Here is a 115,343-nt window from a genome sequence, read left to right as displayed (position 1 = left end):
ATACTCCATATACCACCGCTGATCGCCTGCTTCAGCACTCGGGGATGGACATTCCGTTCTGCCGCTTTATCCACCAGATTTAAGGCGCTTTCAACCCACAGATCCATTGCGCTGGCATTCGGTTTACGCAAGCTATTCCTAAGCTTGATTTCTGCGCTCTGAAACTCTTCATCCCCATCGCTCGTCTTTTCACGATTGGACAAGCATCCCAGCTTGGGCTGCGAATAGAATAGCAGACCTTCCGCCTGTCGGTTGCGCCTCATTTCTGACGCAAGTGATTGTTCATCTACCGCCTCAGAAGCATAGACCACACTAATTTTCACATTGTAATACATAGAAGCAAGATTGATTATTCTGCGCGCAAGCTCCTCGGGGATGACAGAGGATACATTGGAAGAATATGCAGTGACTAGCAGAAAGCGCCATTGGTCAGAACGAATGGCATATGTCCAACGACTCCCTGTGAACAATCCGTCAGCGAGCTTGTCTAACGTTTCTTGGAACTCTCCCACCTGCCTTAACCCCTGTTCATCATTGTTAAGTAAAATGACAAATGAGTATACTCGTAGTCCTCCCTCTAAGAAGCCTTCCGCTTTCCATGCTGAACTACCTGATGTAGCAGCATCCATCTCCCGAAGGATTGCAGGAGTCCGATTCTTCGTTTCAGTAATGCTAGAGGAAACCCCCTCAGGAGCTGTATGGTTGTGAGAACTTACATTCGATCGCTTACTATCTAGCTTAACAGCCATCTCCTCTAGCGCTTGCATGAAGCTTTCCGTTTTTAACGTCAACTTGAGCATGTAGTCATGAGCTCCGCATTTCAGCGCTTCCCTAACCAAATCAAAATCATTGTAGTTACTCAAGACAAGTATTTCCCCGTTAAATCCGTTTGCCATTAGCTGTTTAATGAGCTCCAAGCCGTCCATTTCAGGCATTTTAATATCTGTAATGATGATATCAACACCAGATTTACTCACCATATCAAGAGCGGACATCCCATTAGCCGCTGAACCTGCGTATTCAAATCTACTTTCTTCCCATTTGACTAGTGTTTTGACAGCATGGCGGACGATCATTTCATCATCAACAATTAATACTTTATACATCATCCAGGCCTTCTTTCGTCAGAATTGGTAGTGTAATGACCGTTTCCGTCCCTTCATTCACAACACTACGGGTTACTAAGCCACAAGCTGATCCGAAGTGCATACGTATCCGTTCATCCACATTAGCAATTCCAATCCCGGAAAGCTTCGCATGAGAGGCTGACTTGCGGGCATGAACATCATTCATATCGAAGCCCTTGCCATCGTCTGAGATTTTGATTTTTAGAAACGCACCCACCTTGATGCCCTCTACTCGGATACCTACCCTACGCCCATCCTCACTTCCCGCATGCAGAATGGAATTTTCCACGATTGGCTGTAAAATGAATTTTGGCACTAAGAAACTAAATAAATCGTCATCACTCATCGCACATGAAAGCTTGAACGAGTCCCCATAACGAATCCGTTGTATCGTCGCGTAATGAAGCAGGTTCTCAATTTCCATTTCGAGAGAAATGAACTCCTCCTTGACGAGAATCGTATTGCGAAGGAGCTCAGACAACGACTCAATCCCTTGCTTAACGGCATCGTTGCCGCTCATCATCGCGCTCCATTTCAACGAGTTTAGAGTGTTGAACAGAAAATGTGGGTTTATTTGCGCTTGCAGCATTTTCAACTCCGCATCTCGCTTCGCCTGCTGCTCGGATTTCACCTGATAAATAAGAGCCTTGAGTTGCTCCACCATCTTATCGATTGTGTCTGTCAGCTTACCCATCTCATCTTGATGCGATATTCTACCGATTTTCGTTTCCAACTGTCCCACCCGGATCTGGTTCGCATATTGCAGCAACGATCTCATTGGACCATGAATGCTAAAGTAGATCCACATGGCCAACATGCCCGCTAGGAGCAGGATAAGCAAGCAAATGAACACAAGGCTACCCCGCATTTCAGACAGCTCAGACACAAGGAAGGAATGAGGAACAAGACCAATGAGATACCAATCTGCAGAACGGATGTAAGAACTGACCACGAGCGTCTTTCGCCCGTCGACCTGGGTATAGAAGGCTTTGCTATTATGCAGCCTCATCACCTTGTCGAATAAAGCTGTTTTCTCAAACTGTGTTCCATGCTGGATTTTCGGAGATATAGAAGACACGACCATCCCTTCGGAATTCGCAATATAAATACTGCTCCCGGTCCCTAAGTCAACCTGTGCGTACGTATTTCTTGAGAACACTTTCTCATCAATAAGAATAATGACGTATCCAAGCTGCTTATTCGTATCGTCTTCGTCATAGATCGTGCGACTTAGCGCAATTCTATTTGCCCCTCGATTGGAACGAAGATAAGTCCAAGCGGCGTTGCTCGGTGAAGCCTTAACCGCGGCTGTTATGTTGTTCAAATGGATATCTGGATACCATTCGAAGCCCAAATCGAATATGGATTGTCCATCATTCGTTAGAATAACCACATTCGATATATTGCTCAGTCGAAAAATCTGCTGGCCCAGCTCATTGTTGATCTGAGTACGCAGCTCATTCTTCTCGTAATCTGTCATCGTACCGAATTTAGGCAAATTACTTTGAATCGATTTGTTGATTATTATCGTCTCACTCAGTGTCTCGTATTGCCCCAGCTCCCGCGTCGCATTCTGGGTTAGCTCAGTCAGAATTTGCATGGAGGATGCGCTTATCTTATTCGTGATAGACGCCTCATATTTGACGTTGGAGTAGATGGCGACGAATACGACCGGCAATAGTGAGGTAATTAGAAAAGCAGCCAACAGCCGGTGTTTGATCGTCATCCGTCTAAGAATCGACGATCCGTTCCTTAAGCCATTGAACGAGAACCCTTTGGACAATGCGAGCACCTTCTCAAATGAAATATGGATTAACAATTCATTATTAAGGTTATCAGTTGGTGTGTGGATTGACAAACGCTACAAGAAGCAGGGACAGAAGGGAAAAAGCCATGAATCCCAGCTTGCGCGGAGATTCATGGCTTTTTGGCTAGCTCTGTATCAAATTAAATTAGGGCTACGCTCAATTTGCATCATGAACGGTCGGCGTCCACCAGTTTCCCGATACAACGATCATACTGAGCAAGCGAAGATTATTACCGAAGTACAAATCATCTTTCGTAGAAATCGCCGCATTATAATCCCATAATTTGTTGAGCCATTGTTGATTGGATGAATCGATCATTGCACTAACCATCAGTGGAGCTGAGAAAGTAAGATCCTCGTAATCCTCGAGTGCTTTCGATCCGTCCAGCTTGTATCCCGCTCTAATCTTACTTGGATTACCCTTCGTTAGATTGCGAATCCAACGGTTTAATGTACTCAACTGATCCTTAGCCCTAATATCCCCAGTCAGGAGATAATCCGTACCGATACGCCAAGGTGTGCGGGAAGAGTTATAACTGTAGTCCCCATCGAAATCGGATTCCAGGAACCCCTTTCCTGCTGGGATAAACTTGCCATTGCTCTTGATTACGAAATCCGGAAGCAAGCCTGATTTCGGGCTATTATTGCGATAGATCCCGTTCACGATGCCATAGGTCTGATCAATGACCTTATCCCAATTCGCATCCCCCGTCACGTTGCGGAAGTCCTTCATATGCTGCAGCATAAAATCAGACGGTCGTGTTGCGATACCGTACTTCGGATCGTTATCGTCAGCCCAATCTGCCAACTTCAACGTCCATAGGGTATGGTTGACATCGCTTTGCATAATGGCGTTAATAACTTTTTTGGCTTCTGCCAAATAATTAATTTCTCCACCACTGCCCCATTGACTGTCAGCGAGCAACAAGGAGTAGGCGATATCCAAATCTCCGTCAGTCGCCGAATCAACGCCTTCGACGTCAATGATTGCCTTGCCCGTGTCACCTTGCTTCCAAGCCATAAGCTGCGCATTTATTTCACTCGGATGTGCTTTGAAATAACGATACATGCCATCAAATATCTTCTTCGCATCGCGATCGTGTCCGGCCATTAGAGCCGTAATCAGCATTCCGTAGCCATGCGCTTCAGAAACTGTGGTTGCCATGTAATCGACCTTCAGCTTCTCGTCATGCTCTTTCTCGAACCAATCTCCATCCGCATACCAGATATAGTATTGGGCAGGATCCGAGGCTTTCAGATACGGATGCTTCTTCACGTATTTCTTCTTCCACTCATCGTACAGCCTTGCTACCGTCGCATCTAGCTTCGCTTGGGTAATATGATTCGGCTTGATCGTGCCTTCTGTATAGGCAATATGCTGCGGGAACGCTTTAAGAGCTACCTTCCCTGCAACAGACCGGTTGGTCTTCACACTAACCTCATTACTCGCTAGCGATTCGATTCCTCCCGCATTCATCGCCTTCACCGTATAGCGATACTCTGTGCTCGGTTCCAATCCGGTATCCTGGTAAGTGGCTTCCACACTTGTTCCAACCTTATTTCCGTTGCGATATATGTTGTAACCTGACGGAGCTGCTTTACCGGACGAAGCCGTCCATGACAAGCCTGCTTGCACGCGTGATAACTGCGCACCTTGCAGATGAGTCGGCGCTGATAGAGGCTCATTCACCTTCGCTTCGGCTCTCGTGCTCACTTCAACCGGAGCAGAATTATCTCTCCTGCCAACGGCTTTGACGATCAAATCATATTTAATATCCGGATTGATATTCTCGATTGTAATGCTGTATTCCGTCGTTCCTGTCTTCACAGGAACATATTGGCTCCAATGCTTGCCTACTTTATCGTTCTTCTCGTAAATCCGGAAGCCCCGAACCGGTTCTTTACTATTGAGAGGAGCCCTCCACGTAAGTGTCGCCTTGTTGCCATCCAGCTCGACCTTAACCTGTTCAACTTTCTCCGGATTAGTATCTGTCCTCTTAATCCCATAATGGTCGTATACCTTTAGCCCATCTTCACCGAAGCCCGCTTTGCCCTCGTCTTCAACAGCTGCCGTATACGCATCGAATTTCAATACTTGATCGGAGACAGACACATCGGTAAACATCTTCTTCTCCGGTTGCTCGTTAATAGCAGCAAAGTAGTCATCATAAGGAATCGGTTTACCGTCCTTGTCGAGCACTTCCTGTGGTTCAAAGTTCTCATCCAGTACAAATTGGTTGTTCTTATAGTAAAATTTATTCCCAAATGCGTTGGACATAAGATAGATCGTGCCCTTAGGGTCAATCACGTTATCTTGGTCGTCCTTCTTCAAGTCTTTAGGATCGATGACTTGATCTCCATGCATCTGGAAAGACCGCATGTACATATGGTCATGTGCCTCGAATACCATATCGATGCCTAACTCATCAAACACAGGAATCAAATTATTTTTGTAGAAATCAATCCGATCGCCTTCCCATTGCGCCGAGTTGTCGCCCGCTGCATAGGGGGACTTGTGGAAGGCGACAAATTTCCATTTCTTATCCGACTTGGCTACTGTGTTCTTCATCCATGCCACTTGGTTCCAGAATTGCTCATGCTGATCGTCATCCCAGTTGATTGTTCCATCCTTATTGAGCTTACCGTCGAACTGCGAGTTATATACCATATAGAGCGCGTCACCATACTCGAAGGAATAGACCGAGCCGTCATACGTAGCGTCCACAACTTTCCTCGGTAGATTGAAATGGTTGTAGAAGTTATTGTTCGACGTCGTTTCGTCTCCATCCCAGTCGAGAATTTCGTGGCCTCCTAACACAGGAACGAAGGGTACATTCAGCAGCTGCTCCTGCGCCAATCCCAGCATCCATTGCCATTGCTCCTCTAGGTCCCCGTGATCGACCAAGTCACCCGCATTAATCAGAAATTTGGGCTCTCCGATTTGCTCGACCGCTTTCCTGAATGTATCCTCCCAAGGCTTGAATTCCTCCTTGCTCGAAGCTTGTGAGTCCGAACCTGCAATGAAATGATAAGGTTGATTATCCACAGTATCGGTCGTAAATGAGCCTACCTGTCCCCATTCCTTACCATTACCTACGCGGAAGTTATACTTCGTGCCAGGTGACAATCGTTCGGCAATGACTTTGTGGCTAATAAATTTCGATTTATTCCCTGTCTCTCTGTCGTTAGGCGTCATGAAGGTTGAGATTTCTTCCCCAGTGCCCGTAAACTTAACAGCCTCCTGCTCAGGGAATACGCCACCTTGCACCTTCGATGCTTCGACGACTTGTAGCTGGGTAGCCGTTGCAACATCTGTGTACCATGCGAAAGCTAAGCTCGTCTTCGGATCACCGTTGAAGGTCATATTCATCATCTTCGGCTCGGTCGGAGAATCTTGTACCGTAAAGCTCCAGGAAATATTCCGCGTGAGCTTCACCTTGTCCTCTCCGCTGATTAGCCCCTTCGGGATTGAAACCTTGTAGGATTTCCCGTAAGTGAATACGGGATGATTAATTCGAAGCGTATCTTTCACGATCTCGGATGACACACCGGTTAACGCTTTGTTCTTGTCATCCATGATCGTAACTGCAAATTTAGAATCCAGCTTCACCTTTTTATTAAACTTAACCGTAAGGGGTGCGGAAGCCGCAGCCTTCTCCGCGCCATTCTTAGGAAGATGAACGAGATCAATCGTAGGAACAACAAGAGCCGTACCTGCGATTCGATCTCCTGACACGCGAACGTCCCTTATTCTACTAGAGCCACCATCGCCAATGCCGGAAGGATTGTCCTCCATATTCGTTGCTTTATCGGAGCTAACTATCCAGCGAATATAGAGCAAATCCTTATTGTCCGCTTTCGGAAGTGGCAACTGATTAAGCTTACATTTGTTCTCTGGGCAATCATAACTGGATGATGTGTTCATTCGAACACTACCGTTCGGAACATCAGACCAAGTCACCTGATTGTCTGCGCTAATCTGTACCTTGAAGTCATTAGGCCCTGAACCGGATGAATTATGTTGAGATGACAGGACGATATTCTTGAAACCTTTCGTTGAAACCGCCGCAAGCCAATACTTGAGGCCTTTACCGCCGTCCCAGCCCTGGTAGCTGATTTCCTTATTGCCGCTATCATAATTCTCGAAGGTCCCGCCTACATTTTCTAATAGGGACGCTGTTTGATAACTCCCACCCGTAGCCGTGAATACTCCATTTTCACCTTTGTTCTTAAAGTTCCATTCTGCTATAATTTCTTTATTAGACGCCTTTGGGGCTTTGCCAGCGAATGCGTAGTCTACAAGATTGAACGGCAACAATAAAATAAGAGCCAATAAGAGAGCTACTGTCTTGCGGGATTTCCTTAACCATTGCTTTGTCATATGTACTCCCACACCTCTTCCTGTTCATAAAGTTAAAGCGCTTTAACTTTTAGGATGTAAAATGACTTTCATTTCCCTTTCGCTTCCGCCTCCAGTCTTTCTTAATCGTTTCATTGATGTAAATATAGCACGGTCGATCCCGTCCATTCTCTACTTATTTCTCCATTCGAGCAGACTTTTCTACGTATTTTGTTGTGATTACCTGCCAGTGCTAGCTCATATCGATCATAGGGGGTGCTGTCTTTGGATATCAGTTATTACAATTCCATTCCTTTTGACATCAGCCGCGAGAAAAAGACGCACTCCAGCATCCCCTCACTCCATTATCACGATGCCTTTGAGATTCTCTATATCGTTTCGGGCGACCTTTATTATTCTATCGAGGATAAGAACTATCAGGTCGTCGGTGGGGTACTGTTGCTCATTAATATGCGGGATAAGCACCGATTGATGAACACAAACGGTGCAATGTATGAACGAGTTACCCTACTGTTTCAGGAGCAATTTCTACAAAGCTTCCAGTCTACAAATGTGGAATTTGATCCGTTGTCATGCTTTCGCTCGGGCTCTAATGCGATTAAGCTTGCCGGACGTGAGCAGGAGTTCATCGAGGGGCTATTTCACAAAATGATCAGCGAGGATTCTAAAAGGCTGTCGGGGTATGACTACTACCGAAAGGCTCTACTCATCGAACTGTTAATCTTTATTCAACGTAAATTGGATGACGGCCAGCGTTATGATTTGATTGAGTCCAATCGCGCCCATAAGCCCATCTCTCAAGTCGTCAATTTCATTAATCAAAATTATAACCAGCGGCTGACTTTAGATGACCTATCCAAGAAGTTTTTCTTAAGCTCCTCTTATCTTAGCAGAACATTCAAATCCGCAACCGGATATACGTTTATCGAGTATATAAACAACATAAGGGTAAAAGAAGCCCGTACCTTACTGGAAAGCTCTCAATTGTCTATTTCGGACATTGCAGAGAGCGTTGGGTACGGGAACCTCACCCATTTTGGACGAACATTTAAGAGCGTGACAGGCTTCTCCCCATTGAAGTATCGTCAGAAAAAAGTGGGCCGGAGTTCATCCTAGTAACTTAGGAGCAGCTACTGAATCTGAATCACTCCGTCCCACCATTCTTGGACACTTTGTCTATCCCTTACCGATTGCCTTTACGATCCGTATCGATCTCCTTCAACATTCCGACATCCTGCGAAGTGATTTCGTGGGGGCTATACTTAGCTTTCTCATATAAGTGAAGTAATGATAGATGAACTTGTAAGAGCCAGCTCCAATAAGTTGCTTTCTTCTCATTGTTATGAGCTTTCCCACCGGTTTGCCATTGCTCCAATGCGTCCAATGTTTCGGACGGTGTATCACTCGCTTTGAACGTATAGCCCTGTTCTATTCCCGTCAGTACCGCCTCTTCGTATAGTCGCCGCACCTTCTCTGGGTTACTTAGCCGCTCCCATTCCAGCTCGCGATTGTGCTTGCGAAACAAAGATTCGAAGCGTCCCTTCTTCTTCTCCTTACGTAAGCTTCGGCTTTCTTCCAAGTAGGGTAGCTTCTCCGGTCTGTTCTCCCGTAGAAACCATTTTCTAATCGAATTCAACAATCCTTGCCAAGTCCACACCCGATTAATCCAGAGAAATCTTATAAACCAGAGGGTTCCGCAGATGACCACTACCAACAGAACCCAGAATAAGATATCCCAGAAGAGCCAGCGCTTCCCTGGCTGCTCGATCCCCTCCATCCATTCCGGTTTGTCCATCGATTGAGGAGGCTGAATGAATCGGTCTGGATCTATCCAGCTATTGTTCGGATTAACAACTTGCTTCGGGGTAAGCAATTGCTGTCCATAACTAGCGGTCATAGCAATAATGAGCATCCCTGCGGCTAGGAAAACAAGGATATATTTACGGTTCGCCTGCCTCACCGGTCTCGTAACGATTCCGTTGTGAAGACCTGCATCATCGACTAGGCCTCTATTCAAAGCCATGAACCAGATGATTATCCATAATAACGCTAAGAGAATAAACATTAGCCGATAATCGGCCCAAGCCTCACTTTGTGAAGTCACGATGAGCACTGCACAACAGATGCCAAACCCGAGGCAATAATGGAGGTGAGTAAGCTTCTGATATCGACCTCTCCATAGCAGAATGCCCATCCAGGTGACGGCAAGCAGATCGTTCGAGAACCAAATAACTCCAGCTCCGATGAGCATGCCACCTATCGCAATCATCGTTAATCTTCGCCATAACACGGTCATTCGGTGTAACCCTAATCCAAGAGCAAAGAAAAATGCGACAGCGACAGCCATTCCAAACTTACCGTACACGCCCATGTTAGCCGTCAGCAGGAGCCATATCGGGAGCCAAAGGAGCCACTCTATTCCTACACGCCTTACGGCTCTTATCATGGTGGAGGACCTAGCTATTGCATCATCCATCAGGCGCCTCCCCCCTTAGCAAGCAGCATCAGCTGCACGGTATTTCCCTGGCTGCGAAGCTGACGAATGAGCTGTTCCTGCTTCTGATCAACGAATGCAGAGATCAACAGATAGTTCAGTCCACGGGTCCGTTCCGTGATCAGCTGTTCCAGCAAATAGGAAAGGCCAAGGGTCGTAACAGGCTGGAAGCCGGCCATCGCTTCTAGTAGCCTATCCATATGCGCTGCACCCGAGCTTACGGGGACGCGGAAGATCATTCCCGCGTTGCCTTCGGTAGCTCCATTGTAGATAAAGCCGATCTTACCTCCACCAGAAATAATATATTGCGCAGCGGAGGCCGCATAGCTCAGCGCCTCTTCGAAATCTTCAGCCATCATGCGCATATTATGGGTCGCATTTTGTAATTCTGCGTTTAGGATGATCGTTAGATCGTTATCCTGCATGCTCTCCCTTTTATGTACGAGTAGCTCCCCTGATTTGGCTGTTGCATTCCAATTGACCATTCGGAAGGAATCTCCTTGCCTGTATGGCCTTATGCCCGCCACATGATAATGGTCCTCCATCAACGGGCTGTTCATACTTCTCACGCTCTGCAAATACTTCCTTGCATCCAAGGGAAACTCGCTCATTCCCTTCACCCTCGGGTACACGATAATCTCACAATTTGCCGGATGCGTAACCGACTTTCCTGTTATCCCTACTAGGTTCCCTAGAGTTAACGTATGACTCGTAATTCGATACTTCCCCCTATGTGGACATACGATTTCATGCTTCCTCACGATTTCCGTATACGCTGGGATGCTGAATAAGCTCGCGTGGTTCTGTAACTGATCTCCCCGGTTGATGGATAAACCCACCTCCCGATGTGTAAAGACCAATTGCGCAGGAAGTAGGGACTCTACCCTTAGCCACGGTAACGGAAGCCTTTTGCGATTCGCGATCTTCTCATGCATCCATACCGTCTGACCGGCGAAGAGCCGAGGAGTGCTGAACGTTCGGCTATAGGTAACGGATTTAAGTCCGAACCTCGAATACACAAACCCTTGCATGAGATAAAGTACTGTCATAATGAGAACGACCCAGACGATGACCGCCATTGTTATCTCGACTCCAATATAGCTTCAGTTGGTACGGATATCCCGGCAACCAAGCGATCCAGAAGCTCATCCGAGCGATTCGTTTCACCCCGGAAGGAATCCTTGAGAATAATTCGATGCGCGAGTACCGGTTTGATTAAGGCCTTCACATCATCAGGAACTACATAATCTCTCCCACGCAGCAATGCGCGAGCTTGCGCTGCTTTCAGAAGCTGTAGGCTTCCCCGCGGACTCACCCCAAAGGATATTTCCGGATGACTACGTGTAGCCGTTACAATGGCGATTAAATAACTGTACACCTCGTTACTGACGAACACTGTCGGCACAAGAGCTTGAAGCTCCTTAATTTCTTGCTGGGTTATGACAAACGCTAACGATTCCAATGGATTACGAACGGTGAAACGTCGCAATATCGCCAGTTCTTCCTCTTCTGTTGGATAGCCCATGGAAATACACATCATAAATCGATCTAGCTGCGCCTCCGGCAAAGGAAATGTCCCATGGTTATCAATTGGATTCTGAGTTGCGATGACCATGAACGGAGTTTCCAACGGATAGGTTACACCGTCAATCGTGACCTGACGCTCCTCCATGCATTCTAGCAAACTGGATTGCGTGCGAGGCGTGGCGCGATTAAGCTCATCTGCAAGTAAAATATTCGTAAAAACAGGGCCCTGCCGTAGCTCAAACTGCCCTGCTTGTTGGTTATAGAAATTAATGCCTGTAACGTCTGAAGGAAGTAAATCAGCGGTAAATTGAATACGCCGCATCTGGCAAGCTAATGATTTGGCCAAAGACTTGGCAAGCAATGTCTTACCCGTGCCTGGTACATCCTCAAGAATGAGATGTCCAGAGGACAGAAGCCCTACAAGTAAGTATTCAAGCACTTGTTCTTTCCCTACAACTACAGCGTTTACATTATTAATGACGGCTGAGAGCTTCTGCTCCAGTATTTGTTTATCCACAAAAAAACACCCTCCTCCATTTTCTACATTTTAACAATGATAGAGGGGGGTGTGAACTGTTTTATCACAATTGTTATAGCAATACTACTCTAACTAGATCCGGGACCTGCTTGCTCTGTACATTAAGAAAGCTAGATAAGGAGCTCCGATCAACGCAGTCACGATGCCTGAAGGGAGATCTCTTGGCATAATAACGATTCTACCGATCCAATCCGCAGCCGCAAGTAGTATACCTCCGATTAGGGCGGAGATGATCATAGAGCGCCGATGATTTGCTCCAACTAGCATTCTTGCTGCATGCGGAGCGAGAAGACCGATAAACCCAACTGCCCCTACGCTCGCAGCAGACATCGAAGCTAAAAGGACAGCTACGATTGCGACGTATAATCTCACCCGCCTCACTCTTAATCCAAGTCCTGCTGAGCTATCATCGCTGAAGGAAAGTAAATCGACCTTGCGTCCAAGCCACCAGCCGATCGGCAACAGGATACAGACGGTTGGTACCATCTGCCACACCTCGGTCCAACTACGGCCATAAGTACTTCCTGCCATCCACGCCAGAGCCGGAGCCACCTTCATCTCTGCTTGGACGACAAAAATATTAATAAGAGCAGCACCCGCCGCAGATACTGCGATTCCCACCAATGTGAGTATGGTTGGATTTAGTCCCCTCGTCCATGAAACGGAATAAACGATTGTCGCTGCAGCAACTCCACCAATGACCGCTGCAACGGGTAACCACCCCATCGAAACCTGTGGGACGACGATCATTAGCATTAATACACCTACGCCGGCTCCGCCCGTTACCCCGATCACTTGAGGATCGCCAAGCGGATTGCGAACTGCACTTTGGAGCAAGCTTCCACTCGCTGCAAGAGCCATCCCAGCTAAGCCAGCCACGAGTAGTCTCGGCAGACGGAAATCCATAAGGATTTGTCGATACAATTCATCGCCTTGCCCGGTTAACACAGACAAAACTTCTGAAAGGGGAATGTGTAACGTACCACTCGTTAAGCTAACTATCCAGACTGCAATTAATAAAATGCTAAACACAATAACGAGTGTAGAGTATGGAATTCTCCGCTGTAAACTCCCGACATTCATGGAGGAGCCACCGGAGCTTGTGCTAGCTTGAGCCTTGCGCGAAATCCTAAGGGCTAGCCAGATCAACCATGGTCCACCAATCATTGCGGTAATTGCTCCGGCAGGCAGTTCTCCATAGATATCTACGAATACGCGAGCAAGGGTATCGGAACCAACGAGAATAGTGGCTCCCCATAATGCGCTTACAGGAACTAACCATGCATGCTTAGTCATCCCTGACATACGTACAACATGCGGGGCAATCAATCCGATAAAGCCGATAGGTCCGACAACACTAACGCTCACACAAGCAATGAGAATAGCGATTGCCATTGCGAATATTCTAGTGCTAGCTACCTTCTGCCCTAACGACCGAGCCGTCTCTTCGCTTAAAGTAAGCACATCGAGATGACGGACAGCCAAGCATACCGCTACTATCCCACCTATGACCCATGGCCAAGTAAAGCTGACGCCATCCCAATTGTTCTGGATAAGCGACCCCGAGCCCCATAAGAAAATACCTCTGACCGCTTCTTGGTTCAGCAAAATTAATGCACTCGTGAATGAGGAAAGCACTAGCGTGATGATCATCCCAGACAAAGCGATGCGGATAGGTGTTCCTCTCCGTCCACCACCTAGAGCATATACAGCTACAGCGGCTAACACACCACCAGCTACCGCCATCGGTAGCGAATACTGATGAAGCAGCTTAGGCATGAAGATCGAGCCCGTGACAACGGCTAGATACGCACCCGCATTAACACCCAACGTCGTTTCCGAAGCGAGTGGATTACGTGTGACCGTCTGCATAAGTGCACCCGCAACCGCTAATGCAGCTCCCGCTAATAGCCCCATGACTGTTCTTGGAAGCCTTACACCTCGTATCATATTGTGATCGATAATATCTTGAGGATTAATAATCGCTTGAATGACTGTACGTACTGAGATATCTGCCAAGCCTTGCGTTAAGCTAAGAAAAGTAAGTACGAGTAAAGCACCTAGCCCTACGAGAAACACCCATAACGGCTTCCAACCCACCCCTGAATTAGCGGATTGAGCTGGATGGATATTAGACAAGGATGTTGAAGCTTCACCTGGTGCGGCGATATGCCTCTTGGATAGACTCACTGACTAAGAAGTTCAGCCGTTTTCTCAGCCATAATCTGAGCAGACAACGGACCGCCGTATGGCCACATGTCTCCTCCAAGAGCATATATACGGTTTTCTTTAACAAAATTGAGGGATTTCCATACTGAATTGTTTTTCAGTTGATTCTCGATAACGTTGTCGCTGTCTTGAATGATATGAAATAGGTTTGCGTCCTGCAATGCTGGAAGGGCTTCAACATCTGCTGTCGTGAATCCATAGCTTTCGAACTTTTCGCTTTTGTGTGCATTGGATAGTCCAATATGCTCTAGAATTTTGACAGCCATAGAGTTGTCCGTTGATAACCGGAAAGTAACCGCATTCTGATTGCTATACGCCATCGTCAGGACGAATGGAACTTTATCTTTGCCAGATGCGGCAACTTTAGCCTTAGCAGCTTCATAGGATTTGTCTAGGTTCTGAAGCACGGCTTCAGCTTCTGGCTTCTTGCCCAAGACATCAGCAATTTGGTTAAAGGTATTAACCATCTCTTCGTATTGATCTCCCTGGCCTTCGAGAGGGTATGCGTCATATACAAGCGTTGGAGCGATTTTACTCATCTCATCATAAACATTTTCCAGGTTAAAACGAGTGCCAACAATCAAATCCGGCTTTAACGAAGCAAGTAACTCCATGTTGGGTGCACCACGATCTCCGAGATCTGTGACCGATTCATCGATTTTGACAGGTAATCTTACGTATATGTTCATATTCTTAATATCCGCGATCCCTACGGGCTGAACACCAAGCGCCAATACATCTTCCGCATGCGTCCATTCCAACGCCACTACGCGTTTAGGCGTTCCTTTAATCGTCGTTTCTCCTAATACATGTTTGAAAGTACGCGTTTCATCAGATGGGCTTGCAGCAGATTCCGTAGCGGAAGCGGAAGCCGATTCGGTAGCCGCTGGAGATTTACTTGCGTTACTGTTGTTACCCTTAGAAGATTCCTTGCTGCCACACGCTGTAAGTAAAAGAGTCAAAGAAAGGATGATCATTACGGTTGAATGCTTAAAAATACGCACAACAAATAGCCCCCTAGTTTAAGTGGTTTTTCAAAAAATAAAGTGGATTAATTCTTTAACCTATGCCAATGCCTTCACTCTATCGTCGCGGTATTCCTGGTCCTTATCGGATTCCGCTATCGATGAATCCACCGCCAGTCCGTAAGGTAAACATAGTGGCGTACCCGTACGTGGATCCGGAATGATATCAGCGTCAATATTAAACACGTCTCGTAGCATCTGAGAAGTCATAACCTCATCAGGTTGTCCCTCATATAGAACGGTTCCGTCCTTCAGTGCCACAAGGTGCTGAGCATATCTGGCAGCATGATTCAAATCATGCACAACCATAATGATCGTACGCTTCTGTTCCTTGTTAAGCTTCTCTAACAAAGTCATAACTTCCATCTGATGCGCCATATCCAAGAACGTCGTAGGCTCATCGAGCAGCAATACTTCCGTTCCTTGCGCTAAAGCCATAGCTATCCAAGCCCGCTGGCGCTGTCCTCCAGACAAATGATCGACCGGCCTACTACTAAACAACGACATTCCAGTCGCATCCAAAGCCCATTCAATCATACGATTGTCTTCTGAGGATATGTTCCCGAACCCCTTCTGATGGGGAAATCGTCCGAAGGAAACGAGCTCACGAACGGTCAACCCCTCTGGAGAGGATGGATTCTGAGGTAGAATGGCTAGCTGCTTAGCTACATCCTTCGTCGGTTGACGGTGGATAAGCTTACCGTCCAAATATACACCACCCTGCGCGGGTGTGAGAATACGAGCCATCGCCTTCAGGATAGTTGATTTTCCTGATCCATTAGCGCCCACGAGCGCTGTAATTAAGCCATCTGGCACATGCAAGTTCAGCTCCTGTACAATTTGCCGACTTCCATATGCAAGGGACAACTGACTTGTATTTAATCGTGTATTCATCGCAATAGCCTCCAAATGAAAATGATTCTCATTAAACCTCTCGAATTGAATGATAATAGTTATCATTATCATTGTCAACGATTATAAATAAAACTGCCCCACAATTTGCGAGGCAGTTCGATTAATCTTTATTATTAGTCAAACAAGTCGCCAAAGACGTCCATGACGCTTTTCTTCTTTTTCTTATAGGGTGGATATTGTGAATGACCATGCTGAGGGTGTGAATGCTGATGCTGAGAAGATTGATAATTGGGTTGTGGAGGTTGTGTAGGTCTTGGAGCTTGCTGACGTCTTGATGAATCTCCGTCGTCGTCATCCCCATAATACCATTCATTATAATCCTGGCGAACTTCTCTGACGTCTAGCATCAGCTTGTCCAGCTCTCCTCGATCCAGCCATACCCCTTTGCAGGATGGGCATACGTCGATAAGGATTCCGTTCTTCTCTACTTCTCTCATACGAGAGCCTTCACAAATCGGACAGTTCATGAATCGTACCTCCCTCATTCATATGTTTGCCCTATTTAGTACGGACAAAACTTCATGAGGTTTCTAAGTGTTTATTAAATTCGACCCTTTCTTGCTTTATTGCATGTTAAATTGTAGCTACGTCCGTACCCTCGACCATATTTGACGATCGTACGCAGCATGGAGGAGTCTGCTAATTTGGTAAAAGGACATGGATCAGGCCTCGTATTCACCTCAAGAATCCAACATTGATGCTTACGATCCACCGCTATGTCTAGTCCTAGCTCATTTATTCTTGGATAGGATTGCCCGAAGCAATGAGCCGTTGAATAGGCAAGACGGTTGAACTTCTTTAATATTCTCGTAGCCCGTTTCTGACCCGCAATTCGTTGCAATAAGGCTTTCGAAGCGTATATACTTCCCCCTTGGCTCCCGTTCGTTACAGCCTTAAGAGGATGTGCGACCCGTGCAACTGTTCCTGTTACCTTCCATCCGACTTTGCGCCCCTTCTGAATCATTACTCGAAAATCGACTGGCTTCCCTGCATGCCTAAGAACATGTATCCCTTTCTGTACCAAGTACGATTTCCCATTTATCCGCGAACGCAGCCATTTGAACATGACCCCGAAGGTCGTAAAGGTGTGTTGCTTCATCCCATCCCTTACGCTCCACTTCCCCTTCGCCCCATCCAATCGCATGACGCCGACCCCACGGGAGCCTGACTCTGGCTTCACATACACCATCCCGTGCTGATGTAATAATTTTATCAACGAATGGGGTGTAAGTCGTAACGTTGTCGGAATGTGGCTGGATAAAAATGCGGAACGAGCTATGATCCTGGTTTTGACCCACTTGCTCGAAACTCCTGTTTGTTTATTCATCCTTGGTGCCAGCTCCCTTTCATCCCAATGGGCAATCTCCCTCAGAATAATGTATGGGAATCCCTTCAAGAAGGAAGGGCTCTTGTCTATCTGTAAATGAAGAACCTGCTATGATCCCGAACATATAATTGAATATCAACTATGGTGGCGAAGGTTGGAGGGAATAGCTTGAATGAGTTTCAGCTACGCGCAAAAATAGAGCAGGTTCGCGAAAACTTCCCTTGGTTCGGGCAAATTCTTGTGGACAACAGCTTGAATATTGATGAAATTCATTCCCTAAACCAGCTCCCCCTCCTCACATCGGAGTTATTGGAGCAGCATTATTATGGTAAGGAGCAGCCCTTCGCAACGCGAACTCCTTCTGACACAATCACCTGCTATAGAACTTCTGGAACGAGCTCACTTCGCCGTAAAGCGATCTACTACTCCGCGGATGATGAACAGCAATATATCCGGATTAAAGCCGACCTTTTTCAACAAATTCTCATACGCTCCGTTGACCTTACAGCCTTGTCAGATATGGGTACAGGTCATGCAGCCAGTACAGCTATAAGCATTTTCGAACGAATCGGGGTCACCGCGGACTCCATCGCATTTCAGCAACCTATCGAACAGCATTTAGAACGATTGAAGACTCTCCGCCCCCATGTTCTCTACACGATGCCTTCCCTATTAGATCGCTTATTGTCCGCGTCCATCGCTGATCCTGCCTCCTATGGGATTCGCCAAGTCATCCTTGTCGGTGAGATTGCATCCCCCGCATGGCTTCGCAGTATTGCCGATCAGCTGCAGCTTGCTCCCGAAAATATTACCGACACATATGGGTCCATTGAAATCGGTACGATCGCTTATTATTCGCATGAGCTTGGTAGATATCTATTTACAGAAGGAATTGAAGCTGAAGGGGTTCCCGCACAAGCATTGTTTAGCCGAGATATTGATGAACCCTTACATGAGAACGAATCCGTATTGGTGCTCACCTCATTGCATCGCGATCTATTCCCAGCTCTTAGATATGTGACGTACGATATTGTTCGAGATTTACGACCTATTCTTGTGGATGGGCAATGGAAGATGAGCTTTCAAGCTGTCGTAAGGCGCATTGGTCCCGAGCTTAAGCATGGAGAAAAAATTAGCATCTACGACATCGAGGGCGTCGTCTATCGTCATCTGAAGGAAGCCAAAGTACGGGTTCACGTCCAAGCCAACAGGCTTACCGTGCATATCGATAGCAAGGAGAAGAGTCCAGTCGTTTATAAACGGATCGAGCAGGAGCTGCGAGATCATATTCCTGAAATCGGCATTATGATTCGAGGTGGATTGCTAGATGAGCTTCGGGTCATCCCTTCGGACATCACATTCGATCATACGGTGCTTAAGCACAAAAGAATTTTCCATGACTGAGAGGGGGCATCCCGCATATGGCCTTGAACAGCTTAAACATCATGGATGGGCTGTGCCAGACGATCGGCCGCACACCACTCATTCCTCTCAAGCAACTATTCTCTGATGCACCCTATCAGGTGTATGCCAAGCTAGAGATGATGAACCCCGGAGGCAGCGCTAAGGATCGTCCTGCTCTGAATATTGTACGTGAAGCCATTCGAACAGGTGAAATTGACCATGATACGACTGTGATCGAATCGAGCTCCGGCAATATGGCTGTAAGTCTCGCACAGATTTGTCGATACCTTGGGTTACGTTTCGTGTGTGTCGTAGATCCTCGTACGACGGATACACACTTGAAGCTCATTCGCTCCCTTCACGGGGAAATTGAGATGGTGACTGAGCCTGATCCCGGTAGTGGCGATTATCTACCAGCAAGAATCGCGCGGGTCAAGAAGCTTCAGCAAGAAATCAAAAGCTGCTATTGGACGAACCAATACAGCAACCCTAACAACTATTTGGCACATTATCATTCGACAATGCCAGAGATTCTAGAGGTACTGCCCCATATCGATTATTTGTTCTGTGGAGTCAGCTCCTGTGGGACGGTACGAGGCTGCGCGGAAAGGTTAAAGCTCAATAATCTACCTACGCAGATCATAGCCGTAGATGCTGTAGGGAGCGTGATTTTCGGTGGTGTAAAAGGGGTGCGACAATTCCCTGGATTAGGTGCAGCTCTGCCGCCTCCGATTAATCGCACAGAGTTGGTTGATCGGGTCATAGAAGTGTCCGAACGCCAATGTATCGAAGGATGCCTTGAGCTTGTCCAGTCCGAAGCTATCATGGCTGGCGCCTCTTCGGGTGGCGTAATTGCTGCGATTCGGGCCATGCAGGATGAAATCCCCGCAGGAGCGATATGTGTAGCCATTCTTCCCGATCGGGGGGAGCGGTATTTGGACACCGTTTACAACGAAGAGTGGGTTCGGCAGCATGTCGGTAGTGAGTGAGCGGTGAGTAGGCTCGCTATAATAGGGGCATGTCAATGATGTGTGATGAAGGAGTGGGTTCGGCAGCATGATTTACTTAAACGATGGTCATATTCGCGAAATAGGTATCGATTGGTCCCTACTCACTTCTATCATCGAGTCTACATTGCAGCTTACAGGTACACCGGAAATCGTCCAGCCTATTAAGCCGTATTTGCGATTCAAGCATCCGAGTAACCGCATTATTGCCATGCCCTCCTTCGTCGGTGGGGAGACGAACATCAGCGGTATTAAGTGGATTGCCAGCTTTCCGGGCAACGTAACGCACGGAATTCCTCGAGCTCACAGCACGGTCATTCTGAATGACCCGGATAATGGCGTTCCCGTTGCAGTCATCAATAGCGGACAGCTTAGTGAAATACGCACTGCTGCGGTTAGCGCGGCTATGCTACGACATTATATGGCTCTGGAACGCCATCCGATATACCATGTCGGGATGATCGGATGGGGTCCGATTGGGCAAAGGCATATGGAGATGGTCATGGCATTGTATGGCGATAGGCTGGACAGCGTGCGGCTGTTCGATCTCAAGGGCATTGACCCTGCCTTGCTCGAACCTCAATTACGCACCAAAGCGATTATCGCTGCCCATTGGCAGGAGGTTTATCGACAAAGTGACATTGTCTTCACCTGTACCTCCTCCACTGCTCGTTATATCGATGAGCCTCCACCTTTGGGCTCTTTGCTCATGAACGTTTCGTTACGGGAGTACATGCCAAATAGCGTTCAGGCCATCAAAGCCATAGTCGTCGATCATTGGCGCGAGGTGTGTCGTGAAAATACGGACATCGAACTGCTTCATGTACAAAAGGGACTTATGGAGAGCGATACCGTGACTCTGAGAGATGTTGTATTTGCACAGGCATTGCAGTTTTTTGCCCCAACCGAGCCCATTTTCTTTAATCCGATGGGTATGGCCGCTTTCGATATAGCGATTGCGGCTTACTACTGGCGGGAAGCCGAGAGGCGTGGTATCGGGGTCAGATTGGTAGATTGAGTGATTCTACGGTAATCCCTACCCTTCATTTCTGATTGCGCCTGAGGTTTGTTACAATAGAAGGTGCGAGCTCAATTGAAGGGGGAAATCACAATGATAGTTGCGATCAATACAATAAAAATCAAATCAGGCCACGTCGGTGAAGTCGTCGAACGGTTCAAAAATCCTAAAGGCGTGCAGCATGCACCCGGTTTTATCCGCATGGAGCTACTGACCGAAGCAGGCGAGGAGCACGATGAGCTTAAAGTGTGTACAACTTGGGAGAGCAAGGACGCATTCGACGGATGGGTGAACAGCGATGCGTTCAAGCAAGCACATTCCCATTCCCGTCCGAAACCCGAAGCCGCTGCTGCTGAAGGTCAGCCAAGCCATGGCGAACAGCCGAAGTCAGGCTCCGGCATTATGCTCGGTGCGAAGCTAAGCATTCATGAAGTTGCATTCACCTTTCCAGGGGAATAAGGAGGATCGAATAAAACAGGCGAGAATCCACCAACTCGGATGGGTTCTCGCCTGTTTTGCTTACGCTTAAGTTTTATTTCCCGTTCTTATTCGCCGCAATTTGCTCTGCTAGCTCATTAAGCTCCGTCCAACGCTCAAGCAGCCCTTCCAACTTCGTCTCAAGACGCTGTTGTTCCGCCCCTAGCTCTTGAAGCCGAGCTGAGTCGCTACTTGCTGCTTCCATCTTAGCTGCAACCGAATGGATTTCTTGCTCCGTCTCGGAAATCCAATCATCAATTGACTCAAAATCCTTCTGATCCTTATACGACATCTTGACGACCAGACGTTCCTTGCTTTCAGGCTTAGGAGGCTCTGCTACGGCTTTGGCAGGCTCATCATTTGCTTGCTTCAAGGTTTCTTTCCGCTCAGTATACTCCTGATAGTCGGTATAGTTACCTGTATGATGCGTCACTACCCCGTCCCCTTCAAAGGCCAGAATACGACTGACGGTACGATCGAGAAAATACCGATCATGAGAAACGACAATGACGACGCCCGGAAAATCATCTAAATAATCTTCCAGCACTGTCAGCGTGGAAATATCCAAGTCATTCGTGGGCTCATCTAGGAGTAGCACATTCGGTGCATTCAGCAGCACTCGCATCAATTGTAGACGACGCTTCTCCCCACCCGACAGCTTGGAGATGACCGTCCACTGCATGGAAGGTGAGAATAGAAAGCGCTCAAGCATTTGCCCCGCGGATATCGTAGAGCCATCTGAAGTCTTAACTTGATCCGCACCTTCACGGATATATTCCATAACCCGAAGCGACTCATCCATCTCTTCATGCTCTTGACTGAACCAACCTAGCTTAACGGTCGTTCCAAGCTCCACGCTACCTGTATCGGGCATAAGCTTCCCTGCAATTAGCTTAAGCAACGTAGACTTCCCGCTGCCATTCTTTCCGACGATCCCGACACGGTCCTCCGGAACGGCGATATAACTCAAGTCCTTAATAAGTGTACGATCGCCTAGCTGCTTCGTAAGCTTCTCTATTTCAATGATCTTCTTGCCCAGCCTTGAAGAAGCGATCGACACATCCATCTTGCCAGCGGAAGCCTTCGGCCCTTGCTCCTTCAGAATCTCGAACCGATCAATCCGCGCCTTCTGCTTCGTCGAACGCGCTTGTGCGCCTCGACGTATCCACGCCAGCTCATTTCGAAGCAAGTTTTTGCGTTTCGCTTCCGAAGACGCCTCCCGCTCTTCCCTCTCCAGCTTAAGCTCAAGGAAGTGACTGTAATTCGCTTCATAGAAAAATGCCCGACCCTGATCCAGCTCAATGACGCGGTTACTGACCCGATCGAGGAAATACCGATCATGCGTAATCATTAGCAAAGCGCCTCTACGCTTCTGCAGCATACCCTCGAGCCATGCGACCGAATCATTATCGATGTGGTTCGTGGGCTCATCTAAGATCAATATGTCTGACGGTTGAAGAAGCGCAGCAGCCATTGCAACCCGCTTCCGTTGCCCACCTGAGAACGTCGATACTTTATCCTCATAGTTATGAATGCCAAGCTTCGTTAGCGCAGTCTTGGCTTCGCTCTCTAGCTGCCAAGCCTCTAGCTCATCCATCTGTTGGTTGGCGGCAATCAATCGTTCATGCAGCTTAGCATCGTCTGGATTGAGCGCCAAAGCTTCCATAATCTCGGCATATTCACGAACTGCCTTTAGCTGTGGAGAATGTCCACCGAGCACATGCTCAAGAGCCGTCTCGTCCTGCGCGAACACCGGATCCTGTGCCAGCATTCGCAGCACAACGGATCGACCGATCGATATTTTTCCTGAATCTGCGGTCTCCAGTCCGGCAATGACCTTCAGCAGCGTCGACTTTCCCGTACCGTTAACCCCTATGATTCCGAACTTATCTCCGGTTTCGATGCCGAAAGTAACGTCTTCGAACAGAATTTTGTCGCTATAGCTTTTCGATATATTTTCAACGGATAGTAAATGCATGAAATCATCAACCTACTTTATCACTAGTATACGGAACAACTCTCCGTATCATATCACAAAATCCTCGTCCCGCTTATTTCCTTCTAATCGCACGATTCAAATAAATCGCTATCGATCCAAATAGGACGACGAGAGTAGTAGGTAAAAACCAGGCGCCCATCCCATCGCTACCCTGGTCTTGGGCTGACTGAACACTACTCCAAACGATATAGCTAAACAAGCTCACAAGCTCAAGATTGATCCAGTAGATCAGCTTTCTAGCCATCACATATTGAATCGCAGCATTCTGCTCCGTAATTGGAACAGGGTAATTATAAACATAGGGATGCCGCGAAAGGGTTGTTAACCCGATATACAAGGCTAAGGAGATTGCCGGTAGAAGAAACAACATTCCCTTACTCCCCCATCCATCGGCTTCCCCTTTGCCGTTGAAATGTGTGGCTACTGTAGATGGAAGATCAGACCATTGAAAACAAAGATAAAGGATTGTTCCAATAAGGACGAATAGAGTGAGATAGTTAAGGAACCGTTCGAATCCTGTGATAGGAAGGTTTAGCTTAGGTTGTACGCGATCTAATGCAGACATAGGAGGACCTCCAGACAAGAGAATTAATAGTTTCGATGTAATTACGAGTAAAGCCCCGTTTAAAGTGGCAAACTGCACGTTATAGGTTTATATTCTATGTAAGCACTAAGATTCTTACTAACTACATTGGGAGGGTTCACTATGATCTTCAATCACATTCTAGTCCCCTATGACGGCTCCAAACCAGCTGCCAAAGCGTTAGAAAAAGCCATTCAATTAGCGAAAACAGACTCTACAACCCAACTTACAGTTGCGCACGTCATCAACCTGCAGCCCGTTATCATTGCGGATATGACTTTTGCTCAGCCTAGTTCCTATCAGGAGCAAGTAAAGGAGCAAGGCGATGCCATTATAGAGAAGGTTAAGGAAATGACAACTGAGATTCCACATACGAATGTTGTTGTGCTTGCCGGCTCCCCCGCAGAAGCGATTGTCGATTATGCGGAAAATAATGCATGTGACGTAATTATCATGGGTAGCAGAGGCTTAAGCTCCCTTAAAGAATTTATGGTCGGAAGCGTGAGCCACAATGTCATTCTTCATGCCCACATTCCTGTTATGATTATGAAGTAATTTACCATCGCATACAACTGAATGTTTCAAAACAAACAAGACAAGCCTGGCCGATTGATGGTCAGGCTTTCGTTCTATCACAGGAAGCTGCAGCTTCTCTAATCCTAACAATAAACAGGTGCTCCTATGAGAAATGATAAAGAGGTTATCGCTCAGATATTAGAATTTGCTTTGTGTGACCCTTTGGTTAAGGTTGTTCTTCTGAATGGCTCACGCGTAAACCCGAACGTCACACAGGATTTGCTATGCGATTACGATGTTATTTTCGGTGTGACGGATATCGCCCCTTTTGTGAGCAATCAAGAGTGGATTGCCCGCTTCGGCGAGCTCATCATCATGCAGCATAATCAAATTGAAGAGAATAATGAGCAGTGGGAAATTTTCCTCATGCAGTTTACCGATGGCGTTCGAATCGACCTCTCTATACGCAAGGTTGAGCACATTGTTGAGCCCACGGATAGCTTAACTATGGTGCTTCTAGACAAGGATAACCTTATGGGCACAGTTGAATCCCCTAGCGATCGATCCTATGTTACGACCAAGCCTTCACGGCAACAGTTTGACGAAACCCTTAACGAAATCTGGTGGTGCTCAACGAATGTCGCCAAGGGACTCTGGAGAAAAGAGTTACCCTATGCCAAATACATGCTCGACGTTGTTGTGAGGGATGCCTTGGTCACACTGTTAACGTGGTACGTCGGGATGAACAGCGATTGGACAATCAACTCTGGGAAAGCTGGGAGATGGCTTCAGCGTGATTTGCCTGAGGACATTTGGACTAGCTTTGCCCATACCTATGTCGGAAATGATTCCGAGCACAATTGGGATGCACTGTTTGAAACCGGAACACTTACTAGAACAATTGGAATCGCGGTAGCAGATAAGCTTGGCTATGAATACCCTTATGAGGACGACCAGAGAGTGACCCTATACCTCAAGCAGCTAAGGTCAGTTCGATAGGTTACTTGCTCATATTATTTCGATACTCACTAGGCGTAATACCCTCTTTGCCCTTGAAAGCTCGAATAAATGTGTTGCGGTTGTTGAAGCCGACAGCCTCCAAGATATCGCTGATTTTCTGGTCCGACTGGGCAAGCAGCTCCTTCGCTTTGCGGATTCTAAGATCAAGCAAATAATCCTGAAAGCCCACTCCTAACTCTCGCTTCAGCATACGCGACATATATTGCGCAGAAGTATTATACTTCTGCGCCAGCAGCTCCAGATGAATATCCTCCTGATAATGCTCATCAATGAACGTTCTGAAAGAACTAACATCGAACTTAACATTCGTTTCATTACATATAATGATGATATTTTCGAAGTAGGAAAAAATAGATTCCGTTATTTCGTCGACGGATATCGATTGGTCCGAGAGGATAAAGCCCGTGTACAAATTACCGACTCCCTCATCCAGCTCTTTATCCCTTTGCTTCAGAACCTGCAGACCGATCATATAGAACCGCATGTATAGCTCTCGCAGCAGTGAGGCGGTTATGCCTGCTTGGAGATTGTAATTGATGATCTGCTTCAGCAGATTATGCAGCTCCTCTTTTTTACCGGTCAATAAAAGGTTGAATAATCGGTTCTCGTCCTCTTTGCCTAGCAAATATCTTGTGACATCACCTTCATGATCCGATTCATTAAATGTATAAACTCGTTTACCATCGAAAGGGGATATACGCCAAAGCGCCTTCATCGCTTCAATGTAAGATTGACGCATGCCTTTGTAGCTCTCATGAATGCTTCCGATGCCCGCATGAACCCTCAAAAAGTCCTCATCCTTACGGAACAATTCCACGATTTCCTCGCTGTACCGTTCATATAAATACTGATCCGTCCCCTCTGGAACGTTGGCGAGCAGGCAGAACAAATGCGAATCCATTTCCAGCACATAACAGGGGTAATCCAAAGGCAGCAAAGACTTCAGTAATTTCATCAACATTCGTGATGAATCGTTTTGAAATTTCTCGTTGAAGGAATCGTAGAACGGCTTCCGGAAGTTGAACTGGAACATGGCGATGATGAAATGGTCGTTCTCGAACGAGAAGCTACTATTCTTCTGGTAGGCTTCAACACTAAGGTCATCATATAAGTAGTTGTATTTCAGCATTTTCACCAAGAATTGCTCGTTCGCAAGCGGAAGCGCATAAGAAAGCTGTTGATTCAGAGATTGTACGTTATTCATGATTCGCCCGATTTCATCATTCAGATACTCGAACTCGTTCACGGCTCGTTTGCCCTTAAGCTGAGGTCCGCTCATCCGATCGACTAACGACTTGATGGGCGCGTACAAGTTTTTACTGAAGGCGACGGACAGGATTAAGGAGAGCAGCAGCGTGAAGATTGCCGAAATCCATCTTAATTTCTCCATATTGCTCAAGCTGCTGCGAATATCGTTTTCCGGCACGCCGGCTATCATGACTACATCGTTATAGAAAAAATTCGTATTGAGGGTCACGATCCTCATTTTTTGGTTTTTATAGACAGCTTCCGACATGACATTAGGTGCTTCATGAAGCTGGTTCATGAAGGCCTGCAGCTCGAGATTGCGTACATAATCCGCCTCTGAGGAAGCAAGCATCGTCCCATTCTTGTCGGCGATGAACAGTACGCTACCCGGCGTAAGCTTGTAGTCCTGTAATAGGCGCACGATGGATTGAGCGTTCAGATTAATGACATACAGATTGTTGGACCAATACTCGGCGATCTTCGACTGAACAATCGGGATAATGACCTTTCCTTCATTCAGTTCCGACCCGCTAATCTGCGAAGGCGGCAGAATGGAGAACAGTTTGTAGCTAGAATTGTGAGCTTTCCAGAAATCAGCTGGATATTCTTTGAATCTGTACACCTTGTCATAGAAAAAGGATGCTGAATACGTCCCCTCATTGCTGATGATCAGATCGTCTTTGCGTTTGAATATGTATGCGCTGTCGATCGATGAGTCGATGTATTTGATTCGGGCCAAGGAGCGAACGGTTTGGCTGATATCTGCATACTGAGAAATCCCACCCTTGGTATCACTTTCACCGGTGAACACACTTAGAACACTCTGATCAAGCGAAAGCAGGAAGTTAGATTGATAGATGCCCTCGAACATATGGTTGAGCGAATCGGCAACGTTAGAAAGCGAACTATCGTAATTTCTTTCGATCCGATCCTGCACGTATTGTAAATATATATTATAGGTTACGAAATTGATAATCTGGATCAACACGGAGATGGAGATAAACAAAATAATAAATCGGAAGAAAATGCTCCTGAAGCTAACCCTCCATATATTCGCCAATCGCCCCATGTACATCTCCCCCTCTTATTACGCCTAGAGACGTAAACCTAAGGGTATTATGTACCACGCATGCCGTCAATAACTGTATCCTCTACTCTCACAATTAGGTAGAAAAGTGTTACATGGTCCTTTTTCGTGACTTCGTATTCGTATAACCGTGTGACAGAGGTCCGAAGTTGGCTGTAGGAACCTCATGCCGGATGTGTTTGGATAGGGGGAGAACAAACGAAGGAGGTTAGGCTGCAGGTGAGCCCTTACTTGAAACGCAACTATCATTACTATTTAATGCTCGTGTTACCGATCGCGTATTTCCTAATTTTCAAATATGGACCGATCGTTGGCAACGTCCTCGCCTTTCGTAAATACGTGCCTGGTGGCTCTATGTACGGAGAGGAATGGGTTGGACTCCGGTATTTCAAAATGTTTTGGAATGATCCGTCCTTCTGGTCGGCTTTCCAGAACTCGCTCGTGCTCAGCATTTTGAATTTGGTCATTTCGTTCACTTTCCCTATTATTTTTGCACTTCTATTGAACGAGATACTGGGCAAAAAAATAAAGACGCTCATTCAAACGATCTCTTATTTTCCTAATTTCGTCGCGGTCATCGTCGTCGTAGGAATACTGAAAGAGCTTCTCTCTCCTACGAACGGAATCGCGAACGACTTTCTCGGATATTTCGGCGTTGATCCGATTTTCTTCATGAATGAGGCAGATTGGTTCCGCACGATCTACATTACATCTGATATATGGCAGTTCATGGGATGGAATGCGATCATCTATACGGCGGCGCTCTCCTCGGTTGATACACAGCTATACGAAGCGGCGGAAATGGATGGCGCAGGCCGATGGCGCCAAACGATTAGCGTAACGATTCCGCAAATATTGCCAACCATTTCTGTCGTGCTAATCATCTCGTTAGGCTCCATGCTGGCGCTCGGCTTTGAGAAAGTATTGTTGCTCTATACGCCTAGCAATTCCACGACAAGTGACATCATCGACACGTTCGTATTCCGCATGGGCTTGCAAAATAACAATTACAGCTATGCTACAGCCGTTGGTCTGTTCGGCGGTCTGATCGGGCTCATGCTCGTGTCAGCAGGCAATTACCTCTCGAAGAAAATATCTGGCTTCTCTTTGTACTAGCCAAGAAGGAGAAATGATATGCTCTACCGCCGCTCGACCGGTTTCAAATGGTTCATGGCTTTTAATTCGTTTGTGATGCTGTGCATTACAGCTTCGATCTTATTTCCTTTCCTACACCTTCTCTCTGTGTCGCTAAGCGATTCCGGCGCAGTCGTAGGGGGCAGGGTTGGTTTATTGCCCAAAGGCTTCAACCTGGAAGCTTATGCTCGTGTTTTCCAACATCCTAGCATCATCGCAGGCTTTAAGAATTCAATTATTCAGACGATGATCGGAACGGCGATAGGCCTGTTCTTGCTCACCATCTGCGCCTATCCGTTATCCAAGAGGGCATTGAAGGGACGCAAGCCTCTTGTACTATTCATCATGTTCACGATGTTCTTCAGTGGGGGTCTTATTCCCACATACATGTTAGTCAAAAGTCTAGGCCTCATTGACAGCATCTGGGCGATCGTCCTACCCTTCAGTATTACGCCTTACTACTTATTACTCATGATGACTTACTTTCAAGGCATCCCGGAGGAAATCGAAGAATCCGCGATGCTGGACGGCTTGAATCCGTTCCGCATTCTCATGCAAATCGTTCTTCCGTTATCTAAGCCGATTCTGGCGGCCATCACTTTGTTCCTAACGGTTTATTACTGGAATAACTGGTTCAACTCCATGATTTACTTAAACAGCACGGAGAGACATCCGGTTATGATGATCATTCGCAACATTATCGTCGGATCAGATCTAGCCGGCAACGTCGGACAAGTCGGCGACACCGGAGACAGAGTCTCGACGGCATCGTTGAAAGCCGCAGCCATCATGTCTACCACGCTGCCCATTATGGTTCTGTTTCCGTTTACCCAGAAGTACTTCGCTAAAGGTGTCATGATCGGCTCTGTTAAGGGTTGATTACCGTTACTTTTGCAGGCCCAGCCTGAACAGCTTTTATGATAGATTAATTAAATCAAGGGAGGTAGTTTTAAAATGAAAGAATCACAAGACAGAAAGAAGAGCAAATGGCTAACCGGAGGTCTCGCATTTACGTTGGCGATGTCCACTATCTTATCCGCTTGCTCAAGCTCAAACACGGGTTCGAATACGGGCTCATCCGGGCAAGAAACCGGCGGAGAAGCATCCAAAGGGAGCGCCGGGGAAGGACCAGTCACCATCTCCATGATGTATAACGACAACCCCTCGTATCCTTTTAATGCTTCATGGCCCGTTCTGGAGCAATTCCAGAAGCTGGCTAACGTTAAGTTGAACATACAACCGACTCCGGACGCCGACTATGAAAACAAACTCAAAATCGTGCTCAGTTCGGGCTCCGCTCCCGACCTGGTAAGTTTCGTCCCACTGAAAGTCTATACGGAATTCGCCCAGACCGGAGTGTTGCTACCGATCAGCGACTACATGGATAAGCTACCGAACCTGAAGCAAAAGCTTGACCAATACGCCATTTCCGACGAACTAGACAACTGGACGCTTAAGGACGGTAAAGTATACGGAGTTCCGTTCATGTTCGAATCGAATATGTATACCACCGCTCCAGTCATCCGTGTCGATCTACTAAAAAAGCACAATCTGAAAACTCCGACAACGATGGACGAGCTATACGAAGTGCTGAAAAAATTTAAGGAAGCTGATCCGAAAAGCTTTCCAATGGCCAACTTGAACGGCGCCGTCGGCTTAATTAATCTGTCGGGTTCGGCATGGGGAATCGGACCTACACATAACGGATTTATGTTCAACTCCGACAAAAATGAATTCGAATACTCCTATACAAGCGACAACTATAAGCAATACGTCTCCTATTTTAGTCGCCTGATGAAAGAAGGCTTGGCCGATCCGGAGATTTTCACCTCCAGCACGGACCAATGGAAGCAGAAGATGGCGACAGGTCAGAGCGTATTCACTTATACATGGATTAGTGAGCTCGGTCAGATCAATGCCGATGGCAAGAAAAACGTATCACCCGACTTCGAACTGGCTCCGCTCCCTCCAATCGCGGGTCCAGGAGGCGTGAAAGGTCCTTCAGCCCAGCGCATTATCTCTGCTTATGTCATTCCAGCGAGCGCGGCTAAAAAACCGAACTTCGATAAATTACTGGAATATGTGAACTGGATGTATAGCGACGAAGCGATTAATCTCGGCACATGGGGCATTCAAGATGAAACGTTCGTGGAAATTGACGGTAAACGTGATTTCACGGACGCTGTTAAGAACGGTGGAAGCGTGCAGAAAGCGTTATGGAACATCGGCGCTTCCAACAACAATTTGACAACTGTGTTCACCTACGACTGGTTCTCCAAAGTTCTGAACAGTCCTCTCGTGGATAAGTTAACTGTGGAGGCTAATGAAAAAGGCTGGTTCCCTGCCGTCCAGAAGGTGCCTAAGCTGACACCTGCAGACAAAGAAGAAGAAACGATGAGAACGACAACCGTAAACGACCTCTTCATGCGGACCCAAGAACAATTCATCTATGGCAAAAATTCCGTCGATGCCGGCTGGGACAGCTACGTGAAGGAAATCAACGAAAAAGGCGTGTCCAAGCTGCTCGAAATCTATAACGGCACATTAAAGTAATCGACCGTTTCGGTTAAACAAACGCTGGGAAAGCCCCTTCTTCTCTGCAAGGGACTCCCCAGCGTTTGCTCTACTAAGAAGGCAGAAATGATAACAGGAGGTAACAAAAATGAAAGTGGGCATCGAACTGCATCATGGATATTTGAAGGACGAGCATCTATCCATCAGTCAGGTACTAGAAAAAGCGAAAGCTGACGGATATGAAGGCGTTTATTATAAATCTCCTATCTTCGTATCAAAAACTCTGGATATTGGTGAGTTAAGAGAAGCCTCAGCACACGCCAAGCAACTCGGCATGTACGTTGATTTTGGAATCGGGCTGGTCAACCCGTACAACACGATGGACTCGCCGGAAATATGGCAGATCGGCGGTGGAGATTACAAACTAGCTGTGGAGAAACAGATTTACGCCGCCGTCGAGATGGGCTCGAAAGAGTTGATCGGAGTAACCGCAGGCTGGCGTGGCGGGCATACCGGATACTTCGTAAACGACCGCTTCCGTACAGACGTAACTTGGGAGGAACAGCTTCAAGCCACGACCCGATTCTTAAAGCTGCTAGCGCCTGCACTAAGAGATTCCGGCGCACGCATTAATCTAGAAACACATGAGGAAATTACCTCTTACGAAATTCTGAGAATGATCAAGGAAGTCGGAGATGACGTTATCGGTGTCGCGTTCGATACAGCTAATGTGTTGTCCCGCGCTGAAGATCCGGTTGCGGTAGCCAAGCGCGCTGCTCCTTATATTCACCAAATGCATGCCAAAGATGGCATTCTCTATTTTTCCGAAACTGGACTTGTGCGCCAATTGAAAGCCTCCGGGCAAGGAATCGTCGACTACCCGGCAATACTCGCAGAGATCGGCAAGGTAAACCCGGATTTGCACTTGCAAGTTGAGGATCACAAAGGACTTATGCATATGGACATCTACGTAGACCAGTGGCGAGACGTTCACCCCGACCTCAGCATGGCGGAAGTGGCCGAGCTCGTTCGATTGGCCGCCCTATGCGAGAAGCGTATTGCTTCCGGAGAATGGATAAGTCCTGAAATCTATGAGGCGATCAGCTATTGGGATGAAATAGATGAACGCTTGGACTCCTCTCGAAAGTATCTTCAACAAGTGTTGAAGGAACTAGACCTGAACGATTAATTTATACGAATGAATGGAGGATATTGATATGAATAAGGAATTAAGGGTTATCGTCATTGGTGCTCATCCCGATGAACCGGACATCTACGCCGGAGGAACTGCTGCGTTGTTCGCAGAGATGGGACATCGAGTTAAATTTCTGTCTTTAACGAATGGCTGCTGTGGTCATTATGCCATTAGTGGCATGGAATTGGTCGAGCGGAGAAGAAACGAAGCAGTGAAGGCAGCCCAACAGCTCGGAATTGACGAATATGAGGTGCTTGATACGCCAGACGGAGAGCTACTTCCAACAATACCCGTACGTAATGAAGTTATTCGGCAAATCCGTGCTTGGAAAGCGGATGTGGTCATTACTTTCCATCCTGAAGGGGGCAAACATGCGGATAATCGGTATGCGGGTAAAGTCGTAAGCGATGCAGCCTCTTTCATCGTTAAGACACCAAATGCGATTCCGGAAGTCCCCATGTTGAACCAATCACCTGTTGTGCTTCTGATGCCTGATTATTCGATGAAAGACCGTTACAAGGCTGATATCGTCATAGATATTACAGCAGTCATGGAGAAGAAGCTCCTTGCGTGCGATGCCCATGCTTCACAATTCTATGAATTCGCTCCTTGGCAGTCTGGGTTACTGAATCAGGTTCCCGAGAGCTGGGAAGACAAGAAATTGTACCTTCTAAAATATTGGGCCGAATTCATGGTCGTTTCCGATGAGATGAAGCCTGCTCTGAGCAGATGGTACGGCAAAGAACGCGCCGACAGCATTCAGTACGCGGAACCATTCGAAATCGCCCATTACGGACGTCGCCCTAACGACGATGAGATGAGATCTCTCTTCCCGATGTTCCCATCGATAGAGTCATGATTCAGGAGGAAATGTGCTACTAGCCGCTATCGCTGCCCTGATGTTCGTCATTCAAACGCTATGCCTTAAAAAGCTACCTGAACTACGGTCGAATCAGGCGTTGTTCGGACTTATAACCACCTACAGCGCATTGATTGCCGTCGGCTTGCTTCTATGGCAAATATTCGTCGGATCAATCACGATCAGTACGGGTACTTGGACGATAGGCTCCCTTTACGGCGTCACCTTTACCCTGACGATGTTTTTCTACACTCGAGCGATGAATACCGGTCCATTATCTTATTCTTCGTTTTATTTCTCTGTAAGTTTGATGGTACCCGTCGTTGCTAGTATGACACTATGGCGTGAAGCTGCGGGGCCACTTAAGATCATAGGTCTGGTCTTATTTCTACTATCTTTCTATTTCATTCAAATCTTCGGGGGGAGACAGGAGCAGCATGTACAGCAGCAGAAACGCTGGATGACTTACTGTCTTCTCGCATTCTTGTTTAATGGACTCATTCCGGTACTCGCCAAAACTCATCAATCTATGCTGGACGGAAGTGAAGCAACTGAATTGATGATCGTTGGCTTCTCTGCAGCATTTATCTGTTCGTTCCTCTGCTGGATCGGAACCGGTGGGATTCGTAATCGTATCCGACTTACTCCGAGCACTAGGGTTGCTTGGAGCACCTTCATTCTTATCGGCGGTATAGGCTTATCGACAGGAGTCGGAAATGCTCTGATGGTCTACCTTGCCAACCGATTGCCGGGAGCCTACCTATATCCATTCGTTAACGGCAGCATGATCGTGCTATTGACACTCGTCTCCACTTTCGTCTTTAAAGAGAAGCTGACTAAAGGCGGCGCACTAGGCATTCTAGTCGGAATTCTGGCGATCATCGCGGTGAATCTATAGCTTACGAAAGTCTGTGAATCGGAGGAATTATTATGCCTAATATAGCCATGCTCAGCTGTTGGAACCATTATCATGCCAAGAGCTTTGTCAGGGATTTAGCTCTTCATCCTGAAGCGAAGATCATTGCCATCTGGGACGATGACTTAGAGAGGGGTAAAACTTTTGCTAAAGAGTTTGGTGTCCGCTTCGAGCCCGACTTGACTGCGCTTCTAGCAATGTCTAGCTTAGATGGCGTTATTATCAATAGCTCTCCCGAACAAGCCTCTTCGCTGATTGAGATGGCAGCCAAAGCTTACAAGCACGTGCTAGTAGATCAAGTATTAGCCCTCACCCTTCACGAAGCGAACCGGGTAGCGGGTTGGATTCGACATTCAAACATCCATTTCACGATAGACATGTCGTTAAGACATTGGCCTGTCAATCTAGCTGCCAAGAAAGTGGCGATCACAGGCGCAATTGGAGACATCACGAGCATTAGAATTCGGAACGCTCACGACGGCGCAACCGGGGAGGTTCCTCTAGCGTCTAGATATCTTGACACACCCTATGGTGTATTCACCGACCTCGGCGCGCATTGTCTATACCTCATGCGATGGATTCTAGGAAAACCGGTTGCTGTTACCGCCATTACTACCAGGTATACAGGTCATAACGCAGAAGACAACGCAGCGTGCCTATTCGAGTTCGCTAATTGTGCAATTGCGATATGCGATACGAGTTATTCCGCCAGCCAATCTCCCTATTCAATAGAGCTCTACGGAACGTCGGGAAGTTTCTTAGGTGGAGGCGCAACGGGAGTTCATCGCAAGCTGCTTCAACCATCGGACAGCTTTGTCCGATATTTCACTCCAGATAAAGAAGATTCGAATGACGTTCAGAAGGCGCCTACATTGTCTGAAGCTGGAGAGTCCACCCTTTCATTGTGGCTAAAGGCAATTCAAGGACAGTCTGAGTTACCGACAGGCGTTGATGATGGAATAGCGCTTGCCGAAACCCTTGAAGCGCTGTATCTCTCCGCACATACAGGTAGAAAAGTTTACTTACAGGACTTAAATCATTAATAAATTAGGTATAAACGAACAACCCTGACAGTCTAATGTCAGGGTTGTTCGTTTATAATCAAGCTAAGAGCTAGTGAGCCATAAGTTTAGGAGGCAACTACATAGCATGAGTGTTAAAGAAACGGCCAACCTTAATAAACCTATTCTTGGAAACCGCGCTCTTAACCGTGCCTTGCTTGAACGGCAGATGCTGATTAAACGTAGCAGCATTTCCGTCGAGGAAGCTTTGGAGCACCTAGTAGGCATGCAAGCTCAAGCCCCTAATCCACCCTATTTCGGGTTATGGACGCGGCTTCTTGGATTCACCCACACTGATCTAGCTAAACTCATCCAATCTCGACAAGCTGTACGCATCGCGCTCATGCGCTCGACGATTCATCTCGTTACAGCTCGCGATTGCTTGATCCTTCGCCCTCTCGTTCAGCCCGTTCTCGAACGTGGCTTAAAGGGAAATCACGGCAAAAACCTCACGGGAATTGATGAGAATTCTCTAGCAGCCGCTGGACGGGTGCTTGTGGAGGAACAGCCCCGTACTTTCAGCGAAATTAGCACTCTGCTGATGGCGGAGAAGGAGTGGCAGGGGCACCGCTCAGAGTCCATTGCCGGTGCCGTCCGAACGTATGTCCCGCTTGTTCAGGTGCCGCCGCGAGGACTCTGGGGAGAGAGTGGACAGGCTACCCATACTTCAGCAGAAGCCTGGCTTGGGAGCGAGCTTTCCACAGAAGGGTCATTGGAAATGATGATTGAGCGATACTTAGCGGCTTTCGGACCAGCAACAGTGAAGGATATGCAGGTATGGTCCGGTCTAACGCGACTAAATGAGGTCGTGGGACGGATGCGTCCCCATCTGCAGATTTTCCACGACGAGCAAGGGAATGAATTGTTCGACGTGCCCGGAGCCCCATTACCTGATCCCGATACCCCAGTCCCCGTGCGTTTCATGCCCGAATTCGACAACGCTCTCTTATCCCATGCGGATCGAACCCGCATCATCTCTGAAGAGGACCGTTTGCGCGTGTTCACGATAAATGGCATCATCCGGGCGACTTTCCTGGTCGATGGATATGTTAAAGGAATCTGGAAGATTGCGCGCCAGCGTAACGCCGCGACTCTTATCCTTGAACCTTTCAGGCCCATAGATAAGAAGGACAAGGCAGCCTTAGTCGAGGAAGGCCACGAGCTACTTAAGTTCGCCGCGGTTGACTGTGCCATCCATGATATTCAATTTGCAGATACATTCCTTTAATCCTGTCGACGCGTTATCCTCATCCTTTTCTTGCCTTCTCGATTGTACTCATATATTCATCAGGCGTCTTGCCCAGCACCGCCTTGAAATCTTTAATAAAGTGGGCTTGATCGAAATAGCCCATATCCAAGCTCAGCTTTAACCAGTCGATGATGTCACCCTTCTCGATCTGTTCGGCTACCTCATGAAGTCGGTAACGTTGGATGACCCCTTTCGGGCTTATTCCGACGTACCGATCGAAAAGCCTCTGCAACGTCCTTACACTTACATCGAAGCGAACAGCCAGCTGTTCCACCTTGAGAATGTCCGGTTCAGCGACGAGAACAGCTACCATCCGATTGACTAACACGACGTTCTTATCTGGATGTTCCTGCAAGCGAGTGACAAAAAAACGATTGCTCCGTTCGACCTGAGCAGCCACATTCTCCGCAGCTACAATGTCATTTTCCAACAAAATGCTCTCGTCGCCGAATATATCTACCAAATCAATAGATTGACGAGTTAACGTCGAGAGCGGCCTTTGTAAGAAGGGATAAAATCCCCCAGGCATGAATTTGATAGCAAATACGCTTCCTTGCCCCTCCAATAGCTGTGTTGAGGTTTTGTCCCAAATCCCATGAATCCGAGTATGCTCAGCTTCAAACACGATATTAACATTGGGATGGGAAAGAACGGCTTGTCGGTAAGGCTCCTGTCCTCTTAAATCCCACTCTACGACCCAATAATGCTCAATATATGCTCGCAATTGCTCAGCAGGCTCATAACGAGTCAGCTTAAACTTCATCTTACCGATATCAGGCAACAAAATACCCTTCGTTGTATTATCCGCTTTAGGATGCATGAAAAGGATCACACCTCGGCTTTTCAATCTGTCGTATTTTTACAATACTTTCCTACGTGAATATTCTAACATAAGAGCCAGTTACCTGGATGCATATATCCGCTAACGACAACCATTAACCGGTATCCAAATGAAAGGGGTTTACGAATATGGAATTAAAATTTGTATCGTATGTCGGAGTACCAGCGGAGAAACTATGGCAGGTGTTCGTCTCGCCGGAAGGGACTAGAGCTACATTCTTCGGCTGCGTCATCCAATCGACTTTCGAGGAAGGCAGCTCGTACGAATATGTTGGACCTGGCTCTGAAGGGGAGGAGACGGTTCATGTATATGGCACCATACTCGTTTTCGAACCGAATAAAGTGTTTAGCTGCATCGAGCATCCTGGGCCGTCCTACAACCCTAATCACGCACAACTGGAAAGCCGCATCACGATTACGCTTGAGCCTTATGGCGAAACCACGAAGCTGACACTGGTCAACGATCAGTGGTCGGACAACCACCCTTCGTTCGACAAAACAGCCGAAAGCTGGCCAATGATCTTAAGCAACGTTAAAACTTATGCGGAGACAGGCAAGACACTTAACTTTGGCTGGTAGGATTAGCGCTATGGCATCACCTTATCGACTTTAGATTGGGTTGTCTGCATCTAAGTAACGCTACGCCATAGCGCTAATCGTTCCGGATTCTTGTTTGGGCGGCAAATCAAAAGGGGTGTCTCAGAAAGTCTATATAGACCTTTCTGAGACACCCCTTTTCGCTTATATCCTCATTATCCGGATAGCTTCCGTAAATCCCTCGCCTTTCTAAAGGGCTGCACCTTCAGCTTCAATTGTTGAGATAGATCAGCTAGAAGCACCGCGGATGCCGCCACTTGCTGCATGGAGGCGTTCTGCTGCTCGGCCGCAGCTGCTATATTACTTGAATCGTTCGCATTCTTGGATGCAAGCAGTAGCATATCCTTCACGGAGGACGTCATATTTCCCGTACTCTCTTCGATCTGCCGAATAGAATCTTTGACACCGGACGCTTGCTGCGTGACCTTCTCGATGCTGCTCCCGATTTCACTGAATGATTTCTCCGCATCCCGTGCCCGCTCAATTCCTACTTCAACAGCACCCGAGCCCTCTTCCATACTGCTTACTGCCTGTGTAATTGAGCCTTGAATTTCTGCCAGCAGATTACTAATTTCTTCGGCAGACTTGGCAGATTGATCCGCCAGTTTGCGTATTTCAGCTGATACGGCAGAAAAGCCTTTACCCGATTCTCCCGCTCTAGCCGCTTCAATCGCCGCATTCAATGAGAGAAGGCTCGTCTGCGTTGCGATAGAGGTAATGAAGGTAACAATCTCATCGATGGCGTTCGAATGCTGCTTCAGCTTCAGGACATCCTTCGACGAGGCTTGCACGGATTGATGAATGGAAACCATTTGCTTCATGACGAGCGATAACGATTGATTGCCACCTGCCGAAGCCTTCCGAGCTTTTGACGCTAAATCAGTCATTCGTGCCGTACTCACATGGATTTCTTTGACCTGAACGAGTACCTCCTGAGCCACTTCCTTGAAACCCAATATGATTCGGGCTTCTTGCTCAGCGCCTGTTGACACGCTCTGTATCGAGCTCGCAATTTCCTCCGCTGCCCGAGTCGTCTCCTCTGTACCCGTCTTCATCTGGTTCGCGTGAGAGGACATCTCGATCGAAGATTGTGAGATGCTATCCATCGTTTCGCATAGCCCATCCAGAGTCTGGTTAAAGCTATCCCCGAGACTCTGGAGCTCATTGCCCGATCGTATGAGCGTGCGTTTCGTGAAATCACCCTCCGACATCGCGAGAGCTAGACGGTTAATGTCTCTTACGTTCTTAAGAATGTATCTGCTATACAAATGCGCAAACCATCCAACTATCAAGCAGGCGCCGATAATAATGAAGCTCATAGGTTCGAATATTTTAAACAAAGATCCATATAACTCGCTCTCGGGAACAGAAAGTGCAAGCATCCACCCCGTGCTTGGAATCGTAGCATAATAGACGCGCATCGTTCGTCCGGACTTCTTGTAAGCATCCAATCCTTCAACCTCCACGATCTCCGGAATCGCATTTTCTTGAGGGGCGGCGATGTTACTGACAATATCCGTCGAAGGGCTGCTTTCTATGGTTTCTAGGGCATCCGCATCCTCAGCTTCAGCTTCGGAACCAGAAATATCATCGGAGCCTAGATCGATTTCTAAACCTAGATCACCTAAATCGCTTTCCACATCATCTGCCGCATCAGCAGGAGCTTCTTCATTCGAATCTGATATCTCTTCGCTTGCTATACTTTCACTCGGTTCGCTTTCATTAGTCGCAGTAGCACCCGAATTCACCTCGGTAACCGCAGTCACAGCACCTAGCATTCTCCCCGCTAATTCCGCCAACGATTCGTTAGAATCCTCCGGCAGCCTCACCTTCATGACTTTAACATAGTCCTTACTTGCCAAGACCATGCCTTGCTTATCCATGATAAAAGCTGATCTGTTCGTACCGACCGTAATGCTTGTGGCCAATTGTTGTATGCTATCTAAGCTAATATCCTGCTTCGCATAACCAATGAACGATGCACCTTCATCGTAATAAGGGATAGAAGCCTGAACCATCGCTGTCCCAGTCGCTTGATCCATATAGGGCTCGCCATAAGAGATCGTTCCGCCTAGCCAACCCTCTGCTTCAACAACAGGTGCCAAGGATTGAGGAGTAAGGACCGCCGATATGAGCTTACTCTCGATCTCATTCACGTATTGATGCGTCTGGCTCTTCATTTTCTCCTCAATCCCTTTAGCGATCAAATCTCTAGAGAAAGAATAGCTCACCCCTGTCATCGTTATCGTGATCACTAGAATCACAGACATAAACACAAGCAAGAATCGATTTTGAATCGAACGAAACCCCGAAATCCACATTTTCCAATTCTGCATCCACCTATGGTTACCGATCACAAGTATTCCTCCTAGAGAGTCAGCACTTACTCTAACTCTAATAGGAAATATTTAACTAAAGATCATCCATAAGCACATGGTTTGTAAAATTTGTCGAATTCTATTCGTTTGCATCGGGCAACGGGCACGATGTTATTCTCTTTCGTTATAAGCGTTGTAGCTTCTTCGATAATTTGGATAGAACCTTTACCTTTCCGTTGGGCTCAACGTAGATATCATCCTCGATTCTGACACCGCCCAGACCAGGAACGTAGATGCCTGGTTCTATGGTGAACAAGTGTCCCGGGCTGATAAGCGTCGTGCAATCACCATGGATGGAAGGTTCCTCGTGCAACTCGAGCCCGAGACCATGACCCGTACGGTGGTTAAAATAACTGCCGTAATTGTGCCCGTCGATCAGTTCCCTAGCCGCGCGATCTACGACACCATAAGGTTGCCCCACGCATACGGAACGGATCGCCCGGGTATTCGCCTCCAGCACCATTTCATATATCCAAGCTTGCTCCTCCGTACCTTCGCCTAACACGAAGGTGCGAGTCAAATCGGATCCGTATCCGTTGGAATAAGCCCCGAAGTCGATCATGACGAAGTCGTTTGGCTGCAAGCGGTAATGTCCCGTGTGGCCGTGGGGGAGAGCGCTGTTCGATCCGAAAAGCACCATGGGAGAAGACACTTTCTCGGAGCCGGCCTCCCGTAACCGATAAGAAATCTCTGCTGCCAGCTCCAACTCCGAGACACCCGCCCGCACATAAGGTAATGAAGCGACAAGCGCCGATTCCGCCATGTCTACCGCACGTTCGAGCTCATCAGCCTCCTCGGGAGATTTGACCATCCTCAACCCCGTTAACAACGGACCGATATCCCCAAAAATCGCACCTGAATGAACGCCGGCGAGACTCTCGTATTTGGACACGCTGACATGTCCTTTTTCCAAGCCGACAATATCACCACGCGGTATCACACCAATAGCTGAAGTGATTACCTCATAAGGGTTTTCCTGATCCGAGATTGGAATGATACGGCATATCCTAGACACAGATTTGGCAGTCTCGTAATCTAACGCAGGCACGAATAAGATGGCTTCCTCGCTCTCCGCGGTCAAATACAATCCCAAGAAACGCTCATGCGGATGACATAGAAAACCAGTGATATAAAATAAATTAGCCGGCGAAGTTATCCATGCGGAACTCCAGCTTCTAATTTTCATTTCCTGATAAATCACTTGGAGTCGCTTAACGAAGTGGGAACCAGATACGCCGCCGCTTATCAACCCGCTCATGCCCCCACAATCCGCTCGATACGCTCCAACTCATCGACCGAGAATGCCGATTGTTGGGCGGCATTGATATTTTCTTCGATCTGCTTAACTTTGCTGGCTCCGATAATAGCGGACGTAACCCGCGAATCCCGCAGCACCCAGCTCAAAGCAAGCTGAGCCAGTGACTGCCCCCGATCGTTCGCCACTTCGTTCAGGGCGTGTATCTGCTTAAGCTTCTCTTCGGTAATATCCCCACTTCTCAAGAAGGGGCTATTCGTGCTAGCTGCACGCGAATCAGCAGGAACCCCCTGCAAATAACGGCCGGTCAACATTCCTTGGGCTAAGGGACTATATGCGATGAAGCCGGCCCCGCCCTCCTCTAACACATCCAGCAATCCGTTCTCGGCATCGCGATTGAACAACGAATACGGCGTCTGATGAATACGCATCGGCGTTCCAAGAGATCGTAAGATCGCTATCGCTTGACGGGTTTCCTCCACGCCATAGTTCGAGATGCCGACATACAGAGCCTTACCTTGGCGTACAGCATGATCGAGCGCCATCATTGTTTCTTCCAATGGAGTGTCCGGATCGAAACGGTGGGAATAGAAAATGTCGACGTACTCCAGTCCCATCCTTTGCAAGCTCTGATCCAAGCTCGACAGCAAGCTCTTGCGAGATCCCCATTCCCCGTATGGACCTGGCCACATATAGTATCCGGCCTTGGTAGAGATGATCATCTCGTCCCGATAAGCCCCGATATCCTTCTTCAGCAGTTGACCGAAAGTCTCTTCCGCGGAGCCCGCCGACGGACCATAGTTGTTCGCCAGATCGAAGTGAGTAATGCCTAGATCGAACGCCTTGCGCACCATATCCCTTGCGTTCTCCAAGCTGTCTACGTCCCCGAAATTATGCCACAGTCCGAGTGAAAGAGTCGGCAGCTTTAATCCCGTTGCCCCGCTTCTTCGATATTCCATCGTTTCATACCGTTGCTCGTTCGCTATATATTTACTCATATCAATCTCTCCTTTTTAGTTTCCTAGCCCTTCATGCCCGTGGTGCTTATGCCCTCGACGATATACTTCTGCAGCGCAATGAAGATAAGAAACACTGGCGCCAGCGACACAATTGACATCGCAAATACCATTCCCCAGCTCGTGCCGAACGTATTATCCGACATGTTCTTCAGCGCGAGCGCCACCGTCGCCATCTCTGGCTTCGTCAAGTAAAGTAGCGGGCTGAAGAAATCGTCCCATGTCCAATAGAACTTGAAGATCGACACCGTGATAAGCACCGGCACGAGCAACGGCAGAAGGATACGGAATAGGATGCCACCATGACCGCAACCGTCCACCCTCGCCGATTCGTCCAGCTCCGCGGGCAAGCCCCGAAGGAACTGCACGACCAAGAAAATGAAAAACGCCGTTCCAAAGAACGAAGGTATAATGAGCGGAGCGAACGTGTTCACCCAGCCTATCTTATGGAAGAAAATATATTGCGGGATCGTGAGCACTTCCGCAGGCAGCATCATCGTCATCATCATGCAACCGAAGAAAAACGCCGCACCCTTAAAACTGATCCGAGCAAACCCGTAGGCAACGACCGTACAAGACAGCACGGTTCCCAGGACGGAGGAGATCGTGACGATGAACGAGTTTTTGAGAAATACCATGAAAGACTGCCCCGAATACCCTTTGAAGCCTTCCGCATAATTAGAGAACGTCCATACGGACGGGATCAGCTTATGCGCGTTCACGAATATTTCATTGCCTTCCTTAAGAGAGCTCGACAGCATCCACAACACCGGATAGATCATTAAACAAGAGAATGCTAATACGAACACATGCAGCACGAAGCTGCGAACCGTCTTTAAACTCACCTTACCTGCAAGCATCATCTATTTCCTCCCCGATTCGTAGAATACCCAACTACGGGAAGTGGTGAAGATGATCAAAGTGAATACGGCCGTCGTCAGAAGTAGTACCCACGCCATGGCTGAGCCGTAACCCATCTCGTAATACCGGAACGATTTCTCGTAGACGTAGAGGACATAGAACAACGTCTTGTCGAACGGACCGCCGTTCGTGACGATCAAGCCCTCCGTGAACACTTTAAACCCGTTAATAATGCCCATGATTAGGTTGAAAAAGAGGACAGGACTGAGCAGCGGAAGTGTAATCTTGTGGAACTTGCGCCACCAGCCCGCTCCATCGATATCTGCGGCCTCGTAAAGTGAGGTCGGAACTTGCTTCAGCCCCGCTAGGAAGATCAGCATCGCCGAACCGAACTGCCATACGGCCAATAGAATCAGCGACCACATCGCTGTCGACGGATGGGTAATCCACGACACCTTCTCCGACACTCCGAATAGGGAGGACAGCACCGAATTGAACGCACCATTCGAACCGAATAGCTGTCGCCACATGATCGCGACGGCGACACTGCCTCCGATCAACGTCGGCATGTAGAACGTCGCCCGGAACAGACTGAGCATCCTCAACTTTGTATTCAAAAGCATCGCCACGCCAAGTGCGAACAGCAATCGAATCGGCACCGCCACGAATACGAATGTTAACGTCGCCTTCCATGCCGACCAATAGCGTACGTCTCTGGTGAACATCTCTTTGAAATTGCCAAACCCGATCCATTGAGGTGAAGAAAGGATGTCATAACGCGTAAAGGCCATGTATAGGGAGGCGAACATCGGAGCCATTGTGAACAACAGGAAGCCGATCAGCCACGGTGCGATAAATAAGTAACCTTGTAGCGTCTCATATTTGCGCAATTTCGCTTTGTTCGTCCCTTGCAATCTATCTCACCTCATTTTCTGCGGTATACCTTTCATCCAACAAACAGAACTACGACACAAACGTTGTGGCTAGTTTGGTCTATTCCGTCGGTGCATACGACAAGTCGTCTATGGCAAGCAGCCCGAGCACGTAAATCAGAATTGCTTTCTCCAACAATTCAATTAGAGTACATTCGTCGGGACCATGAGCATGGCCATGACCATCTCTCAACAAGTGACGGTAAGGCTGAAGGTAACGTTCGGTATTCTTGCCGAACCCCATTCCGAACGAAATTGCATTCTTGAACTTACGACAGTACGTGCCACCCGGCAAGACGTAAGCTTCCTTGGATTCCCCCATAACATCGTTGTAGACGTTCATGAGCCGCTCCACCACCGGGTGGTTTTCCGGGAAGTAGTGGGCAGGATTATCCTTAACCGATTCGATCGTAAAACCATAGGATCGCGCCGTCCGCTCTATGTCTTCCACGATCGGCTGTGCCAGCAACGTAATCGGATACCGAACGTTCAGGGTCACTTCCAACCGACCATCTCTTATACCCGCGATCGAACCGACGCAAGTCAAAGGACCCGAATGGTTATCCTCGCGGGCAATGCCGAGCCCGATTCCAAAGCAATCTTCATTGACCCGATTCAGTAAAGAGAACAAGCGGCTGTCCGGCTCGTTAAGAGCTCCCGATTCGGTCAGAGCCCGTGTCAATACGTAGATGGCATTGACGCTGTTCTCGGGGAATGCCGTATGACCTGCTTTCCCTGACGCTGTAAGATGAACAACCTCATCTTCTTCCTCTACCTGCAAAATTGTCTTCAGATAAGGCATCGCCTTCCGAACTCTCTCGCTCTGTCGGATCGTAGCGAAGCTCTTTCCAGGCACGACGTTACTCGCCGTTCCTCCACTAAACGCCACGATATCGTCGCTTAGGGGAGCATCGGCACGCACCGTCAGCGTGACTCCACCCTTTTCCCCATAACACACCGGGAAATTGCTGTCAGGAATGATGTTGAAGTCAGGCTCCGGATACCTTGACAAGTAGTAATCGAGATCCGTCATCCCTTGCTCTTCATCCGTCCCCACGTACAGCTCCAAGTTATGGTCAAGCGGGATACCCAAATCCCGGATGCAGCGCATGACGAATAAGGTAGCTACAACTTGCCCCTTATTGTCCTGCGAGCCCCGACCGATGATCAATCCTTCCTTAACAACACCCTCATAGGGGGGGTAATCCCAATCCTCGCCTTCGGGAACGACATCCAGATGTCCCCATAGACTGATCGTCGGTCCGTCTCCGTTACCCAAGCCAATCCGACCGAAATAGTCTTCGAAGTTATGCACCTGGAACCCATACCCTTGTGCCATCTCCAGCATGGTGTCCAGTGCGTCCTTGCAGCCTTGTCCGTAAGGCTTCACATCGGTGGTCTTATCCGACACGCTCTTGATTCGCACGAGCCGAACGATGTCTTCCACCATCTCCGCTCGATGCTCCTCGATCCATGCCTTGATTTTATCCGTCCATAATGACTTGTTCATGTCAGATTCGCCTCCGCCTGTCCCCATGATGTTCCAATCTCTTCTGCATAGGCTTGCGCAGCATCCCGTACCCAATTGAATCGCCGCAGATCGAAGTCGGGAAGCAGGGAGCAGTCAGCCCCTAGGATAAGTCCGGACAGGCTGCCCGTCTGCTCGCGGTAATCGCTAAGCAACCGCACTGTCTCCTGCCTGACTTCTTCCTCACTTCCGGCGTACAGCAGCTTACCCCGTCGATTGTCGAAGCCGCCTAGTACCGGTCGGTCGCCGAATAACCGCTTTCCATCTGGTAAGGAAGGCCCGTCGACGTAAATCGCCCAGTTCACCGCGCAGGAAGGATAGTCCCTCCATCGCTCCAAGTCGTTGAGTTTGCCATCCCAAGCGCAGAAATGGGCAATTGTATAGTCGGACCAACGGTTCGCGTGCGTTAACACTTGGAGATCGCTCGGTCGAACGATCTCCTCGAACATCGACGCCGAGAACCTCCCATGTTCTGCACCCTGAAAGCACAGGAACACGCCTAAGCAGCCGCAAGCTGTTAGCAACTCCTCTTCAATTCGACACAAGCCTTCGCCGATAGCCGACAGCGCGTCCTTCACCGCCTCGGAATCTTGGAGAATGAATTCCGCCAGCTTCTCGTCCCCGATTCTGCGAAGCAGACTGAAGGGTGAGAATAAATTGAAATACGTATACACTTCGTCTCTCAGCCGTTCATTCACGCCCTGAGCCCGCTCGATGATCTGTCTAGCGTATTCGCTCCCCAAGCCGGCGGGGCGAATGCCTCTCAGATCCGACAAGTCGCATATCGAATCTGAGAAGGGCAAAGGAATACCGTCGTACATGATCTTGATGAAATCCAACTGCGTCTCCGCGAAGAAGCTTTCGTGCAGCTCCATATTTTCCAAGCCGACCGCTGGACCCGGACCGTTTCCCGAGGCACGATCATAGTGGCGCCAGAAGCTGACGGGAACCCGATCCGCGGGTCTGCCTTCAAGCGCAGCAAGTACTCGTTCTTTTCTATTCATTATTTGCCAAGCATCCGATCATAAGCGGCTTGCGACACCTCGATGTATTTTTCTAAGCCGATTTTGTTCAGCCCATTCAAATAAGAATCCCAATCCTTGTCGAGATTCAGGTCACCGGTAACGAACCGCGCCAACGACTCTTTCACGTAAGTCGTTAAAGCGATCTTAATATCCGCGATGGCATCGGATTGCTCCTTGTCATACAAGATCAACGTAGCCACCTCTTTCGGCTCTTTGCCCAATAAGCCCGGAATGGCCATCGCGATCATATATTCGGCATCGGTAGCATCGCCGTTCCATGCCTGCCCGTCGGTATACTTCTGGAGCAGGATATGCGGAGCGACGTTATTCCAATGGGAAGAATGACTTGATCCGCCCCAGATTAGAATCGGCTTGATCTCAGGAGTTGCTCCCCACTCCTCGCCGAGCGCCACGCTGCCTTGCGGCGGCTTGATCCAATCCACTTCCGGTTGGCCGAAGCGGCTGAACACGGAGCTTTCTTCACTCATCATGAAGTCCGCAAGACGAAACATTTCTTCGGGATGCTTACTATCCTTCGTAATAACTAGCGCTGGTGCAGGATTAATCGGATAACGTGCCGCGAAGCTAGCGCCGTTAGGCCCCTTCAACGGATTGAGCGGCACGTACTCGCCTTTACGATCCGACATCGTCGGAGCGAATAATTGCCCCATCCCCGCCGTCACGAGTACGCCAATGGAATTCGTATCTCCAGCGGTCGCGATCGACTTGAAAGAGTTGCCATCCTGGGTGAAGGACAGAGGATCGAATAATCCTTCCTGCTTCAGTTGATTTAAATATTTCAAGCCGTCACGCCATTCTTCTTTGTTGTACGGCACGTCCAGCTTCCCGTTGGTAATGTTCCAGCGGTTTTCTCCGTCCGTGTAGATAAAGGAATTCAGCAGGTAATCGGCTGCGTATTGATGCCAGTTACCTCCGCCCATTACACCGATCTCGTCTGCTTTCTTATTTCCGTTCGGATCTCCCGTCTTGAACGCCTTCAGAACGTTCTCCAATTCCTGGGTCGTCGTAGGCATATCTAGCTTCAAGGCATCCAGCCACTTCTTATTGATGTAAGCGCGTAAGCTGTACTCATTACTCGTTTGCTCGTCATAAGACGGAAGGGCGTACGTCTTGCCATCCGGAGATTTCATCATGTTCAGAAGGTCTTTGTTATTGGCCTTTGCGGCCATTCCTTTTAGATTGGTACCATACTTCTCTATGAGTTCATCGAGAGGGATGAAGTAACCATTCTCGGCATGTCGATACACCGCCGCTTCTTTGTTCTGCTGGCCGAAGAAGTCGTTTCCGATGAAGGCGTCGGGTAATTTCGTGCCAGACGCAATTAAGAGCTCCAGCTTCTGATTCGCTTCTTCCTTAGCATAAGTTTCAATTTCCAGCTTGTAGCCTGTTTTTTCCTCCAAGTACTTCGTGTAGCTGTTTAAATTATAATCCTCGACCTGACCGGTCTTGAGAATGGCAAGCTTGAGTGTGATCTGTTCGTTAGAAGGCGCCGTCGATCCTTGAGACGATTGGCCTGGCTCGACGTTCTTCTCCTTCGAGCATGCCGACAATAGGACGGCGGATGCGAGAATGACGGATAGTGCGCGGAATTTGTTCATTAGTGGATTTCCCCTCTAAGTGCAAAATGGGTGCTACGAGCCATATTCAACCTTTAATTGCGCCGATCATGGCTCCCTTCGCGAAGAAACGCTTCACGAAAGGACTGAGAATCAAGAGTGGTGCGCTAGATAAGATAATAAGTGAGTATTTAAGCAAGTCGGCTAAACTCTGCTGAGCTTCCGCTAAAGACGGATCGGAGACCATGTTCGTTTCCATCGTGTTAGCGATCAGAATTTCGCGCAATATCAGTTGCAATGGGAACTTCTCGGGTGTGTACATGTATAATAGTGCATGAAAATAATTGTTCCAGTGCCCGACTGCGTAGTATAGCGTCACCACTGCAATGACGGGACCCGAGAGAGGAAGTAGAATTCTGAAAAAATACTTCGTATCCGAACACCCATCGATTTGAGAAGCCTCCAGCAGTTCGGAGGGTACGCTGTGCATCATGAACGTTCGCATGATGATCAAGTAGACAACATTGATCGAACCAGGAAGAGCCAGCGCCCATATCGTATCGATCATGCTCAAGTCCTTAAGCAGAATATAATCCGGAATCATGCCGCCGCTGAAGATCATGGTGAACGTGAACAGGAACATAATTAAGCCTTTGAACGGCATGTCTCTCCGTGACAAGGGATACGCCGCTATAATCGTCATGCTCAAATTAAGCAATGTCCCGATCAAGGTGTAGACGAATGAATTCTCAAAGCTTCGAAAAAACAGCGAGTGCTTAAACACCGCTCGATATCCATCTAGCCCTGGATCTACCGGCCACAGGAGTACTTTGCCCGAGGTTACGGCATTCGCCGATGAGAACGAGGCGGATACGATATAGATGATCGGATAGATAAGGACAATCAGTAACAAGGTAAGCAGCAGACCCACGACCATGTAATAGAAGCGATCGCCTTTTGTTACTTGGATATTATTTCGGCGCTTATCGATCGCCACCGCTTGTTCCATCGCGGTTCCCTCCTTACCATAAGCTGCTGCCACCCATTCTTCGGGTGACCCCGTTGACGATCAACAGGAGAACCATATTGATCAGTGAATTGAATAATCCGATTGCGCTCGCGAACGAGAAGTTGCTTCCTTGAACGAAGCTCACCTTGTACACGTAGGTGCTAATAATTTCCGAGCTTCGCAAGTTTAGATCGGTTTGCATAAGAAACACTTTTTCAAACCCGACCGACATCATATTGCCCGCATTTATTATTAATAAGATCGTAATAGTCGGCATTATAGCAGGCAAATCTACATATAAGATCCGTTTGAATCGGCTAGCCCCGTCAATCTGCGCTGCTTCATGCTGAGCAGGGTCCACACCGGCTAAAGCAGCCGCGTAGATGATAGTTCCCCAACCAGCGTTCTGCCAGATTCCCGACCATACGTACAGATGAGAGAACGAGCCGGGACTCCCGAACAAGTCGGGCAAGGGTTGGCCGAACACCGATTGGCTGACGACACCAGCCAATCCAATGTGCGGATTAAATAGTTGCATGATCATACCCACTATCACGACTGTTGAAATAAAATGCGGCATATAAGAGACCGTTTCCACCAAACTCTTAAACCGTTTGCCGCGCATGGAATGCAGCAGGAGCGCCAGAATGATCGGAATCGGAAACCCAGCGATCAAGCTATACAGCGAAATAACAAACGTATTTCGCAGCACCCGTTCGAATTGATAGGATTGAAAGAATGCGTCAAAGTGCTTCATTCCGACCCATTCGCTGCCCCAAATCCCCAGCTGGGGCTTGAAATCCTTGAAGGCGATCTGCGCGCCCAGCATGGGGTAATATTTGAAGATCAGCAAGTAGATGAGAGGGATGAGGATAAACAGCATCAGTTGCCAATGCTTTAAGTTCTTCCTCAGATTGCCACGACTTAAGGGCTTGCCGATTCGAATAACGTCTTTGACCGTCTCCATGTATGAGCCACCTCTTTGCTACTTTCGATATTCAGCGACTCTTAACTTCTCTTAGCTAGATTTAGCCAAAACTGTATTCGCAAGATCACGGAACTTCTTCGCGCCATCCGCAGGCGAGATCTTCTCGAAGAATATTTCGTCACTAACGTTCTTAAACAACTTCTTGATCTCGGTATGGCCGGTTGGCTCCGGATTGTCGATCTTGCTGGAATGCTGACGTACCGTATCCATATAAGCGATGATGCTCTTCTGTGTATCCGTGAGAATATCTTGCATACCCGCAATCACTTCTTGTTTGTATGGCATACCGAAATACCCGTTTAATTCTCTCGCCGCTTCTAAGCTATTCGTGTAAAATTCGATAAACTGAGCCGCTTCCTTCGGATGCTTGGAGTTTTTAGCTATCGAGTGGAAAAATGACGGTTTGATGTACATGCCTTTACCATCGCCCGATCCCGGATACATCGCATAGCCGATCGGTCCGCCCAGTGATTTTACGAATACATCCGCTTGGTTGCTCCAGAAACCGAGACCTGCACCGAACCCGGATTGTCCTTTCGCGTATGGACCGTCTTCGAGCCCCTTGATCTCCAGCTCCGTTCCGAGCGGCGAAATAATGCCCTTCTCCTGCCATCTAAGTTGCATATCAAAGTAATCAGAGAACAGCTTGTCATCTTCATACCCGAGCTTGACTCCATCTTCGCTATATAGCTTGGAGCCTTGCTGTCTGAGCCATACAGTGAAGATTTCCATCCCCATATGCGTATCTCCGATCAAGCCTTTTCCCTTCAATGTCTCCATATCCTTCTCGTATTGCTCCCACGAATAGTCCGGAGTCGGAGCCGCGATGCCCGATTGCTCCAGCAACTTGGGATTGTAGAACATCACCGGTGCGTTGTTTCCGATGTTCAAGCCGTAGAGCACGCCGTTGATCTTCCCGCTGTCCGTATTGGCCGGATCGATGCCGTCCAGGTTGATCGTCTTATCCGCTACGAAGGGTTCGAGCGGGAGCAGCAAATCCTTGGTCGCGTAGTTCTGGATTGCGCTGTAGTCAATCCGAATAATATCGGGCAAGTTGCTAGAAGCCGCCATAACGCCGAGCTTGTCGTTATAGACATCGCTCGAATAGTTTTCCGATTCAATGTTGATGTTGGGGTGAAGCTCTTCAAATTTCTTGATTACGGCATCATTCTTGCCGATCGTCATCGGCGAGGATCCCCAGATTGTCAAGCGTAACGTGATCTTCTCGCCGGAATCGCTTGCAGTGGCTGAGTTGGATGAAGTTGCCGCAGCAGATGGCGCAGCCGTATTTTCCTTGTTCGTTGAATTGCCGCATCCCGCGATCAACACGGACGTGGCTAGCAATACGCTTCCAATTGCGCTTATTCTCCTACGCATACGAACACTCCCCTATTCTTGTAATATCATCGATCGGACGAGCTTGCGAACCTGCCCTAGGTGCGATCCTTCGTCTTCATAATTTCATTCTAAAAGGTCGAGCCCGTGATTTTAATGGAAAAAACCGCACCGAAGATGTGAAAAACCGTAAACATGCTCATGACGGAGGACGACGATTCTTCTTGAACTCCATCGGGGACATACCCGTATGCCGCTTGAACACATTGCTGAAATATTGGGAATCGTCACCAAAACCCGTCAGCTCCGCGACTTCGTAGATTTTACATTCCGGATCGGCGGTAATGATGTCCATCGCGCGCTCCACACGCAGTCGCGTCAAATACCTGGAAAACTTCTCATTCGTCTCTCTGCGAAACAGTTTACCTAAATAGTCCACGCTCATAAAAAAGTTTTCCCGCGCCATCCCTTGCAGCGAGAGCTCCTTGTTTGCCAGCTGTTCCTCGATCAACACCTTCATCCGCAGAACGAGCAGACGATTCTTGTCCGCGTTTAACCGCTCCGATTCCTTGCCGCTCTCCAAGGCGAAATGAAGAATATAACGCTGAATTTCTTCTAGCGTCTTCATCCCCAGAATCGGTGTGATCTGCGTATTCTTCACTTCCGACGGCTGTGCGGCCTTCCTCACGAGCGTCGTCATCAGTTCAATGCAAAAACCGATCGTTGTATGAATTTCTCCCCGCAAGCTCCGAAGCTTATCGAAGAACGCTGCTATACCTGCATCGATTTCTTCCGGCTCACCCCATCTGACAGCCGAGACAATTGCGTCCACAACCGTGCTTAAGCGCTCGGTCGCGTCGGACAAATCGTCATCCACTGCGAGTCCCGTGATCATGCTGCTCGAGCCGAAATAATCCTGATACTTCAGCTTCTTAATCGCACTCTGGTACATCTCCCCGATCTCCTCAAGCCGGCATGCCTCCAAGATGACGAGATTAAGCGGCTCGTTCACGCCGGAGTTGATCTGTCTCTTTATCCAGTCTGACAGCCGTTCCAAGTCGACCCACGGCTCGTCCTGCACGAGTAAGACGAACTTATCCTCGATTGCGGTGCCTAGCAGTAACCGACAGCCTTCAGCGAATTCCCGAAACATGACTTCGAGTCGGTCTGATTGACTCTCCACGTGGCCTTCCTGCATCTGCACGACGATCGTGTGGATCGGCAAGTTCCCGATCTGCAGCACTCGCTTGTACAAGTCCATCTTCTCCTTGCTCTGCGACTGGTTCAGTAAGCATTCGAGCAAGAACTTCTCCATCCGGATTGGCAATGTTTCCGCAAGCCGATCCTCTATCTCTTTCATATAACTCGTCTCATTCCGTTTCTGATCCAGCTCCTCGACAACCTTACGCAGAACATCGTTAATCTCCGCCTCGTTGCAAGGCTTCAGAAGGTAATGCTGAACACCATACTGCATCGCTTGCGAGGCGAATTCGAATTCTCCGTAGCCCGATAGCACGATGAACTTCATATCGGGATATCTTTCCTTCGTCAGCTTGATCAACTCGAGACCGTTCATCTCCGGCATCTTAATGTCGGTTATGACGATATCGGGTGGATACTCTGCTTTTATAATATGATGATGAGCGACTAGACCGTTTATCGCGGAACCATCAAACTTCAGTCTAAGCTCTTTCCAAGGAATCAAAGCAGCGATCCCTTCGCGGATGATACGTTCGTCATCAGCCAAGTAAACGGTATATTCGTTCACGGGTTCCCCCCCTTAGTCTCTTCCCGAATAATCGGATTTTTCATCAACGGTATGGTGAAGATAACCGTTGTTCCTTTTCCCCATTCGCTGCGAATCCGAACACCGTACGATTCCCCGTACAGAAGTTGAAGCCGTTCGTCAATACTGAACAGTCCAATTCCCGTTCCCTTGGCCTCTATTTCCTTGGCTCTTAGCTTATCTAAGTAATTCTCGTCCATGCCCAGCCCCGTATCCTTAACCGAGATGTAGAGACGCTGATTAGAGCTGACTGCCGACACCACAATCTGGCATATCTCCTGTACGCTTTCGACTCCGTATTTAATCGCGTTCTCTACGATCGGCTGCAAAATAAAATTCGGCATGTACAGCTCCTTCAGCTTATCGTCGATATGAACGTGAAAATCGAGCCGCTCCTCGAACCTGAACTTCTGGATAAGAATATAATTATGTAGGTTATCTAATTCCTCACGGATCGTCACAACCTCTTTCTCACTTACCGCGTCGCGAAGCAAGTCCCCCAATGCCTTGACCATGTCCGATATTTGCGGTTGCCCTTTCATCTTCGCGAGCCAGTTGATCGATTCCAGTGTGTTATATAGAAAATGCGGGTTCAGCTTCGCTTTCAACGTCTCATATTCGGCTTCTTTGAGCATAATCTGCTTCATGTAATCCTCTTGGATCAACTTGTTAAGTCGTTCCACCATCCGGTCGAAGTTGCGACTTAGCTTGCCGATCTCGTCGCGCTCGGATATTTCCAGTCGGTCGATGACAAGTTGCCCCTTCTCAACCGCCGACATTTTCGTCGTCAGTCGCTCGAGCGGCCGTGTAATGCCGCGCGATATTTTTAAGCCGAACCATAGAACGAGCAAGACAATGACCGCGTACAAGCCGATCAGCGTCATCTTCATCAATCGCACATGTTCGAAGATCGACCCGTATGGAACGAGATGAATAAACGTCCAACCCGTATAATCCAGAGTAAAATGCGCGACCAAATAACGTTTGCCGTCTATCATCGAAAAGCTATAGTCCTTCCCTTTTTCCGTTTGGAAATCGGAAGGCTGATATTTGACGTTCGGCGGATATATAAACTTCTCTCCCGCTTGTATGAGCAGGCTCGAATCGTAATGGAACCTTTCATTTGCTGACGAATACACCGTCTTGTCTGGCCGGGTGTGAATGATAAGCGTTCCGAGCGGCTGCAGTCTCAATATAGACGTTTCCTTAATCTGGCGGATCGAATAGAACAAATCGGGTTGGATCAGCCCTCCGATCCAGAAGCTCGCTCCATCGCGAACAGCAGCCAATTCTTGAATCTTCCTGCGTTCGGACGAAGTCGTCATTGTCGCATTCTGCCCGACGGAATAGGAAACGTCGAACCAATCAATGATCTCTATGGAAGAAATCGCTGTATCGAAGGAATGGTAGGACCCCAGCTTTTGCTTCAAAATCGTCGCGGCTGTATATGCCTCGTATGTATTGATTTTACTTTTGATTGTAATAAGTGCTTGTTGGACCTCTGGATCCGACATAATCGAGAGCGATAACTGATCGATCCCCTTCAATTGTTCCTCGATCCGCTTAGAGAACAGATAAAATTTGTCAGACGTCTCGCGGTAAATAATTTCGTTGTACAAGGACTGAGATAACTGGACGAACAGTACGCCTAGGAAACTCGTTAGGAACGCCCCGATGAAAATAAAAATGAACAGCTTATGCTTAATCTTGAAATGTTTCATGAGCGGCTCCTCCCTCTTGTATCATTTTATCATCGGCGGCGCCGAATGGAGAGACGAGTATGAATTCGGAAATACGGCAAAATCGGCCTGGGTTATCCCGACCGATTTTGCCGTATTTATTCGCTTTTTCAATCGTATTGTTCGAGGCTCCCCAAATCGCGAATGAGGTCTTGAGGATCCTCTAGTCCGACGTTCAGCCGGATCAAACAAACCGGTTTCTCCGGTGTCGAACTCGGCGTCTCGCCGACAACGAGCACCAAGCTTTCGTAACCTCCGAAACTAAGACCGATTCGGAAGTAGCGAAGATGGTCTACCCATGCCTTAGCTTGCTCAACCGTGACTTTCACTTCTATAGAGAACAAGCTACCATAACCGCTCATCTGCACTTGGGCGAGCTCGTGTTGCGGATGGTTAGCTAATCCGGGGAAGTTTACCTTACTCACGCACGAGAGTGTCTCCATATATTCTGTGACCTGCTGAACCGATTCACTTAAGCGCTGCATACGGAGAGGCAGTGTGCGCATTCCCCTTAGCATGAGCGACGCGGTATGAGGCGTCATCACTCCCCCTAGCAGTTGATGATCGATTCTGCTCAACTGGTTGACCCGAACCGAGGAGCCGATTACCGCCCCTCCGAGCACGTCGCTGTGCCCGCCGACATATTTCGTGAGCGAATGCACGACCAAGTCAACGCCTAATGCCAGTGGATGCTGGTAGCAGGGCGACGCCCACGTGTTGTCAACGATCGTCGTGATTCCTCGAGCGCCAGCCAGCTTCGCCGCTTCCTTCAGATCCTGCAGTTGGAAGTAGTAGCTCGTCGGGCTTTCCAGGTACAACAACGTCGTATTCGGCCGAATCGCAGAAGACAGCGCTTCGATGGAAGTGCCATCTACGTAGCTGACTTCGACTCCATATCGAGACAAGAAGTATTCGAAAAACTCACGTGTCCCAAAATAAACTTGATCGATACACACGACGTGGTCTCCGGCCTTCACGACGGACAAAATCGCCGCCGAGATTGCCGCCATGCCCGAGGCGAAGCTTATCGCCTGCTCCCCTCCCTCCAGCACAGCAATCCGTTTCTCGAGTTCCTGCACCGTCGGATTTCCCATCCGACTGTATTTGAACGAATGACCCGGTTCATCGCAACTCGCAAAGGAGAACAACGTATTCTGATAAATCGGAATGGAAACAGCCCCTTGATGCCTGCTATCGTGCTCGTCATGAGCTACGAACGTATAAGGCAATGGCGCCCGCTCTTGTTCTAGCTTCATTCGGGTTGCTCCTTCATGTTAGTTGGGCCCCGCCTAGGATTAATAGGTCGCCTCTATAGCAGCGCGGATGTTAGCATAAGGAGTCGTCGTCGGCAATGTGCAGTCCGCTCCCAAGAGGAGCCCCTTGCGGCCGAATTGCTCGATCGTGCTTTTCACTTCCGCAACGATCTCATCCTTTGTGCCGTTAATGATCGGCCCGCGGTTGTTAATGCCTCCAAGCACGGCGCGTTTGAATTTCTCTCCGCCTTCTTTCAGCGAGACGCTGTTGTTCTTCACGTCCCAATTAATCGCATGGCTTGGATAGTCTGCGTAGTGATCAAGCCGCATGTTCGCGCCGCACAGATGCAGAGTATTGAACTCTCCACGATCCTTGAACGAATTCAATACGAGCAAGTCCGTCTTCTTGACCGTATCGACGTACAATTCCTCAGAGAAGCGTTCGTGTTCTCCGCCTTGAATGGAATAATAGATACCGCTCACACCAGCGTCCAAGCATGCTTGGATATAAGCGTTATCGGTTTCCGCCATCGCTTCCATCGCTTGGGTTACTGCTTGGGGATCGGTCCGCAGATGCTCATCGAACAGTGCCTCCGACGTCGAGTGCGTACCATGGTGGTAAGGATTGAACACCGTAGTCAAGATCATGCACTCACCTTTTAATTCGTCGACGATCCGTTTGATCAAATCAAGCTGCCGTTGATAGAAGTTCGCTTTTATACTCGTCGGTCGCACTCTGCGCCAGTCGCTCGCCACATCGATGGACACGTCCAACTGGTAGTGCGTACCGTTCATGATTTTGAAAAAATCCACACCGGTCTCGCGATAATAATCCAAATGCGGCTTCACTGCTTGATCCCCGCCGTTCGGGTAATGCAACCAGAAGCCCGCCGGAACACGATCCACCTCTTGCCCATTTAATGCCGCGCGCACACGTTCGAACCTATTCATCGTTCAACTCTCCCTTAACCTGATAGTGTCTGCTTCTGCAACCTTACAACCCCATTGTAAGGGACACCCCTTCGGGAAAAGAATGAAAAAAACCGTCCCGATCTTGTAAAAAACCGTTATCTCGTCTATACGGTTAGAAATTAATAACGAGGGTCAGCCTATTCCTAAAGACAAAATCAGGGGGACTCTATGAACATATTAATCGCCGATGATGAGCCCTTTATGATCAAAATTGTAAAAGCTTATTTCGAAAAGGAAGGCTTCAACATCCTTCAAGCGCAAGATGGCGAAGAAGCACTTCGCATTTTCTATGCTCATCCCATTGATCTAGCCATAGTAGATTGGATGATGCCTAAGGTAAATGGGATACAGGTGTGCAAAGAGATCAAGAAACAAAGCACGACTAAAGTGTTATTGCTTACGGCCAAAGGGGAAGACGAGGATGAGTTGATCGCCCTGCAGTCCGGCGCTGATGAGTATGTGAGGAAGCCATTTGATCCTCGCATATTAATCGTAAGAGCAAAAAAGTTATTACAAATGGATCGTCTAATTTACTTAGGAGATCTAAAAATAGATATGGATGGACAAAAGATTTACCGCAACGAACAGGACATACAAGCAACTCACACTGAGTTTCATTTAATGAAATATTTTATTGAAAATAGAGGGATCATCATCTCAAGGAAAGCTTTGTTAGACCATGTCTGGGGATTTGATTATTATGGCGAAGAAAGAACAGTGGATACGCATATCCGGAGGCTACGAGCGAAAATTGGCGATCATACGATAAAGACGCACAGGGGCATGGGGTATAGTTTGGAAGAAAACAATGAATAGGCTTAATCAGAAGCTCATTTTGCGAATTTTACTGGTGTTTGGTATTGTCGTTATTTTCTCCATCCTCATGAACACGTTGTTCTTGCCCAAATATCTGCTGTATCAAAATAAACATGAGTTAGCCAACCTCACTGATCAGCTTGAAACGATGGAAGCGAGCCAGCTGCACCGGGATGTTGGAGTGCTGGAAAACGAACATAATGTAACCATCGTACACACTGACATAACGGATAATAATGATGTTTTAAACAGTAGGATTAAGGAACAATTGAATAGCAAAGGGATTACACTGAGCAAATTCTGGATCACGGACACTAGTATTGAGAAAGTGAAAGAGAATATCGTTGTTAGAAAAATCTACAGTCAGGAAAAATTGAAATCGAGCTTTCTTGTTTCCTTTATAAAAAAAGACACGCAGGTCTATGTCGTCGGTAAATCGATCTCGCATTCCACAGACACACTTAAAATCGTCAATCGATTTCAACTTTATATTTATGCTGGAGAGCTGCTGCTGCTCATTGTATTGTCCGGGCTTTTTACGATGCATATCGTCCGACCACTCGCAAAAATACAAAAGGCAGCAGAGGGAATTTCTAATTTATCGTTTACGAAGGTGCATATTCAAACCGGCGATGAAATCCAAGCCTTAGCTGAGAGCATGAATCAGATGAGCGATAAGTTAGAGCATGCCCATCAAGCGTTGGAAGACAAAAATCATAATTTACGCGAGTTTATCGCCAACATCTCACATGAGTTGAAAACGCCACTATCGTTAATAAAAGCATACTCCTTAGGCATAAAGGATGGCCTAGACGATGGAACCTATATCGATGTGATCCAACAGCAAACGGATGATATTTCGAGATTAGTTAGCAGACTGCTTGAGCTTTCTAGATTGCAAATTGATGAATATCAGTTTGGTGCCTTTGATTTCAAGCTTTTGCTCCATCGAACGTTACAGAAGTATCTCGTTTCCATTCAGCAAATGAACTTGATTCTGTCCGTGGAGCAAAGCTCGCTTACTGAATCTTGGGTATTCGCAGATGAACAGAAAATAGAGATGGTGCTTAACAATTTCATCTCCAATGCGATGAAGTATTCCACAAATAAACATATCCAAATCGCCGTTGAAAATCAGGGGAACGACTTATTATTCTCGATCACTAACGGTGTTGAGGACGGGGAGCAGCTGCAATGGGATCACATATGGGAGCCGTTCTTCGTGTTGGAAAATTCGCGTAGCAAATTGCTTAGCGGAACAGGGTTAGGTTTGTCGATTGCAAGAACCATTTTGCAGAAGCATGACTCCTTATTTGGCTTCCAGGTTCAGAACGGAGAAATTGGTTTTCATTTCTCATTACCCCTCATTCCGAAACAGGATTAAGGATTCGAAGAAGGTATTGCGACAAGCCCTGTCGCAGTGCCTTTTTTTATTTTGCCATATTGCTGTAACATAAAAGCTCTATGATTGTCTAATCGTAGAGCGGAGGTATTATGCCAACAACTTCAAAGCCGATTAGTCGACGACAATTTCTCAAGAGGAGTACGCAGTTTACGTTAGGCCTACTTGGCGTAGCAAGTCTATCCGGCGCGTATGCACGCTGGATTGAACCCTATTGGATCGAGGTCAACCGTATCTCTATTAAACTAGCGAATCTCCCTTCATCCTTTCACAACTTTCAAATTGTTCATTTTAGCGACTTACACCTTGGGTTCAACTCAAAGCCGGAGCAGCTGTCAGAGCTCGTTGAGCAAATTCAGCAAATAAAGCCGGATCTCATTTGCTTTACTGGAGATCTGTTGGATCATTCAACAGCCTACATTTCGGAAGCTGTAGACTTGTTTGCCCAGTTGAAAGCACCCTATGGGCAATATGCGGTATTAGGTAACCACGATGCTTTCGGAAATCGACGAGCAGTTACACAAGGGCTATCACAAGCAGGCTTTCACGTCCTTCATAACGAGCATATCGTATTAAAGAAGAGTTCTCATAAAATATATGTTGCTGGAGTAGATGATCCTTGGGTAGGAAAGCCAGATATTGATCGGGCGTTACTTCACATCCCAGAAGATGCTTGTACACTTCTCCTTGCTCATGAGCCTGATTATGCAGATCAATATGGGCGCTTGCCTGTAGATCTTCAATTGTCAGGCCATAGCCATGGAGGACAAGTACAAATTCCGTTTATTGGACCTTTGTACACACCACCTCACGGAAGTAAATATACGAATGGATTATATCAAATCCCAAACAGTCGGTTACAAGTGTACACCACTCGTGGTATCGGAATGACTCGTCTTCCTATCCGTTTCAACTGTCGCCCCGAACTCACAGTCATAACGTTGAAACCACAATGATAGCTGTAATCAACAGTAACAAATCCCTGTTCTCGCTTTCGCGAAAAGGAATTCGTCGATATCCGTCGAATTCCTGATATTGGAAAACTATTCATAAAGAATGGACGAGGTACACTTGAATGTAATAACTACCAAAAGAAGACGAATTCGCCCCGATATTATTATCGTGAGTTTGCTTCTGCTCATCCCCCTCGGCGTTGCGACTTTTTGTTTTCTCCCGCGCTATTATGTATTCACCGCTCCAGGTGAGCTCGTTTCTATTCAGGATGTTGGTGTCAACGGTAGTGTTCATTTCGTCTATGTATACGAAGGATATACTCGTAACCTCTACGAACGTTGGTCTACCCAGCGATCCGTCCCTGATGCGGAATTCGTGCCGGCTGACGCTTCAGTTGTAGCGGAATTTGGAGGCATGGAAGAGATCGGATCAGAAGCTCGCGATGATACAATCGTTAATGCGATCATTTCCGCTGAAGAAGAAGTGGACCTAGATACCCCCGTGTCCGAAGACGAGTTCACTCAGAAAATGGATGCTTTAATTGAAGACACCGCTGAATATTACGGGGATTCGTTAGGGCTGATGCTTGCAATCGGTTTAGTTGAAGAAGCCCAGGACGTGGACTTCTCGGCCAACGGCAAGTACACCATTGCAGGAACCGGAACGATAGAGGAAGATCATACGGTTGGCTCGGTTGGCGCCATTCGAGATAAGCTGCGAACAGCTGAACAATACAACGCTGATTATTTTTTCGTGCCTAGGGATAAAGAGCATTTCTATTATGAGGGTTTAAGCAATGAAGAGGAGGCTACCTTGGTCGCGAAGGAGCTGAACTTGCAGCTTGAAGTCGTTCCTGTGGAGACGATGGAGGAAGCATTGGATTTCCTAAGGGACTTGAACAAGGAATAGAAGGGGATGATTGCAAATGAAGCTGTATTCGGAAATCTTGTCGAATGTTCTTAAGATTTTACTGTGGGCAATGGTTGGTCTCTCGGCTGTTAGCCTCGTAACTACAATTATCTATGCCATTGATATCGACTTTTATTTGGATTACGCCTACTCTTATGATGGATTTATTGATGTGTCCTCTTCAGTGCTTTACTACATTATTATTGTTGTCTTTTTGATCTGGATTTTTCGAGTACATATGGACTTAAAGGAATTGTTCCCATTCTTTACACGTTCACCTGGCATGTCCCTTGCCTGCATGATGATACCGGGATTTAACATCTACGGTATTCCATCAACTTATCTTAGAATAGGCGATCAATTACAAACCGTTACTGCTACTAACAAACATGGGAAATACATATCTACACTAGCCGTACCTCTCATTATCATATTCTATGTTAATAATATTTTTACTAGAGTCCTATTAAAAGATAGCTATCCAAGCGATACGCAATTACTCACTCAAAACTCCTTACTAATCCTCACCTATGTCATATATCTCGTCTTAGTTATCCAGATATCAAGCGGCTTGAAGATAGTAAGTATGAAGAAAACTACAATAGATACAGAAATAAACAACCTTCCAGAAGACGACTGGGTATCTAATAATCTAATCAAGGATACTACTGACAGTACACAGAAAGCATAGAGTACAGTCATCTAACAAGCTGGATTCCCTCTAGGAGGGCTAGCTTGTTAGGTTTACTTAGCTTTGCTGTTTCGCATCGCTGCTAGCACCTTCAAATCCTCAACATCACCATTCAAGAAGCTGTCGTATTCAGCCGACTCTCGGGCAACTAGAGCGACTTTCCCTTCTGAGTCAAAGTGGAGGCCCCAGCCATACTTCTTCGGTAACATCGATGCTCGCAAGCATGCCATCGGTTTCTTAAAAAATTCAGCACGAATGTCGGACCCCCGAGACAACAGCTCTTCCTCGGGAATTCCCTTGTGTTGTACGTAGGTTTCAAAGAGAAGATCTTCTTGGGTGTACGTATATGGATGATTGAACACTAGATCGTATTCGATCGACGGCTTTGATCTGCCATTCTTCTTCTCTGGAGGGATCATGCCCCTTTCAACAGGGCAATCCTTCGAAACTGTGATGAATGTATCGTAATAATTCCATTCCACCAGCAACGCCTCCTCGTACTCCAACAGATACGATTAAATTTCACTCTTTTGCTTGATGATGAGATTCGGCCGCGAGAAGGTCCAGTAGCTCGCTCCAGTTCACTATTCGAGGAATATCCAGATGCTGATTGTACGGATTATCCTTGGCATATACGTTCAATTCTAACTCCGTTAGTGTATCGAGAACCGCTGGCTTATCATCGAAATAATAATCCAAGCCTAGCTCGCGGAGAATATGAACCTTTTCAGTATCCCCCATGCCGCAATAGAATCGACCTTCTTCTACAGGAAAGCCCACCCGTACAAGTGCTTCCTTCGTGCTTTCACAATATTCGGCCGCTCTTGCTGTCACGTAGTACACCTCATGCCCCTGTCGCACAAGATCCTGTAGAACCTCGACAGCCTCGCTAAAAGGAGGAGCCGAATAGTAAATTTCTTCGCGATGAAGATTCCATAATTCCTTTCCCTCTTCTCCCGACAATCCGAAAGCCTCATGAATCGGAATGGTTTTCAAGGCATGGAATGCATCTATGCTCACTTGTCTGTTCAATTTGATGTTATACAACCGAAAGGCATGCTCTCGTAAATTAAGCAATGTATCGTCAATATCGAAACCAAATTTCATATGCGTTCTCCCTTGAAGTGGTTCATCTCTTCCTTACCTATTGTAGTCTACTTTCGACGAATCTACCCCATCTATCCTTACATAATCTATTCGACATCAGCCACCAATAACCTGTACGTAGATGGATAAACCGATCATCAAACCTCGCCCCAATAGATCTCCGTCTCATAGTCAAAGTCGACCGTACCCATCTGTTCGTTCCGATCGAACAGCTCGCGAAGTGCTGTCATCATGGGCTCATAGTTGGGATGACCGACTTGAGGACTGTAGGAGGAGGACAACAGACGCCCACTTAAACCTTCGAAATCAAACACCTGCCGAATGGAAAAGCGTTCTTCCATTAACCCCTCGGGTTTGTAGAAGGAAACCAGCATCTCCCGCGAAACATTCCTATGATTTACTTTGCCATAATCCGTCCCTAAGGAATGCAGCATCTGCTCATAACCCTCAAGGAAAGGAGTCCCGCTCGTTAATCGAGTATTCCATATTAATATAACTTTACCGCCTGGTTTAAGAATGCGCTTGAATTCGACTTTAGCCGCAGCCTGATCAAACCAATGAAAGGCTTGCGCACATACAATGTAATCATACGACTGGGCTGGCAGTCCGGTTTCTTCCGCGGACCCGGGGATAGCTAGAAAATTAGGATTCCCATTGGAGGCCAATAAAGCAGCTTCTCGCATCGCTTCGTTCGGCTCAACTGCAGTCACATGTGCCCCTCTCTCCAGCAACAGCCGCGAGAAGATTCCTGTTCCTGCCCCAACGTCCAACACCTTGGATTTCGCGCTTAAGCCAACAACCTCGAACAGATAGTCAATCGCTTCCTGAGGATAGCTTGGGCGATACTTCTTATACGTATCTACTCTGCTTGAAAAACGTTCTTTGCTATTCATCTCTCACAACTCCCCATTCCAGAAATTCTAACCGATTACCGAAAGGATCATTAACGTAAAATCGTTGCACGCCCTCGTCCGCTCTAGCATGATCATTAATAACCTCAATATTCCGCTCTTCTAAATGTTTTAGCAACAGGTTAATATTCCGAACTTCAAATGCAGGATGGGCTTTGGTTGCTGGCGTAAAATCCTTCTGAACTCCAATGTGCACTTGATGAATGCCACATTGAAACCATACTCCACCACGCTGTCTCAAGCTCTCTGGCTTCGGAACTTCCGCCCATCCAAGTAATTCACCATAAAACCTGCGGGCTTCCGGTTCGCATCCTTCATAAGCCGCTAATTGAACGTGGTCAACTCCTAGGAAAGAAAATGACATCCAAAACACCTCCTCATTAGATTGTTTCACCAGATGCAACAAAGTTTCATTTTATTGATACTATTATAAATCTTATATACAAATTAATCTACACAAGTAAAAGAGCCGTCTCTGAAAGCTCGCATAGACTTTCAGAAACACTCCGTTATTGGAGGATTATTATGACGACTGGTATGAAAATATTTGCTTACCCTTAGTGTCAATATAAGCGTAAGTGGACATCTGCGTCTTAGGGTCAAACTTTATTTTAATATTAGCAATTCCGTTTTTAAATTCGTAAGCAACAGGAGTATTCTTTTTCAACAACAGATTTCCTTTAATATCGATAAAGTTATACGCCGTATTGTCAAAGGCTATACGTGCATAGCCGTCTTTGAAATCTGCAATCGAAGCATTTGAGAACTTTTTCGACACATCGAGGATGACCTTGCCCTTCTTGTCGATGACATAGTGCTTGAACGGCCAAGACGCTGAATCGTCGAGTTTCGATACAACCGCAGTGCCTTGATGGAAATCACCAAAGTTATCCCAATTATCGTCATACACCGCTTTAATAATAACCTTACCCGTCTTGTCTATATAGCCCATTTTATTTTTTATCTTTACCCTCGCCAGGCCTTCACTGAAATCATAGGCGCTACGGTATGTTGCGGGAATAACAACTTTTCCCTTTTTATCCATATAACCATAAAGTCCACCACCGGTCATGAACCAGGCCAGACCTTCATGAAAATTGCCCATACGACGGAATTGGGAATTAAATGAAATTACGACCTTACCTTCCTTATCGATCGCTCCGTATTCATATTTACCGCCACCCTTATATTGTGCAACAACCGCTAGCCCCTCATAAAAATGATTAACGATATCGTACGGAGCTTCAAATTGGATATTACCACTATGATCGATGAATACTTTTTCTTCGGGCAGCACCTTGACTTCCTGATCCCTATGGTAGTCTAGGGAGACTAGCGCCAACCCCTCACGAAAGCCCATTGGGTCATTATTAAGGTTGATATTATATTTTTTCTCAATAACTACATTTCCTTGCTCGTCAATAAATTCACAGACCCGCCTAACATCGCCACAAACAGCCGCGACTCCTTCATAGAAATCGAATGCATTGGCGTATTGAGGCTCGATAACTACTTTGCCATTCAGATCGAAATACCCCTGTTCCCTAGAGTAAAAGTCGGCAAATGAATGCAACTTACTCGTCTGACTTTCCGCCGCAGTGGCGGTATTCCATACGATTCCCAAGCAAATACAAGCTAATAATGTTGTGCGCATACCTATTTTCCATTTTCTCATGAAGACCTTTCCTTCCACTATAAGGAAGTATAATAGTATGGGAAATATTAGGCAACTGATATTTGCATTATGAGGTGGCAAGCACGATGTCCTGCTTTTTGATAGAATGGAGAGCATGAGTCGTAGAGCGGAGGACAAGAAGTTGGACTATATTATTCTTGATATTGAATTTAACGGACGTAAATTTGCTAGTGACTTACCGATGGAGGTTATCGAAATTGGTGCTGTGAGACTTAATTCATCACTACAGCAAACGGATGAATTCTCATCTCTTATTAAGCCGGTGTATTATGCCAAGCTGAATTCTTTTATTAGGAAGAAAACCGGAATCCCGCAAGATGATATTGATGTTGCTTCCGGATTTACGAAGGTGATCACAGACTTCATCCAGTGGCTGAACAAGAGCGAGTCCTTCATGCTATTCACTTGGGGTGGCGAAGACCTCAAGCGTATCGTGCTTGACACGCGGATGCACAAGCTTGACGATGCTTATTGGATGGCGGCCGATTATTTCGATTTATTGAAAGGTTATATCCGCTACAAAAAGGTCACGAACGACGTCAGTGTCGAAGCCGCACTTCTCGATCTTAATATTGAAGCGGAAGGCTCCGCCCACAGGGCATTGGACGACGCTAGAATGACATCAGAGGTATTCCGTAAAGTATTCCATGAGCTAGACTTGAGTCAGAAGCAGCAGTACAAGGACCAATTTTCCAATGCAAAGGAACGCAGATTTATTAAAACTGCGATCCGTTCAATGATTGCTCAGAAGAAGCTACAAGAATGGGATAAGTTTTTGGAAAATTATTTAGCTGCTAAAATTACCCTAACCGATGAGAAAAAGTTAGCAGAGTTGAAAGAGTATTATGCCGCAGAAATAGTTAGAGCACAGCAGCCCAAGACGGGAAACTAATCATTTTGTATGGTCTGCCTGCTCAGCTCCTGTACGAATGCCTTCGGTTCATCTAGTGCTAGATAGATCTTCGTGACGTTACGGGGTAAAAATAATATACCGTTGACCTGAATAGGCTCCTTCAACTCAATCTTAACGTTGGGAATGCCTAGTAACGGCATAGCAGCATCCCGCTGCTCTTGCCGATCTGGGTTGTATTCGTGTGCGCTTGTGACACTAGATATACTAGCTATCGGAATATCTGTCTGAATCCTCAAACCATACCTTAACCGAAGAGTGCCATCCACTAGCCTGATCGGTTGCAGAGCAGATGCACGGCAATCTCCCCAGATTAAAGCCAGTAGCCACACATCCGCTGCCGTTAGAATCCAAGCCATCCAATGCGACCATTGCTGGAGCAAAAGATGAACTCCAATACCTTCTATAATAATAATCTTTGTAAGGATAGCAGAGTACAGCACCTGATTCGTCTTCTTGTGGTAGGCAAATAAAGTCGTATCGTTGGACACCGCTTGCGGCTTTCTTCTCCATGAGAATAATAAGTAATATACAAGACTCACATCGTGCAACAGCAGCGATGCAAGCTTTCCTCTACCCATTCCATCATAGATCGTCTTTCGTAGCGCCTCTGCCGTATCCGGCTCTTGGCGCGAAGCAATCCGAAATCCCTTGATAACACGATAGGCAATTCGAACCTCATAGACAATAAAAGCTAGCTCCGCCGCAATTATCAGCATTTCAACCGGCCACGCCGCACTCCACACCATGCCTCGTTGTGCCGATGGAACGATAAGCCATACTGCTAGCGCGCCTAGTATAGGAAACGCCATAATTCGGGAGATGGGCTTTCCTTTTTTCCGTAATAAGAGCAGCCAGTAGAGAAATGGAAGTACGAGCATAAAATCGAACATGAGCCCATAAACCAAGAACGGCTCATCTTCAGCAAGTGAGAGCGCACGAACTGCGATCATATCCGTCAGCACAATGAGCATCGCAATACCGATAAACCATAAAGTAGATCGTTGGAGTTTATGAATCTCCATACCCTACCTCCTTAAACTTTAATCTCAACTCCATTATAAGGTAGAAATATCCAAGAAAATACTGCCACTTCATTCGCACTACTATTCCGGTTGCTCAGGAGGTGTCCACCCCCGCTGCAATTCACCGATGGAATAACCAAAATCCATCTGCAGGTGAGGATAATCCTTAAAGCTAGCCCAATCACCGCCCCAGGAAAAGCCCAGTCCCTTCGCAATCGCTACGACTTCCATCCAATCCGACTTTCCATTGGCATTCCCGTCAACCTCCAAATCCCAAATAACTTTGCCTCCGGCTAGACCCAGCGCAAAATCAATGGCAAGACCGTAGTTGTGGTAGGATTGACCGCCCTTTACTTGGGTTACAATGGCACCCTCGTCACTCCGGCCCTTCCGATACAGGGCATTCTGCTCTTGCGAGCTACGGAAATCATCTGTAACGACCACACGAATGCCAATTTTCTCACTTTGGGCAACAAGCTTATCTCGATTCGCCGCAACGATCGGATGCAATTCCGTAATAATAGGAGCTTCGTGAAACCAGCCCACAGGCAGCAAATGCTTCAGTGCGCTAGTATTCGCCAATAAATAGACAGCTAATATCGCCAAAGCAGTCAGCCATAACCCTCTACCACGCTTACGACGGATTGAGCTTGGCCTTGATTGAGCAACCGTAGCTTCTTGATTAACCCTATTCATATGTTTATTTAGCCCTTGCCTTTCTTCATATATAGGAACCTATCATCTATCGTTTCTCTTAACAGAATATCCAATCTCGTAGTTTCATATCCGTCCGCACTCTTAGTTGTGGGGAGACAGTGTGATCGTAACATGCAGTACACGGTTCGACAATACCGCATCATGATCTACATCTTTGGTGGTCAGAGTTTCCGTTTTGGCGAAAAATCGTTATTATAGACTTAATGTCTGCAAATAAACGAAATAAGCATAAACGGCTTTGAGATCAGAAGGGAATCTAAACAAAATGATTATTAAACCTAGAACACGCGGCTTTATCTGTACGACTGCACACCCACAAGGCTGCGCTCAACAGGTACAAGAGCAAATAAACTATGTCAAGGAACACCCTGCCATTAAAGGACCCCGTAATGTACTGGTTATCGGCGCATCAGCGGGATACGGTCTTGCTTCTCGAATCGTTGCAGCCTTCGGTGCAGGTGCCAATACTGTCGGGATTTATCGCCAAGGAGAGCGCTCTGGAGGCCGCACAGCATCTGCAGGCTGGTACAATTCAGCAGCCTTTGAAATAGCCGCACAGCAGGCTGATCTTAAATCCTATAGCGTGACCGGAGACGCCTTCTCTGATGAGACGAAAGAGAAAGCGATAGACCTCATCCGTAATGAGCTTGGACAGGTTGATCTGGTCGTATATAGTGTAGCTTCGGCACGTCGTACGCATCCCCGCACTGGCGAGACAACTAATTCAGTGCTTAAGCCGATCGGACAAACCTATACGAATAAAACCGTTAACTTCCATACTGGGGAAGTAAGCACGGTTACGATTGAACCTGCAACGGAAGATGAAATCCGCGAAACCATCGATGTCATGGGCGGCGAGGATTGGCAAATGTGGATCGATGCGATGCAGAAAGCCGGAGTGTTAACCGATGATGCAACGACGATCGCTTATTCCTATATTGGTTCGGAAATTACCCAGGATATTTACCGCGAAGGCACGATTGGACAAGCCAAGAACCACCTTGAGTCTACTGCCAAGAAATTAAACGAACAGCTCGGCGCAAGTGGCGGACGAGCATATGTAACGGTCAGCAAAGGACTTGTCACACAATCTAGCTCCGCAATTCCAGTCGTACCGTTATACATTTCCGCCCTGTATAAAGTGATGAAGGAGCAAGGCATTCACGAAGGCTGTATCGAGCAAGCTTACCGCCTATTCGCTGATCGCCTCTATTCCTCAGAAGGTGTGCCTGTAGATGAGGAAGGTCGTATTCGTATTGACGATTGGGAGATGCGGGCAGATGTACAGGAAGCAGTCGCGAAAATTTGGGCTGAGCTATCCACAGATAACATCGAACAAATGACCGATCTTGCAGGCTATCGACGCGAGTTTTTCCAGCTATTCGGATTTGAAACTGACGGTATCGATTACGAAGCAGATGTGGACCCAAATGTAAGTATTCCAAATTTGAGCTAGCGTTCTAGGCATAGGGACATACATCTGTGACTAATGTCACAGATAAATCAATCATTACACAGTATAGATAGTATATCTGCTCCATTCAGGGGAGGTCCGTGTATGTGCTTGGAAATCAGCAAGAGCGACCAATGCGTTGACGTCTTCGTTCTTACCGGTAAAATCGGAGTACAGGAAGCGACTTCGATTCGTCAGCAATTGTTCCCTCGTATACAAAATTGTGTTGTCCCTATCACCTTACACCTTAGTGCAGTCACAGAAATGGACAGTGCAGGACTTGGGCTATTAATGGCTGTTCAAAGATTAGCTGCTGATTTCAATATCGACGTACGATTCACGGGCATTCACGAAAACCTTAAAGAGCATATCGTTGCGGTAGGCATAACACTCTGACAAAGGACGAAACGTTCAAGTAACTGAGAGGGGTTCTTACATGAATCGACAACCAGATTCCCTTAAGCATATGCAAACATCGGAAGATCTGGCTTTACCTTATGCCAGAATACTCCACGATTCGCAAGAAGCCATTATGATTACGGATTGTTACTCCAAGATCGTGAGCGTAAACCCAGCTTTTACGGATATAACTGGATTCGAAGAATCCGAGGTCATTGGGTTTACACCGAGCATTCTGAAATCAAATATGCAGGATCCTGGATTTTACGTAAGCATGTGGGCATCCATCCACAAGGATGGTCGATGGCAAGGGGAGATTTGGAACCGTAGAAAGGATGGAGAGATTTTTCCCGAATGGCTCTCCATCAGCTCGGTCAAGGATGAGAACGGAGACGTGACCCATTTTGTGGCCATGTTCTCTGACTCGACCAAGCGTAAGCTCACCCTCTCTAAGCTTAGGCTTCACGCACAGGTGTTTAGCAATGCCAGCGAAGGAATCATGATTACAGATAAGCAGCTCCAGATCCTTTCCGTTAACCGTGCCTTTACAACGATGACGGGATATACAGAGGAAGAAGCGATCGGACATACGCCTCGTTTGTTGCATTCCGGCATTCAGAGCAAACATTTCTATATTAAGATGTGGGAAAGAATACATACCATCGGCTTCTGGCAAGGGGAAATCTGGAACAAAAGGAAAAACGGAGAGCTTTACGCCGAATGGCTATCCATATCGACCTTGCGAGATGATGAAGGTCATATCACGAACTACTTAGGTATGTTCACCGATATTACAGAGCGTAAGCAGTCCGAAGAGCATCTAAAGCATTTAGCCCACTATGACACCTTGACGGGTTTGCCTAACCGTACTTTGTTAAAAGAGCTAGTGGATGAGGCAACAACGAGAGCTGCCCGACAAAATCACAAGCTCGCTGTTTTCTTTATCGATCTGGATCGATTTAAGAATGTTAACGATTCCTTAGGACATAACATTGGGGACAAGCTTCTTCAACAGGTTGCAGGGCGTTTAAGCTCTGTCTTGTCCGAGAACGATATCGTCTCTCGATTAGGCGGAGACGAATTTATTGTCATCCTGCAAGATCGGCATGAACCCGAGGTAGCGATGTCCATCGCGGATCAACTCATTTCCCACATTAAGAAACCTTTTTTAGTTGGGGAAAATGAGCTATACCTCAACGCCAGCATCGGAATATCCATATATCCCACGCATGGCAGCGATTTCGAAACTTTAGTTAAGCATGCTGATCTCGCCATGTACGAAGCAAAAATCCAAAACGGTGGATACCAATTGTTCAACTCTGGTATTATTAATACCTTTATGCGCAAGCTAGATTTGGAGAACGAGTTAAGATGGGCTATCCCCAAGGATCAGTTCCAGCTTTACTATCAACCTCAGGTGAATGCAAAGACGGGTTTCATGGAGGGAATGGAGGCGCTCATCCGTTGGAATCATCCAACGTTAGGTCAGGTGTCGCCAGGAGAATTCATTCCTATTGCGGAAGATACAGGGATCATTATGGATATTGGCAAATGGGTATTGAAAGAGGTTTGCACCCAGATCAATACTTGGTTGTCCAATGGCTATACCGTGCCGCCAATCGCAGTTAATTTATCCGCTAGGCAGTTTATGACACCGGACCTCGCTTCATCCATTAGTGAAATTGTAAACAGCACTTCATGTAAACCTCAGCAAATTATGTTCGAGATCACGGAAAGCAGCAGCATGAATGATATTGAATCCGTGTTGCCTGTCCTACATAAATTAAAATCGATTGGCTTCCAAATCGCGATAGACGATTTCGGCAAAGGTTACTCTGCCCTTGGCTATATCAAGCAGTTCCCCATTGATATCCTCAAGATAGACAAAAGCTTTGTTCAAGAGCTGACAACCGATACGAAGAGCGCCGTCATTACAAAAGCGATCATCGAAATGGCCCATGGCATGGATATTAAGGTTATTGCGGAGGGTGTTGAGACACCTGAGCAGTTAGATTATCTTCGTCATATGAATTGCGATATCATTCAAGGCTACTTAACTGCTCGCCCCATGCCCTCGGACCAGCTAGAATCCCGTTACTTGGCTGGCGTACATACCGCCTAACGATCCAAAATGTGAGCTGCGATAAGAACACCGAAAGGCCGTGAAAACTCCAGAGAAGGAGATTCGCGGCCTTTCAAATTAGGAATTACTCTCGTAAAGAAAGTCCAATGCCTTACGCATCTTATCAATATAGGCAGGATCACCACTAGAGCACATGAATTTCACCTTGCCACTCCCTCTGCCCCCTGCAACACCATAACGACTAAGCAAAGCAGACAGCCTACGAATCGTTCCGGCATTGCCGTTAACGATCTGAATGTGCGAAGGCAATATTTGGCGTAGAATGTTCGTGTAAAATGGATAATGCGTGCAACCCAACACGACGATACCATATTCATTGAGATTATAGCCTGACAGCTTATCACGGAAGTAATCACTCATAATGCGTTCATCAAACTGCAAGTCTTCACAATAATGGACAAGCTCCGGCAGAGGCAGCGAATCCACGATCCCTCCATCATCCACACGAGAGACGAGTGCATAATACTTCGGCATTTGCAGGGTTAGAGGCGTAGCGAACACAAGCACCCTTTTCCCGGTTGCACGGTTCATCTCTACAGCCGGCTTAACGGCTGGCTCCATCCCAACGATCGGAAGCGCATAGCGTTCCCGAAGCTCAGACACCGCAATACTAGTCGCTGTATTACACGCCACGACCAATGCTTCGAGGCCTTCTGCCATCATCATTTCGACGGTTTCTAGAATATAGGATTTCACATCTTCTTGCGGTTTAGTTCCATAGGGGACGTGAAGCGTATCCGCCATATAGAGGTAATCCTGTGCAGGAAGCCGCCGCAGCGATTCTTCTAGCACAGTAAGACCACCAATTCCCGAGTCAAAAAAACCAATTGTCATATGTCATCTATTCCTATTAAATGTAGTAAAAGATATTCCTAGCATATCGCTTCCCGGGCACTTACCGCAATGTAAGTCTATCCCATAAATGGAATATTAAACTGATCACAATTTTGCACTCAGAACCCTCTTTAAGGATAGCAGTTTTTTGCCAAAAAACAATAAGGCTATCTGCCTGTAGAATGACTGGTGGTATGTGTTACATTGTGAGTAGTGAAATATAAATGAATGCGTAAGGAGATAGATCAAGATGAGACTGGTATCCTGGAATGTGAATGGCCTGCGGGCCTGTGTGAATAAGGGATTTAACGATTATTTCAAGCAGATCAACGCTGATATTTTCTGTGTTCAGGAGACTAAGCTTCAAGAGGGGCAAATTTGCCTCGAGTACGGTGAAGAGTATGCGCAATACTGGAATTATGCCGTGAAGAAAGGCTATTCTGGCACAGCGGTCATCACGAGAATGAAGCCCCTATCAGTGAGGTATGGTATGGAGGAAAATGAAGAGCCCGAGGGGAGAATCCTTACGCTTGAATTCGAAAGCTTCTATTTGGTGACTGTATATACCCCTAATGCGAAAAGAGACCTGTCTAGGCTAGAGTATCGGTTGGAGTGGGAGGATCGGTTCCGCGGATATCTTCAGGAGCTGGACAAGCTTAAGCCCGTGATCGTATGCGGCGACCTTAACGTGGCCCATCAAGAGATCGACATCAAGAATGCGAAAGCGAATCGCGGAAACTCCGGCTTTACTGAAGAAGAGAGAGAGAAAATGACTCGATTACTGGACGCTGGATTCATTGACACTTTCCGGCACCTTTACCCCGAGCGGACGGACGTCTTTTCCTGGTGGTCTAACATGCCCGGTGTGAGAGAGCGTAATGTCGGATGGAGAATTGACTATTTTCTTGCCTCCGAGAAATTAGCACCCGCAATCGTCGATGCGATGATTGACTGCGACATTAGGGGGAGCGATCATTGTCCTGTCATTCTGGATATTGAGGTTTAGGGATAAAAAATAGGAGACGATATATACAAGATAAAACCGTGACTAAGCCGGATCCCTTATAGGGATTTCCGGCTATTGCGTTGATCTACCATTTCCTCGATGTAGCGCTTCGTCGATAGACCCGGTTCATCGTTAAGATCATCACGCAGCAAGCTCACGAATTGTTCATAGTAGGCGAAGAGCGCATCGAAATCCTCCATCTGTTCATGAATCCTCAATATTAGAAGGCAGATCTCGTCAGAGTACGGCTCTTGCTGCTGAAGAGCAATTAACCGATTGATAGCATCCGCTTCTCGACCCGTCCCCGCTTCATATTTTGCGACTTGTCGCGTTAGTCTTGTATACCTCCGTCTGAGCTCATCTCTTCGAGGCTGGGCCCATTCATAATCATGCTCCTCCAAATAGTCCCCCGTGTATACGCCTAGCGTTCGCAATGCCACCTCTCTCTGCACTTCCGACTCAACCGTTATGACAACCGTTTCGCGCTCGAACAGCTCTCTGTCCACGATTAGGTTGCCCCCCGTTAACCGATAGCTGTCTAATGCGAACTCAATGGCGACCTTTACGTTCCACTCCTTAAGCAGCTTGCGGATCTGATAAATAGAAGTGTGCAGGAGCGCCATGATCTTCTCATAAACTCCACCTGGCCACAGCGTCTCTAACAGTTGATCCTTAGGGATCCACTTGTCTTTGTTATGGATAAGATAGGCGAACAGCTCCTGTGCTTTAAGCGTACGTAATGCCCGCAACTGCTTCAGGGAAGTATTCGACGTTACTTCATCGTGAATCGCTAAGCGCTTGAAGGTGGTTAGACGAGGCTGTCGCATAGGAGCTTCCGTCTCTACACGAATCCTGCTCGTATGATCTAGAATTCGCGTTATCGTCTTCTTAAATCGTTCAGGATGAACAGGCTTGAGTAAGTAATCTAGCGCATTCAGGTCGAACGCTTCAATCGCATACTCGGAGTACGCGGTAATATAAACAATGCAGATTTCCGGATCAATCTGTTGAATATACTCTGCCGCTTCTAGGCCATTCACTCCGGGCATCTCGATGTCCAGAAATACGATATCTACCTTCTGCGTCTCCAGATACTTGATCCCTTCCCTCGCGGATGTGAACTTCGCCGCTATCCCCAACCGACCATCTCGTTCGACCAGCCATTCGATTTGCGCTAATGCCGGCTTCTCATCATCAATAAGTATCGCTCTCATCTGAATCACTCTCCATTGTATAGGCGTCTGCCACTGGCTTAGAAGAGTCTACAGGCACCTTGAAGCTAACCGTGGCTCCTTGCTCTAACCTATTGCCTATAACCAATCCGCTGCCGTAGAGGTTTAATAACCGTCGATGAATATTGCTCAACCCCACTCTTCCCGTTCCTTTGTCCGATAACACCTCGATCAGTCTCTGATCCGAGAACCCAACACCATCATCTTCAACCCTCACTACGATACGACCATCTTCTTCTGCAATGCTTAGCTTTACCGTACCCCCGTCTTCCTTCTTCATCACCCCATGATTAACTGCATTCTCGATAATCGGTTGAATTGTCAAAGGAGGGATACGCACCCACAGATCGCAGTTGACTTCGAATTCTATGTGCAGACGTTCTTCGAATCTGGCTTTCTCCAACGTTAAGTAGGATTTAACCAGCTCCAGCTCTCTTCCGATCGTCGTCAGCTTGTCCCGGTTATGGAAGTCGAAGCTGCTTCGCAAAAACTGACTTAGCTCAATGAGCAAATCCATAGCTTTATAAGGATCTACCGGACAGACCGCAATAATGGTATTCAAGGCATTGTATAGAAAATGGGGTTTAATCTGCGCTTGCAAAAATGCCATTTCTGACTGCACCGCCAGCTTAACGGATCGCCTTAATTCCAGTAAAGTCCTGACTCGTGCTCGCAGTTCACCTGCATCGACAGGCTTGCTAATATAGTCGTTAGCTCCCGCTTCAAACCCAATTTGAATATCTTCAGGCTTGCTCTTTGCTGTTAACAGTAGAACCGGAAGCTCAGAGAGCATAAACCTCTCCCTAATCCTTCTACACAGCTCAATTCCCGACATGTTCGGCATCATCCAATCCGTGATGACTAGATCGTAGCTCAACCCTTGGGCCATAACTTCCGTCAGAGCTTCGACTGCACTGCTAACTGCAACGACCTCGCATCTTTCCATAGACAACAAATGAAGAAGCACCTGAAGATTCACTGGGTCATCATCCACGATTAGCACCCGGAATTCCAACTCGACATGCCCTTCTGGTGGTCTTGATTTCTTAAGGGGAATTGACCCTTCTGGTAAGTATGCTGCTGCTATTTCCTGTATACCTAATGGAATAGATGCTTCAGCCCCTTCAGCACACGGTACCGTGAAGAAGAACGATGTCCCTCGACCTTCGACCGATTCGGCCCAGATCGCCCCACCGCCTAGTTCAACCAATTGTTTCGTGATGCGCAGCCCAAGCCCAGAACTATTGAAGACGCGACCTGATGTCTTCCCATTACGAGATTGGAATATTGCAGACAGACGTTCAGCAGACATTCCAATACCTGTATCTGCTACTTCTACCGTCACAAAGCCATCCTGCTCCTTCGCCGAGATTACGATTTCTCCATGAAATGTCGCCTTAATCGCGTTCCCGAGCAAATTATAGAGGATCTGCCGTAAACGATCCTCATCCGCGTTCAGCAAAGGGAGGGTCGCAGGTAGCCGCTGTACAAGGCGGACCTTCTTATCGATCAGCAGGTGCTCCATGACCTCGGCGACTGCATGGACAACCGGTTGAATATAAACAGCCCGCTTTTCTAGCTTTGGTATGCCATTACGTAGCTCGGCAAATTCAAGAATATCGTTAATGATCACCGTCAATTGCTTACCCGTGGTGATGATCATCGAGAGATGCTGAGCTTGTTTATCATTATTGAGCGGGCCAACTGCGCCTTCAAGCATGGATTCAGCGATGTTAATCATACCGTGTAGTGGCGTCCGTAGCTCGTGAGAGGTATTGGCCATGAACTCGTTCTTTAGCCCATCCAGCGTCAAGAGCTTTTCGGATAGCTTCTCTACATCCTTCGCCGACGAGGTGAACCGATTAGCGAATAATGCAGATTGAGTGATGAAGAAAATAATCATCTCATAAGTGATGAGGTGAAGCCCTGACCAAATTCCGAATACATACAACAAATAAATGATGATCATCATAAAAATACTTTGTGCACTCAATAACCAATAGAGATCCGTAATAGAATCAAAACGCTTCCCTTTAAGCATCAAATAAATGGAATAGCCAACTACCACCAATCCATTGATGAGAATCAATACTTCCCATTTTGAAATAAATAATGAAGGCATGACTATAGCAAGGAAAATAAATCCCCCTGTACACCACGTCAACAATCGTACAATATACTTATGAACAACTCCCGGATTTGTTTCTGCCACCGAGCGCACCAGAAAATAGTAGACTAGCGTCGAAGAAACAGGCTGAATCTTAAGCATTAGCCAATAGGGAATTCCGGGTATTATTAGTGTGATTAGCTTCTCCCCTTGCACCAGCATAAACATCAAGCACGCAAAGCAGAATAATCCCAGGAAGAGCAAGCCCTTCTCTTGCTTCCGCAATGTATAGAGCAGTAAACCGAATATTCCCGGAATTAATAAACCCGCCACCGACAGCGAGTCCGTAAATAATGCTAGCTCCCGACTGTTTAATACCGACTTCTGGTCCCCGAACGCTATCGAATAAATAATACCTCCCGTAGAATAGCTGTAATTAGCGACTTGCACGATCAATTCAACCGAATTGCCCTTCACGGGAGTAAACCCAACGAAAGGCACGTTATCCTGCACACTTTCAGATTGAAGAGCAGCAGGTACACCACTAGAACCAATCTCCAGACCGTTCATATAAATTCGATTGGACATCCGAATATTCGAAGTTTTCACTCCATAAATCCCATCGGATTGCGTCGGTAGCTCTATATTCAATCGATATGTCCCATAACCAATCCCTTTATCGGGATTCCCGCTAAACAAATATCCGTTCCAGCTCCCGGGAACCTGAACGATATCCTTGGCGATTTCCTTACCGGCCTCCGAAGGAGCATCCGCGGAAAGCCCTACACTCGCAGTTGCGAAATCATCGGGAGTAAGTAGCTGATTCCGATAAAACTCCCATTCCCCATCCAAGCGCACGGTGCCTTCGCTTCCAAAATCCCAATCCCTAAGGTCAATGACGCCATGATTTGCACGTACCCTATCTTTAGAAGCGGATTCCGACAGAATAAACATGAGGACAGTCAACAGCAAAACAGCCATCATGATTAAACTTACTCTTCTCCTTCGCTTATCCATCATCAGGCTCCTCGACATCCCCTATATCCTTCCATTCATTATTCGAATTATAGCAGAACTAATCAATGTTACACGATAGAAAAGCCTGCTGAGAGTCGAGTCTCAACAGGCATTTTTCTCGCTCGTACTTTAGCTCCCTCTAGTATAAGGAAGATTCTAAACCCATTCTGAATGTTGCAGACCAAGCGTCACATCCGCTGATCACTATATTTACGATTCAATAGATCTAACCCTAGCGAAGCCGCAATCCCAACTAAATACCTGATTAGATCGACCATCACAAAACCCTTCCCTAGCACTAATCCGCCTAGAAAAGTATTTCTAATCCCATTGATCCAATCTGCCTGGTACAGCTGGCTGAATTCAATCCCATAGCAAAATATCAAACTGACCCCAGCAGCCCAGAAAAAACTCCGATTAACAAACAACAAGCGAACGCCAATATAAATCATACTAGCCCATAATGCATCACCAAAATGATTGGCAACAAGGTCGGGTAGATGATCAGCATAAACTCTTGAACTCATTCCCAAAATGACTGAGATAATCACTGCTATCAAATAGGGTACTCTGGCTCGCACTGGAATCCTCTCCCCTTACCTTTACCTACTTCTCATTAAAGCCTACCACAAAAAGCCCCGCTCTAGATTTGAGCAGGGCTTTAACGTACACGATTTATTTTTTATTTTTAGGATCCAGCGCATCACGCAGCGCATCACCGATAAAATTGATGGATAAGACACATAGGATAATCATAACGCCTGGTGGAACCCATAGCCATGGCTGCGAGGTAAGTACAGTGAGAGACTGAGCGCTTGCCAACATATTGCCCCAGCTTGGGGTAGGTGGCTGCACGCCTAGACCGAGAAAGCTTAGTGCAGCTTCATCCAGAATCGCTCCTGCAACCCCCGAGGTCGCATAGATCAAGATCGGCGCTATTGTGTTCGGCAGAATGTGCATGAACAGTATTCTCGGCGTCCTAAAGCCCAGAACAACGCTAGCCTTCACATAATCCGTTTCCTTAATGGACAGAACGTTCCCCCGCACCAGCCGAGCTACGCTTGGCCAGCCCAGAAAGCCTAATATCAGAATAATGTTCGTTAATCCGGGACCGACAATACTAGCGACGACAAGGATAAGCATAATGTACGGAAACGACATGAATACATCGGTGACACGCATGATAATGCTATCTATCCAGCCTCCATAATAACCGGACACGAGCCCCAGAATGGTCCCGATAACCGCTGAAATGAGTATCGCTCCAATCCCAACAGACAAGGAAATCCTTGCCGCATAGATCAAGCGAGATAGCTGATCCCTGCCGATCTGATCCGTACCTAATAGATGCTGCGAGGATGGAGCAGAACTAAAGCTATCCGTAATTGTATTCGGGTTGTACGGTACAAGCCAAGGCGCGAATAGTGCACATAGCGCAAGAATACTTATAACGAAAATCCCTATAACAGCCAGCTTATGCTTCTTAAATCGACGTATGAATAGTTTGCTAGAGCTTGTTTCCCCTTCCAAGCTTGACCCAGCATCCCATTCGATTAGCGGCTCATCTTGACCTGCATTGCTGTTCTTATCCAGATTCATTTGGCCGCCGCTCCCTGGTAACTATTTTTAATTCTCGGATCAACCAGGGCATAAGCGATATCCGTAATCAAATTGGCCGCAATAACGATGCACGCCGCTACTAGATTGAGCCCCATGATCATGGAATAATCACGACTTAGGATAGCCGACATCGTCATTTGCCCGATTCCTGGCCATGAGAAGATCTGCTCTATGACGACGGCACCGCCGAACAGGATTGGAATTTCCATCCCCAGAACCGTAACGATTGGAATTAATGCATTCCTCATCGCATGCTTGTTCACAACGAGAAACTCCCGCAATCCTTTGGCACGAGCCGTCCGTAAATAATCTTGCCCCATAATTTCCAGCATGCTAGATCGGACATACCGGATATTGCGCCCCGCTACGTTAGCGGTAAGTACGATGACCGGCAAAATGAGATGCACGAGCACGTCCATGAAGCCGCCACTTCCACCCAATTCAGTCATTCCTCCAGAAGGCAGAATCTTATAATGGAGCGAGAATACGTATATAAGCCCTAGAGCTAGAAAGAAATTCGGAATCGATATCCCTAAAAATGATCCTGTCACTGCAAAATAATCCAATTTGGAATATTGCTTAGTCGCACTAAGTACACCTAGAGGAATCGCAATCAAAATACCTAATATTAACGAAATACCCATAAGCAGCAACGTTGGCCCCATATGCTCCCCTATCATTTTCCCAACAGACTGATAGGTGATCATCGAGTACCCCAAATTACCCTGAAAAACATTCGTAAGCCAATTCCAATATTGCTCGTAAGCCGGCGCATTAAGCCCTAGCTCGATTTTCTTGGCCTCCAGCGCAGCAGCCGGAAGCTTCGGGTTAACAAGCATGTCCACAGGGTTGCCCGGCGCCATCCTCATAATAATGAAATTAATAATCGTTACACCGAACAATACCGGGAGGGCAATCAATATCCGGCGCATCACATAATTAAACATTAATTACACCTCGGTTCTTATTCGTTGGGAAAATAACAAGCAACCGAGTGAAGGCCGTCTCCTACTAACTCCGGCTCCCGCTCCTGGCATTCCGCTCGCGCCTGCGGGCACCGCGTATGAAACCGGCAGCCCATCGGAGGATTGACCGGGCTTGGAACATCTCCCTGTAATACGGTTTTCTTGCGATTCCTCAAGCGAGGATTCGTAACCGGGAAAGCGTCCAGCAACGCCCTCGTATAGGGATGTTGAGGATTCTCGAATATTTCCTTGGTCGTCCCGATCTCTACGATTTTCCCGAGATACATGACCGCGATCCTGTCGCTTATATATCTCACCGCCCCAAGACCATGAGCGATGAATAGATAGGTTAGATTAAATTCCTTCTGCAGATCCTTCAATAGATTAAGCACCTGCGCTTGGATAGACACATCCAAAGCCGATACGGGCTCGTCGCAGACAATGAGTCTCGGCTTTAAGGACAGAGCTCTAGCTATTCCTATTCTCTGCCTCTGTCCGCCAGAAAATTCGTGAGGGAATCGATTCCTACTGTTCTTAGGCAGCCCTACGATATCCAGCAGCCTATCCACTTCCTTGGATACGTCCTTATCCGGAACGATCCGATGAACTTTAAGAGGCTCGGCAAGGAGCTCCGACACTCGCTTCCGAGGATTCAAGGACGAATAAGGATCCTGAAAAACAATCTGCAGCTGGGATCTCAAGCTGATCATTTCTCCCGTGGACAATCCTGCGATATCTTTCCCATCGAATAAGATACGCCCTTCCGTCGGTTTCTCCAAGCCTACGATGGACCTACCGATAGTAGACTTACCGCAGCCCGACTCACCGACAAGGCCGAGGGTTTCTCCAGGGAATATGCTTAAATTCACACCATCCACGGCTTTCACGTTATCCACGATTCGATTGAGAATACCTTTGCGGATGGGGTAATATTTCTTCAAGTGATCCAGAGTCAGCAATGGGGGCGAGGATTCAACGTTATTATGGCTATTCATGTGCTTCCTCCCCAACTCTTTCCCCTGTTCTTCCAACTTCCCAGCAACGTGCAAGTTGACCCGCCTCTTTATCCTCCAGAGGAGGAAGATGATCTCTACAATGCTCGGTTGCTAAGTAGCAGCGATTATAGAATCTGCAGCCCTTCATCGACTGGTATCTCGTCGGCACTGCACCCGGAATGGACTCCAGCTGCTCCCCTTCGGCTGCGTCCAAGCGCGGAATCGACTTTAATAAACCACGCGTATAGGGATGCTTCGGATAATCGAAAAGCGTGTATACATCTGCTTCTTCGACAACCTGGCCCGCGTACATAACAAGCACACGATCCGCCATTTCTGCAACAACGCCTAGATCGTGAGTTATTAATAAGATCGCTGTGCCCGCTTCCTCACACAGCTCCTTCATAAGTCGCATGATCTGAGCTTGAACGGTTACATCGAGCGCCGTTGTTGGCTCATCGGCGATGAGCACCTTTGGCTTGCAAGAAAGGGCCATCGCAATCATGACCCTTTGTCTCATCCCCCCAGATAAAGCGAAGGGGTATTCATCCATCATCTCTTCAGGCCTTGGTAAGCCTACTTTTCTTAACATTGTAATCGCACTTGCACGGGCTTCTTTGTTGCCTTGATTCAAATGTAGCTTAATCGCCTCGCACATCTGGTACCCTATCGTGAAGACAGGATTGAGGGATGTCATCGGCTCTTGGAATACCATAGAAATTTGATTCCCACGAACGTCCCTCATCTGCTTCTCTTCCAGCTTAAGAATATCGGTACCCTCTAGCAGAATTTGACCCTTGTCCGTGTGACTCCCTCTTCCGAGCAGTCGCATAATCGACAACGCCGTAACACTCTTCCCGCTTCCCGATTCCCCAACAATGGCTAAGGTTTCCCCAGGCTTCAAGCTAAAGCTAACATCATCAACGCTAATGACTTTCCCTTGATCTGTGTCAAAAGCCGTTTGCAAGTGGCTGACGGCGAGCAATGACTCCATCCCTATCACCACCTTATTGATCGGATACCTTAATGCTGCTTAACTGACTATTTTACATCCCATTCAGAGACGTTAATGAACATACCAAAGTCCTTCGGCTTAGCGCCTATAACCTTATTGTTAATAGCTCCCAATGCTTTAGTTGCATAAATAGAAGGCATCGGTACATCTTGCGCGACGATTTGCTGAAGCTTACTATAGTTCTCTTTAATCTTAGTTTCGTCTGTTTCAGATTGCAAAGCCGCTAACAGCGTCTCGATCTCCGCATTCTTATACCCGTTAGGATTACCTTCGTTCAAGAAGTAAGCAATATCCGGCAACGGATTAACTGGGGACAGAGATACTGTTAGAATGCCAAGGTCATATTCCATTTTAACAAGCTTATCAATGAGCGTTCCTAAATCAAACATTTGGATTTGCGCTTTAACGCCAACAGCTTTAAGATTCTCAGCCATAATATTAGCCGCTTGCTCTAATGTGCTATCGCCCGATAACACGGACAAATTAATCGTTTTGCCAGCATCCCATCCCGATTCCTGCAGGAGGCTCTTCGCTTTCTCCGGATCATAACCTACTGGCTTCACGTTGGCATCCTGATAAGGACTGTAGCTAGAGAGGAAACCATCAACGATTTCACCAGAGCCCTTAAGAAGCTTATCTACAATCATCTCCCGGTTAATCGCATAAGAGATCGCTTGTCTTTGCTTAGCATCTGGCACTGTTTTCTCATTGATATACATAAATTGAGTTGCAATTGGAGGGCCGTCATTCGTAGTTAAGCTATCAAGCCCTTTAATCTTCTCATAATCTGAAATTGGAATGACGCCAAATGAAGGAATATTCATATCGATTTCACCGCTTTGAAGCTGTGCGGAGATTGTCGTTCCTTGCAGAACCTTGAAATTCAATTGCTCAAGCTTAGGAGCGCCTTTGAAGAAATCCTTATTCGCTTCCATCTGAACGTAATGATCTCTATCGTAGCTAACAAGCTTGAATGGACCATTCGTTAGAGTTGGCTTTTGCATAAAATCGCTTTTGTTAATGTCCTCTGGAGCAATATCCTTAAGCGCAGCCTGTGGAACCGTGAGCAAATATCTACCCACTGTATCTTGGAAAATATTTAACGTCGTCGGCGCTTTTGTCTTCATCTCTACCGTATGCTCATCGATCTTCTTAACTCCGGATATATCCGCTGTACCCTCAGGCAAATAGCCAGAATCATCTAAGCCTTCTAGAATGCCGAACAAATATGCAAATCCAGAGGCAACCTTGACGTTACTCATCAGCTTTAACGTATAAATAACATCATCCGCAGTTACTGGAGTACCATCTGTCCATTTGGCATTAGAATTCAGCTTAATTGTAAAAGTGGAGTTGTCAGCCGTTTCTATGGAATCAGCCAGCATCGGCTTAAACTTCAAATCTTCATCAAGCTCTACGAGAGGCAAGAACATTAAGCCCGATACGTAAGAGGATACCTGCCCTACCGGAGACAGAGGATTCAATGCATTAGGGGAATAAGTGACCCCAACATTGATGACTTTCTTGGAGCTAACGGAAGGGCTAGCTGAGCCTGTCGAATTAGCAGTGTCGTTAGACCCACTGCAAGCAGTTAAAGTTAGTAGTGCAGCAGCAAGTACGAATGTGTAGGTTTTCTTCCATGTGATTCTAGCTTTCATAGTGTACACTCCTCTAATAATATTAGCACTTGTATCAATTCCTATTATTCTTATATGATTTAATCGATAACATTCAATATGAAGTCTTTTGTTTTCTTTGTCAACCTTATGGGATATGGAAAAACGACCCAATAGCGGTACATAAAGCACCGCTTTTAATCATACATGATCGCCTCATTGGATGCATTAAAAAAAATGACGAAATTTGTCGAAATAGAAAACGAAAGACCGGTAGCATCATCAGGCTTCCGGTCTTGATATATTCCCCAAATTGGGGATGGTGCATGCACTTATTCCCGAAGTATAACCTGTTTCTCTCCAGCAGCAACCTCGAACGGCAGCCGATTGTGGGCAGGGGGTAGCGGGCAATTAAAATGATAGGAAAAAGCGCACGGAGGCAAGAAGGATTGATTGAAGTCGACGAAGACTTTACCGTCAATCTCAGGGGATACCAATACCATTCTTCCCATCCCGTAGGTTTCCTTACCATTCGTCTTATCTCCAAAGACAATAATAAGCGAGTCATCAGAAGCAAATGGACTGAGCTCATACGCACGGCCCTCTCGAACAAAACGAATATCACCTGGTGATTGATGCTGTCGCACTACCCCATCGCGATCGGAATTGTGTGTGAAGTCCACGGTCCGGTGCTGATCATTCGCATTCCTCACAAATTCTGCTTCGATGACCCATTCCGGGTTATAAGAATATGCCGTGATTGACTCATATCGACCAATCGCTTCTGAGCTGGCATCATATAGCGCTAGTAGATGCTCCGATCCAGGCTGCGCGGTAGCTACCGCTGTCAGCGTATCTGAGAATCGAACAAGGGTGCGATCGATCTCAAGCTTGGCTGTGCCATCGAGCAGTTGTCCATCCACAAGGATACCGTCTGCTGGAGATGCTGTTAGTACTAACCCCGGATAACCTGCATTCAGAGGTGTCCACAGACCCGGGATACCTTTTACTCTTGTTGGCTCGTTGATCGTATGTAGCCCTACGAGAGCGAGATCTCCTTGAAATTGAGCAACCGACTGCTGGCGCTGACTTCTCCAATTGTTCCAATCCGCTATCGTTGCCATTTTACAATGCCTCTTTCGCCAGGAAGCCTAGAATAACCTTAATGAAATCAGCGTGCTCTTCGATAAATGGCATATGACCACTTTTCTCGAATAAGGCCAACTCTGAATGAGGCAATAAGCGGTGAATTTCCTCTGCTTGTGAAACAGGAGTAATCCAATCATATCGCGCCCCGACGATTAATGTCTGGGCTTGTACCGCCGACAGCTTCTGACGAACGTCATACAATGGAATGAAGTGCTTGAATGTGTAATTGGCGACCTCAAGAGACCCAATCGGCCGATTACCCGTTTCCCTCATGACCTCTTCATCTTGCACATGGAAGTAGAGTGGATAACAAACATCCCACCAACGGAATAAGTGGTCATCATCCTGGATACGCCCCTCGAACAACTCAGGAATAACGCTAAGCTGCTGCTCTGTGGCAACACGACTAGCGAAATCCAGTGCAGCAGGGTAGAACTCGAAGCTTGGAGCTGTACAGATAAGCAGAAGCTTCTCCAATGAATCCGGGTATCTCGTTGCGTATACCTGAGCGACCATCCCACCGAACGAGTGTCCGAGCAAATGGATCTTATTGAAACCAAGATATACCCGAAGTGCTTCAATATCGTCCGCAAGCTGTTCTAGCGTACAAGTTGCAGGATCTACCCTGTCCGATTGGCCATTGCTTCGTTGATCCAAATATACGATCTGCATCTGTTCCGTCAAAGGAGTGAGCCATGGCTTGAAATCGGAATGATCGCTACCCGGACCCCCATGAATTGCGAACAATACTGGGCGCTTAACCATCTTATCTCCAACAGGAACGTATCCGGAGCCTTCTATATCGAAATAAATACGGGTGTCGTTTATTGCTGCGAACATAATTACACACTACTCTCTCTGGGTTGTTGGATGCTTCTATTTTACTACAAGAGCGATATTTTTACCCCCAACACATGACTAAGGGGGATAAACCCAATAACTCTACTGTCCTCACTATGATTGCGATTATCTCCCATGACAAAGATGTGATTGTCTGGTACAACCCACTTTGCAGTAAAGAAATCTTCCATCGTCTCATTAATATAAGGCTCATCAAGTCGCTCACCATTGCGATAAATCTGATGATCCTTAAGCTCTAACACATCGCCTGGTTTCCCGATTACTCTCTTCACATAGAAAGCTTTATTCGATTTATTCATTACGAGCTGCAGGATAGGATTCTCCAAAATATCGTCTTTGATCGTACGCTTACGGTCCACCCGGCTATCAATAATTACGATGTCCTCGTAATCCGGAAGATAGGAGAAGGTATGGGATAGCTTAGATACATATATTCTTTCTTTATCGTGCAAGGTTGGATCCATAGAGTGACCAGACACTCGATAAGGCTGAATGACGAATATCCCAATAATTAACGATAGAATAATAGCTCCTACTAGGGAATAGAGCCAGCTTAGAATTTTTTTCTTACTTGGCATATAGTCACTTCCTTTACACATATCCCACATTTTATCACGTTCGTTTTGCAAAGGCGAAATATGACGTTAGTAAAAGCAGGAGCTGTCTGCATAGGGGTGTGATCCCTATGGAGACAGCTCCATTTTTAATCCAAATCCGTCAGAAATCTTCACAACCTCTTTTTCCGTTTATAAACCCCCGCACTCCACGTTATCTTCATTAACATATTTTTTTATGAAAAATGTCATTGTCCTCCCCCACCGTCATCCTATACAATCAAATCAGATTATTAATGTTATAATTTATGACATCATCGTTATTCAAAGGGGAACGTCATGAGCAATCCAGCAGATACCAACACCATTCATCCCTCTTCTCCGACAGGGAAGCTGCTTGCCTATTATCAACCGATAATCGCGCTAGAGACCGGTAATATTGTAGGTTACGAGGCGTTGGGCAGGCAGCTAATAGGCGAGACCATCGCAAGCTTAGGCCCCTTCTTCTCGGACCCAACCGTCCCCGTCGATGAGCATGTGCGCATTGATCGCCTATTACGCGAGCAAGCCATAACTAAGCTGAGCACATTATCAGATCCCCCTATGATCTATCTCAACTTAAAGCCCTCATGGATTTACCAGCACTATAAGCGCACTGGCGAGCTTCATACGATGCAGTTGCTGGAGAAATACGGAATTAGCCCTTGCAAGGTATGTATTGAGATTACGGAGGAAGAGTTCAGCGGCTCTATGTCCGAGCTCAACGAAATTATTAACCTTTATAGAACTCTTGGCTGCCAAATCGCCATTGACGATATCGGAACAGGCTTTAGCAATTTTGATCGTATCGCTCAAATCCAACCCAACCTACTGAAAATCGATATTCATCTGATGAAAAAAAGCGCCTACCACAGCGGGTATCTCGGGGTTCTGCGCTCCTTCTCCACCTTGGCGGAGCAAATCGGAGCTTCTCTGCTTGTTGAGGGCGTAGAAACAAGTCAGGACCTAAAGCGCGCCATTCAGATCGGGGCAAGATATGTTCAAGGCTTTCTGTTTGCTCAGGCGGAACCCGAATTCCGGCCTAAGGATGCTTTCGCCATCCTCATCGAAGCGGAGCTTAGTGAGCACAGACGACACTTGAAAGCCACAACTCTACTCTGGCAGGAGCTGGGCAATCATCTCGTCAATACAGTACAAGCTTCCGGAATCCATGGTCATCTTGAGAAAGCTGAGACATTACCCGCCAATGGATTAGGGGGCGTTGTGAGCTCTGAATTAGCTGACGAATTGATCACCTATTTGTTACCGCATTTAGACAAAGCCTGCATTCGAGTATATTTGTGCCGGAGCAACGGCATTCAAGTATCAGCCAACCATTATCGCGATCACGCGGAAATGTGGAGCGTGGACTTGGAGTACCGAAGAGCGGATTGGAGCTGGAGACCTTATTTCCTCCCTCATATCTCTCATGAGGATTCACGCATCGAAGCCAAGGTGTCTTCCAAATATGCGGATCTGGATACGCACGTATGGATCCGTACAATATCTATCCCTATCAGCAAGGATTTGATTCTACTTATGGATGTTGCGGATAACAATGAATAATCCCGCTCCAGCTAGCTCATGGAAATCGATGTTATCCTAGTGTTAACGTAGACTTCCCTACCGTAACCGATATCTCTCCCTTGCATTGTGAAGCAATGATCGCCACGATGCCACCCTCTGAATCGATAGAAGGTCGCAGCTCTACCTGATAAGAATCCGCACCGGAAACCACAACATCCTCCTTGGAGAGCGTTGCCGCGCGGGGGTGGTAGATGAGGGTCTCATCACCAGACGGGATGTAGTCTACTTTTAGCACGTCCGTATCATAGTCATAATGATATCCGGCCAGCACACCCCCGGTCACCTGTGGATATGCACGGTTCAGCACCTTAGCGTAAGGAGTTTCCTTGAAACCGTCACACCAGCACCAATACGTATTACTCCAAAGGTACTTTTCAAAGATGGAAATAACCCCTTTGGATAGCTCAAAGGTTGCAGGATGATTTGTAAATGCCCCCCACTCTCCTATTAAGACAGGGACGTTCAACCGCTCCTGTACCTTACGATGGTTAGCAAAGATCAAGTCAACGCGATCCTGATTATAAATCTCGTAATGCTCAGTATCGACGACCAAATCATAGCCATGGGGGGTGAAAACCTGATTGTGTACAACTCCCCCCTCGCTATTCCGAACAAGCTCCAAGCCGGACTCTACTCCCATATTCGCAAAATAGCTTGTTTCTAGCATGAGAAAGCCGTCCGGGGCAACCGAGCGAATCGCTGCCGCTGTTTTGTTGAAGAAGGGGGCAAGAACTTCACGCTCGAATACTTGTGAAGCCTCCCTCGCACTTTCCACTAGTACTCGATAAATGCTCATATCCGCCATTCCCACGAGTATTTCTTGCTTTTTCTCTTCATCAAACCAGAGTGCAGAGAGCTGCTCCATGTCAATCTCAGTTGCTCCCATAACAGTTTGAGCGTAGGCTGCGATAATGGTGCCAAATACCTCCTGCCCCCTTGATCCTGGGTAGGGCTCGTTCATCATGTCGTAACCGATGATATTGGGACAGTCTGCAAAAAACTGAGCCGCATGCTTCCACATCGCTGCATAATGATCCTGCAAACCTATGCCATCAATAGCAGGTGCGTTATCCCAGAAATGATCCAGTGCACGATTCAGTGCCGGACTTTCCAAATAGGCATCACTCCATATACTTCCGACCACATGAGGGAGTCCATCGGAGAAGGTTGCCCACTCTGGAGCTCCATCACTATATAGCGAGCTATACAAATCCTGATGCATATCAAGAAAGACGTACATCCCATTTTGCTCCGCCCAGATGATTTGCTGTTTGATTTTCCTTAGATAGTCGTTATCATAAACACCCGGCTCCGGCTCTACACCATCCCAAATCAAACCCAAACGAACAACATTAAAGCCCTGCTCATGAAACCAAGTAAATAGACTCTCCTCACATGGATCCACATAGCCTTTCAGCTTATCCTTGCAGACTACATTTACGCCATTCAGAATAACCTGAGCCCCATCCTCATTTACAATGCGCTGTCCATCGACTGTTAATTTTTGCATCCTCTTCATCCTCCTTCAATGTCTTCTACAGGAATGTAGATTTCGATGTAATGATTGTTGTACTGATTATATAGATTGATTTCGAGGGAATTCCCTGCGATCTTGAGGCCACGCTTATGGATGAATGCTTTCATTTGCTCGTAATGATCGTCTAAATCCGTATAGCTATCCCGGCCTATAATGACGCATTTTCTTGCACAAAAGCAGGGCTCTACCTTCTGAAATATGCCAGTATCCTCCTCCATCGGGAAGGTGGATAGAATGCCATTATTCAAATAGGTATGATAATTGCCAGCATTAAGATTTTCCTGTGACACAATCGATATGATGTGGCAGAAAGCGAGCCACTCTTGATGAGCTCCGATTTTACGCAGCTGCAGCTGCACTTTACTCCCAAATCCCTTGTCAACGCTCTCCATGACGGAGTCGGTAAGAAAAATCCAACTCGGATTGCTCTTCACAAGCTCAATGACAGCGGTGTCTTCAAAGCGCTGAAACTGATCCTTCAGGAAATCCAGCTTCTGAGACAGACGCTTCAAATAGGTTAATTGCTTGTCTATCTCTTTCTGCTTACTTGAGAGCAGCTCGCGCATATCACTCAAGCTATCGTCTGTGAGAAGCGCATGGATGTGTTCGATAGGAACATCCATCGCCCTAAGCATTCGAATCGTGATCAAGGAATCGAACTGCTCAAGGAAATAATAGCGGTACTTGTTCACATCCCGATCGTGTGGGGAAAGCAGCCCGATTTTGTCATAGTAACGAAGTGTGTCTATCGGGATATTCAGAATGTTGGATACCTCACCGATCGTAAATTTTAGTTTTAACATCGACCATTCACCTAGATTGGGCCTCCCCTTCTGGCATAGTTACTGAAAGCAGAGATTTCTTCCTCTTTCTTCTTGTCGAATGGATAAAAGGCTATCGGGATGAGACCGATCAATACTGCGGCAAGCGGGATCAGCCCCGTGGCCAATCGAATACCGAATATTGCGGATTCTGACTGAGCAGCCGCAAGGCCATCGTAGCCAAAAGCTCCGATGACATTGATGAAGACCACTGTCTGCAAGCTAGAGAAGGCAACGATAAATAATGAGAATAAGCCATTGAACAGCCCCGTTTTCCTAACGCCGGTTATACGTTCATTCTCATCAATGATGAGCGCGCCCATTGGTGATGCCGCAGTTTTAATGTAATTGACCGTGAAGACGATCAAGATATAGGAAGCCGCCGCAGTCCAGATAGTGTTGGCGAAGAAGATTCCAACGTAGCCAACAACTGCAGGGATTACCCCCCAATAAACACTTGTTTTTGTGCCGTACTTTTTAACGATATATCCCATAACCGGCAAAAAAGCGAGAGCCGTTACATGAGTGCTTACATCGACAATTGTAGCTGTGAGACCACTTGTATTTAACACATCATCCATATAGTAAAGATAGGGCGTGAAGTAAAATCCAATAGGACCAAGCGTGATAACTGAAAAGAGTACATAGGTAAGGAATGGGCGGGATTTAATGATCTGCCAGGATTCGCGCCAAATATCCTTCGTATCCAGATGCTGGTTGTTAAGTGTTTCGTACATTTTCGCATCATCCCGTAGCCCCCGCAGAGCCAGCGTGAAGAATATCGTTTCCAACAAAATTACGGCACTGAATACTGGAATAATTACCTCTCGCTTCCCATCACCAACCAACAGTAGAGTCGGAATCATCGTTACGAGAAAGGACATCCCTTGGGAGACATAGTTTTGAATAATCCCGACATCCACACGTTCTTCTTTGGTTGGCGCCGCAATCAAGGTATACGATTGATAGGCTACACTGTAGGCAGTTGCCGCCGTATCGTAGATAAATAACTCTATCGTATACAGCAGGAATATCTGCCACTGATCCCAAGAAGGACTAGATAGCATCATGAGAAAAGAAGAAATGATCATAAAGGGTACCGTCACACGCATGATGTAGACGTATTTCCCACGTGCCGGACGGTGCCTCATCTTATCAATCCATACACCTATCATCGGATCGTTAATCGCATTCCAAATATTATAAATAATGTACACCCAACCAACATACTTCGGACTAAGACCGATCATATCCGTGTAGTATTTAATGAACACATTATGAATGAGAACGCTTCCAACAGAAAGGACAGGCCCGGGAAGAGCGAGCCGCCATTTCTGTCCTAACGTTAACCCCGAGCTAGTAAAGCGGAAGGCTCCTCGAATGGAGGCGAATACTTTTCTTAAGGAAATTGTCCCCAGCCCCTCTGTCAGCACTCTATTGGATTCGCGGCTCATCAAGCATATATGTCAATTTCCCCTCATTATAAACTATGGAGTAACTCCAGGTTAAAGAGGTTTTTAATAAAAAATGGAAACAATTTAACAAAATAAATGGAATTAGCGTCTACTCCAGCATTCTTCTTCCATTGTTCAGAAATTGGTCATTTGTCCTATATATCATTTTCTTTGAATAAACTAGAATTATTCACTAAAATTTTCTTAGAAAATGGAGGATGTGTATGAGTGCTTCTTGGAAAAAAGGAATTGCGGAGTTTATCGGAACCTTCGTGCTCGTATTGTTCGGGTGCGGTAGTGCTGCGACTGCTGGAGGGAATCTAGGGAACCTGGGGATTGCTTTAGCTTTCGGCTTGTCTATTGTGGCTATGGCTTATTTTATCGGCCCAATATCCGGATGTCATATCAACCCGGCTGTTTCTTTCGCTATGTGGATCAGACGTAAAATCTCCAGCAGTGATTTCATCCTCTATGTGGCTGCTCAGGTGGCTGGCGGATTAGCAGGCGCAGCTATCCTGTATGCCATTATTGACTCAACGGGAGCGGCTGTCATTAATCTCGGTGCCAACGGGTACGGAGATGGTTACGGCATTGGCATCTCGCTCCTCATGGCACTCATTGTGGAAGTTATCCTAACCTTCGTCTTCGTTTCTACCATTCTTGGTGTTACCTCCGATGGGGGCAACAGTAGAGTGGCGGGTCTGGTCATTGGACTTACCCTAGCATTCGTACATATTCTAGGCATTGCATTAACCGGAACCTCGGTCAATCCGGCAAGAAGTCTGGCTCCGGCAATCTTACTTGGGGATACCCCTCTCTCGCAGGTCTGGGTATTCATTGTGGCCCCTCTTGCGGGCGCTGGATTAGCAGCTATTACTCACAAGCTGTTACACAACAAATAAAGTGCAAGCAAAAAGTGGTGGTGCAAAATTCTGCACCACCACTTTTACATTCACGTTACTATCGGCTACAGCTCAATTCCATCACGAGCGCCGGAAGAAACTGCTAGGCAATGTCCCCTCTAGTTGCCGAGAAGAGATGAACTGGTTATTCGTTCCGCCCAGCAATGTTGTTGCACCTGACACCCCAACAATCGCTGGTGCTGACGTCGGCACAACAATATTCGAAAGAGAAGAAAGCGCATTGGTCAGACCGGGATTGCCAACCGAAAGCACGAATACGAAATAGTTAACTCCATTCTTAATGAGTTCTCCGCGCGAGTCTCGCATGTTAAACCCAATCACCGTATCAATATTATTCGATCCGGATTTAGGCACATCCACGTAATAGCTATTGCTCAGTGCCGTGACTGGATCATAACTTGACGCGTACACATCTTGAACCACAGAAACACGATAGTACTGAATATTCGACTCATCTGCGGCTTTGTTAAATGTGACCTTCAAACCCTGTCCATTATCACTAACTGCGACATTGGTGACTGCAGCAACATTAGTAGTGGATAAAGTGATAAGAGGGGAAACGGTAGATAATGCATTCGTACCGAATCCACTCCCTCCTCCAACGGATAGGACAAAGACGCGATAACTAACGCCATTCTTAACGAGCTCGCCATTAGTATCACGCGATCCGGCTGTCAATGGCGTATTAATATCCCCTCCGGTTTTCGTTATAACCGTGTAGTAATCTGGGTTAGTAATCGCACTCGCTGCTGTCAAGTTAAATGCACCTGCAATGGCATCTTTGACTACAAATACTCGATACTGAGTAATGTTGATCTCGTTAGCGGGCTTCGTAAAGCTCACTCGTAGATCTGATCCGTTATTATTATCAGCTGTATCGCTAACATTAAGATTTGTCACTGCCGTTACAACTCCTGAATTGACGAGCGTAATGGCTGGGGAGGCAACAGACAATACGTTAGTCCCATTAGAGCTTCCGATTCCGACTGACATAATGAATATCCGATAGCTAACTCCGCTCTGAATCTGCACACCATCTATATCTCGCGAATCTGCTGCTAGCGGTTTAGAATGGTTTGCTCCGTTCTTGTTCCATACGGTGTAGTTGCTCGCGATTGAGTTGGCAACAGCCAAGGTGAAGTTATTCGCGTAGGCATCCTTCACGACATAGATACGATATGAGCCAATATTGCTCTCATTTGCAGCTTTCGTGAACGATACGTTTAAGTCTAAGCCATTGTTGTTGTCCGCAACGTCGGTACCCACTACACTCGTTGCTGCGGTTACCCCACTATTGGTGAGAGTGATCGGTAAAGATGGGGAAGACAATGCATTATTGGCCGCAGTGTTTCCAGTCCCAACAGAGAGGACAAAGACGCGATAACTTACCCCATTCTGGATAGCTGCCCCATTCACGTCCAGTGTATTGGAGGACAGTTCACGGATGATATTTCCCCCGGTTTTAGCTATTACATAATAATAGCTGCTATTCGTGATAGCGCTAGCAGTTGCCAAGCTAAAGCTACTTGCATTCGCTTCCTTCACGACGAAGACGCGATACTGACTAATATTGTTCTCATTCGTAGCTTTGGTGAACGCGACTCTCAAGTCTAGAGCACTGTTGTAATCTGTTACGTCGCTCACGACAAGATTCGTTACGGCGTTAACCCCTGTATTCGTTAATGAAACACTAGAAGAAGCAACCGATAACACACTTGCGTAAGCTGCGCTGTTATTAGTAACCCCCATAACGAATACTCGGTAAGCAACCCCAGTTGTGATGTAATTGCCCTTGGTGTCTTTCGAGCTTGATGTCAGGATCGGACTATAGGTGCTGGCTCCCGTTTTGGAAATATCGAAATATTTATCCGAAGTTAGCTTGTTAGCCTCTGTTACGTTGAAGCTGCTATAATCCGCCTCTCTCACAACAAAGACTCGATAGTAGCCAATACGAGACTCATCAGCCGATTTATTGAAGGTAACCTGTAGATCGCGGCCATCGCCATAATTATTAATATCAGATACGTTCGTGATAAAAGGAACCTGAGCAGATGTCGCCAGTAACAACGATGCGGAAGCCGCCGACAAACCGTTCGACAAGGCCCCCGTGTTATTGCTTAACGACAGTACAAAAGCAGTATAGGCCACTCCGTTCTTAATGAGCGCACCAGAAGTATCTTTAGAATTCGCATTAAACACAAAGCTCAGCGTACTAGCACTCGTTTTGGATACCGTATTATAGAAAGAGCTCGATACCCCGTTCGCTGCTGCCAAATCAAACTTGGATGCATCCGTTGTTTTCACAATCATTACCCGATAACCCGTAATGTTGCTGTCGTTGGACGCTTTTGTAAAGCTAACCGTAAGATCACGGCCATCCCCAAAATCATTATTATCGTTAATAGTAACATTCGTTGCTGCATTCACAGACGGGCTACCATTTAAAGTAACCGATGCGGAAGAGCCTGACAGAGCATAAAGATCATTCCCTACCGTTAATACGAATACTCTATACGCCTGCTTCGCACGGATTAGCGCGCCGTCTACATCCTTAGTCAGAGTAGAAAGGGTTGTAGTACTCATATTATTGGCAAGTGTAGTGTAGTTTGCAGCCCCTACAATCTGAGCCTTGGCTAGATTAAACGAGGAGGCGTTCTCCTCTTTCACAACAAGTATGCGGTAACTGTTCACGTTAGTTTGATTTGACGGTGGAGTAAAGCTAACTCTCAAATCTCGACCATCGCCGTTCTGACCAATAGATGTCGCAATGACTGAAGCAGCTGCTCCAACCCCTTGGCCTGCCAGCGTTGTGATATTTACCGTTTGGGTTTTGGAGTTCCAGTTGACATCGTCCCCTAGCGCTTCACTAACGAAACGAACGGGTACCATTGTCCTATATTTAATAGTACGTGCAGGAACATCCAGTGTAATCGTCTTATTGTTAACCGTTGCCGTCTTAGACCCCAGTTTAAGTACAATCGTGGTATCCCCTCTGGTTGCGGTAATGGTTTGTAACTTCTCATTCCATACTACCTTAGCTTTCAATGCTTCGAAGATCCCCCGCAGAGGCACCAAAGTACGGCCTGAAATCTCAACGGGTGGTTGATCAGTCGGAAGTACTTGCCCATCAATAATTATTTGGATTACCGAAGCAGCCTTCACATTTGGTTGTTGGATGACTGAAAATAGCAATACGAATGCAGCTAAAACGGTGATTAACTTTCTCATAAGATTCTCCCCTTCAATTTTGCTATTGCCCCGTCAATATGAAAATTATGGATTACCATAATAAGACGCAAGATTAGGGGCAAAGGTTTCTCCTATAAAATCAGAATAAGAGATTTATATTTTATTAACTGATCATACTACGGGAATGACAGTATTGACAGCAATAATTCCCAAGTTTTATAATAAAAAATGAGCAAAGTGAGTAATCACTCATTATTTATCGAGGGAGTGAACGACCTCCATGTCCGGACCAGAAGCCTGTATCCAGATTCATGATGTTTACCGCACATTCAAGAGCAATGAGGTTATCCATGGCGTTAGTCTTAATGTCTACAACAATGAGATTTTCGGATTGCTTGGACCCTCAGGCTCCGGTAAGACGACGCTAGTCAAAATGATAGCAGGCATTGATGAAGCGACCAGCGGGAGAATCGAAGTCATGGGCACCCAGATGCCGAAGCTTGAGATGATGAAGCACATCGGCTACATGGCTCAATCGGATGCCTTATATATGGAGTTATCCGCTAAAGAAAACCTGGAGTTTTTCGGCTCCCTCTTCGGCCTTCGTCGGGAAAAGCTGAAAAAAAGAATACATGAGGTTATGGAGCTCGTCAACTTAACAAGTCACCTTAAGCGCACCGTCGGCCATTTCTCAGGTGGGATGAAGCGACGCTTATCTCTCGCTATTGCACTCCTTCACGAACCGGAAGTGCTTATTCTTGATGAACCCACCGTTGGTATGGATCCCGTACTTCGTAAATCAATTTGGGATGAATTTGATCATCTGAGTGCCAACGGAACGACGATCGTCATCACGACTCACGTCATGGATGAAGCTGACAAATGCCACCGTCTCGGCATGGTGCGCGAGGGAAGCCTAATTGCCGTCGGAACTCCGGATGCACTGAAAGAGGATACCGGTAGCGCTACGATCGAAGGAGCATTCCTGTACTACGGAGGTGTCCGCGCATGAGAATTCAAGCCCTGATCATCCGGATTATTCGTCAATTCATTCGCGACAAGAGATCCATTGCATTATTAATCGTAGCGCCGATTATCGTCTTGTCCCTTATGTACCTAGTATTTAATGGCGACACTTATCAACCGAAGCTCGGCACGCTGCAGCTTCCGAGTGCCATTTCACAAAGTCTAAGCACGAATGGCGCCATCGTATCCACCTACGACACAGTTGATGAAGCAGAAGCCGCTCTCGCTAATCAAGAAATAGATGCGATAATTCAGCTTGATGGGACGACTCCCCATGTAAAGCTTGAAGGCAGTGACCCTGCCAGGAATCGCTCTGTCATGATGTTGGTCCAGAAGATTATGCAAGAGCAAGCTCCTGCGCTAAGTCAGGCTGCTCAACCTCCCGCTCCCGTTTTTGACTATTTATATGGTGCAGCTGATATGTCTTCCTTCGACAACTTCGGCCCTGTATTCATCGGTTTATTTGCCTTCTTCTTCGTATTCCTAATTGCTGGCGTTTCCTTCTTAAAGGAGCGTACAAGTGGAACGCTGGAGCGTCTTTTAGCCACTCCGTTACGTCGCTGGGAAATTGTTGTTGGATACATGGTGGGCTTCGGTATTTTCACTGGCTTGCAGGCGGTTCTGATCGCGGGGTATACAATCGGGGTATTGGGAAGCTTGATGGTAGGCTCCTTCTGGTATGTACTCCTGATCATGCTCTTATTGTCCCTTACCGCACTCAGCTTCGGAACCTTCCTATCCACCTTCGCCAACTCAGAATTCCAGATGATTCAGTTCATTCCGATTGTTATTGTGCCGCAGGTGTTCTTCTCTGGCTTGTTCAACATCGAGAGTATTTCTCCTTGGCTTCGCTGGCTTGTCCATATCACACCACTGAAATATGGCGCTGACGCTCTTCGCAACGTGATGATCCGAGGGGAAGGCTGGGGCTCCATCGCGATTGATGTTTACGTTTTACTAGGCTTGTCCCTCATCTTCATGGCAGCCAACGTACTCGCGTTGCGTAAGCATCGAAAAATATAGTCATCTTGCTTTTGTCCAAATGTCTACAGAAGGGAACATGCTCAAATGTCGGAGTTGGATCAGAAGGAACAATGGTTAGAGGATCTTATACGCCTAAGCGGAGAGGACGACCAGAAGAAAACCGATAAGCAAGCTAAAATTTTGGAGGCTGCGATCGAAATCTTCTCTGAGAAGGGCTTTGCAGCCACATCTACAAGTGAAATCGCTCAAAAAGCAGGCGTCGCGGAAGGCACCATTTTCCGCCACTATAAGACGAAGAAGGATTTATTGCTATCCATAGCCGGACCAATCGCGATCAAGATGGTCGCCCCGTTCCTTTTACGCGATTTTGCCAAAGTGCTAGATCTTCCCTATAACAAGGTCGAGGATTTCTACCGAGCGGTTGCCCGGGATAGAATGGAGTTCGTTCGCCAAAACCTTAAGCTTATCAAAATCCTGTTCCACGAAGTATCCTTTCAACCGGAGCTCATGGAACAGGTAAAAAGCTTGTTAACAAACGTTGTCGTCCAACGTTTCGAACGGGTCATCAAGCATTTTCAGGAGCAAGGGCAAATTATTGAAGCCCCACCTTGGCGCATTAACCGTTCTGCCGCTAGCATGCTCCTGGGTATGATCACGTTCCATATGTTCTTAAACCCGGATTCCTCCTTCAATGAAGAAGAGGAAATAGATCGCACCATAGACATTCTCATGCATGGAATTGCAGGGAGGAAGGACTAAGGTTACTTCTTATCTTGTCGTTTAGTCGGAGTGACGCGTTGGACCCAATTATCTCTATTCATCCGTTTCACCGTATTTGCCGGGGTTGGGGCACTGTTAAGCGTTGAGTCTATGACTACCGGCTGCTCGCTCACTGTACTCTGTAAGACAGGATTTAATTCTTTATCTTTACGCGGGGGTAAGCCCCGTCCATTGTGTTTTCCTCTGTTCCAAACCTTATTTTTGCTCATGTCACAGCTCCGTATATTTATTTCCGGGTTGTCGCTAATCTGCTAATCACCCTTGAATCCTTATAGTTTAACACAAAACGATAATTTGCTAATGTTTAACGTGGATTTTACATAAATCATACATCCGGATAAACCTACTTCTATATCCTTAGGAATACAAGGAGGTGTAGGTTACCGTGTATTATGAAGAAGATCGAGTACCGTTCGATGAGTCCGATGAGAACAAATAAGCCTGCCCTATGGATTTGCGCATAGCAAGAAACGACGAAGCTATTGTCTCCCTGACAGTGCTTTTTTTATTTTCTCCGACAGATTATAGCTTAATTCATCTAAATCCCCCCACTTTACATAACTAGTCTTGTTTGTTTACACCCTATTAATATTCATATCGGATACTAAGATTATTATTCTATTCCTGGAGGAATGAACATTCATGAGAAAACAACTCGTCACGGCTCTATCTGTCTCGCTTATTGCTTCAACCGTATTCGCAACAGGTAGCTTTGCAGCCACCAAGACCAAACAAGTTGGCTCGTTCCGCCCTCTTACCACCTTCGTCGTTCCTGGTGGAGGAATTGCTGAGATTGTTTCTGCAACCCCAGATGGTAACCGATTATTCTATACTAGCGCAGGGCTTGGTAGCATTGGAGTCGTGGATCTGACCAACCCCGCTAAGCCTAAACATCTTAGCGCGATTGAAGTTGGAGGCGAACCCACTAGCGTTACGGTCACACCGGATGGAAAGACCGCTTTAGCAGTCGTCATCGCATCAAAGCGTGAGGTTGGAGAAGTCCCTGAGATTAAACCAGGCAAGCTGATTGCCATAGATACGAAGACATTGAAAATCAAAGGCGAGCTAGCCATCGGTAATCACCCCGATTCCATAGCGATCACAACACTTAAAGGTCAATATACGGCTGTTATCGCGATTGAGAACGAGCCTTTGTACGTGGATGATAAAGGGGTAAGAACAGATGAAGAGAAGCCCGGCTTGGACGGGGACCTCAGCGGACCAGGATATGTTCAAATCGTGAGCATTAATACATCCGATATTAGTAAATCAAAGATCACTGACGTTAAATTCAATGCTACTCAAATGAAAGCCAAAGGTCTTCTCTATCCGGAAGATCCACAGCCGGAATTCGTAGACATTCGTAATGGTAAAGCGGCGGTTACGCTTCAAGAGAACAACGGTGTAGCAGTTATTGACCTTCAAACCTCTAAAATCACAAGCCTATTCTCCTCCGGCAAGCCCGTTAAGCAAAAGGCCGATCTGACTGAGGATGGAAAAATTGCTTTCACTGGCTCTTATCCTGAAGATGTGAGCAAGGAAGAGCATGCTGGAGCAAGAATGTCTGATGCCATCGCATGGAATGCCGCTGGAACAACGCTGTATACGGCGGATGAAGGTGAGTTAGATTACACAGGTGGTCGTGGCTGGAGCGTATGGAGTCCGGCTGGCAAGCTGCTCTGGACAGACAAAGGTGCGCTTGAGCAGAAAGCAGCTGAATATGGCTACTATGCGGATTCCCGTTCGGAAGCAAAGGGAATTGAAGTAGAAGGTGTGGAAACGGCTATTTTCGGTAAAAAAGAGTTTGCCTTCGTAGGCTCGGAGCGCGGCTCGTTCGTAGCCGTGTATGATATCACGAAGTCAGCGGCACCCGCTCTCGTACAGCTTCTGCCTACTGGCATTCGACCTGAGGGACTGCTCGCTCTTCCACAGAAGAACGTATTCCTCACCTCAGATGAAACATCAGGTACAATTACGATTTTCGAAGGGATTGCCGGCCAATATCAAGCTCCAGCGAACCATCCAACAATCGTTGCTAAACCAGGTGTATCCTGGTCAGCAATATCCGGTTTAGCTGCAGATGCTAACAATAGCAACATTCTCTATGCCGTTCCGGATGTAGCGATGGAGCCTTATATCTATAAGCTTGATCTGAAGGGTGGCGAAGCAAAGCTAACCCATCATGTTGCAATTAAAGAAAATGGCAAGCTCGCTAACATCGACATGGAAGGCATCGTCGTGGACACCTCGATCGCCAAAGGCAAGCAACCCGGCTTCTGGTTAGCTAGTGAGGGCAATGCATTATTCAAGGATAAAGATTACATGGCTAACCAACTCATTCAGGTTGATAGCAAAGGTAACGTTCTCCGCAAAGTTTCCCTGCCAGCAGATATTGATTCTGCAGAGGGTGGAGTTATTCGTAATAATGGCTTTGAAGGTGTAACAATTTCTTCTGATGGACGTTATCTCGTAGCTCCGATTCAACGCGAATACGCGAAGGATGCCAAAGTTGACGGAGTAAACTATACCCGCATCGCTCGCTATGACTTGCAAACAAGCGCTTGGGATTTCTTCCTGTATCCTCTAGAGAAGACAGACACGAAGAGCGATTGGATCGGATTATCCGAAATCGTCAACCTCGGCAAAGATAAGTACGCCGTCATCGAGCGAGACAAATTGATCGGCGGAGCCGCGAAGCTTAAAGCGGTATATACGTTTACCTTAAAGGATGTTAAGCCTTTCAGCGGTCAAACGACGGAAGCCTCTACGATTGCGGGTTCAGTCGTTAAAAAAACAAAAGTGTTGGATCTTAAATCAACGATCGCACCGTTCGAGAAGCTTGAAGGCCTCACGGTTACTCCTAACGGTAAAGTGTGGGCTGCTGTCGATAATGATGGCGGAGTTCACTTCTCAGGCCTCTACGCTGTAGCTAGCTTGAAAGATATCAACAAGTAAAAAATTAAAACAACTGCATTTCATTGATGCAAACAAAGCCCGGCTGCAAGAGATGACCTCTTGTCTGCCGGGCTTTACGCTATCTGCTGCTTCCGATGTGTCCCTGCTGCTATTATTTCGCTTTAGTAATGAGAACGATTCTAGAAACCTTCTCATCCGTCAGCTTAGTTGTCGTTTTCCCATCTACAGTCATACGGTACAGACGTCCATTATCACCCGCATTCACGTAGAAGATTCCATCAATATCGTCTTCATACTGACAAAGGTCCCACTCTACTCCAACCATTTTCTTCAGAGACAGGTTGGCATTCAGTACAAATGCGCCACTCTCTGCGAACAGAACAGTCGATTGTACTTTACCGTTCTTCATCATATTGCGAACATAGCCTACATTAGATAAGGAAAGCGCCTTGGTGCTAGTTACTTTATTATTAGCTATCGTAATAACCGAAGCCTTGTCCTTGGCATCTACGTATGCAAATTTATTAGCATCCAGACTTGCAATTTCGTAAATTCCCGTCTTACTTAGTTCAAAGGTTTTACCGTCTTTCTTAAGTAGGTAGCCTTTTCCCTTGCTATAGTTGAAGTTGTCATCCGAGCCTAGCGTGATGCCTTTATTATATAGATAGGAATCGTTGCCTGCCCATGAACCGGATAAGACTGCATTCGCATCCAACGGAGCCTTCAAGTTAGCTGCTGTCGCTTTATTGCCTTTCTTAGCAATCGTGTAGAGCACCATGCAATCGACTGAATAGTTCTTCTCCGTAGGCTTGATGTTTACCATCATATAAATATTTGCGCTGTCCGAACGTACATAATAGGAGCTTTCAACTGCACCGGCAGCAACCCATTGTACCGTTCCAGATCCATCTACAGCCTTCGAGGCTACCCAAGTGGTCCGACCGTTACGTAGCGCATTATAATAGATGCGTCCATCCACTACGGTGAAAGCAGGATAGTCAGGGTCTGCCATGTCCGCGATTTGCGTCACTTCGGATGACTTAGCAACTGCAGATGCAGCACGATAAATTTTCCCCGTGTCATCCATGAAATAAATAAAGTCTCCATAGGTTTCAAAGCTAACGACTCTCTTATCTCCGCCAAAGGCAGATGCCTTCGCTTTGTTATCCGTCAAAGATAACCGTAGCAGCGTTGTTGAAGTTTCATCGTACATATAATACATAAAATCCCCAGCAGGCTTAAGCTCAACCCCATCGAAGTTTTCACGAAGCTTTTGCGCTGGGCTGCCATCTGTTTTCACTCTGTACAAGTCTCCATCGGAAACATAGTAGACAAGAGCAGCATCCTCCGCCTGGGCCGCTGCTTCTTCCGCATGGACACCTCCCACGCCTACTCCGGTTAAAAGGAGTGTAAAGAGCAGTAATGATACGATTGATCGTTTCAAAGACATAGAAGCATAATTCACGAATAATCCCCTTTTCCAGTTCAATAATTGATATGATTCCAATATTTTGAAACCAAGCAGGGTTATTTTACCATTATGATATCTAATCAAAAAACGACCTTCGAACTATTTTCAGGAGTATTTCCCAACCCTTTCGTCATATAAATGACATATTTTTTGATTCTGAAGACTCAAAATAAGTGACTATTTCCAGCCGATTTTAAAGGTCGGAGATTCCCAACAATTGTTTAAGCACATTCCTAATCCTTCGAACGCCTTCCTCAATGTCCTTCTCCGCAATTGACGCATAGGTAAGCCTGATATATCCACTACCCTCTCCATAAATGCTTCCTGGATAGAAGATTACCCCTTCTCTGATCGCATGTTCTATTAGTACTTTATCCGGAACTTGCCGCTTGAGCTTAAGCCATACATAGAAGCCGCCAGCCGGCGCTTGTCGAGCAAACAGATCAGCATAGGGCTCTAGCTCCCTCTTAATTGCTACTAATATGCACTCTCTTCTCAACCGCAAGGTATGGCGAACACCCGACAGATGATCTCTAAGTTTAGGGCTGCATAGCAATTGATTCGCTAAACGCTCCCCAAGATGACTCGTACTATAACCCATAAGGTATTTCGCTTCGACTAATCGACTAATCACCGAGCTTGGGGCGACAATCCACCCTGTCCGCATTCCTGGGCTCGCTATTTTCGATAATGTCCCCAAATAAATGACGAACCTTTCTCCTCCACTCATAGACCTTAGCGATGGCAATATTTCCTTTGAATCATCAAGCTGGAGCAAACCATAAGGATCGTCTTCGACAAGAGGGATTGCTAACTGCTCACAAATCTCAATTAACTTTTTTCTGCGGGACAGGGTCAGACTCGTTCCAGTTGGATTCTGAAAGCTTGGATTCGTCACGACCATGCGAACACGATATTTATGATACAGATCGGGCAGCTTCTCTGGAATAAGGCCATTCTCATCTACAGGAAGCTTGATCATCCTAAGGCCTGCTTCGGTAAACACCTGCATCGCGTATAGATATGATGGCCCTTCTACAGCGATTGCTTCTCCTGGCCTTAGAAGAGTTCGAGCAATTAGCGATAAGGAATGCTTAACTCCCGAAGTGATTAATACATTTGCTGGTTCTGTTCTAATCTGTTGAGTTGATAGCAGAAATTCCGATAAGGCTTTGCGTAAATCCCAATCTCCTCTGAGGTCAGTGTGATAGCTAAATGGCTTGAAGTCCATATCCTTCGATAAGCCACGAAGCAGCTCCATCGGCATGAGGTCCGGTGACAGCTCGCCTTTCGTCATATTGATCATTCCTGGATTTGAAAATGAGTTCAATATTGTTGCCATTAGGCTTGCACCAGGATCATATGTTCTTCGCGTATATCGCTCCCAATTCGGCACTTTCGGACTCGTTTCCCACATATGCTCACTCACCCGTGTACCGCTACCTTGCAAGGAATTGATTAACCCCGTCGCACGCAACTCTTCATAGGCAGTGGATACGGTACTCCGATTCACAGACAACCGTTGGGCAAGCTGACGCTCTGTGGGCAATTGTGCACCTGGGACTAACGCTCCGTTCCGAATTTGATCCTCGTAATAATAATAGATCTGCTTATAGATAGAGACATTACTGCCAGACTGCGGTTTCCAATCCACGCTCACCCCTCCTTCGCTCCATTATATTATGCTTATCAATTGGCTGGTCAAACTTTCCGCCAATTGGCTGAGGAAGATTGTAGATAATGGGTATACAATTTCTCTAGCATCATTCTGAATGAAGCAAGGGGGACGATCTGCAATGCTACTCAAAGAGCAAAAATACGCTTGGTTTTTACTGCTTTTTTTATGGTTTTTTGGTTTTGTAGGCTCATTAGGTAGATTCGTCACAGCTTTTTATCAGACGGATATTACAGCAAGCCTAGGGGTGGGTAGAGACTTTATTGGATTCACGTGGTCAACAGCCACGATTGTGGGAGCTATCTGCGCACCGATTGGAGGCTATCTTGTAGATCGTATTGGATATAAAAAGGTGATGCTACTCGTCAGTCTATGCAATGTACTCTCATTAGTCATTGTTGTTTCCATCCAAAATCAGCTCGGTTACTTTGTTGGAAATGGACTTCTGGCTGGTATTGCAGGACTTGGAGCGTCTACAAGCTATGTGTTGATTGCGAATTGGTTTCGAAATCATAGAGCTAAAGCACTTGCCATTCTCGGAAGCGCAGGATCACTTGGGTTGGCATTCTTGACTCCTATTTTGAACTCAATAAGTGAACTCAATTGGATTCAAGTTTATAAGATTCTATTGCTACCCAGTATTTTATTTATTCCATTTGTGTTCGTGTTCATTAAGAGGAATCATGATGAAACTGAGGACAAAGTAACCTCTAGCCCCTCATCCCTGATGAAAGGAAGCTTATTAGATTATTTCCGCCATCCCACCTTGTTTGTAGTGGTTATGGCCATCCTAACTTGTGGAATTAGCATGGGCACAGTGGAGATGAATCTAGTCGCCATTCATCAGCACAATGAGGTTTCAACAACGATGATCTCATCCGCACTCAGCTTGCTTGGGCTACTTGAGGTGTTTGGGGGGATCACCTTCTCCTTCATGCTGGACCGCACCTCACGAACAAAGGCACTAGCCCTACTATATCTACTACGCACGGTTGCTTTCACTTTTCTCATTACCCAATTTCCTGTGAGCCCCATCATGTTTTCGCTTCTCTTCGGCGCATCCTATGTAGGTGCAGTCCAAGGGGGAATATTAGTGGCCGGTGAAACGTTAGGCACAGGGAAAAGGAAGATCGGCCTGCAGACGGGATTCTTATTACTGATTCACCAATTGGGTGGTGCCATTGCTGCTATTTGCGCAGGATTAAACTTTGACTACGCACATAATTATCAAGCAATCATTATCTTAAACCTTGTTCTCAGTTTGATCGTGACTATGGGTTACTTCATTGTTAGTCGCAAGCAAGTCGTTAATTATTCATCGGAAGCGGCTTAATCGAATACTACCGATCTAACGTTGCAGAAAAACCTTACGCTTCCTGGCTGGGATTCGGAGCTGCACCACTGTCCCGACTCCAAATCTGCTAAATATCTCAACTCCATACTGCGTACCATATTGCAGCTTGATTCGTTGATCGATATTCCGAATCCCATAACCCGTTTCACTATCGCTCGTCGGCTTCAGTATTTCCTGGACCCTTGTCTGCTTCATCCCCATTCCATCATCAATAATGCGATACAAAATGTCTTCCCCTACCTTACGCGCAACGATTCGAATATGAATACGGTCGCCACTCCAAGCGTGCTTAAGGACATTCTCAATAAATGGCTGCAAAATAAGCTTAATCGTTTCGTAGGGCCAAATATTCACATCAATATCAAACGTCACTTCCAAGCGATGGCCATACTTAACCTTCTGGATTCCCAGATATGCATTGGATTGATCGATTTCCGATGATATCGGAATCAAAGTGCGCCCGGAATTCAACGTTAGTCGATAAAACTTGGCGAGCTGGACCACCATTTTCTGTAGCTTCTCATTTTCTCCGAACTTAGCTAATCGATTAATCGAAGATAACGTATTATACAGAAAGTGTGGATTTATTTGCAGCTGCAGCATTTCAAGCTCTGCTTCTTTCTTCTGTAGCTGTGTTAAATATACTTTATTGATCAGTGCCTCGACGTCCTCTCCCATCCCATTAAGAGCAGTCGCAATTTGTGAAAATTCATCCTTACCTCTATAAGCGATTCTTTTGTGCAAATCCCCCTCACGAAATGCATTCAGCACAGACACAAACTTCATAATCCGAATAGCAAAATAACGGGATATGAAGATGCCCGCAAACGTAAACAAAACGAAACACAGCACGCACATAATCACAATAAATGTCCGGACCTTCTTCGCTTCATGTTCCATAATGGTCATGGGGACCTGTGCCACAATTGTCCATTCTTGTTTATCCATCGTCTCGGATATTGTGATGTAGTTGTCTTCCGAATGAGATTTGTCACTTACATCGTTGAAGAGCTTACCGGAGGTATAAATGATTTCCCCCGCTTTGTCCTTCACCATAAGCCTTGTGCCGTCACCTAGTTTCGTGTAATCTACGCTTTCAAACAATTCAGTAAAACGGACACTAAATCTCATAACGCCAAGCTCTTTGAGCTTAAACGGATTATTCGTATCTACGATGCGCCTAATTAATGAAATACTACGGGTCTCAGCATCCTGCTCGACCTGCTTCCATTGCATCGTTTCACCATATTCTTCTTTAGGAATTTGATTGTACCAGGCTCTATCTTTAATTCGGCTCAAATAATAAATATCATAGGGCAGCACATCTGTTCCACTATTACTTAATTCGTCGCCCGACTGATAAATCTCATTCACCGATTCATTATGAAGATATACGGTCAGATGTTGACTGAAGCCTATCGATCGTGAAGCACCTTCTAGTTTCGGAACAATAACCTGGGTCATGCGGTTAAAGTTATCCATCCCTTTCATTTGAACCCGCAAGCTCTGAACAAGACTATAGTCATCATATAACAAGGAGGAAATGCGAGTAATATCATTCGTCTTATAGGACACATTATCTCTGATTTGCAGCATAGTGCCTTGAATATTCTGCTTTGTCTGCTTACGTATTGAAGTATTATACATGGAATTAGATACATAACCGTTAACCGAAACAAGAATCACAATAAAGATCATGTAGCTCAGCATTAATTTATATCCAATCGGAATATATCCGGGTCTTTTTATATATTTCTGAATCCCTGTCATAACTAGCTGCCCTCCGCTACTGCACCTTCTTACGATAATCTAGGGGTGTTAACCCGATTTTTTCCTTAAACTGCTTACTGAAATAAGGCAAATAGCGATATCCGACTTGGTCTGCAACCTCATAAATTTTCATTCCCGGCTCTTTCAGCAGCTCACAGGCTCGTTCCATGCGAAATTGTACAAGCAATTCATTGAAGGTATGGCCAGACTTTTCCTTAATAAGAAACCCCATATAACTAGGTGAAAATGAAAAATGCTCAGAGATATCCTTCAATGTAATGTTCTCGCTCATTCTTTCCTTAATAGTCTTCATCACACTTCGAATAAATTTGTTATTTAAAGTATTGGACTTCTCATGTAGTCGCTCCGATATCTCGAACACACGATGCACAAGCCAAGAACGAATATCGTTAATCGTATCGAACTGAAGTAAAATATCGAAATTTTGAAGCTCCATATCCAGTAATTCAAAAAAATCCTCATTAATCGAGCTTAAGTATTGCTCAAGCTTCCAAATGATATAGTTGGATAAATTATGAACCGTAAATTTGGAACGTAAGCTCGTTACCGACTGGAATAGATTTTCTAATTCATCATATATCCCGACAAGGTCATACTCAGTCATTGCTTTATGTAAAGCATCCATTCTAGTGACAAGCGTACGCGCATCAAGCATTTCGGGTTCCATCCGGACCTTCTCGTACTTGATCACAGTCCCTTTGCCTAGAAACATTTTGCCTTCAACCGCTTCAATCGCCTGCTGATAGGAGGAATGCAGCTCCGTAAGAGAAAATACCGGTTCCCCTAAACCCGTTGTAACCGATGCCTTTAATTGAAGCTGCATAGAATCGTATAGCTTCTCCATGCATGGATCAACGTCCTTCTCTTCTAGAAGAAGAGCAATCCGCTCAGCATTTATCTTGCAATAAGGAATATTACCATAGGCTTTAATGGATTCATTCATGTGCTGTAGGAAAATACGAGACATTTCTTGTTGTGCTTCAGGACTCTTTACTTTTCTTAAATCAACTTTGTCTATTTCTATAACGGCTACACGTATAGGCCAATCCAGCTTATCAAGATCGTGGGGCGCTAGAATTCTCGACCATGACTCCTCGTTATTCATTTCGCCCTCGAATAAACGAGTGAGCAGGTTTCCCTTCGCTATCGGGATCATTTGCCGATAAGCTTCCTCTACTTCTCGCTGCTTCCTCATCCCATCCAGGTCCTGCTTTACCTTCAGCAAGGTAGTAACAAGCTCACTATCATCCATAGGCTTCAACACATAGTTATACGCTTGTAATGACAATGCTTGCTGCACGTAGCTAAACTCTTGATATCCACTGACGAAAATAATGCGAATATGGGAACCTTGTTCTAACGCTATTCGAGCAAGCTCCAGCCCGGACATATAAGGCATATTGACATCGCTTACTAAGATATCAATCGGATACTGCTCCATGACCTCACGAGCGGATAGTGCATTATTAACTGCTCCCACAACCTCCATACCTAGCTCTGACCAAGGTATAAACTGTCGCATTCCTTCCAAATCCAGCTCTTCATCATCTACTAGTAAGACCTTATACATCTCGCCATCTCCCCCTAGAAGTCAAAGATATATTATTCTGATCTAAGCAGATCTAGATTGGAAAGCCATTTCTCTGTGATGAAATCTAGATAACGTTGAAATCCAATGGCCATGGATTGGTCATGGGCAAGATCTAATATTTTCAAAACCTCTTCATTCGTCCTGCCAAACATGGCATCTGCTCTTGCCTTTAGCCAAATATCCTTAACTTGCCGATAGATAGCCCCCTGTTCCGAATCCGGCATCGGGTGAAGGTTAATAAACGGTGTCGCATCGCCCTGCGACTTCCAAGTCACCTTATTCTGCCAGTAGGTTGCCCAGTTCTGTTTCGATTCTGGTAACAAGGCCTCGTATTTACTTTTCGTTTGATCTAAGAACACGGTGTTACCGACCCATACCATATCTCCTGAAATGGATTGAATATGAGCTAGACCTTCTGAATCTTCACTATATTTACTCGTAAACGAGGGGGTGACTCCATCTTCCTTGAGGCCGTTCCAATAACCATCCGGACCTGGAGGCCCCCACATTTGGACAGATGAGCCCTCCGGACCTGTCATCCAATCCAACATAGCGAATATCGCCTCCGGATTCTCAGCACTTGTCGTTATGGTAGCTACATTCCAGCCCAATATATTATATGTACCCGGGTAAATTCGACTTCTATCCAACCCTTCCTTATAGATCGGATCTATGAAGAAATAACCATCCTCGGGGTTGTTCTTCGATAGCTCGGCATTTGCCAACATCGCCATCTTCATCGGATCGGCGCTAGCAAATACGGCAACTCGACCGCTCATGAGCTTCTCACTTACCTGTTCCTCTGTCTGGGTCAACGCGTCTTGAGTCATCAACTCTTCACGCATCAGCTTTGCCACATATATCGCTGACTCTCGGAAGCCTTCATCTTTATAAATGGACGTCATTTGATCTCCGTTTGTAACCGCATAGTCCCTAGTAAAGCTGAAGTTATCCTCCTTGAACGCAGAGAACAGCTGATCAATGCCATGCCCTTCCTTAGCAATACCCGTTTCGAATGGGACAACCCCTGGGTAGGTCCTTTTTACCTGCTTTAAATAGTCATATAGATCATCCGTCGTCTCCAGCCTCGGGGAACCTAGCTCTCTATAGATCCTCTTGTTCACTACATAACCCGCATTGCCATTTGGTCGGTTCGTATAGTAGTTGGGAAAATAATAGATTTTCCCGTCTTCCGCACGGAGCAGATTTAATATCTTTGACCCTGCCCAATGTTTAAGATTAGGATACTTATTAATATAATCGTCTAGAGGTACAAGCTGACCCGCTCCTCTTAATCGCTCCAAATCGGAATCTCGCTGGCCCCAAATAATATCCGGTAGCTTTTTGCTGGCAATCAGCTTTTGAAGCTTTTGCTTACCGTTCCCTTCTGCGCCAATGGCCTTTACATTAATTTTCATATGCTCTTGAATCCACTTCGAAGAGGGGTCAGCGCCCCATTGCGGCATATTGTAAGAGCTGTAGTGTGCATAAAATGTAATATTTAGCGGTTCAACACCAAACCTATACAATCCATCTTCTTGCCTATTCCTATCACCATTTACTTCTTCAGGTATTACCGTTGAATCGGGGACAGTAGATCTATCCGCACCATTGCAGGCAGCTAAAATAGACATAATAACTACTAATGATAATAGATGCAGGAACCCATTTTTCATTTCGTTCACTACGCCATGCCCCCTTGTTCGCCTAATAAAAGCCATATCTAATATAACAATTTTTTGAGTTTAAAAATGCAAATAATACATATATATCCCAAGTGATCCAAAAGGATCCCTTGGGATGATTACAACCTTATTTGCCGAGAATCTTTCTATTCTCTTGCCATTTCTCTGTACGCCAGTCGAGAAGGGCTTGGTATCCAAGCTTCATTGCGGCGGTATCCGCATTGTTCAGTATTTTGTCGACCTCCTCATCGCTCTTAGCGGTCGCGGATTCCGATAGGATTTGTTCGAGTAGATCAGAAACGGATTGTAAAGTATCTCCAAGCGCTCCATCCGCTGGTGGATTTAGATTCGTTCTGAATTCTGTAATGTCGTTACCCGACGGCCAAGTAATCTCCTTCTGCCAACGAGCTTGCCAGTTTTGTTGATCAGCAGGCTTGGAATCTTCAAGCTTATTCTTAGCTGGGTCAATATAAATACTGTTTCCGGCGATGTTGACAAAATCATTTTTCGTTTGAATATCCGCTACTTCTTTAACATTATAAGTGTCTGTGAAATTTGGATATCCATTTTCGTCAAATCCATTCCAGTTGCCACCCTCTGGACCGAAGAATTGAATCGCCATACCCTCAGGGCTTGTATTATAATCCAAGAACGCGAAGATTTTCTCCGGATCTTCAGCTGAAGTTGTAATCACCGTTACGTTCCAGCCAAGCGCATCATAACCACCTGTAAATACTTTGCTGCTGTCAAGACCCGCCTTAACTAGCGGCTTGATCATGAAGTAACCGGCATTCGGATCGGATTTAATTAATTCATAATGACCTTGAGAAGCGTAAGTCGTAACACCAGAGCCTGCATAGACCGCTACGCGTCCAGCTATTAACTTCTCCAGCACCTTTCCTCTATCTTGCGTGAACATATCTTGAGAGATTAATTTCTCACGGTACAGCTTGGAAACAAATTTTTGAGACTCATGGAAAGCTGGATCAGCAAAGATAGAAGTGAGCTTATCACCCGTTACTGTGCCCATTATCTGGGATCCAAGGGATTGGTACAGTGCCCCCTCCTTAAATCCTGTGTACAATAAGCCAATACCTTGTGCATCTACCGTGCGATCTGGTTCGAATGGAATAACTTCTTTACCGTACTTTTCTTTGACTTGAACGAGATAGGCGTACAAATCGTCCATCGTTTCAAGTTTAGGAGAGCCTAGTTCTTCGTAGATTTTTTTGTTAACTACATAACCTGCTGTGTTCGTCGAGTGGTCCGTGTACCAGTTCGGGAACTGGTATAGCTTGCCATCTGGCATACGCAGCATATCAATAAATTTGTTGTCTAAAAATTTCTTTAAGTTTGGATATTTATCCAGGTAGTCGTCTAACGCAACGAGCTTACCCGCTTCATATAATCTACTAACGTCAGGTGAGAAGCGGTTACCATAGATGAGATCAGGAAGATCGCCAGAAGCCATCATTGTCGTCATAAGCTGAGCAGCATTACCTTTTCCTAGAATCGGTGTGATTTTGACTTTTTTATTTTCCTTCAAATACTTCCAGAATGGATTATCTTCCATCTTTGCCGGGAAGTCTTGCCAATCATAGTTGGTGAAGGCAGAGAATTCGAGAGGCTCGGAACCAAACACCCAGCCTTGCGGTGCAGGTGTCTCGCTGCTAGCACTAGGACTGCTAGCACTAGGACTGCTCTCAGCCGTTGAAGCCGCATTACTGCTCGGAGATGCCGATGAATCATTTTTGCCTCCATTACTACAACCAGCAAGTACAGTTGCAAGAATTAATACTACCGATACAGCAAGCAATAACGGCTTTTTAAAGTTCTTCATACCCATTTTTACCCCTCTCTAAACTGTTAATATGTTCAAAGCGATATACGCCCGAAACCAATAGGAAACGAACTATTCTTTCAAAGAGCCAACCAATACACCTTTAACGAAATACTTCTGCACGAAAGGATAAACGAGCATGATTGGCAGAGTGACGACCATAATCGTCGCATTGATGAGTGCCTTGGAGGTTAGACTCTTCTTGGCTAACCGCTCCGCTATCTCAGGGCTTAACGTATTGTTCATTTCTTGTATGAGATTCGCGTTAAGTATCCGTCTCAATACGGTTTGGACCGGCATCAGCTTTTCATTGAAAATGTAGATGGTTGGCATAAACCAGTCATTCCAATGCGCCACTGCCGTGAATAGCCCTAATGTAGCGATAATCGGTCCAGAAAGCGGAAGCACGATTCTGAAAAAGGTGCCCCAGTTGCCGCTGCCGTCGATTTGCGCCGATTCTTCAAGTCCTGCAGGCAAGCTCTTAAAGAAAGTACGGAAGACGATCATATTCCAAACGCTAATTAAAGCGGGAATAATGAATACCAAGAAGTTGTCCATCAAACCCAATGACCTGACTAGTAGGAACGTTGGCACCAGTCCGCCGCCGAAATACATTGTGAAGATGAAATATATGGTGTAGTACTTTTTCCCCATCAAATGATTTTTGGTTAATCCATAAGCGAGTAACGCCGTCATGAATATGGCAGTAACGGTACCGATCACCGTTCGGCTGATGGAAATAAAGAACGCGTTCATGAGATTATTATCACCGAAGACGACTTCATAATTGTCCAACGTGAAGGCTCGCGGCCAGAACGTTATGCCGCCCTTCGAGGTATCGAGACCTTC

Annotated in this window: 94 protein-coding genes (2 of these 94 only partly in view); 33 read left to right on the top strand and 61 right to left on the bottom strand. The window is 46.6% G+C overall.

Annotation, left to right across the window (positions count from 1 at the left end):
* From M1K58_RS19925 to M1K58_RS19915, 3 genes are all read right to left on the bottom strand, one after another.
* On the bottom strand, window positions 1–1,109 hold the 5' portion of the coding sequence (locus M1K58_RS19925; protein WP_256760629.1) for a response regulator transcription factor. 475 nt of this gene lie to the left of the window's left edge; the window shows 1,109 of its 1,584 coding nt (coding positions 1–1,109); it begins with the start codon at window positions 1,107–1,109; its stop codon lies beyond the left edge, outside the window.
* A complete protein-coding gene (locus M1K58_RS19920) occupies window positions 1,099–2,910 on the bottom strand; it encodes a cache domain-containing sensor histidine kinase (protein WP_256760628.1) in 1,812 nt (603 codons plus the stop codon). Before M1K58_RS19920 ends, M1K58_RS19925 begins: the two co-directional genes overlap by 11 nt.
* A 181-nt stretch (window positions 2,911–3,091) precedes the next feature.
* A complete protein-coding gene (locus M1K58_RS19915) occupies window positions 3,092–7,315 on the bottom strand; it encodes a glycosyl hydrolase family 8 (protein WP_256760627.1) in 4,224 nt (1,407 codons plus the stop codon).
* A gap of 243 nt (window positions 7,316–7,558) precedes the next feature.
* On the opposite strand from M1K58_RS19915, the gene M1K58_RS19910 reads away from it, so the two are divergent.
* Complete coding sequence (locus M1K58_RS19910; RefSeq protein WP_256760626.1) at window positions 7,559–8,410, top strand: AraC family transcriptional regulator; 852 nt, start codon at window positions 7,559–7,561, stop codon at window positions 8,408–8,410.
* A gap of 67 nt (window positions 8,411–8,477) precedes the next feature.
* Here M1K58_RS19910 and M1K58_RS19905 read toward each other — a convergent pair whose 3' ends face one another.
* From M1K58_RS19905 to M1K58_RS19870, 8 genes are all read right to left on the bottom strand, one after another.
* Complete coding sequence (locus M1K58_RS19905; protein WP_256760625.1) at window positions 8,478–9,770, bottom strand: hypothetical protein; 1,293 nt, start codon at window positions 9,768–9,770, stop codon at window positions 8,478–8,480.
* Window positions 9,770–10,867 carry a DUF58 domain-containing protein gene (locus M1K58_RS19900; protein ID WP_256760624.1) on the bottom strand — a complete coding sequence of 366 codons (1,098 nt, stop codon included), beginning with the start codon at window positions 10,865–10,867 and terminating at the stop codon, window positions 9,770–9,772. The genes M1K58_RS19905 and M1K58_RS19900 overlap by 1 nt, the downstream gene beginning before the upstream one ends.
* 2 nt (window positions 10,868–10,869) lie before the next feature.
* A complete protein-coding gene (locus M1K58_RS19895) occupies window positions 10,870–11,832 on the bottom strand; it encodes an AAA family ATPase (RefSeq protein WP_256760623.1) in 963 nt (320 codons plus the stop codon).
* A gap of 93 nt (window positions 11,833–11,925) precedes the next feature.
* On the bottom strand, window positions 11,926–14,043 hold the full coding sequence (fhuB, locus tag M1K58_RS19890; protein ID WP_372339188.1) for a Fe(3+)-hydroxamate ABC transporter permease FhuB: 2,118 nt from the start codon (window positions 14,041–14,043) through the stop codon (window positions 11,926–11,928).
* Window positions 14,040–15,086, bottom strand: a complete 1,047-nt coding sequence (locus M1K58_RS19885; protein ID WP_256760622.1) for an ABC transporter substrate-binding protein — start codon at window positions 15,084–15,086, stop codon at window positions 14,040–14,042. Before M1K58_RS19885 ends, fhuB begins: the two co-directional genes overlap by 4 nt.
* Before the next feature lie 60 nt (window positions 15,087–15,146).
* Window positions 15,147–16,001 (bottom strand): ABC transporter ATP-binding protein, encoded by an 855-nt coding sequence (locus M1K58_RS19880; RefSeq protein ID WP_256760621.1) that lies wholly within the window; start codon window positions 15,999–16,001, stop codon window positions 15,147–15,149.
* A 134-nt stretch (window positions 16,002–16,135) separates the two neighbouring features.
* The gene (locus tag M1K58_RS19875) at window positions 16,136–16,489 is read right to left on the bottom strand and encodes a TFIIB-type zinc ribbon-containing protein (RefSeq protein WP_256760620.1); all 354 of its coding nucleotides are present in this window, start codon (window positions 16,487–16,489) and stop codon (window positions 16,136–16,138) included.
* Window positions 16,490–16,563: 74 nt separating this feature from the next.
* Window positions 16,564–17,349, bottom strand: coding sequence for a YheC/YheD family protein (locus M1K58_RS19870; RefSeq protein WP_256760619.1), 786 nt, complete (start codon window positions 17,347–17,349; stop codon window positions 16,564–16,566).
* Window positions 17,350–17,517: 168 nt separating this feature from the next.
* On the opposite strand from M1K58_RS19870, the gene M1K58_RS19865 reads away from it, so the two are divergent.
* The 4 genes from M1K58_RS19865 (at window position 17,518) to M1K58_RS19850 (ending at window position 21,237) form a co-directional block, all read left to right on the top strand.
* Window positions 17,518–18,753: an acyl-CoA synthetase family protein gene (locus M1K58_RS19865; RefSeq protein WP_256760618.1), complete on the top strand. Its 1,236-nt coding sequence runs from the start codon at window positions 17,518–17,520 to the stop codon at window positions 18,751–18,753.
* A 17-nt stretch (window positions 18,754–18,770) separates the two neighbouring features.
* The gene (gene sbnA, locus M1K58_RS19860; protein ID WP_256760617.1) at window positions 18,771–19,742 is read left to right on the top strand and encodes a 2,3-diaminopropionate biosynthesis protein SbnA; all 972 of its coding nucleotides are present in this window, start codon (window positions 18,771–18,773) and stop codon (window positions 19,740–19,742) included.
* 67 nt (window positions 19,743–19,809) lie between these two features.
* Complete coding sequence (locus tag M1K58_RS19855; RefSeq protein ID WP_256760616.1) at window positions 19,810–20,778, top strand: 2,3-diaminopropionate biosynthesis protein SbnB; 969 nt, start codon at window positions 19,810–19,812, stop codon at window positions 20,776–20,778.
* Window positions 20,779–20,871: 93 nt separating this feature from the next.
* Window positions 20,872–21,237: an antibiotic biosynthesis monooxygenase gene (locus M1K58_RS19850; RefSeq protein WP_256760615.1), complete on the top strand. Its 366-nt coding sequence runs from the start codon at window positions 20,872–20,874 to the stop codon at window positions 21,235–21,237.
* A gap of 73 nt (window positions 21,238–21,310) precedes the next feature.
* Here M1K58_RS19850 and M1K58_RS19845 read toward each other — a convergent pair whose 3' ends face one another.
* Together M1K58_RS19845 and M1K58_RS19840 are read right to left on the bottom strand one after the other, a co-directional pair.
* Window positions 21,311–23,233 carry an ABC-F family ATP-binding cassette domain-containing protein gene (locus M1K58_RS19845; protein WP_256760614.1) on the bottom strand — a complete coding sequence of 641 codons (1,923 nt, stop codon included), beginning with the start codon at window positions 23,231–23,233 and terminating at the stop codon, window positions 21,311–21,313.
* A gap of 73 nt (window positions 23,234–23,306) precedes the next feature.
* Window positions 23,307–23,819, bottom strand: coding sequence for a DUF1648 domain-containing protein (locus M1K58_RS19840; RefSeq protein WP_256760613.1), 513 nt, complete (start codon window positions 23,817–23,819; stop codon window positions 23,307–23,309).
* Between the two features lie 141 nt (window positions 23,820–23,960).
* Between M1K58_RS19840 and M1K58_RS19835 the strand changes: the two genes are divergently transcribed.
* Together M1K58_RS19835 and M1K58_RS19830 are read left to right on the top strand one after the other, a co-directional pair.
* A complete protein-coding gene (locus M1K58_RS19835; protein ID WP_256760612.1) occupies window positions 23,961–24,392 on the top strand; it encodes a universal stress protein in 432 nt (143 codons plus the stop codon).
* 126 nt (window positions 24,393–24,518) lie between these two features.
* Entirely contained in the window at window positions 24,519–25,352 is an 834-nt protein-coding gene (locus M1K58_RS19830; protein ID WP_256760611.1) for an aminoglycoside 6-adenylyltransferase, read from the top strand.
* Window position 25,353: 1 nt separating this feature from the next.
* Here the strand turns inward: M1K58_RS19830 and M1K58_RS19825 are convergent, their stop codons facing one another.
* Entirely contained in the window at window positions 25,354–27,690 is a 2,337-nt protein-coding gene (locus M1K58_RS19825) for a helix-turn-helix domain-containing protein (protein ID WP_256760610.1), read from the bottom strand.
* A 237-nt stretch (window positions 27,691–27,927) separates the two neighbouring features.
* On the opposite strand from M1K58_RS19825, the gene M1K58_RS19820 reads away from it, so the two are divergent.
* From M1K58_RS19820 to M1K58_RS19785, 8 genes are all read left to right on the top strand, one after another.
* Complete coding sequence (locus tag M1K58_RS19820; RefSeq protein WP_256760609.1) at window positions 27,928–28,824, top strand: ABC transporter permease; 897 nt, start codon at window positions 27,928–27,930, stop codon at window positions 28,822–28,824.
* An 18-nt stretch (window positions 28,825–28,842) separates the two neighbouring features.
* The gene (locus M1K58_RS19815) at window positions 28,843–29,721 is read left to right on the top strand and encodes a carbohydrate ABC transporter permease (protein WP_256760608.1); all 879 of its coding nucleotides are present in this window, start codon (window positions 28,843–28,845) and stop codon (window positions 29,719–29,721) included.
* Between the two features lie 75 nt (window positions 29,722–29,796).
* Entirely contained in the window at window positions 29,797–31,395 is a 1,599-nt protein-coding gene (locus tag M1K58_RS19810; protein ID WP_256760607.1) for an extracellular solute-binding protein, read from the top strand.
* A 109-nt stretch (window positions 31,396–31,504) separates the two neighbouring features.
* Window positions 31,505–32,545: a sugar phosphate isomerase/epimerase family protein gene (locus M1K58_RS19805; RefSeq protein WP_256760606.1), complete on the top strand. Its 1,041-nt coding sequence runs from the start codon at window positions 31,505–31,507 to the stop codon at window positions 32,543–32,545.
* Window positions 32,546–32,573: 28 nt separating this feature from the next.
* Window positions 32,574–33,410, top strand: a complete 837-nt coding sequence (locus tag M1K58_RS19800; protein ID WP_256760605.1) for a PIG-L deacetylase family protein — start codon at window positions 32,574–32,576, stop codon at window positions 33,408–33,410.
* A gap of 13 nt (window positions 33,411–33,423) precedes the next feature.
* Window positions 33,424–34,308 (top strand): hypothetical protein, encoded by an 885-nt coding sequence (locus M1K58_RS19795; RefSeq protein WP_256760604.1) that lies wholly within the window; start codon window positions 33,424–33,426, stop codon window positions 34,306–34,308.
* A 32-nt stretch (window positions 34,309–34,340) separates the two neighbouring features.
* Complete coding sequence (locus M1K58_RS19790; protein ID WP_256760603.1) at window positions 34,341–35,369, top strand: Gfo/Idh/MocA family protein; 1,029 nt, start codon at window positions 34,341–34,343, stop codon at window positions 35,367–35,369.
* A gap of 106 nt (window positions 35,370–35,475) precedes the next feature.
* Window positions 35,476–36,615 carry a winged helix DNA-binding domain-containing protein gene (locus M1K58_RS19785; protein WP_256760602.1) on the top strand — a complete coding sequence of 380 codons (1,140 nt, stop codon included), beginning with the start codon at window positions 35,476–35,478 and terminating at the stop codon, window positions 36,613–36,615.
* Between the two features lie 19 nt (window positions 36,616–36,634).
* Here M1K58_RS19785 and M1K58_RS19780 read toward each other — a convergent pair whose 3' ends face one another.
* Window positions 36,635–37,456 (bottom strand): helix-turn-helix transcriptional regulator, encoded by an 822-nt coding sequence (locus tag M1K58_RS19780; protein WP_256760601.1) that lies wholly within the window; start codon window positions 37,454–37,456, stop codon window positions 36,635–36,637.
* Window positions 37,457–37,605: 149 nt separating this feature from the next.
* On the opposite strand from M1K58_RS19780, the gene M1K58_RS19775 reads away from it, so the two are divergent.
* Complete coding sequence (locus M1K58_RS19775) at window positions 37,606–38,055, top strand: SRPBCC domain-containing protein (RefSeq protein WP_256760600.1); 450 nt, start codon at window positions 37,606–37,608, stop codon at window positions 38,053–38,055.
* Between the two features lie 173 nt (window positions 38,056–38,228).
* Here the strand turns inward: M1K58_RS19775 and M1K58_RS19770 are convergent, their stop codons facing one another.
* The 15 genes from M1K58_RS19770 to M1K58_RS19700 all read right to left on the bottom strand — a co-directional run bounded on the left by M1K58_RS19770 (window position 38,229) and on the right by M1K58_RS19700 (window position 57,706).
* Window positions 38,229–40,430 (bottom strand): methyl-accepting chemotaxis protein, encoded by a 2,202-nt coding sequence (locus tag M1K58_RS19770; protein WP_256760599.1) that lies wholly within the window; start codon window positions 40,428–40,430, stop codon window positions 38,229–38,231.
* A gap of 145 nt (window positions 40,431–40,575) precedes the next feature.
* Entirely contained in the window at window positions 40,576–41,709 is a 1,134-nt protein-coding gene (locus M1K58_RS19765) for a M24 family metallopeptidase (RefSeq protein WP_256760598.1), read from the bottom strand.
* Window positions 41,706–42,704 carry an L-glyceraldehyde 3-phosphate reductase gene (mgrA, locus tag M1K58_RS19760; protein ID WP_256760597.1) on the bottom strand — a complete coding sequence of 333 codons (999 nt, stop codon included), beginning with the start codon at window positions 42,702–42,704 and terminating at the stop codon, window positions 41,706–41,708. The genes M1K58_RS19765 and mgrA overlap by 4 nt, the downstream gene beginning before the upstream one ends.
* A 23-nt stretch (window positions 42,705–42,727) precedes the next feature.
* On the bottom strand, window positions 42,728–43,585 hold the full coding sequence (locus M1K58_RS19755; RefSeq protein ID WP_256760596.1) for a carbohydrate ABC transporter permease: 858 nt from the start codon (window positions 43,583–43,585) through the stop codon (window positions 42,728–42,730).
* Entirely contained in the window at window positions 43,586–44,497 is a 912-nt protein-coding gene (locus tag M1K58_RS19750; RefSeq protein WP_256760595.1) for a carbohydrate ABC transporter permease, read from the bottom strand. It abuts the gene before it with no gap.
* A gap of 79 nt (window positions 44,498–44,576) precedes the next feature.
* Window positions 44,577–46,025, bottom strand: a complete 1,449-nt coding sequence (locus tag M1K58_RS19745; protein WP_256760594.1) for a Sapep family Mn(2+)-dependent dipeptidase — start codon at window positions 46,023–46,025, stop codon at window positions 44,577–44,579.
* Window positions 46,022–47,047 carry a uroporphyrinogen decarboxylase family protein gene (locus tag M1K58_RS19740; protein ID WP_256760593.1) on the bottom strand — a complete coding sequence of 342 codons (1,026 nt, stop codon included), beginning with the start codon at window positions 47,045–47,047 and terminating at the stop codon, window positions 46,022–46,024. Before M1K58_RS19740 ends, M1K58_RS19745 begins: the two co-directional genes overlap by 4 nt.
* On the bottom strand, window positions 47,047–48,687 hold the full coding sequence (locus M1K58_RS19735) for an extracellular solute-binding protein (protein ID WP_256760592.1): 1,641 nt from the start codon (window positions 48,685–48,687) through the stop codon (window positions 47,047–47,049). Before M1K58_RS19735 ends, M1K58_RS19740 begins: the two co-directional genes overlap by 1 nt.
* 46 nt (window positions 48,688–48,733) lie before the next feature.
* Entirely contained in the window at window positions 48,734–49,654 is a 921-nt protein-coding gene (locus M1K58_RS19730; protein WP_256760591.1) for a carbohydrate ABC transporter permease, read from the bottom strand.
* A 13-nt stretch (window positions 49,655–49,667) separates the two neighbouring features.
* Complete coding sequence (locus tag M1K58_RS19725) at window positions 49,668–50,621, bottom strand: ABC transporter permease (RefSeq protein WP_256760590.1); 954 nt, start codon at window positions 50,619–50,621, stop codon at window positions 49,668–49,670.
* A 51-nt stretch (window positions 50,622–50,672) separates the two neighbouring features.
* Window positions 50,673–52,019, bottom strand: coding sequence for an ABC transporter substrate-binding protein (locus M1K58_RS19720; protein WP_256760589.1), 1,347 nt, complete (start codon window positions 52,017–52,019; stop codon window positions 50,673–50,675).
* A gap of 157 nt (window positions 52,020–52,176) precedes the next feature.
* Entirely contained in the window at window positions 52,177–53,745 is a 1,569-nt protein-coding gene (locus M1K58_RS19715) for a response regulator transcription factor (protein WP_256760588.1), read from the bottom strand.
* On the bottom strand, window positions 53,742–55,484 hold the full coding sequence (locus tag M1K58_RS19710) for a sensor histidine kinase (protein WP_256760587.1): 1,743 nt from the start codon (window positions 55,482–55,484) through the stop codon (window positions 53,742–53,744). The genes M1K58_RS19715 and M1K58_RS19710 overlap by 4 nt, the downstream gene beginning before the upstream one ends.
* 128 nt (window positions 55,485–55,612) lie before the next feature.
* Window positions 55,613–56,758 carry a trans-sulfuration enzyme family protein gene (locus tag M1K58_RS19705; RefSeq protein ID WP_256760586.1) on the bottom strand — a complete coding sequence of 382 codons (1,146 nt, stop codon included), beginning with the start codon at window positions 56,756–56,758 and terminating at the stop codon, window positions 55,613–55,615.
* A gap of 39 nt (window positions 56,759–56,797) precedes the next feature.
* Window positions 56,798–57,706, bottom strand: coding sequence for a uroporphyrinogen decarboxylase family protein (locus M1K58_RS19700; protein ID WP_256760585.1), 909 nt, complete (start codon window positions 57,704–57,706; stop codon window positions 56,798–56,800).
* 189 nt (window positions 57,707–57,895) lie between these two features.
* Between M1K58_RS19700 and M1K58_RS19695 the strand changes: the two genes are divergently transcribed.
* The 5 genes from M1K58_RS19695 to M1K58_RS19675 all read left to right on the top strand — a co-directional run bounded on the left by M1K58_RS19695 (window position 57,896) and on the right by M1K58_RS19675 (window position 62,499).
* Window positions 57,896–58,543, top strand: a complete 648-nt coding sequence (locus tag M1K58_RS19695) for a response regulator transcription factor (RefSeq protein ID WP_256760584.1) — start codon at window positions 57,896–57,898, stop codon at window positions 58,541–58,543.
* Window positions 58,536–59,927, top strand: a complete 1,392-nt coding sequence (locus M1K58_RS19690) for a HAMP domain-containing sensor histidine kinase (protein WP_256760583.1) — start codon at window positions 58,536–58,538, stop codon at window positions 59,925–59,927. Before M1K58_RS19695 ends, M1K58_RS19690 begins: the two co-directional genes overlap by 8 nt.
* 110 nt (window positions 59,928–60,037) lie before the next feature.
* Window positions 60,038–60,901, top strand: a complete 864-nt coding sequence (locus tag M1K58_RS19685) for a metallophosphoesterase (protein WP_256760582.1) — start codon at window positions 60,038–60,040, stop codon at window positions 60,899–60,901.
* Window positions 60,902–61,016: 115 nt separating this feature from the next.
* On the top strand, window positions 61,017–61,808 hold the full coding sequence (locus M1K58_RS19680; RefSeq protein WP_256760581.1) for a hypothetical protein: 792 nt from the start codon (window positions 61,017–61,019) through the stop codon (window positions 61,806–61,808).
* Window positions 61,809–61,824: 16 nt separating this feature from the next.
* Complete coding sequence (locus tag M1K58_RS19675) at window positions 61,825–62,499, top strand: hypothetical protein (protein WP_256760580.1); 675 nt, start codon at window positions 61,825–61,827, stop codon at window positions 62,497–62,499.
* Window positions 62,500–62,552: 53 nt separating this feature from the next.
* On the opposite strand, the gene M1K58_RS19670 is transcribed toward M1K58_RS19675, so the two are convergent.
* The 5 genes from M1K58_RS19670 to M1K58_RS19650 form a co-directional block, all read right to left on the bottom strand.
* On the bottom strand, window positions 62,553–62,981 hold the full coding sequence (locus M1K58_RS19670) for a DUF6157 family protein (RefSeq protein WP_256760579.1): 429 nt from the start codon (window positions 62,979–62,981) through the stop codon (window positions 62,553–62,555).
* 40 nt (window positions 62,982–63,021) lie between these two features.
* The gene (locus M1K58_RS19665) at window positions 63,022–63,606 is read right to left on the bottom strand and encodes a 5' nucleotidase, NT5C type (protein ID WP_256760578.1); all 585 of its coding nucleotides are present in this window, start codon (window positions 63,604–63,606) and stop codon (window positions 63,022–63,024) included.
* Between the two features lie 137 nt (window positions 63,607–63,743).
* The gene (locus M1K58_RS19660) at window positions 63,744–64,499 is read right to left on the bottom strand and encodes a class I SAM-dependent methyltransferase (protein WP_256760577.1); all 756 of its coding nucleotides are present in this window, start codon (window positions 64,497–64,499) and stop codon (window positions 63,744–63,746) included.
* Window positions 64,492–64,881 carry a VOC family protein gene (locus tag M1K58_RS19655; protein ID WP_256760576.1) on the bottom strand — a complete coding sequence of 130 codons (390 nt, stop codon included), beginning with the start codon at window positions 64,879–64,881 and terminating at the stop codon, window positions 64,492–64,494. Before M1K58_RS19655 ends, M1K58_RS19660 begins: the two co-directional genes overlap by 8 nt.
* 159 nt (window positions 64,882–65,040) lie before the next feature.
* The gene (locus M1K58_RS19650; RefSeq protein ID WP_256760575.1) at window positions 65,041–66,192 is read right to left on the bottom strand and encodes a WG repeat-containing protein; all 1,152 of its coding nucleotides are present in this window, start codon (window positions 66,190–66,192) and stop codon (window positions 65,041–65,043) included.
* Between the two features lie 115 nt (window positions 66,193–66,307).
* On the opposite strand from M1K58_RS19650, the gene M1K58_RS19645 reads away from it, so the two are divergent.
* On the top strand, window positions 66,308–67,105 hold the full coding sequence (locus M1K58_RS19645; protein ID WP_256760574.1) for a 3'-5' exonuclease: 798 nt from the start codon (window positions 66,308–66,310) through the stop codon (window positions 67,103–67,105).
* Here M1K58_RS19645 and M1K58_RS19640 read toward each other — a convergent pair.
* Together M1K58_RS19640 and M1K58_RS19635 are read right to left on the bottom strand one after the other, a co-directional pair.
* Window positions 67,102–68,148 (bottom strand): hypothetical protein, encoded by a 1,047-nt coding sequence (locus tag M1K58_RS19640; protein WP_256760573.1) that lies wholly within the window; start codon window positions 68,146–68,148, stop codon window positions 67,102–67,104. The genes M1K58_RS19645 and M1K58_RS19640 overlap by 4 nt on opposite strands.
* An 81-nt stretch (window positions 68,149–68,229) precedes the next feature.
* A complete protein-coding gene (locus M1K58_RS19635) occupies window positions 68,230–68,844 on the bottom strand; it encodes a M15 family metallopeptidase (protein WP_256760572.1) in 615 nt (204 codons plus the stop codon).
* Window positions 68,845–69,130: 286 nt separating this feature from the next.
* Between M1K58_RS19635 and fabV the strand changes: the two genes are divergently transcribed.
* From fabV to M1K58_RS19620, 3 genes are all read left to right on the top strand, one after another.
* On the top strand, window positions 69,131–70,321 hold the full coding sequence (gene fabV, locus M1K58_RS19630; RefSeq protein ID WP_256760571.1) for an enoyl-ACP reductase FabV: 1,191 nt from the start codon (window positions 69,131–69,133) through the stop codon (window positions 70,319–70,321).
* 102 nt (window positions 70,322–70,423) lie between these two features.
* The gene (locus tag M1K58_RS19625) at window positions 70,424–70,714 is read left to right on the top strand and encodes an STAS domain-containing protein (protein ID WP_256760570.1); all 291 of its coding nucleotides are present in this window, start codon (window positions 70,424–70,426) and stop codon (window positions 70,712–70,714) included.
* Window positions 70,715–70,754: 40 nt separating this feature from the next.
* Window positions 70,755–72,839, top strand: coding sequence for an EAL domain-containing protein (locus M1K58_RS19620; RefSeq protein WP_256760569.1), 2,085 nt, complete (start codon window positions 70,755–70,757; stop codon window positions 72,837–72,839).
* Window positions 72,840–72,917: 78 nt separating this feature from the next.
* Here M1K58_RS19620 and murI read toward each other — a convergent pair whose 3' ends face one another.
* Window positions 72,918–73,694 carry a glutamate racemase gene (gene murI, locus M1K58_RS19615; protein ID WP_256760568.1) on the bottom strand — a complete coding sequence of 259 codons (777 nt, stop codon included), beginning with the start codon at window positions 73,692–73,694 and terminating at the stop codon, window positions 72,918–72,920.
* Window positions 73,695–73,944: 250 nt separating this feature from the next.
* Here murI and M1K58_RS19610 point away from each other — a divergent pair, with 250 nt between their 5' ends.
* On the top strand, window positions 73,945–74,700 hold the full coding sequence (locus tag M1K58_RS19610) for an exodeoxyribonuclease III (RefSeq protein ID WP_256760567.1): 756 nt from the start codon (window positions 73,945–73,947) through the stop codon (window positions 74,698–74,700).
* Between the two features lie 56 nt (window positions 74,701–74,756).
* On the opposite strand, the gene M1K58_RS19605 is transcribed toward M1K58_RS19610, so the two are convergent.
* The 11 genes from M1K58_RS19605 to lepB form a co-directional block, all read right to left on the bottom strand.
* A complete protein-coding gene (locus M1K58_RS19605) occupies window positions 74,757–75,914 on the bottom strand; it encodes a response regulator (protein WP_256760566.1) in 1,158 nt (385 codons plus the stop codon).
* Window positions 75,895–79,023: a hybrid sensor histidine kinase/response regulator gene (locus M1K58_RS19600; RefSeq protein WP_256760565.1), complete on the bottom strand. Its 3,129-nt coding sequence runs from the start codon at window positions 79,021–79,023 to the stop codon at window positions 75,895–75,897. Before M1K58_RS19600 ends, M1K58_RS19605 begins: the two co-directional genes overlap by 20 nt.
* Before the next feature lie 221 nt (window positions 79,024–79,244).
* Entirely contained in the window at window positions 79,245–79,637 is a 393-nt protein-coding gene (locus tag M1K58_RS19595; RefSeq protein WP_372339187.1) for a ribosomal maturation YjgA family protein, read from the bottom strand.
* A gap of 94 nt (window positions 79,638–79,731) precedes the next feature.
* Window positions 79,732–80,655, bottom strand: a complete 924-nt coding sequence (gene opp4C / locus M1K58_RS19590; protein ID WP_256760564.1) for an oligopeptide ABC transporter permease — start codon at window positions 80,653–80,655, stop codon at window positions 79,732–79,734.
* Window positions 80,652–81,623, bottom strand: a complete 972-nt coding sequence (locus M1K58_RS19585; RefSeq protein ID WP_256760563.1) for an ABC transporter permease — start codon at window positions 81,621–81,623, stop codon at window positions 80,652–80,654. The genes opp4C and M1K58_RS19585 overlap by 4 nt, the downstream gene beginning before the upstream one ends.
* A 17-nt stretch (window positions 81,624–81,640) precedes the next feature.
* The gene (locus tag M1K58_RS19580) at window positions 81,641–82,636 is read right to left on the bottom strand and encodes an ABC transporter ATP-binding protein (RefSeq protein WP_256760562.1); all 996 of its coding nucleotides are present in this window, start codon (window positions 82,634–82,636) and stop codon (window positions 81,641–81,643) included.
* Window positions 82,629–83,630, bottom strand: a complete 1,002-nt coding sequence (locus M1K58_RS19575) for an ABC transporter ATP-binding protein (RefSeq protein ID WP_256760561.1) — start codon at window positions 83,628–83,630, stop codon at window positions 82,629–82,631. Before M1K58_RS19575 ends, M1K58_RS19580 begins: the two co-directional genes overlap by 8 nt.
* A 47-nt stretch (window positions 83,631–83,677) precedes the next feature.
* Window positions 83,678–85,309 (bottom strand): ABC transporter substrate-binding protein, encoded by a 1,632-nt coding sequence (locus tag M1K58_RS19570; RefSeq protein WP_256760560.1) that lies wholly within the window; start codon window positions 85,307–85,309, stop codon window positions 83,678–83,680.
* 290 nt (window positions 85,310–85,599) lie between these two features.
* Window positions 85,600–86,391 (bottom strand): DUF1684 domain-containing protein, encoded by a 792-nt coding sequence (locus tag M1K58_RS19565; protein ID WP_256760559.1) that lies wholly within the window; start codon window positions 86,389–86,391, stop codon window positions 85,600–85,602.
* A 1-nt stretch (window position 86,392) separates the two neighbouring features.
* Window positions 86,393–87,256 (bottom strand): alpha/beta fold hydrolase, encoded by an 864-nt coding sequence (locus tag M1K58_RS19560; protein ID WP_256760558.1) that lies wholly within the window; start codon window positions 87,254–87,256, stop codon window positions 86,393–86,395.
* 44 nt (window positions 87,257–87,300) lie between these two features.
* Window positions 87,301–87,855, bottom strand: coding sequence for a signal peptidase I (lepB, locus tag M1K58_RS19555; protein WP_256760557.1), 555 nt, complete (start codon window positions 87,853–87,855; stop codon window positions 87,301–87,303).
* Between the two features lie 315 nt (window positions 87,856–88,170).
* Here lepB and M1K58_RS19550 point away from each other — a divergent pair, with 315 nt between their 5' ends.
* Window positions 88,171–89,436: an EAL domain-containing protein gene (locus M1K58_RS19550; protein ID WP_256760556.1), complete on the top strand. Its 1,266-nt coding sequence runs from the start codon at window positions 88,171–88,173 to the stop codon at window positions 89,434–89,436.
* A 31-nt stretch (window positions 89,437–89,467) separates the two neighbouring features.
* On the opposite strand, the gene M1K58_RS19545 is transcribed toward M1K58_RS19550, so the two are convergent.
* From M1K58_RS19545 to M1K58_RS19535, 3 genes are read right to left on the bottom strand one after another with little or no spacing between them, the layout of a single operon-like run.
* The gene (locus M1K58_RS19545; RefSeq protein ID WP_256760555.1) at window positions 89,468–90,967 is read right to left on the bottom strand and encodes a cellulase family glycosylhydrolase; all 1,500 of its coding nucleotides are present in this window, start codon (window positions 90,965–90,967) and stop codon (window positions 89,468–89,470) included.
* Window positions 90,968–90,972: 5 nt separating this feature from the next.
* Window positions 90,973–91,797 (bottom strand): MerR family DNA-binding transcriptional regulator, encoded by an 825-nt coding sequence (locus M1K58_RS19540; protein ID WP_256760554.1) that lies wholly within the window; start codon window positions 91,795–91,797, stop codon window positions 90,973–90,975.
* Between the two features lie 11 nt (window positions 91,798–91,808).
* Window positions 91,809–93,269, bottom strand: coding sequence for an MFS transporter (locus M1K58_RS19535; protein ID WP_256760679.1), 1,461 nt, complete (start codon window positions 93,267–93,269; stop codon window positions 91,809–91,811).
* 224 nt (window positions 93,270–93,493) lie between these two features.
* Between M1K58_RS19535 and M1K58_RS19530 the strand changes: the two genes are divergently transcribed.
* On the top strand, window positions 93,494–94,171 hold the full coding sequence (locus tag M1K58_RS19530; protein WP_256760553.1) for an MIP/aquaporin family protein: 678 nt from the start codon (window positions 93,494–93,496) through the stop codon (window positions 94,169–94,171).
* An 81-nt stretch (window positions 94,172–94,252) separates the two neighbouring features.
* Here the strand turns inward: M1K58_RS19530 and M1K58_RS19525 are convergent, their stop codons facing one another.
* Entirely contained in the window at window positions 94,253–97,420 is a 3,168-nt protein-coding gene (locus M1K58_RS19525; RefSeq protein ID WP_256760552.1) for a copper amine oxidase N-terminal domain-containing protein, read from the bottom strand.
* 241 nt (window positions 97,421–97,661) lie between these two features.
* Between M1K58_RS19525 and M1K58_RS19520 the strand changes: the two genes are divergently transcribed.
* Genes M1K58_RS19520 through M1K58_RS19510 form a run of 3 tightly spaced genes read left to right on the top strand, consistent with a single transcriptional unit; the run spans window position 97,662 to window position 100,150 of the window.
* Window positions 97,662–98,393 (top strand): ABC transporter ATP-binding protein, encoded by a 732-nt coding sequence (locus tag M1K58_RS19520; protein WP_256760551.1) that lies wholly within the window; start codon window positions 97,662–97,664, stop codon window positions 98,391–98,393.
* Window positions 98,390–99,430 carry an ABC transporter permease gene (locus M1K58_RS19515; RefSeq protein ID WP_256760550.1) on the top strand — a complete coding sequence of 347 codons (1,041 nt, stop codon included), beginning with the start codon at window positions 98,390–98,392 and terminating at the stop codon, window positions 99,428–99,430. The genes M1K58_RS19520 and M1K58_RS19515 overlap by 4 nt, the downstream gene beginning before the upstream one ends.
* Window positions 99,431–99,475: 45 nt before the next feature.
* A complete protein-coding gene (locus tag M1K58_RS19510; protein ID WP_256760549.1) occupies window positions 99,476–100,150 on the top strand; it encodes a TetR/AcrR family transcriptional regulator in 675 nt (224 codons plus the stop codon).
* 2 nt (window positions 100,151–100,152) lie between these two features.
* On the opposite strand, the gene M1K58_RS19505 is transcribed toward M1K58_RS19510, so the two are convergent.
* Window positions 100,153–100,380, bottom strand: a complete 228-nt coding sequence (locus tag M1K58_RS19505) for a hypothetical protein (RefSeq protein ID WP_256760548.1) — start codon at window positions 100,378–100,380, stop codon at window positions 100,153–100,155.
* Between the two features lie 433 nt (window positions 100,381–100,813).
* Here M1K58_RS19505 and M1K58_RS19500 point away from each other — a divergent pair, with 433 nt between their 5' ends.
* On the top strand, window positions 100,814–103,126 hold the full coding sequence (locus M1K58_RS19500; protein WP_256760547.1) for an esterase-like activity of phytase family protein: 2,313 nt from the start codon (window positions 100,814–100,816) through the stop codon (window positions 103,124–103,126).
* Between the two features lie 112 nt (window positions 103,127–103,238).
* Here the strand turns inward: M1K58_RS19500 and M1K58_RS19495 are convergent, their stop codons facing one another.
* Together M1K58_RS19495 and M1K58_RS19490 are read right to left on the bottom strand one after the other, a co-directional pair.
* The gene (locus M1K58_RS19495) at window positions 103,239–104,552 is read right to left on the bottom strand and encodes a DUF5050 domain-containing protein (protein ID WP_256760546.1); all 1,314 of its coding nucleotides are present in this window, start codon (window positions 104,550–104,552) and stop codon (window positions 103,239–103,241) included.
* A gap of 199 nt (window positions 104,553–104,751) precedes the next feature.
* Window positions 104,752–106,212, bottom strand: coding sequence for an aminotransferase-like domain-containing protein (locus M1K58_RS19490; protein ID WP_256760545.1), 1,461 nt, complete (start codon window positions 106,210–106,212; stop codon window positions 104,752–104,754).
* A gap of 142 nt (window positions 106,213–106,354) precedes the next feature.
* On the opposite strand from M1K58_RS19490, the gene M1K58_RS19485 reads away from it, so the two are divergent.
* Entirely contained in the window at window positions 106,355–107,566 is a 1,212-nt protein-coding gene (locus M1K58_RS19485; protein ID WP_256760544.1) for an MFS transporter, read from the top strand.
* Window positions 107,567–107,581: 15 nt separating this feature from the next.
* Here the strand turns inward: M1K58_RS19485 and M1K58_RS19480 are convergent, their stop codons facing one another.
* The 5 genes from M1K58_RS19480 to M1K58_RS19460 form a co-directional block, all read right to left on the bottom strand.
* Window positions 107,582–109,357, bottom strand: coding sequence for a sensor histidine kinase (locus tag M1K58_RS19480; protein WP_256760543.1), 1,776 nt, complete (start codon window positions 109,355–109,357; stop codon window positions 107,582–107,584).
* Window positions 109,358–109,373: 16 nt separating this feature from the next.
* Window positions 109,374–110,948: a response regulator gene (locus M1K58_RS19475; RefSeq protein ID WP_256760542.1), complete on the bottom strand. Its 1,575-nt coding sequence runs from the start codon at window positions 110,946–110,948 to the stop codon at window positions 109,374–109,376.
* Between the two features lie 32 nt (window positions 110,949–110,980).
* Window positions 110,981–112,645 (bottom strand): extracellular solute-binding protein, encoded by a 1,665-nt coding sequence (locus M1K58_RS19470; RefSeq protein ID WP_256760678.1) that lies wholly within the window; start codon window positions 112,643–112,645, stop codon window positions 110,981–110,983.
* Window positions 112,646–112,781: 136 nt separating this feature from the next.
* The gene (locus M1K58_RS19465; RefSeq protein WP_256760541.1) at window positions 112,782–114,494 is read right to left on the bottom strand and encodes a type 2 periplasmic-binding domain-containing protein; all 1,713 of its coding nucleotides are present in this window, start codon (window positions 114,492–114,494) and stop codon (window positions 112,782–112,784) included.
* Between the two features lie 72 nt (window positions 114,495–114,566).
* Window positions 114,567–115,343, bottom strand: partial view of a carbohydrate ABC transporter permease gene (locus M1K58_RS19460; protein ID WP_256760677.1) — the 3' portion only. Its footprint extends 87 nt past the window's final position; only the last 777 of its 864 coding nucleotides appear in the window; its start codon lies beyond the right edge, outside the window; it ends in the stop codon at window positions 114,567–114,569.

Origin of the sequence: Cohnella sp. WQ 127256 (genome assembly GCF_024519285.1) — a bacterium.
Lineage (GTDB): Bacteria > Bacillota > Bacilli > Paenibacillales > Paenibacillaceae > Cohnella.
Note: the sequence above shows the minus strand (reverse complement) of the source record. Positions and strands in the feature narration are given on the sequence as shown.

Bases quoted from the DNA above. Each gene is read 5' to 3' on its own strand.
- M1K58_RS19915 (WP_256760627.1), bottom strand. From the start codon at position 7,315: ATGACAAAGCAATGGTTAAGGAAATCCCGCAAGACAGTAGCTCTCTTA.
- M1K58_RS19905 (WP_256760625.1), bottom strand. From the start codon at position 9,770: ATGGATGATGCAATAGCTAGGTCCTCCACCATGATAAGAGCCGTAAGG.
- M1K58_RS19900 (WP_256760624.1), bottom strand. From the start codon at position 10,867: ATGGCGGTCATCGTCTGGGTCGTTCTCATTATGACAGTACTTTATCTC.
- M1K58_RS19880 (WP_256760621.1), bottom strand. From the start codon at position 16,001: ATGAATACACGATTAAATACAAGTCAGTTGTCCCTTGCATATGGAAGT.
- M1K58_RS19875 (WP_256760620.1), bottom strand. From the start codon at position 16,489: ATGAACTGTCCGATTTGTGAAGGCTCTCGTATGAGAGAAGTAGAGAAG.
- M1K58_RS19870 (WP_256760619.1), bottom strand. From the start codon at position 17,349: ATGAATAAACAAACAGGAGTTTCGAGCAAGTGGGTCAAAACCAGGATC.
- sbnA (WP_256760617.1), top strand. From the start codon at position 18,771: ATGGCCTTGAACAGCTTAAACATCATGGATGGGCTGTGCCAGACGATC.
- M1K58_RS19855 (WP_256760616.1), top strand. From the start codon at position 19,810: ATGATTTACTTAAACGATGGTCATATTCGCGAAATAGGTATCGATTGG.
- M1K58_RS19850 (WP_256760615.1), top strand. From the start codon at position 20,872: ATGATAGTTGCGATCAATACAATAAAAATCAAATCAGGCCACGTCGGT.
- M1K58_RS19845 (WP_256760614.1), bottom strand. From the start codon at position 23,233: ATGCATTTACTATCCGTTGAAAATATATCGAAAAGCTATAGCGACAAA.
- M1K58_RS19840 (WP_256760613.1), bottom strand. From the start codon at position 23,819: ATGTCTGCATTAGATCGCGTACAACCTAAGCTAAACCTTCCTATCACA.
- M1K58_RS19835 (WP_256760612.1), top strand. From the start codon at position 23,961: ATGATCTTCAATCACATTCTAGTCCCCTATGACGGCTCCAAACCAGCT.
- M1K58_RS19830 (WP_256760611.1), top strand. From the start codon at position 24,519: ATGAGAAATGATAAAGAGGTTATCGCTCAGATATTAGAATTTGCTTTG.
- M1K58_RS19825 (WP_256760610.1), bottom strand. From the start codon at position 27,690: ATGGGGCGATTGGCGAATATATGGAGGGTTAGCTTCAGGAGCATTTTC.
- M1K58_RS19815 (WP_256760608.1), top strand. From the start codon at position 28,843: ATGCTCTACCGCCGCTCGACCGGTTTCAAATGGTTCATGGCTTTTAAT.
- M1K58_RS19810 (WP_256760607.1), top strand. From the start codon at position 29,797: ATGAAAGAATCACAAGACAGAAAGAAGAGCAAATGGCTAACCGGAGGT.
- M1K58_RS19805 (WP_256760606.1), top strand. From the start codon at position 31,505: ATGAAAGTGGGCATCGAACTGCATCATGGATATTTGAAGGACGAGCAT.
- M1K58_RS19800 (WP_256760605.1), top strand. From the start codon at position 32,574: ATGAATAAGGAATTAAGGGTTATCGTCATTGGTGCTCATCCCGATGAA.
- M1K58_RS19790 (WP_256760603.1), top strand. From the start codon at position 34,341: ATGCCTAATATAGCCATGCTCAGCTGTTGGAACCATTATCATGCCAAG.
- M1K58_RS19785 (WP_256760602.1), top strand. From the start codon at position 35,476: ATGAGTGTTAAAGAAACGGCCAACCTTAATAAACCTATTCTTGGAAAC.
- M1K58_RS19780 (WP_256760601.1), bottom strand. From the start codon at position 37,456: ATGCATCCTAAAGCGGATAATACAACGAAGGGTATTTTGTTGCCTGAT.
- M1K58_RS19775 (WP_256760600.1), top strand. From the start codon at position 37,606: ATGGAATTAAAATTTGTATCGTATGTCGGAGTACCAGCGGAGAAACTA.
- M1K58_RS19765 (WP_256760598.1), bottom strand. From the start codon at position 41,709: ATGAGCGGGTTGATAAGCGGCGGCGTATCTGGTTCCCACTTCGTTAAG.
- mgrA (WP_256760597.1), bottom strand. From the start codon at position 42,704: ATGAGTAAATATATAGCGAACGAGCAACGGTATGAAACGATGGAATAT.
- M1K58_RS19755 (WP_256760596.1), bottom strand. From the start codon at position 43,585: ATGATGCTTGCAGGTAAGGTGAGTTTAAAGACGGTTCGCAGCTTCGTG.
- M1K58_RS19745 (WP_256760594.1), bottom strand. From the start codon at position 46,025: ATGAACAAGTCATTATGGACGGATAAAATCAAGGCATGGATCGAGGAG.
- M1K58_RS19740 (WP_256760593.1), bottom strand. From the start codon at position 47,047: ATGAATAGAAAAGAACGAGTACTTGCTGCGCTTGAAGGCAGACCCGCG.
- M1K58_RS19735 (WP_256760592.1), bottom strand. From the start codon at position 48,687: ATGAACAAATTCCGCGCACTATCCGTCATTCTCGCATCCGCCGTCCTA.
- M1K58_RS19730 (WP_256760591.1), bottom strand. From the start codon at position 49,654: ATGGAACAAGCGGTGGCGATCGATAAGCGCCGAAATAATATCCAAGTA.
- M1K58_RS19725 (WP_256760590.1), bottom strand. From the start codon at position 50,621: ATGGAGACGGTCAAAGACGTTATTCGAATCGGCAAGCCCTTAAGTCGT.
- M1K58_RS19720 (WP_256760589.1), bottom strand. From the start codon at position 52,019: ATGCGTAGGAGAATAAGCGCAATTGGAAGCGTATTGCTAGCCACGTCC.
- M1K58_RS19710 (WP_256760587.1), bottom strand. From the start codon at position 55,484: ATGAAACATTTCAAGATTAAGCATAAGCTGTTCATTTTTATTTTCATC.
- M1K58_RS19705 (WP_256760586.1), bottom strand. From the start codon at position 56,758: ATGAAGCTAGAACAAGAGCGGGCGCCATTGCCTTATACGTTCGTAGCT.
- M1K58_RS19700 (WP_256760585.1), bottom strand. From the start codon at position 57,706: ATGAATAGGTTCGAACGTGTGCGCGCGGCATTAAATGGGCAAGAGGTG.
- M1K58_RS19695 (WP_256760584.1), top strand. From the start codon at position 57,896: ATGAACATATTAATCGCCGATGATGAGCCCTTTATGATCAAAATTGTA.
- M1K58_RS19690 (WP_256760583.1), top strand. From the start codon at position 58,536: ATGAATAGGCTTAATCAGAAGCTCATTTTGCGAATTTTACTGGTGTTT.
- M1K58_RS19685 (WP_256760582.1), top strand. From the start codon at position 60,038: ATGCCAACAACTTCAAAGCCGATTAGTCGACGACAATTTCTCAAGAGG.
- M1K58_RS19675 (WP_256760580.1), top strand. From the start codon at position 61,825: ATGAAGCTGTATTCGGAAATCTTGTCGAATGTTCTTAAGATTTTACTG.
- M1K58_RS19665 (WP_256760578.1), bottom strand. From the start codon at position 63,606: ATGAAATTTGGTTTCGATATTGACGATACATTGCTTAATTTACGAGAG.
- M1K58_RS19660 (WP_256760577.1), bottom strand. From the start codon at position 64,499: ATGAATAGCAAAGAACGTTTTTCAAGCAGAGTAGATACGTATAAGAAG.
- M1K58_RS19655 (WP_256760576.1), bottom strand. From the start codon at position 64,881: ATGTCATTTTCTTTCCTAGGAGTTGACCACGTTCAATTAGCGGCTTAT.
- M1K58_RS19650 (WP_256760575.1), bottom strand. From the start codon at position 66,192: ATGAGAAAATGGAAAATAGGTATGCGCACAACATTATTAGCTTGTATT.
- M1K58_RS19645 (WP_256760574.1), top strand. From the start codon at position 66,308: ATGAGTCGTAGAGCGGAGGACAAGAAGTTGGACTATATTATTCTTGAT.
- M1K58_RS19640 (WP_256760573.1), bottom strand. From the start codon at position 68,148: ATGGAGATTCATAAACTCCAACGATCTACTTTATGGTTTATCGGTATT.
- M1K58_RS19635 (WP_256760572.1), bottom strand. From the start codon at position 68,844: ATGAATAGGGTTAATCAAGAAGCTACGGTTGCTCAATCAAGGCCAAGC.
- fabV (WP_256760571.1), top strand. From the start codon at position 69,131: ATGATTATTAAACCTAGAACACGCGGCTTTATCTGTACGACTGCACAC.
- M1K58_RS19625 (WP_256760570.1), top strand. From the start codon at position 70,424: ATGTGCTTGGAAATCAGCAAGAGCGACCAATGCGTTGACGTCTTCGTT.
- M1K58_RS19620 (WP_256760569.1), top strand. From the start codon at position 70,755: ATGAATCGACAACCAGATTCCCTTAAGCATATGCAAACATCGGAAGAT.
- murI (WP_256760568.1), bottom strand. From the start codon at position 73,694: ATGACAATTGGTTTTTTTGACTCGGGAATTGGTGGTCTTACTGTGCTA.
- M1K58_RS19610 (WP_256760567.1), top strand. From the start codon at position 73,945: ATGAGACTGGTATCCTGGAATGTGAATGGCCTGCGGGCCTGTGTGAAT.
- M1K58_RS19605 (WP_256760566.1), bottom strand. From the start codon at position 75,914: ATGAGAGCGATACTTATTGATGATGAGAAGCCGGCATTAGCGCAAATC.
- M1K58_RS19600 (WP_256760565.1), bottom strand. From the start codon at position 79,023: ATGATGGCTGTTTTGCTGTTGACTGTCCTCATGTTTATTCTGTCGGAA.
- opp4C (WP_256760564.1), bottom strand. From the start codon at position 80,655: ATGAATCTGGATAAGAACAGCAATGCAGGTCAAGATGAGCCGCTAATC.
- M1K58_RS19585 (WP_256760563.1), bottom strand. From the start codon at position 81,623: ATGTTTAATTATGTGATGCGCCGGATATTGATTGCCCTCCCGGTATTG.
- M1K58_RS19580 (WP_256760562.1), bottom strand. From the start codon at position 82,636: ATGAATAGCCATAATAACGTTGAATCCTCGCCCCCATTGCTGACTCTG.
- M1K58_RS19575 (WP_256760561.1), bottom strand. From the start codon at position 83,630: ATGGAGTCATTGCTCGCCGTCAGCCACTTGCAAACGGCTTTTGACACA.
- M1K58_RS19570 (WP_256760560.1), bottom strand. From the start codon at position 85,309: ATGAAAGCTAGAATCACATGGAAGAAAACCTACACATTCGTACTTGCT.
- M1K58_RS19565 (WP_256760559.1), bottom strand. From the start codon at position 86,391: ATGGCAACGATAGCGGATTGGAACAATTGGAGAAGTCAGCGCCAGCAG.
- M1K58_RS19560 (WP_256760558.1), bottom strand. From the start codon at position 87,256: ATGTTCGCAGCAATAAACGACACCCGTATTTATTTCGATATAGAAGGC.
- lepB (WP_256760557.1), bottom strand. From the start codon at position 87,855: ATGCCAAGTAAGAAAAAAATTCTAAGCTGGCTCTATTCCCTAGTAGGA.
- M1K58_RS19550 (WP_256760556.1), top strand. From the start codon at position 88,171: ATGAGCAATCCAGCAGATACCAACACCATTCATCCCTCTTCTCCGACA.
- M1K58_RS19545 (WP_256760555.1), bottom strand. From the start codon at position 90,967: ATGCAAAAATTAACAGTCGATGGACAGCGCATTGTAAATGAGGATGGG.
- M1K58_RS19540 (WP_256760554.1), bottom strand. From the start codon at position 91,797: ATGTTAAAACTAAAATTTACGATCGGTGAGGTATCCAACATTCTGAAT.
- M1K58_RS19535 (WP_256760679.1), bottom strand. From the start codon at position 93,269: ATGAGCCGCGAATCCAATAGAGTGCTGACAGAGGGGCTGGGGACAATT.
- M1K58_RS19530 (WP_256760553.1), top strand. From the start codon at position 93,494: ATGAGTGCTTCTTGGAAAAAAGGAATTGCGGAGTTTATCGGAACCTTC.
- M1K58_RS19525 (WP_256760552.1), bottom strand. From the start codon at position 97,420: ATGAGAAAGTTAATCACCGTTTTAGCTGCATTCGTATTGCTATTTTCA.
- M1K58_RS19520 (WP_256760551.1), top strand. From the start codon at position 97,662: ATGTCCGGACCAGAAGCCTGTATCCAGATTCATGATGTTTACCGCACA.
- M1K58_RS19515 (WP_256760550.1), top strand. From the start codon at position 98,390: ATGAGAATTCAAGCCCTGATCATCCGGATTATTCGTCAATTCATTCGC.
- M1K58_RS19510 (WP_256760549.1), top strand. From the start codon at position 99,476: ATGTCGGAGTTGGATCAGAAGGAACAATGGTTAGAGGATCTTATACGC.
- M1K58_RS19505 (WP_256760548.1), bottom strand. From the start codon at position 100,380: ATGAGCAAAAATAAGGTTTGGAACAGAGGAAAACACAATGGACGGGGC.
- M1K58_RS19500 (WP_256760547.1), top strand. From the start codon at position 100,814: ATGAGAAAACAACTCGTCACGGCTCTATCTGTCTCGCTTATTGCTTCA.
- M1K58_RS19485 (WP_256760544.1), top strand. From the start codon at position 106,355: ATGCTACTCAAAGAGCAAAAATACGCTTGGTTTTTACTGCTTTTTTTA.
- M1K58_RS19480 (WP_256760543.1), bottom strand. From the start codon at position 109,357: ATGACAGGGATTCAGAAATATATAAAAAGACCCGGATATATTCCGATT.
- M1K58_RS19475 (WP_256760542.1), bottom strand. From the start codon at position 110,948: ATGTATAAGGTCTTACTAGTAGATGATGAAGAGCTGGATTTGGAAGGA.
- M1K58_RS19470 (WP_256760678.1), bottom strand. From the start codon at position 112,645: ATGAAAAATGGGTTCCTGCATCTATTATCATTAGTAGTTATTATGTCT.
- M1K58_RS19465 (WP_256760541.1), bottom strand. From the start codon at position 114,494: ATGAAGAACTTTAAAAAGCCGTTATTGCTTGCTGTATCGGTAGTATTA.